The organism is Pseudoprimorskyibacter insulae (assembly GCF_900302505.1).
GTDB classification, from domain to species: Bacteria; Pseudomonadota; Alphaproteobacteria; order Rhodobacterales; family Rhodobacteraceae; genus Pseudoprimorskyibacter; species Pseudoprimorskyibacter insulae.
In genome coordinates, this window is record NZ_OMOJ01000003.1 from 1 (window position 1) to 112,422 (window position 112,422).

A 112,422-nucleotide genomic window follows, 5' to 3' on the forward strand; every position below is an offset into this window, starting at 1 on the left:
GGGTGATGGCATCGCCGCGCGCCTCAATCTCATCGGCGATGGCGTTCAAAAACGCCGCCCGTTCCGCACGCGTGCTGTAGCCGTAGGACCAAAACGCCTCCTCGGCCGCCTCACAGGCGCGGTTGACTAGATCGGTCGTGCCAACGCTAAACGCATGCGCCGGACCATGCGCCGGCTCCGAAGTGAACTTGGCCTCACCGCCAACCCACTCCCCAGCAATCAGGTGGTTGCCGTGTGGCGTGAATGTTTTGTCGTCAAGCATGAAATGCTCCCTTGCTTGGCACGCTGGGCGGTGACGGCCGGGTGTTAACCATTCGGGCCAGATGCCGTGTCGAAATTTTGCCAAGCCGCGCGGACGCGACTCGGGATGGTATACCAGATTTGACCGCCGCCAACACCCGCCAACGGCATAGGTCCTTAGCCCGTCACACCGATGGGCCAAGGCGCAAATTCATCCTCGCCAAGACCCAGCATTTCGGATTTCGAAGGCTGGCCACTGGCCACGGCAAGAATGCAATCAAAGATCTGCTGGCCAAGGTCTTCCAGCGTCATATCGCCATCGATCACCGTGCCGCAGTTGATATCCATATCGCCCTGCATTCGGGTGAACATCGGTGTATTGCTGGCCAGCTTGATCGTCGGCGCCGGGACTGAGCCAAAGCACGACCCGCGCCCTGTGGTGAAACAGATCAGGGTCGCACCGCCCGCAATTTGGCCGGTCGCGGCAACGGGGTCAAAGCCCGGTGTATCCATAATGACCAGCCCGCGTTCGCGCACAGGTTCGGCATATTTATAGACCGCGTTGATCCCGGTAGCGCCGCCCTTTTTCGACCCGCCAAGCGCCTTTTCGATGACATTGGCCAGACCGCCGGCGTTGTTACCGGGGCCAACGCGGCCATTCATCTGCACGTCTTTGCCCGCGTTATAGTCCAGCCACCAATTGATCCGGTCGATGAACTGGCGGCCCACGGCCTCAGATTTCGCGCGGGCGGTCAACGTGTGCTCTACCCCGTAAAGTTCTGGTGTTTCGGACAAAATCGCTGTTCCGCCGTGCCGGGTCAGAAGATCCATCGCACGGCCCAAACCGGGGTTTGCCGACAGACCAGAAAACCCATCAGACCCGCCGCATTGCAGGCCGACCATGATGTGTTCAGCGCTGGCCGGGGCGCGGGATGTCTTGTTCGCCTCTTCCAGCATTTCGCGAATGATGCGTTTGCCCTCATCCACTGCCGCAGCGGTGCCGCCAATGGTCTGCATGGTCAGGGTGCGCATCATTTTGCCGGTGGCCAAATGTTCGGCTGCCATGAAATCGGGGATGTTGTTTCGCTCGCACCCGAGCGAGACCACCAGCGCCCCGGCGGTGTTGGGGTGGCGAATGTAGCCCGACAAGGTCCGGCGCAGCAAATCCATCGGCTCGCCCGTCATCTCCATCCCGCAGCCTTGTTGGTGCACAAAGGCCACCACACCATCGACATTGGGATAGTCGGCCAGACGTTCTTCGTCGAAATACTGGCTGAGTTTGCGGGCCACGGTCGCGGCGCAGTTTACCGTGATGAAAATGCCAATAAAATTGCGGGTGCCCACCCGTCCATCGGCGCGGTGATACCCCATGAACTGGGCGCGTTGATTTTCGGGCAGCAGATCGGCAGGCACATAGTCCTGCGCAAAGCGATAGTCCTTTTGGAAATCGTCCATCAGCACATTGTGGCTGTGCAGCCATGTGCCGGGTGCGATGTCTTCGCCCGCAAAACCGATGATCGTGTCGTATTTGCGAACGGGGTTGCCCTTGGCAATCGCCTCGGTCGCGATCTTGTGGCCCAGCGGGATGTCATGTCGCGCGATCAGCCCTGCGCCAACATCCGTGCCAGCCGCGATCTCAACCCGCGCGACAACCACATTGTCCCGGTCATCCAATCGAATGACCGGGGATTTTTCAGCGAGCTGAACCATCAGCGCCCCGTTTCTTTGCGCCAAGCGGCGAATTTCTCCAGGTTGTCTTCCTTGGTCGGGGGATAGAGGCCGATGATCGTTTCGCCGGCTTTGACCTGCGAGACAACGAAATCTTCGAAGGCGGTCATTTCCACGGCTTCGGCGGCCACTTCGTCGGCCAAATGCGCGGGAATGACGATCACGCTGTCATCATCGCCAACAATGATGTCGCCGGGGAACACAGCCGCATCACCACAGCCGATCGGCACGTTGATGTCGATAGCCTCGTGATGGGTCAGGTTCGTCGGGCTGGAGGGGCGGTTGTGATAGGCGGGCATGTCCAGTTCGGCAATGCGCATGGCATCGCGGAACCCGCCATCGGTCACAACGCCTTCGCCGCCCCGCATCATCAGACGGGTGATCAGGATATCGCCAGCCGAGGCCGCGCGCGGGTCTTTGCGGCTGTCCATGACAAACACCGAGCCCGCCGGGCATTCCTCAATCGCTTTGCGCTGCGGATGGTCGGGGTTGCGGAATTCGGCCAGTGTGTTGCGGTCTTCGCGGGCGGGCATGTAGCGCAGGGTGAATGCGGGGCCGACCATGTTGCGGCCCTTCGCGGCCACCGGGTGCACGTCTTGGATCACCTGATTGCGCAGCCCGCGTTTATAGAGCGCGGTCGCCAGCGTTGCGACCGAAACAGTGCGAAGCTTTTCAATGGTTTCTGAGGCGGTCATCACTTAGTCCTTCAGCAGATCCGCCGCACGCAGGAAGTCGCGCAGACGGGTGGATTGGTCTTCGGTCAGCGGCCAGGCCGAGGGCGGACGGGTTGGACCGCAGTCTTGCCCCATCATCTGCAAGGCCGTTTTGACGCCGGTCACATTGGTGCCGCCCAATTCTTCGGCGCGGATGTCTTCGAACACCTTCATCTCGGCAATCAGATTGTCCGCAAGGACATAATCGCCTGCATCCAACGCGGCATGGATCGCCACCGACCGTTCCGGCCAGACGTTGATCAGCCCCGATGTAAAGCCGCGTGCGCCCACGGCATAAAGCGGCGGCGCCCAGACTTCGGCCAGACCGCCGACCCAGATCACATCCTCGGGCGAGGCTTTGATCGCCGCGCTTAGGCGCATCGGGTTGGGCGTGGCCCATTTGACACCGGCCACACCTTCGATCGAACAGATTTTGCCGATCATATCGGTGCCAATGGCATCGTTGCGCAGATATAGGACCAGCGGCGTGCCCTGCCCGGCCTCGGCCACGCGGGCGATGTAGTCATAAAGGCCACGCGGCGACATGAACGGATCTGGCGGCTGATGCACCATCAACCCTGCACAGCCCGCCTTGGCCGAGGCCCTTGCCAGCGCGCAGGCCTCATTGATCGACCGGCCAACGCCGCCAACGACCGGCACGCGGCCATCCACGATTTCGGTCACGGCATAGGCCATGCGTTCGGCCTCATCCGCGGTCAGGCCGTAATATTCGCCCGTGTTGCCATTTACCGTCAGAACATGGACGCCCGCATTTACGGCACGATCCACGATTGGGGTCAGGCGGGCGGTATCAAGCTGATCCTCCGCATCAAAGGGGGTGACAAGAATACCGGAAATGCCGGTCAGGCTTTGGGCCAGTTCAAATCCCATGAGTGTTTCCTACGCTTACTGTGTTGCGCGTCCAATCGCGCCCTTGGCCGGTAATGCTCAGGCCCAGACCCGGACGATCCGGGACCGCCACGCGGCCATTTTCAATGTCCAAACGTTCGTTGAACAGCGGCTCAAGCATGTGGAAATGCTCAACCCAAGTCTCCTCTGGGTATGCCGCTGCCAGATGGATTTGCAGCTCCATCATCCAATGCGGCGCCAGATCCACGCGGCACGCCTCGGCCATTGCCATTACCTTGAGGAAGGGCGTCACACCTCCGATGCGCGGGGCATCGGTTTGGCAGATGTCGCAGCCGCCCTTGCGGATCAGGTCGAACGCCTCGGCGGTCGAGGTCAGCATCTCGCCCGTCGCAATCGGGGTGGCCAGATTGTCGGCCAACATGGCGTGGCCTTCGAAATCCAGCGCGTCCAGCGGCTCTTCGATGAAGCCAAGGCCCATGTCATCAACGATGCGCCCAAATTGCAGAGCATAGGCGCGGTCCCATTGCTGGTTGGCGTCGATCATCAGCGGGATATCGTCGGGCAGATGGCTGCGCATCGCATCGATGCGGCGCAGGTCGATCATGCCGTCGGGCTGGCCAACCTTCATCTTGATCCCGCCAATCCCCGAGGCAAGCGAGGTGTCAGCGGCTGCCTTCATCTCATCGACTGAGGCTTGCAGGTATTGGCCGTCCGAGTTGTAGATCCGCACCGTATCACGATGCGCGCCGAACAATTTCGCCAGCGGCAACCCTGCCCGTTTGGCCTTCATATCCCAAAGCGCGGTATCAAAGGCGGCAATCACCTGCGGCCCAAGACCACCACGGCCAAGCGAGTTGACCTGCCAGCGCAGCTTTTCCCAAAGGCGGTCAATGTCGTTGGGGTCTTCACCGATCAGCGCCGGCGCGATCTCAGCCGCCAGCGCGAATTGCGCCGCCCCCCCATTGCGCAGTGTATAGCCATAACCAAGGCCGGTTTGACCCGCCTCGCTGACGGCCTCGACCAGCAGAATATCGACCGAATCCAAGGGCTTCTGACGCCCTGTTAGAACCTTGGCGTCGGAAATGGCTTGCGGAAAGGGCACAAGGATATGGCTGACTTTCAGCCCGGCAATTGCATCTTGGCTGGCCTTACCACGGGCGGCACCGCCAAAAGCAGTGCGCGCCGCGATCCGGCGTCGTGACAAATCAAGCGGCATTTAGTTGATCTCCGGCTCGGGCACGGGGGCGCCATAATCCGTTGTGAGGAAATCGAAATCGCAGCCTTTGTCCGCCTGTTCGATATGTTTGCTGAACATGGCTCCATAGCCCCGTTCATAGCGCGGCTCTGGTGCGACCCATGCCTTGCGACGCTCGGCCAGATCTTCGTCTGACACTTCGACATTCAGCGTGCGGCTCGGGATATCCATCGCGATGATATCGCCGGTTTTCACCAAGGCCAATGGCCCGCCCACATAGGCTTCGGGCGCGACGTGCAGCACGCATGCGCCATAGGACGTGCCGGACATACGCGCATCCGACAGGCGCACCATATCACGGTGTCCGTCTTTCAGCAGCGCCTGCGGCATCGGGATCATCCCCCATTCCGGCATCCCCGGCCCGCCCTGCGGCCCTGCATTGCGCAGGATCAGAACGCTGTCGGGCGTCATTGGGTAGTCAGGATCGCTGATGATCTTTTTCATCTCGGCATAGGTGTCGGCCACGATGGCCGGGCCGCGATGCACCATGAACTTGGCATCCATCGCCGCCGGTTTGATCACCGCGCCATCAGGCGCAAGATTGCCGCGCAGCACAGCCAGCGATCCTTGGTGGTAGACCGGGTTCGACAAGGGCCGGATCACATCGTCATTGTAGTTCTGCGCGTCCGCGATGGTTTCGCCCAGCGTTTTGCCGGTCACCGTCACAACCGAGGTGTCCAGCTTGTCGCCCAATTCCTTCATCAAGGCAGGCAGGCCGCCCGCATAGAAGAAATCCTCCATCAGGTATTCTTTGCCGGTGGGCCGGATATTGGCCAGAACCGGGATTTCGTGGCCGACCGCATCCAGATCATCCAGACCCCAGTCAATCCCGGCGCGGCGCGCCATGGCGATCAGGTGAATGATGGCATTGGTCGAACAGCCCGTCGCCATGGCAACGACTGTTGCGTTGCGGGTCGAGGCGGGCGTGATGATCTTGTCGGGTGTCAGGTCTTCCCAGACCATGTCGACGATGCGGCGACCGCACGCCTTGCTCATGCGCTTGTGGCCCGCATCGGGCGCCGGGATCGACGACGCGCCCGGCAGCGTCAGTCCAAAGCCTTCGGCAATGCTCATCATTGTGCTGGCAGTGCCCATGGTCATGCAGGTGCCATAGCTGCGGGCGATGCCGCCCTGAACACCATCCCATTGTTCTTTGCCAATCGTACCGGCGCGGCGTTCGTCCCAGTATTTCCAGACATCGGTGCCCGAGCCCAGCTTTGCCCCTGCATAGTTCCCGCGCAGCATCGCCCCGGCAGGCAGGAAGATGAACGGCACGCCAGCCGAAACCGCGCCCATCACCAATGCGGGCGTGGATTTGTCACAGCCACCCAACAAAACGACACCGTCCACCGGATGGGCGCGAATGGTCTCTTCGACCTCCATCGCGCCCATGTTGCGGTACAGCATCGAGGTCGGCTTTAGAAATTGCTCCGAGAAGGAATGGACCGGCATTTCCACCGGCAGCCCCCCGGCCTGATAGACCCCTTGCTTCACATATTCCGCGCGGTCGCGCAGATGGTGGTGACAAGGTGACAGATCTGACCAGGTGTTGATGATTGCGATGACAGGTTTGCCTTCCCAGTCTTCGCTGTCCAGCCCCATCTGCATGGCCCGGCTGCGGTGGCCGAACGACCTTAGGTCGTCCGGCGCGAACCAACGTGCGGATCGCAGATCTTTGTATTCCTTCTTGGGTGCCAAGACGTCTTCTCCTTACGAAATCGGCTGTGCAAAGGTGAACATGAGCCAGATCACAACCAGGGCCAAAGCAACGCCCCCGATCCAGGGCCAAGGCCCGTAGTGATCCATGTCTTTGCGACTATCGCGTCCAATCATTTGTTTACCTCCTTACCCAAGAATCTCAGGCAGCCACAGGGCGATTTGCGGGAACAGCATCACAAGGCCAAGACCGATGATCTGCAACACGATGAACGGAAGAACGGCCAGAAAGATTTCCTGCAAGGTGACGTCCTTGGGCGCAACCGACTTCAGCCAGAAGCAAGCCGGGCCAAAGGGCGGCGACAGGAAATAAATCTGAATGTTCATCACGAACAGAATGCCGAACCAGATCTTGGCTTGGTCTTCTGTCAGGCCCAGTTCCGGGGCCAGGGTCATGACCACAGGGGCAAAGACCGGCACGGTGATCAGAACGATGGCGATCCATTCCATGAAGGTGCCCAGCACCATCAGGATCAACATCATCACAACCACGGTGCCCATGGCGCTCAGACCCAGATCGAGGAACAGCGAGCGCATGAACTCACCGCCGCCGACAAGGTTGAAGATGCCAACAAAGCTCACGGCGCCAAGGATCAGCCACAAGATTGTGCCGACAGTGGTCATCGTGCCCAGCAGGGCCGCCGAAATCACATTCCATTTGAACTGATTTCGAACGGCGGCCACAACCAGCGCGCCAATACAGCCCACAGCCGCGGCTTCGGTCACCGAGGCAACACCGCCATAGATCGACCCCATCACAGCGGCGATCAGTAGCACGCACAGGATCACGGCGATGATACGTTCGCGGCCCAGTTTCTGGTCTTCACCCGTCATGGCGGCCACCTCGGCGGCGGTCGGAGCCAGCGAATGGTCCAGGTTGACGCGGACCAGCACGTAACCGGCGTAGAACACCGCCAGCATGATGCCCGGAATGGCCCCTGCCATGAACAGATCGCCAATGCCAACCTCAGCCGACAGGCCGTAGACGATCATGATGATCGACGGCGGGATCAGCGTGGCCAAAGCGCCTGACGCACAGATCAGACCGATGGTCAGTTTGCGGTCATAGCCAAGGCGGAACATCTGCGGCAGGGCAACAAGGCCCAGCATCACGATCTCGCCGCCCATCACGCCCGACATGGCGGCCAGAATGACGGCCACAACGGTTGTTTGTACGGCCACACCGCCGCGCAGATTGCCTGCAAAGATGCTCATGGCGTCAAACAGGTCTTCTGCGATGCCCGCCCGTTCCAGGATCGATGCCATCAGTACGAAGAACGGCACCGCCACAAGGCTATAGTGTTCCAGCAGGCCGACCGCGTTGGACGACACAAGGAACAGACCGCGCGGCCCGAAAAAGCCAATCGCCATAATGACCGAAACGATCAGCGTCACGACGCCCAGCGGCATGCCGGTCATCATCAGCGCGACCAGCAGCACCACCATAATCACCGAGATCGTGCCCAGATCCATCTTGCGCAGTTGCAGCGCCTTGGACGGGTCCAGCGATTTGCCGATATCCGTGATAAAGCCCGAGAAGGCCTTGGCGATCGACACATCCATCACATGGGCGAGGAAGGCCGACACGAAATAGACGACGAAATAGACCGCGACGATTTTAACCAGCGTTTTGGCCCATTTGGACGCCACATGCCGATGCAGGTTCACCGTCAGCTGCGCCAGATACATGAAGGCCCCCGTGACCATCACGCCCTTCATCATCATCGGCAGCGGCGAGTTGAAGGCCGAGCCCGATTTCTCAATCCGGCTGACCGAGTCATAAGCGCGGATCGGCGCATCCGTCAGAAGCATGTAAAGCGCAAAGATCCCGACGACCATGGCGAACAGTTCCAGCCACCATTTCTGCGTATCATTCGCCAAATCCTGAATTACCGTGATGGCGATATGGCGTTTCTTCATCGTGACATAGCCGGCCGACAGCATCCAAGCCGTGGCGCACATGACCATCACTGTTTCAAACGCCCAATAGGTTGGTGCGTTCAAAACATAGCGCGAAAAGACCTCGTACAGGGTTGCCAAGGCGGCAAACATGTACAGAACCGAAATGCCAATGCCTGACACATGGCTGAAGTGGTCGACGATTGTATAATTCTCAATGCTGACGTCCTGCTCTTCGTGAAGCGGATCCTGTGCAGCGATTTCAATATCTGTGCTGTCGAGCTCTTGCTCAAACTGGCTGGCCATGGCGTGCCCCTGTTGGTCAGCACCGGATCAGGCGAACCTGTCCGGGTTTGTTGCTATATGAGAAGGGAGCGCCCTTTTGGGCGCTCCCAGTGTGGTCTACTCGGGGAGCTTAGAGCAGACCCGCTTCTTCCATGAACTTCACGTGTGCGTCGAAGACTTCTTTGGCCAGGTCGGAACCGGCAGCAAAGTCGTTCCAAGCTTCTTTGGCGATTTCGCGCAGCTTGTCGCGTTCGGCCTGCGGCCAATCGATGACGGTGATGTCGCCTGCGGCTTTGTCACGGGCCACCAGCTGACGGTCAAGACGGTCAAAGTACTGACGCAGACCGTTGTAGGCTGCCAGATACCAAGTCTCGAGCGCGGTCTTTTCTGCGTCGGTCAGCTCATCCCAAACGGATTCCGATACAGTGAACTGAAGGATCGGGGTTGAGTGGATGCCCGGGAAGATCGGGTATTTCGCGATCTTGTGCATGCCGTTGGCATCGTTGTTGGCATAGGCCGAGTTGTCGGCTGCGTCGATCACGCCTTTTTCCAGCGCGCCATAGGTTTCAGAACCGGACATCGACACCGGTGCCGCGCCTGCGCGCTTAAACACGTCGGCCGCCAGACCTTCGGGCGAACGGATCTTCAGGCCTGCCAGATCGGCAACGCCGTTGACCGGAACCTTGGACACGAAAGCTTCGCGCGCATAGGCACCACAGCCCACAACGTGAACGCCGGGGAAATGCGCATCGAACAGTTTTTGCAGCATTTCTTTGCCGCCGCCCTGTGCGCAGAACGCCTGAATCTGGTCGGCGCTGTCGTAGCCTGCAATCAGGTCACCCATCAGCGCAAAAGCAGGGTCGATGCCTGCGAAATAGTTGATCGAGGTCAGGTCACCATCGAGAATGCCAACGGCAATTGCCTCGGCGGTTTCACGGCGCGGAACGACCGCGTCCACCGGCAGCAGTTCCACTGCCAGCGAGCCGCCGGTCATGGCTTCCAGCTTGGGGATCCATTCTTCGTTCAAATAGGCCAGCGACGCGTGGCTCGCGTTCGAGCTGGTCTGGATTTTCAAAGTGCGGTCGGCGGCATCTGCGGTGGTGGCAACGGCCCCCAACGCCAGAGCAAACGAGGCCGCGGCGGTCAAGTTGCGGACGATATTTTTGGTCATGGTTTCCTCCCAAATAGAACCCTCTGCCCCCGTGCTCCTCCACACTGGTCATCAGGGTCGCCCAACTAATATATTAGTGGTACAGTTTAATCAACTGGAGAGTCGCCAAATCGGGAAAACTTGGATAAAGCAGTGAAATCGTAAGGGGGATGAGCGCATGACAGCGTCGCACAAGATGAATTTCGGGGGTCTCGGCCCGTCGATTTCGCCGGGGCACACCTCGGCGGCGCAACGCGTCTACGAGGATCTGCGCGAACGAATCGTAACGCTGGAACTGCCCCCTGAAACCACTCTGTCGCGCAGCGATCTGGCCCGCACCTATGGCGTTAGCCAAACGCCAATCCGCGAAGCGATGCAAAAACTGGAACAAGACGGGCTGATCCGCATCTACCCGCAGTCCCGCACCGAAGTGTCCAGAATCGACGTCAAAGAACTGCGCGAGGCGCATTTCCTGCGCGTGGCGCTGGAATGCGAAGTGGTGCGCCGTCTGGCCGTGATGGAGGACCGGAGCGCCTTAGAACAGGCGCTGGCGATTTCCGAAATGCAAGTAGCGCTGCGCAACAAACCCGATCAGTTCCGCATGTTCAGCGATCTGGACAAAGCCATGCACCGCGTGCTGTTCGAAGCTGTGGGCATGCGCGCGCTCTATGAATTGCTGGCCCGCAAACTGGGGCATCTGGCGCGCTGCCAACGGCTCGAACTGCCGCGCAAGGGCAAGGTCGACACCATTCTGGACCAGCACCGCGCGGTGATGGATGCGCTTGTCGCCCGCGATCCCGAGGCCGCGGTTGAGGCCATGCGCGTGCATGTGTCCGGCACGATCACCCGGATTGAAAAGCTACAGCACGAATTCCCGGACTATTTCACCAATCAAAGCTGAGTCAGCACCCAGAAGAACGGCACCATTGTTGCGACGGTCAAGGCGCTGAACCCAAGGTTCCAGCCCCATGTCAACCGCCGTGCCGGGATGTCGCCCACCTGCTGCGTCAGCAAGACCACCGTTGCAAAGGGCGATGCGGTCATCGATAGCGACCAGCCGCAGGAAATGGCCAGCGCCAGCAAGGTCGGATCGGTCGGCAATTCCGGCAGGCCTGAAAAGAAGCTGCCAAAGAAGATGGCCAGCATGATCGGGCTAAAGGCCAAAAGGCTCAGTAAGGTCAGGACGATCGGCAAGGCGCTTAGGATGATGAAATCCGGCACGTTGTTCATCCCCAGCATCGCCGCCAGTTCCGCGCTTGGCAGGATTTCAGCCCCGACACGGCCAACGAACCCGGATGCGGCCAAGGTCACACCCAACGGCGCGGATGACGGCAGATCATCCAGCAGGATTTCCCCAAACCGTTTGCGCGTGGTTGCCCGCCCCTCAGGCGACACCCCGTTCTGCACCACGATCCAGCCCACCAACATAGCAGGACAGGCCATAATCAGCCCCGAAACCACGGTATCGCCTGTCAGCAATACGCCCACGGTGATCATTGCCATCAGCCAGCCGCAGGCCGCCAAAAACCGCAACAACGCCCCGACCGGCAAAGGCGGCGGGACGATTTTGCGGGCGGCGCGCACCTTGCGGAACCGCAGCTTATCTTCCAGCGCGCCGACGACCATGATCATCACAAACAGCACCCCGCCATAGGCGATCCAAAGCGAGCGATCTACGTTGGGAAGCATCTCCATCAGGGCCAGCGGCGCAACGGCGGTTGGCGACCAGATGACCGCCCATGCAAACCCGCGCAGCAAGGCGCTGACTTGCCGGCGTTCGCGGATCGGGTTCAGCGGATCGTTCGGCGTTGCCCGCTCAATGCCCTTTTGGATCAGCGGCACAAGAAAGCTGACCACACCGATATTGAACAGCACCGTCAGGATCGACGTCCCCGCATTCAACGCGTAATACCGACGCCCCTGCGGCTGACGGGTCAGATAGGCCCCAACCTCTCGCACCGAAGGCGATGTGGCGGCGGCCTCATGCAGCAGACCCAGCAGCAGGATGAAGGCCATCAGGAACGCGCCCTGCTCTAGCCCGCCAAGAATGCCAGCGGTCGTTGCCCGGCCAGACCAAAGCCCATAGCCGGTCAGCGCGGCGCAAACGACCAGCAGATAGACCTCTCGTGCGCCATATTGCCGGGCCGCCATCAGCGCCACGACGCCCATGATCGACCACGCCAAGTAATGCACGGCAGGCGTGGCCACCTGACGCGATACCAATTCGACCCCCATAATGGCGATCAGCAGGAAGGCCATCGCAAAGCTATATCTGCCCCGAGGCAGCCGGGTTCGGTTTGGCATCGGTTCGCTTTCTGACTGCGCCCGGCTCGGGGCGCCCTGCCCGGCCTAGCGCCGGGCGTGCATTTGGGTGATCGTCGCCCGTGTTGAGATCTGTTCCGCCGTGGTGACCAGTTCGATCACCGCAGGCTTGCCCGAGGCAAGCGCCGCATCGAAGGCAGGTTCAAATTCATCCGTGGTGGTCACGCGTGCGCCGAATGCGCCCATCGCTTCGGCCATCGCGGCGAAATCGGGGTTTACCAACGCAGTGCCGGAAATGCGGTTCGGGTGGTCGCGTTCTTGGTGCATACGGATCGTGCCATAGGTGCCGTTGTTGAACACCAGAACAATCGGGCAGCCCCCATGCTGGACCGAGGTTGCAATTTCCTGACCAGACATCATGAACCCGCCATCGCCGACAAAGCTGATGACAGGGCGCGACGGATCTTCCATCGCGGCGCTGACGGCGGCAGGCACCGAATAGCCCATAGCCCCGCAGGTCGACCCAATCAGGCGGCCGGGGCGTTCGAAGGCCAAAAACCGCTGTGCCCAACCGGTGTGGTTGCCCGCATCCAAGGTCACCACTGCCGAATTCGGCAGTTTGCGGCGCAAAATGGCCATCGCGGCCCCAAGATCCAACGCGCCTTCATAAGCGGGCGGGTCCATATCGGCCTCTTGTTCGGTGCGGCAGGCGGCGGCCCAATTCATCCAGTCCGTGCCAAGCCCCCAAGAGGTCTTGGACAGTTCCTCGGCCAGACGGTCCACCGATGCGACGATGCCCAATTCAGGCGTGTAGACGCGGCCAATTTCTTCGGCTTCGGGATAGACATGCACGATCCGTTGATCACCCGTCAGGCCGGGGTTGGTGTAGCTATCGTTGGAAATCTCGGACAGGCGTGTGCCCAGCAGCACCAGCAGGTCTGCCTCTTTCATCCGGGCCTTCAGCTTGGGGCCCGCCGAGGTGCCAAGCGCCCCGACATAGCTGGCCGAGGAGTTGGCAACCGTGTCCTGACGGCGGAACACCGCGACGGTTGGCAAATGGTTGGCTTCGGCAAAAGCGGTCAGCTGCGCGGCGGCGGCATCGCTCCAACGACCACCGATCACCAGCATCGGGCGTTCTGCGCTGGCCAGCGCATCTTTCAGCGCCTCAAGGTCGGCCCCAGACGGCGCGGCGCAGGCGGGCTGATAACGTTTGGCGTCGGCAACTTTGACCACATCTGTCAGCATGTCTTCGGGCAGTGCCAACACAACAGGCCCCGGACGGCCCGAGGTTGCCACGCGGAAGGCCCGCGACAGGATTTCCGGGATACGCGCGGCATCGTCGATTTCATCGACCCATTTGGCCACCGTGCCGAACATCACGCGATAGTCGATTTCCTGAAAGGCTTCGCGCCCGCGCATCTCGCGGCCAATTTGGCCGACGAACAGGATCATCGGCGTGGAATCCTGCCGCGCGATATGCACCCCGATCGAGGCATGGCAAGCCCCCGGCCCCCGTGTGACAAAGCAAATGCCCGGCTCTCCGGTCAATTTGCCATGGGCCTCGGCCATATTCGCGGCCCCGGCTTCGTGGCGGGCATTGACCAGTTCAATCTGATCGCCCGTGTCATGCATCGCGTCCAGCACCTCAAGATAGCTTTCGCCCGGTACGCAAAATGCACGGGTCACGCCGTGAACGATAAGCTGATCCACCAGAACCTGACCGCCAGTGCGATCCTTGAGAGCCGCTTTTGCCACGCGCATGCCTCCTTAGAATTGATATATCAGTTGGTGGCGCATCTATCTCGCGGGGTCAAGCACCCTTGCCACGAACTCGGCACAAGACTTGCTACACAATGCCCGAGACCACAACGCCGTTTCTAAAACATCACTCAGACTGGTCGTTGATCTTCCCAGTCGCGCGAAAGGAACTGAAATGAACATGATGCCGTTCAACGACGACCATCTGTCGAAAGATGAATTGGCGCAACGTCAACAAGCGATAAAGGACATTGCCTTGCGTATCGGCAACCTGTCCGTCGCGATTGTTGGCGTGTCCGGTGAGGTCAGCGATACGGCCGCACGGGTTGATCGGCAAGCCGAAATTTTCCGCAATGTCGGCGAACAGGCCAATCAAATCGCCGAGAAAAGCCAAACCGTTCTGCACGCCGCCGATAGCGCGGTTCAGGTGTCCGAAGATGCCCGAACCAATGTCACCCACACATCAGACCGTCTGACGGCGATGGTTGGCGATGTGGCCGACCTGATCGACCGCGTGTCGCAGCTATTTGACAAGCTGGAAGGCTTGGATTCGGCGCTCAAAAGCGTTTCGGCCGTGTCGCGCGAGGTTGAGAATATTTCGCGCAAAACCAATCTTCTGTCGCTGAATGCGTCAATTGAGGCAGCGCGCGCAGGCCCTCACGGACGCGGGTTCATGGTCGTGGCGCAAGAGGTCAAAGACCTGTCCACCATGACCGGCGATGCAACGGCTGAAATTCAGGAAACCATTTCTGAGCTGTCGGTCGAACTGTCTGGCCTGATTGATATGGCCAAGGGCGCGGTAAATCTGGCTGGCGGCATCCGGTCGCAAACCGACGGGATCGGTACCGAGATCACCGCCATTCCTGAAACGCTGTCGGGCATCGCATCTGCGCAGCGCGACATTCTAAGCGCATCGTCCGAGATCAACACATCCGTCGATGATGTCCGCGGCAATATAAATGATCTGCGGCGCGATGTGGAACAGTCATCCGAAAGCCTTGGTCTGGCGCAGGAAAAGATGGCCTCGATCACCGAGGATTCAGAAGCCATCACCAGTATGACCGCGCGTTTGGGCGTGGAAACGCCGGACACCAAGTATATCAGTGCCGTTCAGCAAGCCGCGGAGCAGGTGTCCGCCGAATTTGAGCGCGCCGTACAGTCGGGCCGCGTTAGCATGCACGATCTGTTCGACACCAATTACACGCCGATTGCTGGCACCAATCCTCAGCAGGTGATGGCACGGTTTACCGAGTTCACCGACGCAATCCTACCCGTCATTCAGGAACCGATGTTGGATCTGGCGGCGGATGTGGTGTTCTGTGCAGCGGTCAATGTCGATGGCTACCTGCCGACGCACAACCGCAAGTTCTCGATGCCACAAATGCCCAGCGATCCGGGCTGGAACGCATCCTACAGCCGCAACCGCCGGATCTTTAACGACCGCGTCGGACTGGCGGCAGGCAAAAGCAAGCGCCCCTTCCTGCTGCAAGCCTATCGCCGCGATATGGGCAACGGCACGTTCATCCTGATGAAGGATGTCTCGGCCCCGATCGTGGTCAAAGGACGCCACTGGGGCGGTTTGCGCCTGGCCTACAAAGCATAACGGCGGGGGCGCATTGCCCCCACCCTTTCAACCAAAGAAAAACCCGCCTTTCGGCGGGCTTTTCTTTTTGTTGAGTGATGGTGATTCAGAAAGGAAGATCGGGATGTTCCCATAAGGCTGACAACGATGCCTGCCCGACCCGCACCAAACGTTCCAGCACTGAGGCCAGCGCTACGTCATCGGCGGTCTCAATCATTACGAATGTTTCATCTGCCACCTGAGCGAGCGATTTGAGCCCGACCAAGTTCGCAGCAATCTTAAGCGCCTTGCAATTCTGGCGAACCGCGCGCTTATCCGCGATGCTACCAAAGTTCTGGACACGCGCCAGGCCAAGCGACAGCTCGTCAATGGCTTTGCAGATCACATCACTGGCACCGTGGGTGCCAAGATGGTTCTTTAGGTAGGCCATATGCTCACTATCGAGCAGAATTGCATCCTGTGCTGATGCTTGTGAAATGTTCTGCACTGTCGTTACCTCAACCTAATTCTCTTTATTAATCTACCTACATTCTACCGGTCAGCCAGCGCACTTTGGATTGTTCGAATTATCCAAGGATAGCGCCTTGAAGTCTTCATGAATATTCTTTGATTTTATTGGATATTTCCGGCCACGACAATATTCGGCCATATTCGTAGTTGCTGGAAAACAACAAATATTCAGATCGCAGAGCTAAGCCGTTTAAACTTGCCTTCAGCGTCCGTTAGTAGATCTTCAACTTCCGGAACCAATTCGTCAAGCATTGCTTTCCGTCCCTTTGACGCAGCCATTTCTGCCTCAGACAGAAAGTCGCTCAGATCAATCAACCCGACCATTCCCGTTGCGCCGACAGCGCGGTGAATTTCATCCACCGAATTGTCTGAAAGCTCGCGCATAGCGCTCAGGGCGCGGCGCACATCTTGGAACGCTTCGTTCAATAGCCGCAGGGCCGTTTCACTGCCCACAAGGTTGCACAATTCGGCAAAATCGGAATCGTCATCGCTCTCAGGCGCGGGTTCGGCCACCGATTGGCCATAGGCCGACAAAGCGGCCTTAAGCTGGCCCATCTTCACCGGCTTATTGAGCACACCGTTCATACCGGATGCTTTCAGGCGCGCCGATTCATGCGCTTCGATCAAGGCCGTGACGCCGATGATAACCGACTTTTGGCAGGCGCCCTGTTCGCGGATAAGGCGGGTCGCTTCGCGGCCATTCATAACCGGCATCGACACATCCATTAGGATAAAGTCATAGCACTGGTTTAAAGCCATCTCGACACCCTCTTTGCCGTCATGCGCAAGGTCTGGCGTAAACCCAAGACGGCGGACCATTTCGCTCAGAACGGTCAGGTTGACCTCGTTGTCGTCGACGATCAGCAAACGGCCGTTGTCTGGTACGACCAATTCGATTTCGTCGGTCGACGTGGCCTCTTTGCTGTCTTCCGGCACAGCGGGTTTCAGTGGGATATCAAACGAGAAACAGCTTCCTTCGCCGGGTGTGCTGTCTAGTGCCAGTTTGCCGCCCATCCGCTCAATCGCCAGTCGCGCAATCGGCAGGCCCAAACCTGTCCCGCTTTGGGCGGCAACTTCACTTGGGTTGACGGTTTCGAACTGCTCAAGCACGCGTTCCTGATCTTCGGGCGCAATGCCTATGCCGGTGTCCCGCACCGCCACATAGAGCTGCACCGTGTTTGAATCGAGCGCGGCAAAGGTCAGCGAGATCGAAATTTCGCCGTTTTCGGTGAATTTCACCGCATTGCCAGCAAGGTTGTAGATCGCCCGCGAAAAGGACGAAGGTCGCCCCATGAATTGGTCGCCAATCTGACTGCCCTGAATATCGACGCGCAACGTGTTGTGCCGTTCAGCAGCCAGCAGTTCCAATTCTTCCAGAATATCGGCAGCCACCTGTCCCGGCGCAAAGGGCGACGGCGGCTCTGAGGTTTCGCCAAGGCGCGTCAGTTCCAGAACGTCGTTGACCTGGCTAAGCGCGCGTTCGCTGCAATCTGCCGCCGTTTTCAGGAACTTGCGGTTCTTGTCGTCCAGTTGCTTGGAATCGATCAACTCCAACGATGCAATAAGACCATGCAGCGGGGTGCGCATTTCATGGCTCATAGTGGCCAGGAACATGCTCTTGGCGGCAGCGTGGCGCTGAGCGGCGGCAAGCGCCGAGCGCATGCGTTCTTCGGCACGGGCCTGTTCCGAGATATCCCGCACGAACCAGATCAGATTGGGCCGCCCGTCGGTGCCGATATCGGGCAACAACGCCACTTCGGCCGGGAATTCTTCGCCATTGGCGCGGCGGGCAGTGGCACGGGTCGGCGCATGGCCCGACAATTCACTGATCAGGTCGATCATGCGAATTTCGCCTGACTTTTCATCCACATTCGCCAGCGTCGTGATATCCAGCAATTCCTGACAGCGCGTGCCGGTCATAGCATGGCGGGTCAGGCCGAAAATCTCTTCGGCGCCGCCGTTGCAGAGGATCACCTCGCCATCCCGGTCGGTCACGATCACAGCCGACAAGGCCGATTGAAAGGCCTTGGCCAGCGTCTTTTCGGCCCGTTCCGTTTGCTGGGTCCGCGCCTCTAGATCCCGCCACAGGCTAACGGCCAGATAAAGCGATACGACCATCAACAGCAAAAGCACCAGCGATTGCAGCATGAACCGGAACAGCAGCGCCCGTTCATCGGCACGCGCCGTTTCCTCCATCACGATGAAATGATGCAGCATATTGTTGCTGAGGCGTCGAACCTCGGGGCGCAGATCGGAAATCTGGCTGAGGAACGCGCCCATCTCAGCGATCGACGGGTCGAGCAAAATATCAATATGATCCGCAAGATCGTTGATCTTGCCTTGCAGAGCCGCCAATTCAGTCAGCATTTCAGCGGGCACGCCCAAATGCAATTGCGCAGCATAAAGCACGTCGGCGCGGCTGAAGAAGATGTCAAACCGCACGCGCGCCCGGCGCCAGGCTTCCTCGGGCGCGGCGGCGTCCGTGGCCTTGGCGATCATCGCCTCATTCACCGCAACGCGCAGCGAAAGAAAATCGACTTCGAGCTGAGCGACGGTCCAACCTTGGTTGTCGGTGTCAGCGGCGCGAACGGCATTCTGGCGTTCCTGAAAGCTAAACGCACTGGCAATGAGCGCCACGCAAGAGACCAAAAGCAGCCCAAGCAGAACCTGGGCTGTCAATCGCTTTGCAGAAAGCGTTAATCTGGAAACCTGTCGTGCAGGCACTCGCGCCACCGATGATTACTTATCCGACACTTCTATTTTCACAAGTTGCCAGATGCTGTAGGAAAAGACAGCTTCCGTACGATAGTTGGCGCTATCATCGTAGGGAAACACAACCCAAAGGGGGCCCTTCTCTCTTACGCCATAGGGCTCGCCATCCTTGCGCAGTGCGACAATCGGGATGTTGCCTGCAATCGCGTCGCGCGGAACCTCGACCGTGTAGTCGTTCAGCGCCGTCATCAACAGGTCACCATCTGACGCCCCTGCCGCGGCTAGAATATCCTTCACCGACGGGCCCGAGAATTCGATCTCGCCCTCGGTCCATATCGTAGAAGTTGTAAAGCTTTGCTGCTCGATTGCCAGTAGATCGGCCTCGGAAAATTCGGCCCGAATCTCTTTGCTATTATCGACGACTGTTAGCAGTACTTCCTGCGCTGTTGCGAAAGTCGCGACAAACATAACCGAAATGGTCGAAAGCACTGTCCAAAGGAAATTTTTGCGTTTCATTCACATGTCCTGTTTTACCACCCAAGGCCTAGCATACTCTCCCAGATGCTTTTTTCCTGATATCGAAAGATAGCTTAGACTATCAAAAACCAATACTGAAAATCGGTCGAGAATATCTCTGGTCAGCTTCAGGTGGAATGCTCCATACTACAGATGTGAGCGCACAGGATGGATGGATGTAGATTGCGGAAGAATTTTAGTGCTCTGACAACTAGTGCAAAACATAAACGGAATCGCTTCGAGCAATGACAAATGTAGACACAAAGCCTTCGAATGTCGAAGCAAACGCGCTTCAGGGTTCCCTGAACATCCTTATCGCAGACGACCATCGCTTGCTGGGCGAGGCCGTCGCCAACCTGCTCCGGGCCGGTGCAGGGTTTTATGTGAAAACCGCTGAAACCTATGACGAGACTGTCAAAGCCATCAACAGTGACACGGTGTTTGACATTGTCCTTTTGGATTTGAAAATGCCGGGCATGGTCGGGCTCGACAGCGTAAAGGCGATTGTCGAACGGTCATCCCCTGCCCGCGTGGTTCTGTTTACCGGCCAGATCGACCGGCACTTCCTGAACAGCGCGCTCGATATCGGGGTGCGTGGCTTGATCCCCAAGACCATGCCGCTGCAATCGCTGACCAGTGTCATCCAACTGATCAACTCGGGTCAGGTGTTCGTTCCGATGCAGGAACTGAACGCCGCCGGCGAAAGCAGCGCAGGCACCGATGCAAAGCTGAGCGAGAAAGAACTGTTTGTTCTGCGTCTTGCGGCGGATGGCATGACCAACAAGGAAATCGCCCGCGACATGGGCGCGACCGAGGTGACGGTTAAAATGCACATGCGGTCGATCTGTAAGAAACTGGGTGCGCGCAATCGGGCGCATGCGGCCATCATCAGCCGCGAATTGGCCTTGTTCTGAAGTCTCGAAACGTCCCTGCAGGGCCCGCATTGCGCGGGCCTTTTTTTATCGTTATGCGGATTTCTTTTCGATCAGATCCCGCAGACGGAAAATCGCCGCCTTCTTGATCTGAGACACGCGGCCAGTGGTCACCTCGAGCACGGCGGCGATTTCGTAGACGTTCATTTCCTCGACATAGTATAGCTGAAGCACCAGCGCCTCGCGCTCGGGCAGCTCTTCCAGCGCCTCGCGCAGCAGTCGCTTCATATCGTTCTGTTCAAGAAGGTCTTCTTGCGTGGGCGTGCGATCGCTGAACAGGATCGAATGATCGCTATAAACCTCATCAAGCGATTGAAGCTGGTTGACCTGAAACCGGGCCTCCCATTCCTTCAACTCGGGGACGGTCATTTCCAGTTCGGCGGCGATTTCTTCAGTCTCGGGCCTGCGCCCCAGCTTATGTTCCAGCGTCCGCTGCACCTTGGCCGCCTTCTGGCGCATGGTGATCGTGGCGCGGCACAGGTTGGAATTGCGCCGAAGCAGATCGACGATAGATCCACGAATGCGAATGGACGCGTAAGAGGCAAAGCTGACACCGTCGCGCACATTATAGCGCTGCGAGGCATCGACCAGCCCCAGATACCCTGCCTGAAGCAGGTCTTCGATCTCGGCGAATTTGCCAACGCGGCCTTGGAAATGCCAGGCGATGCGCTGCACCAGGTGCATATGCTCTTCCACCAGCTTTTCCGGTTTCAGTGCCTGCTGTTCGTATGATCGCGGGATCATCATGCAAGACCTCCTTTACGTTCTGCCGCGCGCGCACGGGTCATCCCGGCGGGCTCGGGGCGTGTCTGGGCCTCTAGCCCGCCGACCATACGGTGGCGTCGAGATACCCATGCAAGGCGCAGGCCGACATCGGACAGCACCTCAAATTCTTCTGGATCAATCGGATCAAAAGCGTCGGCGGACAGAACCACCTGATCGGCCAGCCCGCGCCACGGCGCGGCAAGCCGTTCAATCGCGCGGCGGCGCAGACCAGCGGGCAGGACCAAGACAACCAAGGCGCCATCAGGGATCTGCTGGGCCGGGTCTGTCTGGCCGCTATCTGCACCGCGCCCCGAAATGATGGTGATCTGGCTGCCGTTTTCATCCGGGGTCGGGATGCGGCCATAAGGGGCGAACCGGCAATCCGCCGAAAGCAAAGCAGCCTTTTGGAACAGCAGCGCACCATCTGTGCGTGAATCGCTGCCCGTGAACACAAAACGCGGGCAATCAGAGCGACCAATTTCATCGCGCAGCAGCGCAAGTTGAAGCGCAACCAAAGACTTACCAGCCCCCGCAGGGCCAACCAAAACAACGTGCTGCGCCTGAAGCATCGGGGTTACGGGACGCTGCGGCTCATGCACCGGGGCTTCGGGCTCTGGTTGAATCTCCAGCTTGAAGATCCGGGCAAAGCCTGCGGGTTCCGCCTTGGGGGCCACATCCTCGGCGCGCAGGGCTTCGACCGGGAAAGGCGTGACGTCAGGGCCAATGATCGTATCTTCGGTAAGGCCAGACCCGGCGACGGGGCCGTCCTCATCCAGATCGTCGTCGAGAAACGGGTCTTCGAAGACCGGCTCGTTGTCGTTGATCTCAGGTTCGGGTTCGGCGACCGCCTTGGGCGCGACAACCGGCTGAGGTTTGAAGACTGGCTCGCGCTTGATGAACGGCTCAGCGCGCATGACAGGCTCAGGCTCGATCGGCTCATCCACGTCGATGTTGATCCGCGACGGTCGGGAAAAGATCGTCAGGCCCTTGGTGGCATCATCCACCGCTTTGGCCTCGGGCTTTGGGGCGATTTCTGGCGTGTGCCTTGCCGCCACCGGACCAATATCATTGTCGTCATCCGTGGCGGTGATTTCGAACATCCCACCTTGGGTTTCAGTCGAAAGGATCAGCGCATCCGGCCCCAATTCGCGCATGATGATGTTCATGGCTTCGGTGCTGTCTTTGGCGCGAACAGTCAGGCGTCCCATATCAGCTCACTCCTCATTGTCCGCCCTGCGGCGGAAGTTGCGAGGCGCCCCCGAGCGTCCCGACGATTTCGATGCGGCGGTTTTCGGGCAGTTCCGAAACCGCGATGACAATGGCGTCCGACCCATGCGCCCGTAGGAAGCCCGCAAAGGCGCGGCGCAGCGCGGCCGAGACCACAACAACCGCCTGACGTCCCTGCCCGGCCATGTCTTCGGACATGGTGGACAGCGCTTGCAGGATCTGCTGGGTCAGGCCCTGTTCGATCACCAGACCGACGCCTTGGGTGTTCGAGCGCAGCAGCAGCTCTTCAAGCTCGGGCACCAGCGTGATCAGCGGCAGTTCAGTGTTGATGGCGGCGATCTGTTGCAACAGCAGCGGCACCAAGGACGGGCGCAGGGCCTCAGCCATATCGCGGGGTTCCAGGTTGCGGCCTGCCAGTTCGGCCAGACCTTCCAGAATGGCCGGCAGGTCCGACACTGGGATACGGTCGGCCAGCAAATGGCGCATGACAGCCGTCAGCGTGTGCAGCGGCACCAGTTTCGGCACCACGGCATCCACCAGCGTCGGTGCGTGCTGCGACAGGCGTTCCAGCAGGTTTTGCACGTCATCGGGGCCAAGCAGGCGCGATCCATGGGTGATCAGCAACTGGCTCAGATGCGTTGCGATCACCAGCGAGGGTTCGATCACGATATGATCGTCGGCCTCGGCCTCGGCGCGTTGATGCGGCAAGATCCAGATGGCATCCATGCCAAAGGACGGGTCTTTTACCTCAACCCCGCGCAGCTTGCGCGTGGACATACCACCGGGCAGCGCCAGAACGCGGTCGGCATAGACGGTGTCTTCGGCCACAATCGCCTGCCCGACCTTGATCCGGTACTGGCTGGACTGAAGGCCCATTTCATCGCGAATGCGCACGCCCGGCACCACAAAGCCCATGGCCTTGGACACGTCCTTGCGGATGCCGGTGATGCGGCTGACCAGATCGCCGCCTTCGGCCTCATCGATCAGCGGGATCAGGCCAAGGCCAATCTGAATGGTGACCGGCGCGTAATCGGTGACATCCTCGGCGGTGATCACGCCGGAGTTTTCGTCGTCTTCCGTGGCCTGCGCCTGTGCGGCACGCAGGGCGTTGCGGGGGGCCGGTGCGCCACTTTGGGCCGCTTCCTCGCCCTCGCGGGCCTCGGCATTGCGGGTGACATAGGCAACCCCCGCTGCAATCACAGCAGCAATCAGGAACAGACCTGTCGGAATGCCCGGCACAAGGCCAAGGATCGCCAGAACCGCCGAAACCGGGATCCAGGCGCGGGAAATGCCGATCTGTTTGCCGATGTGACTGGCCATATCCAGATCAGACGAAACACGCGTCACGATGATCGCGGTGGCAATCGACAACAACAGCGACGGGATCTGGGCCACCAGACCGTCACCAATCGACAGCAGAACATAGGTCTGGGCGGCTTGGCCAAAGCTGAGGGCGTGCTGGCTGGTGCCGATGATGATACCGCCAAGGATGTTGGCCACGAGGATCAGGATACCGGCAATCGCGTCGCCCTTGACGAATTTCGATGCACCGTCCATCGCGCCGTAGAAATCGGCCTCTTGGCCCACTTCGGACCGGCGTGTGCGCGCCTCATCCGGGGTCAGGATTCCGGCGTTCAAATCGGCATCGATGGCCATTTGCTTGCCCGGCATCGCGTCCAAAGTGAAACGCGCCGACACTTCAGAGACACGGCCCGCACCCTTGGTGATCACGACCAGGTTGATGATCATCAGGATCGCAAAAACCACGATCCCCACAGCAAAGTTGCCGCCAATGACGAAAGAGCCGAACGCCTCGATCACCTGGCCCGCCGCACCCGCGCCGGTATGGCCTTCGGTCAGCACGATCCGGGTGGAGGCCACGTTCAGCGCAAGGCGCAGCGTGGTGGCAATCAGAAGCAGTGTTGGAAAGCTGGAAAAGTCGAGCGGACGGTAGCTGTGCATTGCAACCATCAGAACAAGAAGAGACAGCAAGATATTGAACACAAAGAACATATCAAGTAGCGCAACCGGCAGCGGCAGAACCATCATGGCCACGACAGCCAGAATGCCCATCGGCAGCAAGGCGCTGCCCATCTGTTCGCCGCGGCTTTGTCCTGTTGCCGTGATCATGCGTCCATTGTCCCTTCGGTGTCTGAGCGGTCCTGCCGCCCAACGATGTGTCGGGGAAAAAGCTGCAAGTCTCGTGCCAGTCAGATTGCCCCTGACCGTCATGTTTTTGGCTGGTCTGGCATGGGGTTTGCACAGAACGGGCCAATCGGATCTTTCATCCATAGCCGCGAGGTTTACATGACACGTCTTCCACTCATCCGCGCAGGGGCCGGGCTTGCCATTGTCACGGCGCTTGGCGCTTGTATGTCACAACAAGCGCAGCAGGCTTTGCCACCTGCCCCCACGCCCACCGCCAAGGCCGTCGCCCAGATCAAGGATGACGTGAACGCCATGCATGCCGACAGCGCTCTGCCGCCGGTTCTGGCCGCGCCGAAATACGTGCCGGTCGAACTCAAGGGGCTTGGGTTTTCACAGGTGTCCGCCCAACCGGGCAAAACACTGAACGAAAAGCGCCTGATGGCGATCCGCGCCGCCCGGCTTGAGGCGATGCGCGATCTGGTCGAACAGGTGCACGGCATTCATCTGACCGCCGACACGACGATCCGCGATGCGTCCGTCACCAATGACCACATTCGCGGCATCGTCGAAGGTGAATTGCGCGGCGCGCGGACCTTGCGCATCTCGCCCAAGGATGAGGACACCTTCACCGTCGAACTGGCGCTGGACGCCGACACTGTGCGCTACATTCTGCGTGCGGTGCGCATGGGGGTTTGATCGATGGAAGAACCCCGCTGGAAATCCGCGTTACGCCGCTTCTTGGCGATTTTGGCTTGGGCTGGCTGCATGACAATGGCGGTCTTTTCGACCCAGGCGCATTCTGCCACGCAAAAGCCCCTGTGGATTGTCGCCAGCGGGCATTCTTTCGTGTCCGGTCAAAACGACACCGACAGCGCCCGCCACCGCGCCTTGGCCGAGGCGCTGATTGCCGCCGGTCTGGCGGGCGGAACCGAACTTGCGGGCTATAGCGCCATGGGGATGGGCCATATCACCGGCGATTTCCTGATCGCGCGGCCCACCGGAAAAATCCTGCGCTATGAAATCCGCTCGGCCAGGCTGGACCGAAGCCAATGGACGGTTGAAGTGCGGGCGCTGGTTGGACCGGCGCCCGATCTGGGCTGCGCCCCGCGCCGCACCTTGGTGCTGAGCGCCGAGCCTCCGCGGATCAATGTATCGCCGCAAGCCCCCGCATGGACGGAACAAATTGCCAGCGAGGCGGCGAAAGACCTATACGATATCATCCGCCGCCATCCCGCGTTTGAGCTGGAGCGCATTGCCACCAGTTTCGCGCCGTCCAATTCGCCCATTCGGGCGGACATGAGCTATTTGAATCTGACGCGCGGCACCGTTCGTTCGACGCCGGGCGATCATCTGTTCAGACCGGAATTCCGTGTAGATGCAATTGCTTCTGGAAGCGGCTACACCCTTCAGTTGACCGCCGATCTGAGCTTTACCGAACCCTCGGGCCGCACCCTGCGCCGCAAGATCGTGCGCACCGCGCCGATGCCGCAAGGGTTGACGATGGATGCCACCCTAGGGCGTGGCCGCACTGCCGCAACCACGAAACTTACCAACAACTTACGCCGCGACATGAATGAAGCGCTTGACCTTGTGGCCTGTGAGCCGCCCCGCGCGCGCCTGACCCAGGATGGCCGCCGCCTGACGGTGCCAATTGGGCGCAAGCACGGGCTGCGCCAGACACATCTGGCCTTCATCGAGACCCGCGACAGCGCCTTTGATGTGCTTGAAATCGTTAACCTTCAGAACGGCACAGCCGAGCTGCGCCCGCTTGATCCCACCCGTCCGGTCCCGTCCTTCGCCGGAAAGACCGTTGAATTTCTGGAGGGTTTCCGGTGAAACCGCTGCGCCTATTGCTGATCTGCCTCGCGCTCGCGCCGCCGCAGATGGCGCTAGGCGCACCAGACCGCCTGACCGGCCCGCAGGTCCGCACGCTTGTGCAAAATGCCCTGACAGAACAGGGCTTGATGGGCGATATGACGATATCCGATCATCGCACATATCCCGGTTGCGACACCTCGCCAACCGTTCGCCCGCGCAATGCTGGATGGACAAGCGTCGAGCTGACATGTGCACGCCCAACCCCTTGGAAAAGGGTGATTTCTACAGGAATTTCGGGCCTGACCCCTCTAACAAATCGCACCGATCAGCCGTTAGAAAAAACAGTTCTGGTGTTAACGGAAAGCCTTGCAGGCGGCACAGTTCTTGAAGCTGGTCATCTGGGCTCAAAACCGGTGCATCGCATCCCATCGGATGCCCTGACCGGAGCGGCCGAAGACTATGTTGGCCGACGTCTGACAGCCAATCTTGCAGCGGGTCGCCCGTTGCTGGGGCGGCACCTGGAATTCGACTGGCTGGTGGGCCTGAATACGCCCGTGGCTATCGTACTGGAACTGAGTGGGATCAACGTGTTGTCGACCGGCATCGCAATGGAGAACGGGCAACGCGGGGATCTGATCAATGTGCAGAACAGCAGTTCCGGTCGGATCATACGCGCGACAGTAGATGGCGCAAATAAAGTGATCGTCCGGCCTAAAATGAACTGACGAATTGCCGTTGTAAAACACACTTGGAGAATTTTAGGGACGAACACAGGAGAAAGACCATGGTTGAGTCCATCAACACGTCCCTCGGCGCACGCGCCCGTTTGCAACGAATGCAGAACGACGGCGCGCAAAAGACGGGGGCAACATCTTCAGCACAGGCCGGTCAGGCCGCCGCTGTTGGCTCCGTGGACAGTGTCCGGCTAAGCGAAGCCGGTGCGACCCCGGTCGGCGAGGCATTGGCTGCAAAAGGCCCGCCTTTCGATCTGGAACTGGTCGCGAAGATCAAGCAGGCCATCGAGGATGGCCGCTATCCGATCGACGCACAGCGTATTACTGATAGCCTGTTCGAAGGCTACCAAGACTTGATGCTCTGAACGAAAAAGGACCCGCTGGTTCATGACATATCTTCCCTACCTTCACCTTGGCGCTGCCGCTGGTCTTGTCCTTGCGCTTGCAGTGATCGTCGCTCAGACGATTGCTCTGCGCAAAGCCGCAAAGGTGCAACCGCAACCGGCCCTCGGGGATGATGTGATCGACGCGATTGCAGACCGCGTGATGGGCAAGCTGATCAGCTCGCCCGAAGTGGGTCTGGCCGACTTCAAGGCCGACCTGTCGCGGATGCGCGCAGATCTGGATTGGTTCGTCGGGGACAAACTGATCGAACAGGCCATCGCCATGGCCAAACAGGGCGAGACCGAAACCGAGATCAGTCAGGCCACCGGCATAAGCCTTGACGAAGTGCACGCGATCCGGCGGATGCGTCGCCACTAATTGGCTTCACAGACCAAGACCAAAAGGGCGCGATGCAGATCGCGCCTTTTTTGTTGTTTGCTTGTTGGATCTGTTACCCGGTTCTTCGCCTAATCGGGGCAACTGACCGGGCGCACATCCGACGGCACGCGGCCGCACCATTCGACAAACCGCGCCTTGGCATCGGCCTGCGCTGCGGTGCGCTCTTCGGTCGTCAGCTCCATCGACATGCTGTCGCGCAAGGCCGCGCTATATTCCACGCCAAAGGCTGCCGCCACGCTGAACCACGCCATTGCGGCGGGCTTGTTCGCGGGTTCGGCCAGTTGCGCATGAACGCGGCCAATACCCATAAAACTATGCACTCGGCCCTTTTCGGCCTCGGTCGCCAGATCGCCCAGCAGACGGTTGACCACGCTTTCGCGTGCCTCGTCCGTCAGGCGGCGGTCAAGATAATCGGTTACGGGTATGGCACGTTTTTCACCGCCCAAACGGCCCCGCCATGCCCAATAGAAGGCCTCGGCATCGTCTTGGGGCGTGCCCTGCCCCTTGGCGTATAGAACGGCCAGATTGGTCTGCGCGCCAGCACTGCCAGCGCGCGCCAGATCATGAAACAAAACAACCGCCCGCGCGGAATCGCCGTTTCGCGCTGCGTTCAACGCGGCCTGAAACCCTTCTGCCGCAGCCAACGAGGTGCCGGCCACGCATGCGATTATTCCTGTTGCGCGGGCAATCCGTTTCATTTTCCTGCCATCATCACCAATTGTAGATACAGCAGCCGCCGACGGCGACCATCCAGCGTGCGTTCATAGACCACGACGCGTTGGCGTTCGCTGGCCGTGGTTTCGATCACGATGCTGATATTGTCGGGTAGGAACACATTGTGCCGCGCCAGAAGCTCTAGCGGGTCTTGCATCATCGCCGCGCTGAACGTCGGATCGATCCAGCTTCGCGCCAAGGCGCGGCCAAGGATGTCCGGCAGGTGCTTGATGACCTTTTCCGTGTCCCGCAATGTCGTCCGGCGGCGCACGAGCCCCCAGTCGTCATGCAAATTCGTATCGTCGCCGCCGTCATATTCGGCGTTGCGTTCATATTCTGCGCGTCCTGCGCTGCTTCGTCGCTGTGTCAGCCGTTTTATAGCTGGAACAAGCGCTGTGCCGGCTCCGAAATTCATGACCAAGATCCCCACTATCTGACCATAGAGCCCGGCGGGATTGCCGGGCTTACACGGATATCAACGGCAGGAACGCTAATCGTTTTAGACAAAACTCTCTTTGGATACGCTTTTTTCAACATTTGACAACGAGCAACCAAAGAGCCGTTGTCATACCCTTGGGACATGACCTCTACTCCAGGATCCATGCGTCTCGGGATCGCAGCCATTCCAACCCTACTGCTCCCCGTGTTGTTCTCTCTGGGCGCATGGTATTCCTTGAAGATGCCAGTCGATGTGCTGGCCCCGCCAGAACCGGCGATCGAGGAGGAGGCTGTTCCCACCGAAGACGAAGCAGCGCCGCCCGTGGACACGCGGGTGTATCTGCCTGTCATCATCCCGTTGAAAGCCAGCCTGCCTGATTTCGGCGGCACCTTGATGGTGTCGATTGGGCTTGCCCTGCGCGGCGATGCCAGCAAAGCGCTGATCGACCAGCTTAAGGATAAGCCGGAACCGCTGATTTCACCTTTGGGGAATGTATTGCTGGATACGGCATCTACCGTTGACCCGGCCCAAGGCTGGAATGCCTTGCGCAAAGCCCTGCCCCAGGCGCTGATGGATGATCTGAACACCCGTGTTGCTGATTTGGACGACAGCGCCCCGATCCTCGAAGTTCTCATCATGGAGTTCCGTATCGGCGGATGATAGCTGGCACAGGTCTTGCAACTATGTCTTCAACCAACCGGAGACGACCATGCACCATCTAAGCACCATCGCCAATCGCCTGATGCAGCGCCATGCCTCGCTTGAGGATGTCGCCGTGCAGACGGTGTATTTTGACGATGACGGTCAGGCCCATCCCGGCAAACCTACTTCGCTTGCCGCGTTTTTGCATCAGATGGTGCTGCATTAGACCAGCGATAGATTGCCAGTCGCAACAAGAACACGGCAATCCCGGCCACCAAGATGGCCCAGCCGATCACTATAGGTGACGGCATAAGTCGGGCGATCTTCTGCACACCTTCTGGCTGCAAAAAGATCATTGCGATCAAAGGGATCGCAACCATCAGGAACCACCTGATGCGGGTGCATATTTGGCAACCCCGCCATCCCATCAGCCTTTACCTTTCCCTTTCCCCTTCGAATACGCCAGATAAACCCCGCGCTTGCGCTGCGTCTTTTGAACAGCCTCTTGGGTTTTCTGAAGAACGGCCGCCGCATTGCGAACGGACACAAGCGCGCGTTGCAGCGCTTCGACCCGGTCTTGCGGCGCGTCGCCAAACTGATCTTCACCGATCAGGGCAATTACAGCGTTGCGTATGGCATGATCCAGACGACTGACGTCTTCCAGACGCCCCTCATCCACGGCCCGAGCCAGCTCTTGGCAGAGACGTTCAAGGCGTTCTGTTGCGGCGGCTTCTGACATGAGTGCGATGCACAGGCTCACTTGCCCTGCCCCTTAACCTGCGGCCCGATCCCGCGCCACGCTTCCAGAATATCGGCGATGGAATCCCGCGCTTCGACCAGCAATGCGCTCTCGTCCTTGCGGATCGAGGCCAAAACCTGCTGGCGGGCGAATTCATACAGCTGCATCAGCAATTCGGCGATATCCGCGCCGCGCTCCATGTCCAGGCTGGACTGAAGGATGTAGATCGCGGTCAGCGCACGGCTGCTGTGTTCCTCGGGGGGAAGGCGGTCTTTGGCGCGGGCTGCGACCATCACGTCCAGCGACCGGTGCAGCTCGCGCAAAGTAACCGAAATGACCTCATGCGGGTCGTCGATCCGCGGGTGGCCGACAGCTTCGGCCTGGCGGTATCTGGAGCGAGCAAGCGATATCGTCATAGCGGTTCTCCGGTCTGCATTGTGCATCGTTGTTACTTAGATCAACGGCAGAAGCGGAAAATCGTTTACCTTTCCAGTCGCTTACTCGCAGATTTTCAGGCCATTTTGGCCACGCGGCTGACCGATACAACCATGCCGACATCACCGCCCGACAAGATCGCGACACCGGTCATGCCGCGCACGCCAGACAGCGCACCGCGCAGCGGGCGCAGCAGCACAAGCTGCGGGCCCAGCAGCTCATCCACGGGGATGGCCACGCGTGAGTCATTGGTGCTGGCGATCACGAACAGGCTGGGCGAAGCATCGGCCACCCCATTGCGTTCGCGCGGCAGCGTTTGGATCGGCACCAGATCGCCTTCGGACATACGCAGCATCCGGCGATTGCCCGCAGCGGTCACAGGAACGATGTCCTTGCCCTGATGGATACGCTGGATCGCCTCGATCGGGACCACATAGCGAACCGAACCCACGCGCACGACCATGCCTTCCAGCACAACCATATGCAGCGGAATGCTGATGTGAATGCGCACGCCGCCATTGGGCACGGACACTGCGCGGAACACGCCGCGACGGCTGGCCAGGCTTTTTGAGATCTCCTCAAGCGCCGGGGTCTTGGCAACCTGTCCACCATTGTCCGAGATTTCGACACGGACATGATCTTCTTCGCGGTCCACAACCACATGCATCTTGCTGGGCGCTGGATCGCATGTGATGCGCGATGCCAGAACGGTTTTCAGCATGCTGCGCAGTTCTTCGATCACGATCTGATCTAGGATCACCTCGCCGCCCGCAAAGGACACGCGGATCGACTTGCCCGCCTGACGCGCCTGGGTCGAGATAAAGGCCTCGAGCGGGCGCAGCAGCACTTCTGCCGGGCGCGACCGCATGGCGACGCTTTCCTCTTGCAGTTGGGCCATCTTGGAGTTGACCTGCGCACCGGCTTCCTTGACCTGACGCAGACGCGACAGATGGGCCTCAAAGGCTTCGCGCAGCACGCCTTTCACGCGCGGGTGCACTTCATCGATGCCAACCGCCCGCAGACGCTGCGACAGGTCGTGCATCAGGTCGAATTCCACCAGCTCATTCAGCGAATGGTCGATCATCGCCTGACCGGCCGAGATTTCGCCAATCGCTTCGATCATCTTGAGGTTCTCGACCCCAAGCATGCTGTTGGTCAGTTCGGACTGGCCGTCTTCGCCATGCTTGTCGTCCGAATCCTGGCCTTGCGTTTCGTCCTTGATGGTCAATGCCATCGTCATTTCAAGGTTCTTGCCCGCTGGATCGAGGTTGGCCAGCTGTTCAACCACCTGATGTTCTTCCAAGGTGGTGGCGATCAGGAAGTCAAAGATCGTCTCGTCATCACGGAAGATGGTGACGTTGGTGATCATCCGGGCGTGACCGGCGGTCAGCCATTGCAGGAACTTTTCAGCCAGCGCTTCATCGCGGTTCAGGTCGGCGCGGATGACGAAGAACTTCTTGCGTTCCTCGATACAGCTTTGCGCCGCTTTCACGCTGTCCGGCGACAGCACGCGATGGAATTCCTTGGGCAAGCCAAGACGCGCTTCGATGGACCGGGCCGTGACCAGACCGCTGGCCATGAAGGTCGCGTTCGATGCCTCTTCGAACAACTGTTCGATACGGGCGATGTCAGGCTCGTCGCCTTGATCCAGCGCGTCAAACACCAGATCCATGGTTTCGACAAAGCCGCGCGCCATCTGGATCAGGATCACGTCAGGGGCGACGTCATCCATCCGGGTCCGCGCCACAAGGTCGATCAGCGCCATGGTTAGTTGGGCGGCTGTTTCGATGCGGAAATGTTCACACGCATAGTAGGCGCGGCGCATCATCGCTTCGAAATCTGGATACCAGTTCTTGCCGGCCTCACGCCCGCTATGTTCCAGACCTGAACGCAGATCGGTCAGGGTGTCGTTGATATTGTCCGCACACCAGGTGCGCAGACAGGACAGCGGCGTGACCATGTCTTCGGGCAGCGCCCGCGCAGGCAGAACCTGTTCAATCGCCGACAGTTCTTCGTAAAGCGTGACTTCGCCGTTCTTGAACGCCTTGGCTGTCCGGTGACGGTTTAGGTCATGCGCGGCTTCCATCACCCGCACATAGCCATGCGGCTCCACCAGATCCGAGATCTGCTTGGTCAGGCTCTTGATTTCCTCGGGGCTCGGGGCCTCGTCGGTGCCGATAAAGATGCCCTTGTGCGACAGGTCGGCAATGATGGCCATGACCTTGGTCAGCATCTCGCCGACATCGGCAACGGCATCGGGCTTTTTGACCTTGGCCGCGGCTTTGGGCTTGTCCGCCTTGGGCTTGGCTTTGGGCGCTTCGGCCTTGGGTTTCGGCGCAGGCGCTTCTGCCTTGGGCTTTGGCGCGGGCTCTGCGGCTTTTGCCTCTTCGACAGCATCTTGCTTGACCACGACAACGACATTGTCGTCCTCGTCGCCGTCACCAAAGAAATCGTCGAGGCTGTGGTCCTCTTCGTCCTCTTCGGTACCGGGCGCGGCGCCGCCATCGATATCACGGACCTTCAACGCATCCAGCTTGGCCAGAACGCGTTCCAACACGTCGAACGCATCGTCCGAGCCTTTGGCGTTTTCCAGTTCCGCACCGGCTTCGGCCCATTCCATCAGCTTCAGCTGTTCGGCGGCATAGGCCAACGATCCGGCCTGTTTGAAGGCAAGATCCCCAACCGGCGCGCCAGCGGCGACCGCATCGCGCAGATCGGCAATCGCCGTTCCAGCCATGTCCGAGAAGATCTGGCGATAGACCGGATCTTCGATAAACAGGTTGATTTCTTCTTCGTCGCTATCGCCCTCGTCTTCCGCATCGGCGGTTTCGGGCTCGGCTTCGACTTCAGGTTCGGGTTCCGGCTCAGGCTCGGGTTCCGGCTCGGCCTCGGCCACCACCTCGGGGGCCTCTTCCTCGGCGTCTTCTTCAGGCTCGGCTTCGGCTGCATCGTCGTCGTCGAAGAAGTCGTCATCAAAGACATTCGGGTCCGTGCTATCCCCAAGCGAGGCCAGCGCGGCAGAAATATCGTCTAGGGCACCGCCACCGACGGGCGTGTCATCCTCAGGCGCTTCGGCAACCGCATCTTCCGCAGGCGCATCGGTGGCGCCTTCGGGGGCGGGTTCGCCCTTACATTTGGCGATCAATGCGCGAAGCTGGTCTTTCAGCGGCTCGAACGGCTCCGGGTCCAGATCGGCGCGGGTTTTCGCGGTCTGGTCCAGCATGTCCCGCAGCGTGTCGCCCACCAATAGCAACACATCGAGGATCTCTTCGTTCAGCGCGACGCCATCGTCGCGAACCAGTCCAATCAGATCTTCGGCAAGATGCGCCACGCCTTCCACGGCCGCCAGGCCAAGAACACGCGAATTGCCCTTGAACGTATGAACCGCGCGGAACAGAGCGCCGATCTTTGACGCTTCGTCGTCCGTTCCATCGCGCAGCACGTCGAGAAGCTCTTCCATGCTGTCCAGGGCTTGCGTGCCATCATCGGCATACAGTTCCCAGATTTCGTCCATTTCATTGGTCATGGGATCAGAGCTCCTCAAGTCCGGTTTCGGGGAAAGATGACTGGCCTTAGGCCGCTTTGTTGGTCATCAGCGCGCGCATCACACGCGTCAGCTCATCCCCGGTCTTTTCTTCCAGATCGTGCGATACCGTACCCGACGGTTTGGCCACGACCCCATCTGCGCCCAGTTGGCGTGCCTTAGCTGCAAGAGGCGAGCCAGATACCGTCACAGAGGACAACATGCAGATCTTTGCGCGCGTTTTCAGCTTGGCGTGGCGGAGGAATTCCAGCCCGTCCATCACCGGCATTTCGATATCCAGCAAAATCAGATCCAGATCCGGGATTTCGGACAGTTTATCCAACGCTTCCTGACCGTTGGCCGCCTGTGCCACCATCTTGAAATCGGGCAGCGACGTCAGAAAGCTCGAGATGTACAGACGCATCATCGCAGCGTCATCGACGACCATAACTTTAAAAGACATGAACGTTACTCCAGTTCGTGTTTGCCTGCCGGAACGCCGCGCCGTTCATGCGGCGCTCCGAAGGATGCTTTGCTTAGAACGGGCCGTAGCCGCGTGCGTCCTGATCCACCGAAGGGCTGGACTTGGCCGGTTTTGCGCCGTTCTTCATTCCGCCCATCATGCGCTGCAACTGGGCCATCATTTCCGGCGTCAGCTGATCCGCGGTCATGAAGCTCTGGCCGCCGTCCGCCATGCGCTTCAGCTTGAAGCGTCGGATTTCTGCGGTCATCTGCTGCGCGGCCGAGTTCATCTGTGCCGATGTGGTGGCCAGTTCGTCCGCCTGCTGGCTGGTTGACAGCGTGGTCTTGGCGATATCGGCAATCGCTTGCGAGATCTGCGCCACACCGCGCGCCTGTTCTTCCGAGGCGCGGTCGATGTCTTCGACGATCGATTTCACCTGTTGGATCTCGGTCGTGATCTTGGTGAAGGCGTTGCTGGTCTCATCTGCGATGCGCACACCCGAATTTACCCGGTTCGATGCATCTTCGATCAGATCCGAGGTTTCGCGCGCCGCTTTGGCCGACCGGCCTGCGAGGTTGCGAACTTCCTGAGCCACAACCGCGAAGCCGCGTCCGTGCTGGCCTGCGCGCGCCGCTTCCACAGCGGCGTTGAGCGCCAGAAGGTTGGTCTGGAAGGCGATCTCGTCGATGACCTTGATGATCTTGGCGATATCCTGGCTAGAGGTCTTGATGCCATCCATCGCACCGACCATTTCGCGCACCTTGCCCGCACCTTCGGAGGCAAATTCAACCGCGCTGCCGACATAGCGGCTGGCGTTCTGGGCGGCTTCGGCGTTTGCCTTGACCTGCTGATCGGTTTCTTCTGCCGAGGCCGACACTTCATCCACTGAGGACGAGGCAATCTGCGAGTTCGCCGACAGCGACTGCGAAGCATTCGACATCTGATCGACCGTCTGGCCAACCTGATCGACCTGATCGCTGATGACCGAGAACGCGTTGTTCAGGCTGAGGAAGGCGCGTTCGAAGGATTCCACGATCTGCGCATATTCGCCCGAGAATTTCTCGGTGTTGACGGTCACGTCCAGGTTCCCGTTCACGATCGAGTCCGACAGGCGCGTCACTTCCGACGTCACGCTGCGGAAGTTGGCGCGAACCTTGTTGATGATGTTGTTGAGGAAGATCTTTTTGCCGGGCAGTTGCGGCAGGTCGGCATCGAAGTTGCCATCGCCGAACTTTTCAACAACCGCCATTGCGGCCTTCTTGGTGTCGATATGTGCTTGAACCATATCGTTGACCATGACCGCAGCGGCGCGCAGGTCTTCCAGTTTGAACGAACTTACGTCGATCATGACATCGATATCGCCGGCCTCATGCGCCATCGACATGATTTCCATTTGCTTCAGCAGCGTCTGGAACTGGGAGCTAACTACGTCATTCAGCTTTTGGGCATCGCGCTGTTCGGTGCCGTCTGCCAATTCGACGATCACAGCATCCATGTCGCCGTTTTCATCAAACAGCGGCGCGGCGGTGAAGGTCAGCATGACTTCGGCAAAATCGATCACGCCGTTGTGCGGCTTGGCCATGTTGTCCAGGATGCGGCGCTGGTGCGACGGATCCTTGTGGAATACGTCGACGTTCTTGCCGATCAGGGTCTTGGCGCTGAACTGCGGCAGATCCTTGCGCAGACGCGGTTCCAGCGCGGTGAAGGCCGCAACCGCCGCGGGGTTGGCATAGCGGATGTAGTAATCCTTATCGGCGATCACGACAGGCGTTGTCATGACGTCGATCAGCGCCGTGGAGGCGAGGGTTTCCCACTTGTCTTTCTTTGAGTTCGAGGCAGTCATATCCGTGATCCTTTGGTCGAGATCGGCCGCTTGTGCGGCTTCTGAGGTGCTTGTTGGCGTAGGGCGTTCAATCTGGCCCGGTTCAGGGGTGTCCGGTTTAGCCGGAGCGTTGTCAGTTGCGTCGGTCGCGTCTGCGTCGTCAGCTGGTTCTTTTTTGGCGCCGGATGCCGTCCGTCTGGTTGGCCGCCGGGGTGGCGTTTTTCGCGTCATGGCCGGGTCCTCCTTCGGGTTGAACTTGCTTTCCGGCGGCCCGACAATCGCTCTGCCAAGGCCAGGTAGTCATATGCCCCCACGCTTTTCGGAGCATGGTTGAAGATCGTTGTTCCTTGCTCCGTTTCATCGGCCAATCTGACCGAGCTGCGGATGGGTACGGTCAGGACAATTTCATCTCCAAACCGTTCTCGTAGCCGGGCCCGCACTTCGCGATGCACGGCAAGGCGGCTGTTAAACCGCGTTAGCAAAATGCGCAGGCGATCCCAGCCGATCTCTACGCTTTGCATGGTGCGCAGAAGGCGGTTGACCTCCTGCATTCCCAGAAAATCCGGCTCTAGCGGGCAAAGGATCAGATCCGCGCCGCGCATCACCGCCTCAATCCGGGGCGACCAACTGGGCGGGGCATCCAACAAAAGCCACTCACCACCCGAGGTCATCAGTCCGACACTGGCCGTGCGATCCTCTGCCGGTGCGGGGTTGCCCGGTATCAGCGCAAGGCCAGGTTCTGTCTCAATATCCAGCGGGTTCCCTGGAACTCCTTCCAGCCAGGATTCGACATCCCAACCGCCGCTGTCGCCGTCATGCCCCAGTGCCCGTGTCAGATGCATCGCCGGGTCAAGATCGGCCACCGTGACGGAGCCAACCCCGCACCGCAGCAGTCCAGCGGCCACATTCATGACCGTGGTCGTCTTGCCGACGCCGCTTTTCTGATTGAACACAAGGACGCGCATATCTTAGTCGACCTTGATCTTCGACAGATCCAGATCCGCGTTCGACAGCATCACCGGCACGTCAATCAGAATGGCCACGCGTTCATCGATACGGCCAAGGCCCTTGACGATGCTTGAGGCATTGCCGCCACCAAAGGCACCTGCCCGGTCGATGCGATCCGTCGGAATATCGACAACTTCGCTAACACGGTCCACAATCAGGCCTACCGGCGCGTCGTCCACTTCCAGAACGATCACAACAGTGCGGTCGTCATTGGGGCGTTCATCCATGCCAAAGCGCAGGCGCACATCCAAAAGCGGGATCACCTTGCCGCGCAGGTTGATGACGCCTTTAATGTATTTGGGCACGTCCGGCACGCTCATGATGCGCTGCATGCCAACGATTTCGGTCACCATGGCGATGGCCACGGCGTAGAACTCTTCTCCGACCGCGAAGGTCAGGTACATATTGTCGATGCTATCCGCATCCACACCGTGAAGATCAGCCAGATCCGTCGGTGTTTCGACTGCTTGAGGCTGGGTCATTTCGTCAATCCTTTCAGGTGATAAGGGGCAGCGCTTGCCGTGTTGGACGGTAAACGCGATGCACGAGCCGTGCCGACTGAGCCCAATAGCTTGGCGGCCATGTCAAAAATCGGAACCTGTGCTTCCGAGGCACCGATTTCCCAAGCGGCCTTGGGCATGCCATAGACCGAACAGGACATCCGATCCTGCGAAAAGGTCCGACCGCCCGCGCGGCGGATCGCGCCCAGCCCTTCGGCCCCGTCACGGCCCATGCCGGTCAGAATGGCCGCGCTGCAACGAGGGGCGGCAAAGCGGGCGACCGACTGGAACAAGACATCCGCAGACGGGCGCGAATAGCAGACCTCGGCCCCTTCGATCAGCTGCACGGTGTGGTTGCCGGGGCTTCCAGCCAAGACCATATGTTTGCGGCCGCCCGGCGCGATCAGCGCCAAACCGGGCTGCACTTTGTCGCCGTCGCGGGCCTCGCGCACTTCGATGTGGCAATGGCTGCTGACACGGTCGGCAAAGGCGCGGGTCACCCCTTCGGGCATGTGCTGAACAATCACCACACCCGGCGCATTGGCAGGCAGCAGGGGCAACAGAACGCTAAGCGCCTGAACACCGCCGGTCGATGAGGCAATGCCGATCAGCCAATCTTCGGGAAACTCGCCGGTCAGCGCGGGTTCGGGATGATCCAAGGCCCGGCTGGCACGGCGCACGCCGCGCGCGCGGTCACGGCGGGCGATAAAGACCCGGCGCACAATGCTTTGCAAGCTGCGCCATGTGGAGGGGTCATCGGCCAGCACATCGCCCTTGGCCAGAACTTCATCCGCCCCGGTTTCCAGCGCTTCGATGGTGCGGCGCACACCGCGTTCCACCATGGCCGAGATCACGATGGTCGCGATCTTTTCGCGTGGCATGTAATCACGCAGCAGGCTCATACCGCCTTCGTCGGGCATATCCAGATCAAGCGTGATCAGATCGGGCTGGAGCTTTTGGATCAGGTGACGGGCTTCTTTGGCGTTTTGCGCCGCGCCAACCACCTTGATGTCCGAGGCCTGCGTCAGACCGCGGGTCAACACCCGCCGGAACATGGCGGAATCGTCGACGATCAGAACGCGGATGGGATGTCCGTTGGCCATTACTTGGCCCTCCGGTAGATACCGGTGGTCACAGGTTCCCAGCGCGATCCCAGATCACGGATGGATTCCGTCACCGAAGTCACCAGCCAGCCGCCCGGCTCGGTCACGTCATAGATGGCCTCAAGCGTCTTGGTCTGATCCGCTTTTTCGAAGTAATACAGAATATTACGGCAGAACACGACCTGGAACGGCTTGCTGAACGGATAGGGCTGCGCCATCAGGTTCATCCGGCGGAAGGTGCAGGTGCGGCGGATTTTTTCGATCACGCGAAACTGTTCGATGCCCGTGGGTTCAAAGTACCGGCGCAGCAGGTCCGGGTCGGTCTGGGCAAATTGGCGCTTGGGGAAAACGCCCATTTCGGCGCGCTCCACCACCGGACCACTGATATCGGTGCCAAGGATGTTCAGACGCCCCAGCGCCTCAATTCCCAAGGTTTCGGCAAAAAGGATCGCGATGGAATAGGCCTCATCCCCGGTCGATGCCGCCGCGCTCCAGATCCGCACTTCGCGGCGGTTGCGCAGATCGTTCAGGATCATATCCTGAAAATTCCGCAGAACCTCGGGCTCGCGGAAGAAATAGGTATGGTTGGTCGAGGCCGCGTGCATCACTGCCAGCTGCACCTCTTCGATCTTTTCGTTCAGAATGCCCTGCGCAAGTTCGTTGAGGTTGGTATAGCCAAAGCCACGTGTCACCCGCGCAAGCCGCTGCCGCAGAACGGGCGATTTGTGTTCAGGGTAGGAAATCCCGCATCGAGAGCTGAGCCAATTGCGGATCAGCTCATAGGCCTGACGTTCGGCGGCGCTCACTTCCATGGTATTCATCGAGCGGACTCCAGTGCTAGCCGCTCACAATCGAGCACGATGGCCACCTCGCCCGACGGCAGCAGGGCACAGCCCCAACTGGCGCGGACAGATGACAGCGCCCCGGTCAAAGGTTTCATGACCACCTGCTGGCGGTCCAAAACCTCATCCACGGGAACGGCAATCGCTCCATTGGCGGTATTGAAGATGATTGCGACCATCTGCGACAAGGGCTTCAGCTCTTGGCGCATGCCGCGATAAAACCGTTCCAACCTGCAAACCGGCACAAACACACCGCGCAGTTTCAACATTTCGGTGTCATGATCGGCCGAGATGGACACCGTATCGCTACCACCCGGCTTGACGATTTCCTGGATATCATCGACCGGAACCGTGAACAGCTTTTCGCCAAGGCGAAGCAGGATGCTGTCCAGAAACGCCAGAGAGACCGGAATATGCAGCGACACAGCCGTGCCTTCGCCGGGGTTGGAGTCCACGGCGATACGACCGCGCAGGTCTTTCATGGTCTGGTTCAGAACGTCCATGCCAACGCCGCGACCCGACAGAGTGGTCACAGCTTCGGCAGTCGAAAAGCCCGGCTCGAAGATGACCTTCCAGACCGCCGAGTTTTCGGGTTCTTCTTCGGGGCCAAACAGGCCCCGTTCGCGCGCTTTCTTCAGGATACGGTCGCGGTTCAGCCCGCGCCCGTCGTCGATCACCTGAATACGCACTTCACTGCCCACCTGTGCGGCGGCCAGCGTGATTTTGCCACTTTCCGACTTCCCTACGGCGACGCGATCAGCGGTTGTTGCCTCAAGGCCGTGGTCAGCGGCATTGCGAACAACATGCAGCAGCGGGTCATACAGACGGTCGGCCACCAGTTTGTCGATCGCGGTTTCATCGCCCTTGATGACAAGTTCGATCTTCTTGCCGGTCTCACGCTCTAGTTCCCGGATCATACGCTTGAGCCGTCGGAACACCTCGCCTACGGGCACAAGTCGCAATTCGGTCGCCGCGTCTTGTACTTCGCGCACGATCATCGACAATCTATGTGCCGCAGCCTCGAACCCCATGAGGTCCAGATCCGCCAACTCTGGCGAATTGATGGTTTCACTGACGGACAGCGACAGCTCTCCGACCAGATCCATCAGTCGGCCAATCTTGTCGGAAGACACGCGAAGCAATGCTCCGCCTGTTGTCTTTTCCGATGTTGTCTCGACTTCCGCCGCCATACATACCGTTCCTTACGCCAGCCCGAACAGGTCCGGGGCGCATCTGTTAAGTTCTCAGGAATGCCCGATAGGGCCTTTCACCTGTTGGTATTTTTCCAACTGCAAAGGCCGTGCCAGACGCATTAGGCCGCGTCTTCGGTGTTGCCCTCGAAATTGAAGATGCAAACGCCGTCGAAGCCGGTTGACCGGAAAAGGAACGTCTTCTTCATGGTTTCGATGAACCCGCCGTGTTTTTTCTCAAAGTTTTTCAGGTCTGAGACAGCAGGGAAGAAGACATTTACAGAAATGTCGCCTTCTTTGCCGATCAAAACCGTCAAACCCGAAAGTCGACATTCTGGGATTGCGTTGCCCAGGGTTTCGGTGACGAACGGCGCGGCGATCTGAGCCGCGTCGAGACTAGGGAATTTAAGATGATATGTTTTTGACAACATGGAATGCCTGCCATTTTGCTTGATCCTGTGTTGCCAAACGGAACGAGGCGCAAAAATGTGAGGCACTAACCCAAAAGCGTGTTTTGTCTTTGGTTTACAATTTAACCTTTCGATATCCCATTGGGCGCAATCGGGGATATTTGCCGCCTTTAAGCACATCAAAGGCCAATAGATACGTCAAGATCCTGACGCCGTCCGGTTTTCCGACGGCCATTTGTCGGGTTTTCCGTCATGTTAGCGGGCAAAATCCACCCCCATGGCAAAGCTCAGGCCAATTTTAGCCCGATAACCCGAAAAAAACGCCGTTTTCGATAAAATGGCACGATCCCTGCTTTCTAGATACCGATGGAACAGCGGGACAAAATCATGAACGATCTTCTTCTTATTGCCTCCGAACTGAACGCAGCCACCGGCCTTGTCGATCTTCTTTCGCGCCGCCGGGTTGCCGTCACCGAAGACGCCAAAGAAAAGGCCGCAGCCTTGGTTTGCAGCGCCGCGCATGAAACCTCGCTTGGGGGGCAGCGCGCCTTGGTTGAGCTGGCCCGCACCGCCGGTGCCAAACAGATCCACGTGATCCACGAAAATGCCGACGCCTTCGCCGTCGAAGAAGAACTGGGCGGTCGTTTGCAGCGCATCCACCTGCCCCAGTCCGGCACCGCGGTTTTGTCGAACGGTCCCATGATGTTGCTGGCCGATCTGATTGCGTCGGCTCATGCCCCTATGGTGGCCGCAGATGCCGCGACCGGTGCCTTGATCGATATGGCCACCCGCGTTGCTGGCTTTGATGTGGGCGTCTTCATCAACGGCCCCTCGGGCAGCGGCAAAGAGGTTCTGGCCCGCACCATCCACGAAAAATCCCCCCGCGCTGGTAAGCCCTTCATCGCCATCAACTGCGCCGCCATTCCTGAAAACATGCTTGAATCGGTGCTGTTCGGCCATGAGAAAGGCGCCTTCACCGGCGCGACCACCGCAAACACCGGCATCATGCGCGCCGCCGATGGTGGCACCTTGCTGCTGGATGAAATCTCGGAAATGCCGCTGTCGCTTCAGGCCAAGCTGCTGCGCGTGCTTCAGGAACGCAAAGTGACCCCGCTGGGCACCCAGAAGGAAATCGAGGTTGATATCCGCGTGATCGCCACCTCGAACCGCGACATGGAGATCGAGGTTCAGAAGGGCACCTTCCGCGAAGACCTGTACTACCGCCTGAACGTGTTCCCGCTGGAAACCACCGCGCTGGCTCAGCGCAGCGCCGATGTGCCGGTTCTGGCCCAAGCCATGCTGCGTCGTCACACCGGCCCCGGCCAGACCGTGCCGCTGCTGAGTGCGGACGCCTGCGCCATTCTGGCCAAGCACAGCTGGCCCGGCAACGTGCGTGAATTGGAAAACGTCATGCAGCGCGCGCTGGTGCTGTGCGACGGGCAATCCGTGCGTCCGCAAGACATCATGCTGAACGCCCGCACCGCGGCCCTGCGCCCGGTTCGCGCGGCCTGAGGAGGCAGCCATGCTGGTATCCGGCCCATCCATTGTTCAAAGCGCGACCGCCGTCGGTCAGGCCAATCAGGTCAACCGCCCCGAACCGGCTGGCAAAGCGGACAAACCCAACGGTCCCAGCTTTGCCGAGCGCGTGGGCAATGCCGTCAATCAAGTCGCCGATCAGCAAAGCCAGGCCGCACAGGCCGCCAAGGATTTCGAAGTCGGCAAAACCAACGATATCGCCGCAGTGATGGTTGAACAGCAGGTCGCCTCGCTTGGGTTTCAGCTGACGTTGAACGTGCGGAACAAGGCGCTGAACGCCTATCGCGACATCATGAATATGCCGGTCTGACCGGCGATAAGAACGAACAGGCAGGAACCAACTCATGACCGATACGTCCGGGTCTTTGACAACGCAGAGCGGCACGCAGTCGCTGATTGCCCGCGCCCGTGGTGCCTTGTCCCAGCTGAACGGCGTGGCCGAACAGCCCGCCATTCGCCGCGCCCTGCCCGCCGTGCTGATCGTTGGTGCCGCCGCTTTGGGCCTTCTGGCCTATTTGCTGCTGACCCCGCCGGACCGCGTTGGCCTGCAAACCGGCCTGCCCGAGGCGGAAAAGGGCCGCGCGCTTGAGGTGTTGGTTGCAGGCGGTTTCAACGCCCAGCTTGACCCGGCCACCGGCGGTCTGACCGTCAATTCCGATGAATATCACCGCGCCCGCATGGCGCTGGCGCTGGAAGGTCTGCCGCAGGGCACGCCCGATGGTCTGTCGACGATCACCGATATGCCCATGGGCACCTCGCGCTCGGTCGAAGCGGCCCGTCTGCGCCGGATGCAGGAACTGGACCTTGCCCAGTCGATCGCCGAATTGCAGCCTGTCCGCAGCGCCCGCGTGCATTTGGCCCTGCCCGAACGGACCGCTTTTGTTCGTGACACCCAGCCGCCGCGCGCCTCGGTCTTTCTTCAGATCGCGCCGGGCATGGCGCTGACCGAAACACAAGTTCGCGCCGTGGTCAGCCTTGTGTCGACCGCCGTGCCGAACATGCCGCACGAAAACGTGTCGGTGGTCGATCAGACCGGGCGTCTTTTGTCGAATGACAGCAATGACCCGCTGCAAGGTCAGACCGACCGCGAATTGCGCCACCAGTTGCAGCTTGAACGCCTCTACCGCGATCGCATCGTCTCGCTCGTGTCTCCCATCGTTGGCAGTGACAACGTCGCCGTCGAAGTGACGCTGGACATGGATTTCACCCGCTCTGAGGTCACGTCCGAAGAATATAACCCCCGCGCCACCGCTGTTCGCAGCGAACAAGAGTCGATGGAGGAAAGCACCAGCCCGCAGGCGCGCGGCATTCCCGGCGCGGTGTCCAACACCCCCCCGAATGAGGCCGATCTGACCGCGGCTGGCCCAGCTGGCAACACGCAAGAACCGGCCAAAAGCAAATCCTCATCCACGACCCGCAACTACGAAGTCAGCCGCCGGGTGGAAACCACCACGCCGCAGACCGCGCAGATCAAGCGGGTGAATGCCGCGATCCTGCTGCGTGCGCCCAAGTCGGACGATCCCACCGCGCCCGCCACGCTGGACCCGACCCTAATGGAAGAGGTCGAGCGTCTGGCCAAAAGCGCCGTGGGCTTTGAAAACCAGCGCGGCGATATCGTCACCGTCAGCTCTACCCCGTTCGTTGAAACCTTCAGCCTGCCCGAACCGGCATGGCACGAGGCCCAATGGCTGCCACAGGCGGGCCGCGTTCTGGCGCAGGTGGTGATCCTTGGGATCGTGATCCTTGGCGTGGTGCGCCCGCTGCTGGATCGTATGCTGCCCGCCGCCTCGTCGCCGGTCGATCATATGCCGATTGAGGTGGAAAGCTCGGAAACGGTTGAAGTGGCCAAGGGCGAAACCCTGCAAGCGCTGCGTGCCAGACTGCACGGTTCCGCCCCCGATGCAGACGATCTGAACGGCGCGATTTCCTACGAAGAAAAGGTTGAACTTCTGCGCGCCATCGCTGGCGCGGAATCCGGCCGCATCGCCAATGTGTTCCAGGCGATGATCGCCCCGCCACAGGAAGAAGAAGACGCATGAGCCCCGTTATGTCCAGAAAAGACCTGAGCTTTGAGCAACTGTCACCGGTTCAGCGGGCCGCCATCCTGATGATGCTGGTGGGTGAGGAAACCGCCGCCCACGTCCTCAAGGCCATGAGCCCGTCGGAGGTCGAAGAACTGGGAGCGGCGATGTACACCGTGCGCGGCGTCAGCCATGAAACCGTGGATGCGGTGCTGGACGAATTCTTCGACATGCTGCGCGACCAGACCGATATCGGCTATGGGGCCAATGCCTATGTGCGCAATGTTCTGAACAACGCGCTGGGGTCGTACAAGGCGCAGTCGGTTCTGAGCCGCATCAAGCCCGCCAGTTCCGAACGCCCGATTGAGATTTTGGACTGGATGGATGCCCCCGCCATCGCGGAACTGATCTTGGACGAACACCCGCAGATCATCTCGCTCATTGTGGCCTCGCTTGATTTTTCGCAGGCCGCCGATGTGCTGAAGCTGCTGCCCGAAGACCTACAGCCCGAGATCGTGCAGCGCGTCGCCAACCTGACCACGGTTCAGCCCGAAGCCCTGCGCGAGCTTGAAGAAGTCATGCAGCGCAAGTTCAAGGCCAACACAACCCTGCGCGCCTCGCAGATTGGCGGCGTGAAGGCGGCGGCGAAGATCATGAACTTTACCCGCCAGAACATGGAGCAACGCATCCTCAAAGAGATCAAGAAAGACGACAAGGATCTTATGGAAGCGCTGCAAGACAACATGTTTGTTTTCGAGAACCTGATCAAATCCGACGATCGCGCCTTGCAGACCCTGCTGCGCGGCATCGAACAGGAAATTCTGGTCATGGCCCTCAAGGGGGCGGATGGCGCGCTGCGCAGCAAGCTGCTGGGCTGTATGTCCACCCGCGCCGCCGCCAATATCATGGACGAGATGGACTCGCTTGGCCCGGTGCGCCTGACAGCGGTTCAACAGGCCCAGAAAGAGGTCATCTCCGTGGCCCGCCGTCTGGCGGACGAAGGCACCATCACGCTGGCCGGTCGCGGCGGCGAAAAGATGGTGTAACCGGGGATGGCCGCGCAATCCGTTCAACCGCTGGATCGTGATGCGATCATGAAACTGGTGCAGGATGCCGATGTATCCTTCCGGCGCCGGGCCGACCTACCCTTTGGTCAGACAGATGACGCGCCGGATTTCGTGGCCCGCCCGGCCAATGGTGCGCCTAGCGTCCAAGAGCCAACCACTGCGCCCGACCCCGCGCCCGCACCGCCCGTTGATGCCGAGACCGCACCCGAGCCTATGCCGGAAGCCGCCGCGCCTCAGGCCGAAGCCGAGGCATTCTCGCCCGCGCCGCCCCCCGAGGAAATCGATCTGGAGGCAATCCGCCTTGCCGGGATCGAAGAGGGGCGCGCCGCAATGCAGGCCGAAATGGAGGCCGCGATTGAGGCCGCCCGCGCCGAAGGTCATGCCGCAGGCCGCACCGAGGCCGAAGAAAACCTGGCCGATGCCCGGTTGGCCTTTCTGTCCGCGATCAACGGCCTTCAGGCCCAAACCGATGACGTGATGGTCGGCCTTCGCGCCCAGTTGACCGATGCCGTTCAGCAATTGGCCGCGCAGCGTGCCGGGGCGGCGATCGACGCCATGCCACTGCAATTCCGCGTGCGGATCGACAATCTGGCCCGCAGCCTGTCGCATGCTGTAGGCGATACGCGCCTGCGCCTGCACCCCGAGGATCTGGCCGCGATCAAACCGCATCTGGATGGCAGCGACCTGCTGTCAGGCGCCCGCATCCGCCCCGATGACAGCCTGTCGCGCGGGGATATCGTTTTGCGCGTCGGGGACATCGCCATGGAGGACATCATGCGCCCGATCAAACCGGAGGCTAAGGCATGAGCTTGCTATTGGACCGCCTGACCGCCGATCTGCCACAAGCCGCCGCGCCTACGCCACGTATGACTGGGCAGGTGCTCCGTTATGATGGGCTGATCCTGGAATGCGCAGGCTTTCCGGCAAGCCCAGGCACGATCTGCGAAATTTCCACCGAAGACGGTCGCCCCGTACGCGGCGAGGTGGTGGGCTTTGCAGACGGGCGCAATCTGTTGTTTCTGGACCAACCGGGCGCGCGGATCACCGTGGGCGCGACCGTCACGCGCTTGTCCGGCGGCCATGATATGCGCATCGGACCCGAGGTGTTGGGCCGCGTTTTGGACGCCGAAGGCGATCCACTCGATACCCTGCCCGCGCCGCATAGCCCGGATCTGTGGCCCTTGGCGGGCCGGATGCAGAACCCGCTGGCCCGCCAGCCCGTGGATCAGGCGCTGGATGTGGGCGTGCGCATTCTGAATGCCGCCCTGACTGTGGGACGTGGTCAACGCGTTGGCATCATCGCCGGATCGGGCGTAGGTAAATCCGTTCTGATCGAGATGATGACCCACAACACCGACGCCGACATCGTGGTGGTTGGCCTGATCGGCGAACGCGCCCGCGAGGTGGGCGCTTTTGTTGGCCAGATCATGCGCGGCAAGACCGCCGACAAAACCTGCGTGATTGCTGTGCCTGCCGACCGCTCGCCGCTGCTGCGCTTGCGGGCCGCGCATCGCGCCACCGCCGTGGCCGAATATTTCCGGGCGCAGGGCAAGCAGGTCATGTTGATCATGGACAGCCTGACCCGCGTCGCCCATGCCCGCCGCGAGGTTGGCCTTGCCCTTGGCGAACAGCCCACGGCCAAGGGCTATCCGCCGTCGGTCGTGTCGATGATCCCCAGCCTGATCGAACGCGCCGGCCCCGGCCTGCCCGGCGAAGGGTCAATCACCGCGTTTTACACCATCCTGGCCGATGGCGATGACACGACCAATGACCCGGTCGTCGACACCGCCCGCGCCATTCTGGACGGGCATTTCGTGCTGTCCCGATCGCAGGCGCAGATGGGCATCTATCCCGCTGTCGACCTGCCGCAATCGGTCAGCCGCGTGATGACCGACATCGTCACGCCCGAACATAACGCCGCCGCGACCAAGCTGCGCCGGATGATTTCGCTCTATATGGAGAACCGCGACATGATGCTGATGGGTGCCTACAGCCCCGGCCAAGACGCGGAACTTGATGAGGCCGTCCGGCTTTGGCCGCAGATCCTTGACCTGATCCGTCAGGGCAAATCCGAAAAATCCGATTTCAGAAGCAGTCGCAGTGACTTGCTTGCCCTATGTGGAGGCACCCTATGAAGCGCAAAGCCCGTCTTTCTCAACTCATGGCCCTACAGGAAAAGAAGACCCGCGCCGAAATCGCGCGTCGCGTCAATACAGCGGCACAAGAACATGAAAAGACGGAGCAAACGCTGACGCATGTTCAGGCATTGCTGCGCGAAAAGGCCAATTCTCCGGGTCAGGTCATGACCGCGGCGGACCTGTCGGCGCAGCATTGGCTGGGCACGGCGCTGGCCGGGCAGATGACAACGCTGAAAAACCGCAGCGAGGAGTCGCAGAAGCGGTTCAACGACCTGAAAGACCAACTGAACCTGCAATCGCAACGTGAACGGATCGTTGCAGAAAAAGCGCTTGAGGCCAAGCGTCAGGCCCGCGCCCATGCGCAGGCCATGGCGGATGAAGCCATGGCAGACCGCCCGCGCAAGTGAACTTGGCACCGGGCTTGCACCTGTTGACTGCGCACCGCGCCAATCCAAGACCAAGAGGACCTGATGACCAACGCCTTGTCGCTCGATCTTCCGAAGCCGGGACAGACGGCCAAGCCTGAGGGCAATCCGCTAATGGCGGGTGCTGCGCTACAGGTGCAGACTGCCGAAGGTGCGCCGAAGGGCAAGCCTCTGCCCGCCAATTTTGCCGATGTGATGATGGCTTTGCCGCAGGGCATGACCTCGGGATCAGCCTTGGGGGTTGCTACTGGTACTGGAGAGGCCGCCACGGCTGATGCCCCGACCCTAGACCCCGCCTTGGCCATTGCTTTGCCCGGCGATCAGGCTGCATCCGCCGACGACACCACGCGCCAGTTGGCGGCGATGGGCTTGCCGACCGCAGGCATTGTTGAACCGAAAGCACCTGTGGAGGGCGCTGTTGTTGCCGCACCTGTTGTGACCGAGTCGAAGGCGCCCTTGCCTGCCTCGGCCCGCCATCCAAAATTGACCCCTGTCATACAGACCGCCAGCAAGCCTAATGGCGAGGCCGTGAAAACCGCTGTGCAGGCCGTAGCGCCTGAAGCGGTCGCCCCGGAAGAGGTCAAGCCTGACAGCGCCGAGATAATCCCGGTCGCTGCCCCAGTTGTCGCCGATACGCCTGCGCAGAAGAATGAAGAGGTGACCATTGGCGCACCGGCGCTCAAAGGCGCTGCTGACGCCGTTGCCGCGCCCGTCAAAGCGGCCACGCAGGACGCCGCGCCCAAAGGTGAAACCACGGCATCGCCGCAGATAAAGCCTGAGCAGGCCGCAGCAAACACCAGTACAGCCCCGGCCGCGAAACCCGTGAGCCATGCGCCCGAACAGGCCAATGCAGACACCGCACCCGTTGCGGACAGCCTGGACACTCCAAACGCGGCCCCTGACCAGCCCAAGACCACGCAGAAAGCTGCGGAGGCCGCAATGCAGGTCCAAGCCGCGCCGCAGGCTCAGGCTCAGGCCAAAGCCGTTCAGCAAGCCGACCAACCCGCAGCGGTGGCAGCGCAGGCCGATGCGGCCAAACCCGCAGGAGATGGCGCCAAGCCACGCGGCACCCAGCGCCGCGGCGAAAGCACAGTAACCACCGCCAACCTCGAGGCACCCAAAGCGACCAACGCGGCCCCGCAGGCCACCCAAACCGCCGCACGCGCCGCGGCACCCGCGCCTGACAGCACGGTATTGGCCGAGGCCCCAGCATCGGACACGCCCCAGACCTATGACGCAGCTTCCCCGCGCGTCATCGCCAGCAAGCCAAGCGATGCGATGGGCGTCGCCCAAGATGACTTAACGCCCGAACTGATTGTTCGCGCCGACCCCGAGACCCCGGCGAAGGCCGGGACGCTGCCGGAGACCGCTTCGGCCTCGTCGCCAGTCGCTTCGCCCTCCGTGACAGCTGTGGCGGGCAACAACGCGGCCCCGGCGCAGTCTTCGGCAGCACCTTCGCTGCCGATGACCGAAAGCAGCTGGCCGGAAACTCTTGTCGAACAGATCGAAGCCATGAGCTTTGGCGAAGGCGATCAGGTAGAAATCGTTCTGTCGCCGGAACGGCTTGGTAAGCTGCGCATTCAAATGGAATTGCGCGACGGGGCCGCGACGGTTCAGATCATCACCGACAACCCCGAAGCCGCGCGCCTGTTCAACGACCAGCAAGGCCGCCTGTCTGAAATGCTTCAGAAAGCCGGGCTTGATCTGGCAGGTCATCAGGCCGGCACCGGGTCTGGCCAGCGCGGCGAACGCGGCGATGGCACGCAGGACCGCGGCCCGTTGGGCAACCGCATGGCCGCCGATGATGCCGCGACGGAGCAACCGACCCAGCCGCGCAGGCCCCGCACTTCGAACCGCATTGATGTAGTCGCCTGAGGACAGAGCAGATGGCCGACAAGACCGATATAGACGAGCCCCAAAAGAAAAAGGGCGGATTGATTAAGAAGATCCTGATGTTCATCTTCGGGATCGCCCTTCTGGGCGGTGGCTTTTACGGCGGGATTTTCTATTCCGGTCAACAAATGTCGCCCAGCGAAGAGGTGCTGAAGCTCATTGAGCAGGACAAGGCCGATGCAGATGCCGAAGCCGAGGCCGCCGCTGAGGCAGAGCCGAGCAAAGTGGCAAAGGACATCCCGGAAACGCCGATGTTCACCACCAGCTACTATGAGTTCCCCGATCCGCTGACCACCAATCTGGCGGGGTCGACACGGTTTATTCAGCTCGGTGTGGGCCTGTCCACGCAATATGATGAATCGATCATCACCAATGTCGAAACCCATGCCATGGCCATCCGGTCGGATATGCTGGCTGTCATCAGCGGCTTTTCCGAAGCCGAAGTGACCGGCAAGGAAGGGCGTGACCGCCTGTCTGAGGCCCTCAAAAACGCGGTGAACGATCGCCTCGTTTCGCTCGAAGGCTTTGGTGGAATCGAAGATGTGTTCTTCCCCAGCTTCGTAATGCAATAAGGCCCTCGGGATCGATCATGGCAAGCCCAAGCAAACTCTCCAGCAACGAAGTCGCAGCCCTCGTCGATGGTCTAAAGAACCTCGACGCAGGTGAAGGCGGCGACGGATCCCATATCCGGCCATATAAGTTTGGCACGGACAACCGGTCGATCCTGGGCGATTACTATGGCCTGCGGATGATCAACGAACGGTTTTGCCGTCTGGCCCGGTCTGTGTTCCTGCCGTTCTTGCGGATGCATCCTCGGATTTCCAGCTTTCCGCCTGAGGTGAAGACCTTTGACCACTATTGCGACGAGCTGGAAAACTTCGTCTCGCTGACCACCAGCAAGATCGACGAATTGCGCGGGTCGCAAATGATCGTGCTGGCGCCGAACTTCGTGTCCCTGCTTACGGATGCCTATTACGGCGGGGCGATCCAGAACCTGCCGACACGGCGCACCGAATTCACCGCCACCGAAACCCGCGTGATTGAGATTGTCACCAACGGGCTGAACAAGGCGCTGGAAATGGCGTGGCGGGATCTGACGCATCTGACGTTTCAGGCCACCAACCACGAAGAGAACCTGCAATTCGCCACCTTCGTCGAAAGTTCAGAGCTGGTGGTGAATTGTTCGTTCATCATCCAGTTGCCCGACACCGACCCGGCCAACCTTGATATCCTTTACCCGCTGCAAACGCTGAAACCGCTGGCTGCGCAGCTTCGGTCGCGGATGCAGTCGGATCTGGTCGATGACGATATCACCTGGCGTCAGCGGCTGGAACGTGCGGTGATGAATGTCCCGCTGGAAATCACCGCCCGCTTGGCCGACCCGACCGTCAATCTGGCGCAGCTGAACGGGCTGAAGCCCGGCAAGCTGGTGACCTGCGATCTGAAACCCAATCCAACCATGCTTGTCGAAGGCAGCCCGATGTTCGCGGCTGATCTGGGCGAGGTCGGCGGGCGCTCTGCCCTGTCGATCACCCGCCGCATCAAGACGCCCCAACCCGGAGAGGACCAATGAGCGATACCGATCAGGATACCGACACCGCCGCCCCCGAGGCAGAGGCCGCCGCCCCCGGCCCCTTGGGGATGCTGGCCAATATCAAAGTGCGCATGACGGTCGAAGTGGGCCGCACGCAGATCACTATTCAGGAACTTCTGAAACTGTCCGAAGGGTCGGTTGTGGAACTGGACCGGATGGCGGGCGATCCGCTGGATATTCTGGTCAACGGCACCCCCATCGCCAAGGGCGAGGTCGTGGTTGTCGGCGAAAAATTCGGCATCCGATTTGGCGATATCGTCGATCCCAAGGAACGCATGGACTCTGTCTAACAGAAGAAAACGCAAGGCTGCATTCAACCGGCATGAAACTTGCCCCTTCTGTGGTGTATCCGCAGAAGGAGCTTGCCGTTGGAAACCCTGTCCCCAGATCGTCTGATCATCGTCCTGTTGTTTCTGGGCGCGCTTCTGGCGCTGCGCTATTACGTGACGCGCAACCGCGATGTCCTGTCCAAAAAGATTAGCGGCGACCGCCGTTTGAAACTGTGTGAAGCGTTGCCGATCAATGGCGGGCGTGTCTACCTGCTTGAGGCAGACGGCGAACGCCTGTGCGTGGTTGCAGGCGGCAAAGGCGCACCGACCGTGGTCCAGCTTGGCACCGCGCAGGAGGTGCAGTCATGATCCGCATTGGTATCGCCCTTACTGCGCTGATTTTGCTGCCCTCGACCGGCTTTGCCGCAGGTGAAGGCATGCCGGTTCTGAGCCTGACCGAACAAGAGGGCGGCGCGACCTATTCGCTATCGCTTCAGATCGTGGCGCTGATGACGGCGCTAACGGTGCTGCCGTCGATCGTTCTGGGCGCCAGTGCCTTTACCCGGATCATCATCGTTCTGTCGATCCTGCGCCAAGCCATGGGCACACAGCAAACCCCGCCCAATCAGGTGCTGGTCGCCATGGCGCTTTTCCTGAGTTTCTTCGTCATGCAGCCGGTGCTGACCACGCTGTATGACGATGCGCTGGCCCCCTATCTTGACGGACGGCTAGCCGCGGAACCGGCCATTGCGGCGGTCAAAGATATCATGTCGGGCTTTATGCTGGGCAATACGCGCCAGAACGATCTGCTGATGTTTGCCGATCTGGCAGGCGATGGCCCCTATGCCGACGATGAGGCCGTGCCGATGTCGGTGCTGCTGCCCGCCTATATCACGTCCGAGTTGAAGACCGCGTTTCAGATCGGGTTTCTGCTGTTCCTGCCTTTTTTGGTGATCGACATGGTGATCGCCTCGATCCTGATGGCGCTGGGCATGATGATGCTGTCACCGGTGCTGGTGTCCCTGCCCTTCAAGCTGCTGCTGTTCGTGCTGGTCGATGGCTGGGCGCTGACCATGGGCTCGCTTGCCTCTAGCTTTATCTCGGTCGGAGGCTGACATGGATTTCGACGGCAATATCGAACATCTGCGTATCGCCTATTGGAACATCCTTCTGACCGCAGGTCCGGTTCTGGGCGTGGCTTTGGCGGTGGGTTTGGCGCTTGGCATCCTTCAGGCGGCCACCTCGATCAACGAAAACACCCTTAGCTTTGTGCCGAAACTGGCCGTGGTTCTGATGACCATGGCGCTGGCCTCGGGGTTCATGCTGTCCACGATGAGCGATTATTTCGCCTTCGTCTTCGAAACCATCGCAACGATCCGGTAGGCCATGGAGCTGACGACAGATACCCTTGCAGGCATTCCCGGTTTGCAGCTTTCGGCCATTATCGGCATGGCGCTGCAATTCCTGTTTGCCATGCTGCGGGTCGGCGCTTTTGTCGTCTCGGCCCCGCTGTTTTCGGCGCGGTTCATTCCGTTGCAAGTACGGATCATTCTGGCGGTGTTCCTGACGATCCCCGTCATGGGCTTTGCGCAGGTGCCACCGCCCGAAACGCTGGCGACGCTGACCGCTGTGCCGTGGATGATCCGTGAATTGGTGATCGGGCTGGCCGCCGGGCTGGTGCTGCAAATCCTGTTTTCATGCGCGGTGATGGCGGGTGAGCTGGTAGCCTCGACCGCCGGGCTTGGGTTTGCCGCGCAAATGGACCCGGCAACCGGCACGCAAACGCCCGTGGTCGGCCAGATCTTTTCGCTGTTCCTGCTGGCGACCTTCGTGGCCGAGGATGGCCACTTGGCCGCGCTGCGCATTGTCATCGACAGTTATGCGCTGATCCCAATTGGCCAGCCCATCCACATGGGCGCGCTGATCGAGGCCGGGTCCGAGGCGACCCGCGCCATGTATCTATTCGCCGTTCAACTGATGTTCCCGGTGGTGTCGGTGCTGCTGATCGTCAACGTCACGATTGGCATCATCACCCGGTCGGCCCCGCAGATGAACCTGTTTTCCTTCGGTTTTCCCCTGACGCTGAGCATCACCCTGATCCAGCTATACCTGACCGCGCCTTCGCTTGGCCCGGCGATTTCGACGAAAATCGAGTCCGCGCTGAATGCGCTGGCCATCATGACGGAGGCCGCGGCTTATGGCGGATGACGGTCAGGAAAAGACAGAAGAGCCAACACCGAAAAAGAAAGAACAGGCCCGCGAGGACGGCAAGCTTATCACGTCCAAGGAAATGTTCGTCTTTACCTCGATTGCGGCGGCAACTCTGGGCATCTTGATCGCCACGCAACTTTTGCCGGGGCTGACCGGCAAATGGGCGCGGGGGTTTGTCATCGAACATCCCTCAAAGCTGGATGATCTGATGTTAGAACGGTTGGGCAGCGCAATCCTCTGGGTGCTGATGTCGGGCATTATTGTCGGCATTCCGTTGATGGGGGTCACGGTGCTGACGCAGGCGGGCATGGGCGGGCTGAACTTTGCCCCCAAGGCGCTGGGGTTCAAGTTCAACAAGCTGGACCCGCTAAAAGGCATGAAGCGCATGGTGTCGCTGAAGTCGCTGGTGGAACTGGCCAAGGCGGTGTTGAAGGTGGTCTTCCTGATTGGGTCGGCCATTTTCGTGGTCATCCCATCCCTGCCCGCCATCGACCGCATGGCCAGCATGTCGCCCGGCGACGGGGCCGCGCTTTTGGGCACAACGACGCTACAAGTTCTATCGGCGATGACCATTGCGTTGGGGGTGATCGGTGCACTTGATCTGGTGTGGCAGATCCACACCATGCTGAAAGACCTGCGCATGTCCAAGCAAGAGATCAAGGAAGAGTTCAAGGAGTCCGAAGGCTCGCCCGAACTCAAAGGTCAGATCCGCCGCAAACAGAACGAAGCGGCCATGCGTGCCAAACAGCGTGCCGCCTTGCCCAATGTCGACCAAGCCACGGCCATTGTGACCAACCCGACCCATTTCGCCGTCGCATTGCGCTATGTGCCGGAAGAACAATCCGCGCCGGTGATCCTGGCCATGGGGCGTGGCGGGATGGCCCAGCAGGTCATTGAGCGCGGCAAAAAAGCCAAGGTAACGATCGTGCGCGTGCCGCCTTTGGCACGGGCCTTGTATTACACCGGTGGGATCGGCTCGGAAATCTCGGTTCAGCTCTATTCGGCTGTTGCCACGCTATTGGCCCATGTCTGGCGCATCGAACACGGACAACCGACCGATCTGCCGGACATCGATCTGCCCCCGGAACTGCAACTGGACGAAAACGGACGTCCTCAATCAAGGAAATGACCATGCTAAGACAGTCGCGTCAAAAACACAGCAGCGTCGGCGAGATGATCTCGACGATCTGTTTTGCCGGTGTCTCGCTTTGGTTGCTGTCTGCCGCAGCCGAAGCCCCAATGCCCAAGGCCGTGGTCCTTGGGGTGTGTTCGGTGTTTTGTATGGCGGCCGCGGCGCGGTTCTTGATCGCCCGCGCCGTCAATCGGTTTTTGAAATAGGCCTACATCATCGGCAGAACAGTGACACCTGTCGCAATGCGGCAGGCCCAATGGTCGATGTGCTGGGCGAAGTATTCACGGATTTCCGGGTGGGATGCCGCCAAGGCACGGATCACCCGGTCTTTGGGGGAAGCGGGCGGATTGGACTGTTCGATCAGCATCCACGGCTCTCCGTCCACGCGGATTTCGGTGCCGGTGTCCGATACGATCCGCGCCGACCAATAGGTGCCCAGCGTGTCAAAACGCACTTCTTCGTTCAGGTTGTAATCGCCCGAGATGCGCACAGCATGTGTGTTCAGGAACCGGTCCAGAACGCGCCCGTCGCGCATCAGAATATCCGCGCCAATCCGGGTCCAGCCATCGGCGACCGACCGGTTCAAACGGATCCATCCAGACCGGCCACTGATCGAAAACGCCAAAGTCGGCGGGGTTTCATCCGGATCATCGACCTTTTCATAGGCAATCTCGAAGGATGCACCGCCCAGCTTCAGACAAGCGAACGGGGCTTCGGCCTGACAGCGTTCACGCTCTTGCAGCAAGGTCGCTTGGGCGTCGGTTACATGCGCATCGGTCATACGGATCATGGGGTCGCTTTCTGGATGAATTGGCAGTCCCTTTGCTGAACGGCAAATCCGCGCCGAAACTTAGGCCTTGGCGCAAACATTCCGGCAAGATCCGGGACTGGCACAAAAAATGCACAGACAGGACAAATCCCGATCAAGACGATCCCTCAAGGAGCGAACCATGACCGAAACCAGCCAAGAGTTGCAGGACGGTATCCGCCTGGCGCTGGAAGCGGCAGAAGCCGCAAACGACGCCGCCGCGGAAGTCGATAAGATGACCACCGCAACCGAACGCGCAGCCCATCGGATCGATACGTTTGGCTCAAAGATGCGGCCCTTGATGATTGGCACGCTTGCCGGGTCTGTGGTGGTGATCGGGCTGGCCAGCCTTGTCTATTTCCGCACGCTTAGCGAAATGCGCACCGCCACCGCTACCCAGCTTGAGGCGTTGACCATGTTCGCCTCGCGCGTGGAAGGTTTGGATCAGTCGCTGACCAATGCCGAGGCCCTGCTGGCCGAGATCAAGGCAGTGAAGGCCGGACAGGACGAACATTTCGCCGCGCTTCAGACGCGTCTGGATGGCATGGGCCTAAACCTGGTCGAAGAGGCCAATTCCTATTCCGAAGCGGCTGATACGCTCAAATCCCAGATTGAGGCGACCGTAATGCAAGCCGTGGATGAGGGCAGCCAGAAAACCCAAGATGCTTTCACAGCGGGCCTGTCTGATCTGCAACTAGCGATGACGCGCCTTTTGGCCGATGCGGTTACCGCCGCGCCCGCCGCCGCGCCTGCCCCGTCGTCTAAGCCAGCGGCCAAGACCGCCACGCCGGTCAAACCCAAGACCGTGGCCGTTCCGAAAAAACCTACGGCAAAGGCCCGGCCTGCGCCGCGCCCGAACCCGTTTTCCTACCCCTAATCGGGGGCGCATATGTCGGACCAACAGGCCGCGAAACTCTGCACCTATAAGCTGGGCAGCCCGTCCCCCCAAGCCGCTGATTGCGGCCTGAAATCCGGTGATCTGCTGATTGCCGTGAACGGGCAGCCCTTTGACAACGAAGGCCCCAGCCCGGATGAGCGGCTGCGCGGCACACGCGGCGCGGCCTTGCTGACCTATCTGCGCGGTGACGACAAGCGGATGGTTCTGACGCGCGCCACGGCGCTGGGGTCGGTCACGCCCGGCCCCGCGCCGTCTGAGGCCGATAGCGAATCCGCCCGCCTGAACCCCGCCGTCTATCGTAACTGGCAGGTGATGGCCCATGACGATGGCACCTATGACATCCACACAGCTGAACCGTCGCTTCTGGCGCTGGTGCTGGCGCCTGTCTGGCTGATCCAGACGCGGCTATGGGTGCCTTTGGCGCTATGGGCGGGGATCTCGATCGCAGTTGTTCCCACCGGTTTGACCGGCGTTATCATGGTGCAATTGGCTATGGCTTTGTATTTCTGGCAGGCGGCCCCTGCCCTGTTCCGCACCGACCGGCGCGGCCAATCCATGCATCTGGTCGGCATTTTTGCCGAACGCAATGAGGCCGCGCTGCATCGGCGGCTCTCGGCTATGGATTCCAAGTTCAGATATGTTTTCGCCCCCGCGAATAGCGAGGGCGATAAACCGTCGGAACCCGTTTGATCCCGGATTAGCTGCTGGCCAGTTTCGCCTGACGCTTGCGCTGGAAACTGGACGGGATCTTCAGCATATCGCGATACTTGGCGACGGTGCGGCGGGCCAGATGCGTGCCTTCATCCGAGATGATCTGCGCAAGGGCATCATCCGACAGCGGCTTTTTGGGGTCTTCATCGCGCACCAGTTGCTGAATGCGGTGACGAACCGAAGCCGAGGATGCTGCGCCTTCGCCATCGGTGCTGAGCGCCGTGGTGAAGAAGTTCTTCAGGCTAAAGGTACCCTGCGGCGTAACAATCAGCATCCCGGTGGTGATACGGCTGACGGTGCTTTCATGCACGCCGATTGCCTCGGCCACGTCCTTGAGGGTCATCGGTTCAATCCGCGACGGTCCGTGTTCCAGGAATTCGGCCTGACGGCGCACGATCTCGGCGCCAACAGACAAGGTCGTGTGATTGCGATGCTCAACCGCGCGGCGCAGCCAGCGGGCCACGCTCAGACGTTCGCCCACATATTCACCGGCCGAACGGTCGCGGCGCACGTCTTGTGCCTTGGTTTCATCCACCTTGACCGACGGCAGGGTCGAGCGGTTCAGATCCACGCGCCAGCCATCATCGCCGCGGGTGACAATCAGATCGGGTTCGCGCTGGGTCAGCTCGCCATGGTCGAAGTCTGCGCCCGGCTTGGGGTTCAGGCTGCGCAGCGATTTCAGGCAGTCTTTCAGTTCGTCCATGGTGCATTTGCACACCCGGCACAGACCGGCCAGATCGGCGGCGGCCAGCTTGGGCAAGTTTTCCAGCAGAGCCGCGAACAGGGGCGTCATGAGCCCGCGATCTTCGGCTTGAATGGCCAGACATTCGGCCAGCGACCGGGCAAACAGCCCCGCCGGTTCGACCTGCTGCACCAGATGCAGCATTTCTTCGGCTTCTTCGCTGGACATCACACACCGCATTGCGATGGCTTCCAGCGGCTCACCCAGCCAGCCATTCGGCTCAAGCGCCTCAAGGAATTGTTCGGCAACCATGCGATCCCGCGGGTTGGTGAACATCACGTCAAACTGCCCCGAGACGTGTGTATAAAGGGAAGGCGCAGGCGCTTCGGCGCGGTCGCTGATATAGTCGAAATCGCTGGCAGCGCCGCGCGACATCGGCAGGCCAAGATCCCGGTGCTGGGCTGTTTCGCCACCGGCGACATCCACAAACGGGTTTTCTTCGGCTTCGCTTTCAAGATAGGCGCGCAGGTCGAGGTTGCTCAGTTGCAGAAGGCAGATTGCCTGTTGCAGCTGCGCGGTCATGACCATCGACTGACGCTGAGATAAGTTCTGTGAAACGTGCAAGTTCATGTCGGTTCCTCCGTGACACGGACACCATCGAACACGTTTTAGCACTGGGTAAAGATCGGGGATTTGACGCTTGGGCCGTCAAGGAAACGTCACCCATGCCAATTTAATAAGCATTTGTTTCAAAACAGCAAAAGCGGCCCGGTCAAGCCGAGCCGCTTTAAGGGTGTCAAATTTCCGTCAGCCGCGGAGCAGCGACAGGACGTTTTGCGACGACGCGTTGGCCTGAGCAAGCATCGAAGTGGCGGCTTGCGACAGGATCTTACCGCGTGCCATTTCCGACGATTCTTTGGCAAAGTCTGCGTCCATCACCTGGCCACGTGCGGCCTCTACGTTCACGGTGATGTTCGTCAGGTTCGAGATCGTGCTGTCAAGACGGTTGGATACGGCACCCAGATCAGAACGCGACTGGTTAATCTTGTTCAGGGCCACATCGATGGTCTTGACGGCGTTGGAGGCTCCATCAGCTGTTGTCAGGTCGATCTCTGCAACGGTGTCAAGATCGCTCGTGTTAGAGGTCGTTTCCAAAAAGTTTGTATCTGCGGTGCCGCCACCGCCAACCGAGAAGGCTTTCATCGAAGTCATCTCAACCTGACCAACTGAAGTTGCGTCCTGGTTGGCCGCCGACAGGGTCTCTACGTCGGCTGCAGCATCTTCGGTTTTGTCCTTGTTCAGCGTGGTCATGTCCATCGTGACCGCGTTCCCCGAGGTGTCCTCGTAGTTCGTGATCGAGATGTCATTGCCCTGCTTGTCGGTCAGGATGATTTCGGCATCGGTGTCGCCCATTTTCGCGGTCACACCGGTCTGACCGGTTTTGTTGTTGATCGCGTCGCGCAGACCTTTCAGGTCGCTTGCGTCGGTCACGGCAACGGTGCCGATCTGAACGTCGTTGATTTCGATCTTCACGTTGCCGACGCCCGATACGTTGTCCAGCTTGGCGGTGGTCACGGCGGTTGCTTCAACACCGGTGGTTGCCGACACTTTGTTCACTTCAGAGGCCAGATCCTTGGCGGACATGCCTGCGGTGGTCGTGATTTCCGCCGAACCTGTGTGGCCGGTGATGGCGACGGTTTCTGCGGCGGCGCGGCCGTTGTCGCCTGCTGCTGCGTTGATCGCAACCTGAGTCGACAATTTGTGTGCGCCAATGTCGTTGGTGTGGACCGAGTCAACGTTGATGTCGATGGTCTGGCCCGAGTCCGCGCCGATCTGGAATTGCTTGCCGCTGTAGGAGCCGTCCAGGATCTTCATACCGTTGAAGGTGGTGTCGGTCGAAACGCGGTTGATTTCAGTGATCAGTGCCTGACCTTCCGAAGTGATGTTCCCGCGGTCGCCGGCTGTGTTCGTGTCGTTCGACGATTGAACGGCAAGTTCACGCAGACGCTGCAGCATGTTCGAAACTTCGACATGCGCGCCTTCAGTGGTGTCCAGCAAGTTCTTGCCGTCGTTGGCGTTCCGAACCGCTTGGTTCAGGCCCATAATCTGCGAGGTCATTTTTTCGGCGATGGCCATACCGGCCGAGTCGTCTTTTGCAGCGTTGATGCGCTTACCCGACGACAGACGCTCCATGGAGACGCCCATCTCTTCGTTGACGCGCATAAGGTTAGCTTGTGCGTTGATGGCACCGATGTTCGTGTTGATTGCAGTCATTGGATCATCTCCAGTGGTGGTTGGGTGCGCCGGGCAGTGGGGGTCGTGTCTTGGCTGCCGAGCGCTTGGATCATGCAACGGTGTCTTGGGAAAATGTTTAGAACTTCTGGCGATGCGGCCTGAAAATTGCATACAAGCACCTGAATTTATTACAGAAACTTTTTTGCGAAATTTGCCTCTCATTCGCGCTTTTCCCGCCAAGCCCACGATTTTGGTATGAAACTTGCCCTTATAAGCGCGTGAGTTTCATCCTTTTCGGAGACCTTTCATGGATATCGCAACACTGATCGGGTTCCTTGGTGCCATCGGCATGATCATCGGGGCCATGATCTCGGCCGGGGGCCTGGGGCCGTTCATTGACGTCCCGTCAATCCTGATCGTGTTTGGCGGCGCGTTCTTTGCCGTCATGTATACCGCGCCCATGGGCGTGTTTCTTGGAAGCTTTGGCGCAATGGCCAAGGCCTTCATGCCCAAAGCCCCTAAGATGGACCTGCTGATCGAAACGATGGTCGAGCTGTCGAACATCGCGCGTAAAGACGGGATGATGGCGCTGGAAGGCAAAGACGTGCCTGACAAGTTTCTGGGCAAAGGTCTGCAAATGCTGATCGACGGGGCTGACGAACAGAAAATGGCCAAAGCCATGAACATGGAGATCGATGCCATGAAGGCCCGGCACGCGGGCAATCAGGGCGTCATCAAGGCTTGGGTCGATATTGCCCCTGCGATGGGCATGATCGGCACGCTGATCGGTCTGGTGCAGATGCTTGGCAACATGGCCGACCCCAAGGCGATCGGCCCCGCCATGGCTGTGGCCCTTTTGACAACCCTATATGGGGCGTTCATCGCCAACGTGTTGTTCGGGCCGATGAACACCAAGCTGGAAGGCTATACCGCCGACGAGGTTGTGTATCGCGAAATGGTCATCGAGGGTCTGCGCGGCATCGCCAAGGGTGAATCTGGCCGCAACGTTCAGGACAATATGGTGGCGATCTTGCCGCCCAAGGCTCAGGCCAAACTTCTGGAAGCGGCATAAGGACCAAGACCCATGGCAAAGGCGCCGATCCCCCTGCCCCTTCCCATTCCCGAAGAGGAAAAGAAGGAAGACTGCCCCAAGTGCCCCCCGGTGGGTGCACCCGCATGGATGGCAACCTTTGCCGACATGGCAACGCTGCTGATGGCGTTCTTCGTTCTGATCCTGTCTTTCGCCGAATTCAACCAGCCGAAATTCAAAATGGTCGCGGGAAGCCTGAAGAATTCCTTCGGGGTGCAGCGGCAAATTCCGGTGATGGAACAGCCCAAAGGCACGACGATGATGAACCTCAGCTTCAGCCCATCGCCGCAGCCATCGCTGAGCCAGGAAATGCGCCAACAGACCACCGATACCGAAAAGCGCGAAATCGACACCAAGGAATCCAAGACCGCCACCGACGACACCGGCAAAGGTCAGGCCGGCGAAAACAAAGCCGAAGCCCAGGCCGATGTCGAGGCCAAGGTCGAAGATGGCCGCATGGCGATGAACGTCAATGCCGAGGGCGCAGACCCCGAGCAGTTGCAACAGCAGATGAAAGAGGTGGCGGAAAAGGTCGAACAGATGGCCCAGCAAACCGGACAATCCCCGGCTGAGGTCATGCTTGAAGCGCTAAAGGAAATGGCCGCGCAAGATCAGGACGGCACCGGGCAATCCTCGGGCGAAGGATCCGCCCAGCGAGAGGCGGCATTGGCCGAAGCCAAGTTGCGCGTTTCGCTACGTCAAGAAGTGTCCGAAGGTCTGGTCACCATCGAACAGAAAGAAGACCGCGTTCTTGTAACGGTCGGCGCAGGTGGGGCCTTCCCGTCTGGCACCGCCGATCTGACCGGCGAAGCGCGCGATATCATGGCGCGGCTTGCCTTCTCGGCGATGAGCGACGCCAGCAAGATCGAAGTCACCGGCCACACCGACAATGTCCCGCTTGGGGCTGGATCGCAGTTCGGCGACAACTGGGGCCTTGCCGCTGCGCGTTCATCCAGCGTGGTGCGTGAATTGGCAGCGTCCAACTTGATCGACCCGGATCGTCTGACGGCCATAGGCAAAGGCGAAAGCGCGCCCATCGCCAGCAACGACACACCCGAAGGACGCGCCGAAAACCGCCGGATCGAGATCGAAATCGTCTATTGATTGCGATCTGGCTAAACATTCTCGCACGGTGCCGTTTAAGGGCTCAAGGAGTGCATTATGGCAGTCGATATTCTAAGTTCGCTGAACACTGGTGGGACCGGGATCAACCTTGCTGATCTCGCCTCTGACCTTACGAACGCGGAATTCGCGCCAAAGCGCAACATCATCAACAACCGGATCGACAAGGCAGAAGTCTCGATTTCTGGTCTGGATCGGTTGCGCGGCCAGCTCGATGAGCTTTCGGGAACGATGGCCAATCTGTCGTCCTACGAAACCATGTCGGCCACGACGGATGATCCGGCGGTCTCGGTTCTGCTGACCGATCCCAAGAAGGCGCCGACCATCCCCAGTTCGGTCGAAGTGATCCAGACTGCCAAGACCCAAGTTTTGGAATTTGCCGGGTTCACATCTGCCGATCAGGAATTGGGCGGCGGGCCTTTGACGATTAATTTCGGCGAATGGGCCGGTGATCCGCCGGTGTTCACCGAAAACCCCGATCTGCCGGGCAAGACGGTCACCTTTCAGGCCGGGTCTACCCTTGCCGATATGGCCGAAGCGCTGAACATGATCGATGGTGTGACCGCCCGCGTGCTGGACGTGGGCGACGGGACGTTTTCGCTTGGCGTAATCTCGGAAACCGGCACGAAACAGGCTTTGCGCTTTACCGCCGGACCCGGTGCCGATCCGGGCATTGCGCAGTTAGATTTTTCCGCCGACCCGACCCCCTTTCAAGTGCGCGGTGCGTCAGATGCGATTGTCGCGGTTGACGGCATCGCCGTGTTGCGCCCCTCGAATGAGATCGACGATCTGATCCCCGGCATGACCCTGACCCTGAATGGCGAGACAGACTTTCCCGCCACGGTCGGCGTGCAAAGCGACCCCGACATGGCGCTGTCGCTGATGCAAAGCTTTGTCGAAACCTACAACTCCACCCGAACCGCCGTGAAAGAACTGAGCAACCGCGGCTTTGTCGAAGGTGAAACCGCCGGGGCCTTGGCCGGTGACATGGTGGCCAGCACGGTGATGAATTCACTAAGCCGCGTGTTGTCGGGCGGGATGTCCGGCTTTGGCGACGATCCGATCTACCTGTCGCAACTGGGCATCCAGACCCAGCGCGACGGTAGCCTGTATTTGAACACCTCGATGTTCGAAGAGGTCATGACCGACGATCCGGTTCTGTTTGAATCCGTCATGCGCGATAGTCTGCGCAGCACGGAGCCCGGTGTGACGCTCTCTGGAATGCCTGCCGGAGGCGGCGCGCCGGGCCGACTTTCGTTTGACCGCGATCCTGCAACCGGCATTGCCACACTGAACGGCACAATCATGACTGGCACCGTTCTGGATGATGGGCGAACGGAATATGCCATCCTGAAGGGCGAATACGCGGGCTTTTCCATCACGGTCGAAGACACGGTGGAAAGCGCCAATATCGACTATGGGAAAAGCATGTCGTCCCTGCTGACAGACGCCATTGAAACGGCTCTGTCCGGCGGCGGGCTGATTTCCCAGCGCGAAGACAGCTATAACAGCACGATCGCGCGGGAACAGACCGCCTTGGACGAACTAGAGGACAAGGCCGTCGCGATCGAAACACGCTACAAGGCCAAGTTTACTGCGATGGAAACCATCGTGTCGCAACTTAATGCGACGGGCGATTATCTGACGTCGCTGATCGACGCCTGGAACGCCAACGACTAAGGCGTTCAGGCCGCCGCTGCTGCGGTGCGGTCGATCGACAGTTTCTTCATCTTCTCAATCAACGTGGTGCGCTGAAGCTTCAGCGACCGTGCGGCGTGGCTGACGCAGCCTTCGTTGACCGACAGGGCCGCTTCGATCAGGCGGATTTCGATATCTTGCAGATATCCGCGCATGTTGATCGACCCTTCGCTTTCCAGCACGCGGCGCAGACCTTCGGGGCCTTGCGACAGACGTTCCGGGCAAGCCGGAGCCGGGGCGTTCATCGCCGCCATATCCGCCGACAAAAGCACGCCGCGCACATCCTCGGCGGTGACGTCACGGCCTGCGAACAGCACCATCGCACGGTCCACGACATTGCGCAGTTCGCGCACATTGCCGGGCCAGGAATGGGCGGCCAGCGCCTTCAGCGCGGCTTGGGTAAATTCCGGCAGACCAAGGTCCGTCCGGTCGCGATGCTGCAACATCATCGTGCGCAGGATCATCGGAATGTCTTCGGTGCGCATGTTCAGATCCGGCACCATCATCGGGAAGACGTTGATGCGGAAGAACAAGTCTTCGCGGAACAAACCGGCCTTTACATGGTCGGCCAGATTGCGGTGCGTGGCTGTGACCAGGCGGAAGTTCACTTCCACCTCGTCGCGGCCGCCCACACGCTGCACACGGCGACTTTCCAGCGCGCGCAGCAGCTTGGCCTGAAGATCCGCCGGCATGTCGCCGATTTCATCCAGGAACAACGTCCCGCCATTGGCCTGTTCAATGCGGCCGATGCGGCGTTCGGTTGCGCCAGTGAAAGCGCCCTTTTCGTGCCCGAACAGTTCGGACTCAAGAAGATCCGCCGGGATCGCGGCACAGTTCACCGCAACCATTTGCCCGTCGCGGCCCGACATCATGTGGATGCCTTGGGCCACCAGTTCTTTACCTACGCCGGTCGCCCCCTGAACCATCACCGGGGCATGGCCCGGCGCGACGGTTGCGATCAAACGTTTGAGACCTTGCATTACCGGGCTTTCGCCCACCAGCAGGCAATCCAGCCGGCAATCGGTCGCTTTGGTCTCATCTGCCATATTTAGCGAGTAATGCTTGGTCATTGTGTTAACCTGCTTTCTCGCCCCCACAACAATGACGGTATTGAAGGGCTCAGGCAGTGTCTTACTCACCTTCTATTATTTTAGTATTTCAAAAAGAAAATTTCCCTATCGTTCGATACAAAGTGAAACGATTGCCTATTCAACTGCGGAATTTTGATTATTCAGGTCGCGCTGGATACGTGTAACCCATTGCGATTGTTGCAGCTTTTTTGCGGCACTTGTGGCCGGAATGTGGCGAGCTACGGATGACTTACGGACGAGTTTCGGAACTGTGCCCTCAGGGAGAATCAAGTTTCCCTGAATAGTCGCGGATTTTGGCACCGAAATAAGTGGCATGACACCTGTATCTTCAACTTTCGTCACTTGCTGAAGACTGGCCAGCTGGATGGGCTGCGTCTCTGGTGCCTTGGGGGCGGGCATGGGCGCCGATTGAATATTACCAAGCGCCGTCTCAACCCGTTTTTGATAGGCTTTCCCGCGTGTCACCTCGGATGAATGGTAATGCCGGGTTGCGGTATCCCAGCTGCCGCTTTGCTTATGCAGCCGTTCCAAGAACAGCGCACCGTATGAGACGTTGATCGCCGGGTCGAGCATCGCCTCGGGCGATGAGAACTGTTCGCCGTGCCAACGGTAGTTGATCTGCATGCACCCCACATCGACATTGCGCACGCCCTTGGCCAGCAATTCGTTCAGCTTGGCCTCGGCCTGACCGCGCGTTTCGAAGTAATAACTGCGCCCGCCTTGGTTCAGCGTCCAAGGCCATGCGCGGCGCCCCTGCCCGTCTTTGCTATACCCGGTCTCGGTCCGGGCGATGGCCGACAATAGCCCGTCGGGGATACCGCGCTCTTCCGCGGCAAGTTCGGCCAGCGTTTCGCAGTCGTCGGTGCGCGCCATGGCGGCAGCCGTCCAGAGACAGAACCAAATGGCGGACATGAGGATTTTGCTTGCATGTGTCATGCCGCTTCTGTTGCAAACGGCGGGCCAACTCTATCGAAGGTAGTTGAACAAGTTCGTCTGACCGATCTTTACATAGGTCTGTTGCGCGACATCCTTGGTGGTCATCAATTGCTGCAACTTGGTGATGGCCTTCGGCACATCCAGATCGCTGATCCCCGACATCAGTTTGTCGGCCAGAAGCTGGCGATCGGCCATGCCTTGGCTGCGCTTTTCCACCGTGGCATTCATCGCACCAACGCGGGCCCGCAGATCGGCGAAGTGATCTGCCGCCGCGCGCACCCGGTCGATTTGATTGAGGGTAATCTGTTCAGGACGGACCAGTAGCCCGGTTTCAGATCCCTGCCCCGCCAGCCGCGCCAGAATAGCCCCCGGCGCGGGGTTGGCATTGGCATCGGACACCGACACCGGCCCATCGGCCAAAAAGCGAATGGATTTACCATCAGCGCCCAGCTCGGCGGTGATACCCGTGGCGGCCGTATGGGCGTTCACCGCATCCACCAGCACATCAGGGGCATCCGCCGACACCGTTGCCGACAAATCAACCGATCCTTCCGGGCCAGAGAGCTTGAACGACCATTCGGCAGGTTGGCGGGTCAGGGAAAAGGCCATTTCCAGGCTGTCATCGCCCGAAAGATCTGTCGCCAGCCGCTCGCCATCGGGCGAAAGGGTGCGCACGAAGGCATCGACCATCTCAAAGACGCTGACATTGTTGCCGGTGCCGTCGGGCACACTCATGAACGCTTCAACCCCGTTCAGCCCTGTCCGCGCGAATGAGGATTCCGACACGCGCAATTTGTGAATGCCCGCATCGCCGTTATAAGCCACGCCCGCCGCCGTATCAGTAAAGGCCTGCCCCGATGGCAGGTGCCCGCCAAACAGCGGACGGCCTGTGCTGTCGTGGGAATTGGCAAAGTCGATCAGCATCCCCCGCAGCTGCACCGCCTCAAGCCGCATGCTTTCGCGTTCGGTGGGCGAAATATCGGACGCGCCGCGCACGGCCAGTTCGGAGAAACGCTGCATCGTATCCACGACATTGCCAAGCGTTGTGTCGGTCACATCCAGACGCGCCGCTGCCCGGTCAAGGTTGCGGTCATAGCGGTCCAGCGCGGTTTTATGTTCCTGCGCCGCAGACAGGCGCAGCGCACGCACCGTATCGGCCGATGGCAACGGGTCGTTCTTGCCGGTCGAGATTTCATCCTGAAGCGACGAGATTTCTGTATCCAGCCGGGAAAAGGCGCGGACGTTCAAGGCGTGAAACAGGGGGGTTCCGATGGTCATCGCGTCCTCACAAGGTGTTAATCAGGGTATCAAACAATTGCCGGGCCACGTTCAGCACCTGCGCATTTGCCTGATAAGCCTGTTGCTGCTGCAACAATCGTGCCGCCTCTTCATCAAGATCTACGGCGCTTCGCTCCATCTCGGCCTGATCGGCCCCATCCTTGAAGGCCTGCGCCGTCTCGACCCGGCTTTTGCCCGCCGCGACCTGCGATCCGATATCGCTCAAGATTTCGGAATACATCGCCGCAAAGCCGCCCGTGCCGGTGGTCTGATCGAACTGCACCAGATCGGCGATGCGTTCAAAGTTGCTGGCATCCCCGGCCCCGCCAAGGTTCGGCGTGATGGCAAAACTGTCACCCGTGGCCAGGGTTCCGGCCAGGGTGATCTCCATCCCGCCGATGGTGGTGGCGCGGTTTTCGTCCAGGGTGCGCACGGCGATTTCGGCGCCGGTGGCCGCATCATAAAGGCCCACCTGCCCGCTGGCGGCATCCAGAACGCGCAATTCACGCGGCGCGGCCAAGGGCGGATCGGCAGGCACGGTCACAGCGCCGCTTAGGCGCAGCGCGCCAGCCCCTTGCATCACGACCAGCAGGTCTTCGTTCGGCAAGTTGTCCATTTGCAAGGTCACGCCGCTTCCCGAACTGGTGGCGGTGGTTTGCAGAACGCGGCCATCAGTGGCGGTCAATTGCAACTGACCGTTCAGCAGCTGCGCCTCGGCCCCCAAGGTTTCAAACCCCGCAGCCAAGGCCCCGGCTTGCGGCGGAATGCGGATCGGGCCTGCGGCGGCGTCAAAGCTGATGCCAAATCGCCCTTCGGCGGCATCAAAGCTGGCAGTGCCGGGGAAACCCGCCGGAAGGCTTAGACCGCCCGCGCTGGCCGACACGGTGTAAACATCCCCGCCCAGCTCCACGTCGAAACTGGCAGGCAGGCCCGCCCCATCAAAGGGCTGGCCCAGCAAGGTGCTGGTCGGGCTATCGGACACGCCCATGCCAAAGCGCGCCGCCTCTAGCGGGTCAGTCGCCAGTTCCAACGCCGCGCCGTCCAGATGGCCGCCAACGGTTTGCAGGGTCAGCCGGTTCGCGGCATCAAAGCTGGCGGTGACGCGCCCGGCCTCGGGCCCGGTCACAACCGGCGCACCATCGACCATGGTCACGGTGTAGGACTGGCTGCCCAGCCGCAGGCCCAATTGCGCGGCATCGGGTGGCAGATTGGCCAGCGCGGCCCCGGTCAGGGTGCTTTCAGGCGCGGTGCGGCGCAGGGTGGTCGCCATCGCGGCGGCGGCATCAGCCCCGTCTGCAGCCCCAGCCAAAGACGGGTCGAGCGAATAGCTGTGCAGCGTGCCCTGCCCGTCATCGACATCAAAGACAATCGGCGCGGCCCCGGCGCTGCCGTAGGATGCGCCTTGCTGCGTGCCGTCATAGGTATAGGAAAACGTCTGCCGCGCCCCGGCAAGCGAGGTGCTGCGATCAATCGGGCCGCCGGTGAAGCCGCCGGTGGTGGCTGCCGTCCAGACCCCGCCTTCGGACACCGAAAACCCGCCCGTCAGCGACAGGTTGACCGTGCCTTCGATCCGCGCCGATTGGGTGCCGTCGCCGGTCAGCGCTGTCTGAGCGCCCAAGGCCGCGCCGTTCTGATCCAGCCGGTCGATCCCAAGGCCGCCGCCGCCCGAATGGCTGAACCGGCCCAGCGTGATCGTGTGACCATCGGCCTGATACAAGTGAATGCGCGCGCCGTCGGGGCTGACTTCGGCGGTGATGCCGGTGGCGGCGCGGACGGCATTGACGGCCGAGGCCAGCGCAGGCAGGCCGTCCGTTCCAAGATCCGCGGTGATCGGCTGGCTGGTGGTGGACAGCCCGGTCAGATTGAACCGAACGGTGCCTGTGGCGGGCAGATCCAGCGCAATCGCCGTGCGGGCCTTCGCCGTTGCGGGCAGCGCATCATTCAGCAGGTCCGCCTTTTGCGCGGCGCTTGCGCCTTTGGGAACGGCGATCTCGGCCCGTTGGCCTTGCCAATCGACAATCAGCGTTTCGGCATCACGCGATGGCGCGGGGGTCGATCCGGCCCAAGTGGCAACGCCATTGCCCGCCCCAAGTCCGACCATCGGCGCACCGCCTGCAGTGTCATGGTTGACGGTCAGATCCCCATATGCGCCCGATTTGTTCAGCGTGTCATAGCGGTAGACGGCATCGGCGGTAAAGCCGTTCGCCTCGGTCATCAGGGCCGCGACTTCCGAAGGCAGCAAAGGCGTGCCGGAAATCTGGCGGCCTTCGCGGGTGAAAATCGCGATATCGGCGGCATCGGCGGCATCGGACACGGCAACGCCGGTTGTGGTGCCGGCCTGCGTTGTCAGGCTGGCATCAGGCAAGGGTGTGCCAGCGCGGGCCATCAGACCGAATGCGCCTTCTTCACTTGCCGCGACCAGGCCCAGTTCAGACAGGCGCGTGCCATTGGCCGACAACAGCTGGCCAGTATTCACCGCCGTAACCAAATCGTCCGGGGCCAGACCCGAGGCGTCAGAGAAGGTCTCAACCCCAGCGGCGGTGGTGATCTGGATGGACTGCACCACGGCGTCCGCGGCCAGCCCGAATTCCAACATGGCATCGCGCGGCTGCGATGTCAGGGTGACCGCGCTGGCACCGGCGGGGATATGGCCGACGATGCCGGGTTCCAGAAAGCTGACCGGCTCTGACGGGCCATCGGTCAAAAGATCGCCTAGCGACGGCGCGGTGATCGGCGTTGCAGGCGACGGGGCAATGCCCAGAGTTGCGGTGCCAAGATTGCCCGCGTTCGGCCCAACGGTCAGCGAGGCGGCAGCGGCCAGACGGTCACCACTGCCCACGGCAAAGCGCATATGCTTGGCCGAACCTGAGGTGTTTGTCAGCTCAAACCGGTCGCCGGTCTTGGGTGTGCCTTCCAGCTTGACCACCATCCCCGGCGCCGAGATCTGGCCTGCCCCTTCGCCCAGCACTTCGCCAGCGGAGTCAGTCATCTGCCACAAGCCGCGGGCGCCATCATAGGTCATGTCCAGCGGACCTTTGGGCATGAGGTCAGGGTCTGTCACCTCAATCGACACGGTGATCGTGCCGCGGTTGATTTCGGCCGGGTTGGCATCCCAACCGGACAGATCAAACATGATCCCGCCTGGCCGGCCTTTGGCGTCAAGCCCGCTTTCGTGGATGGTGTTCATATCTGATGCGACCTGACGCGCCCAGTAATCCACGTCTTTCAGCGCTTGATTGATCGCGCCGGTGGCCGTGGCCAGACCATAAAGCAACCCTGACGTCGGCGTGCGCGACACCGGCCCCGATCCAACCGCTTCTTTCAGCGGGGTCAGGATGACCTTGCCGTTTTCACCAAGGCTCATCCGGGCGGCGCTGTAGTTCGACAACAGCAGCGGCCCATTTGAGGCATTGCCCATGCGGATTTCGGCCTGCCCGCGATCCTTGTAGGACACGTTGATATCAACGATCTCGGCCAAGTCCTCGAGAAGCTTATCGCGCCGATCCAGCAGCGGGTTGCGGGCGGCGGTGACATGCTGGTTGCCCGCTTGCGAAAACACCTCGGACAGTTCGCCCAAGATGCCATTCGCCCGGTCAACGGCGCTCTGCGCCTCTTTGCGGATGCCCTGGCCCACGTCCATGATCGAAGTCGCCAGATCCGAGATCGACCCGGCCAGAAGCTTGCCGGCCTCCATCACCACATTGCGCAGGCCTGAATCCTCGGGCGCGGCAGAAAGGCTAGAGACCGAGTCAAAGAAAGTGCCAAGATGGGTCTGCAAGCCGCCCACACCCGGCTGCATCCGCAGTTCAAGCTGTTCCAGATGCGGCTGCGACCCTTGGGCGGCGGCCAATGTGCCACCGGCAATACGCACGCGTTCGGCCAGAAGTTCGTCAAAGGCGCGGCGCACATCCACAACGGATACGCCCATGGCTTGCGCGCCCTGCACCAACGGCGTGGCCTGCGCCCCAGCGTTTTCCACCTGAAGCGTGTCGCGGCGCTTGTAGCCATCGGTTTCGGCGTTGGCGATGTTTTCGCCCGTCACCCCAAGCGCGGTGCGAGCGGCCGTCAGGCCCGATTTACCGATGTCATAAAGGCTGGCCATCCGGCGTTACCCTCGTTTTCCGACAAAGCCCGAGAACTGCCGATACACGGCGTCGGACAGGCCAAAGCCTGCATTGCCCGATGCCGTATTGGCCAGTTCCTGATCCAATAGCGAATTGGTGGTGTCTTGCGCGCTACTGCCGAACAGATCGTCGCCCAGGCTGGCCTCGCGGGCGGATTTCAGCATCTGTTGCAGGAACAAGGCTTCGAACCCGTCGGCGGCCTGGCGCAGGCGGTCATCCTGACGGGCCTCGGCCGCGTCGCCGGTCAATTGGCGCGTCAGGGGCATGGCCCCGCCGATTGTGGGCAGTTGAGTCATCACTTGCTCCTTTTCGCGCGTCAGATCACGATCAATTCGGCCCGAAGCGCACCAGCGGTGTGCAGCGCCTCTAGGATGGCGACCAGATCGGCAGGCGATGCGCCGACCGAATTGATCGCGTCGACCAAGGACGCCAGCGACACACCGGGATCAAAGACAAAGGCCGGGTTGACCTGTTCGATCGCGGTGATCCCTGAATCCGGCGTCACAACGGGCGGGGCCTGATTGACGACGACATTGTTGTCGCCATTCACAACGGTCGCATTTCCATCAACGTTAAAATCTTCGTTCACCTGCACGGTCAGCGATCCATGCGTGACCGCAGCCGGGGTCACCTTGACCGATCCGCCGATGACCACGGTTCCTGTGCGGGCGTTGACGATGACTTGCGCACGCGGTTCGGCCGGTTCGACCTCGATCGTCTCAAGGATGCTCATGAAGGCGACGCGGTTGGCCGGATCGCTGGGCGCGCGCACGCGAACGGATGTGCCATCAAGGGCCAGTGCGACCCCATCGCCGAACATGCCGTTGATCGCCTCGGCCACCGAACTGGCGGTCGAGAAATCGTTGCGATGCAGGTTCAACACCAAATATTCGGCCTCAAGGAAGGCGGTTTCGACCATCCGTTCCACCAAGGCCCCGCCGGGAATGCGCCCCACCGTGGGAATGTTCACCACAAGGGACGATCCGTCACCGGCCTTCACACCCAAACCGCCGACGACCATATTGCCTTGGGCGATGGCATAGACCTGCCCATCGGCACCCATCAACGGCGTCATCAGCAGCGTGCCGCCTTTCAGCGATTGCGCGCGCCCAGCGGTTGAGATGGTCACGTCCAGTTTCTGGCCCGGTTTGACAAAGGGCGGCAGTTCCGCCGTCACCATGACCGAGGCCGCGTTGCGAGCGTCAAGGTTGCGGGCGTCCACTTCAAGGCCCAGACGGGAAATAATGGACTGCATGCTTTGGCGCGTCAGGCCCGAATTGCCGTCCCCGGTGCCCGACAGACCCACCACCAGACCGTAGCCCACCAGCGGGTTAGACCGGACGCCTGCCACCGACGTCATGTCCTTCAATCGGTCCGCCGCCACATGGGACGGAAGCGCAAGAAGAAGGATCAGCAGAAAAACACGTTTGAACATGGCAGGCTCCTAGGGCGCGGCGATCAGAACGGAGATACGGTGTTGAGACCTTGGCGCAGCCAGCCCTGTTTGCCCGCGTCGGCCACCTGGCCCGCGCCGACATACTGGATCTCGGCATTGGCGATGCGGTCAGACTGCACCACATTGTCCGCCGAGATATCCGACGGGCGCACGGTGCCGCGCAGGCGGACATATTCGTCGCCATTGTTGAAGGTCATCTTTTTCTGGCCAAGGATTTCCAGGTTCCCGCCCGGCAATTCACGCACCACGGTCACCGACACGCGGCCCGACAGTGCGTTCGACTGTGCCGCCGCGCCCGTTCCGCCAAAGGCGCTGGTGCGGCCCGAATTCAAGCCATTGCCGGTAAAGCCGCCAAAGATCGCACCCGGAAGCCGGACGTCAAAGCTGTCGCTGCGGCTGGTGGCCACGTTTTGCGATTTGCTGGCGGTGAAGCTTTCGGTGAATTCGACCGTCAGAATATCGCCCACGCGGCCTGCGCGGCGATCCATGGCAAACAGGCCCGCCGCCGTTTCCGAATAGATCCCGCCCGATGGCATCCGGCGCGTCAGTTCTTCGGCGGGGGTTGGATAGACCGGCGCGAAATCGGCCGATGCGGCGTTCTGAACTTGGGTGGAACATGCGGACAGCAGAAGGGCTGCCCCAGTTGCGAGCATTGCAAAGCGCATCATAGCAAAGTGTCCTTAAAGTTTGTTCGAGAGGAAGCGCATCATCTCGTCCGAGGCCGAGATGGACTTGGAATTCACTTCGTAGGCGCGTTGCGCCTCGATCATATCCACCAGTTCCTGCACCACGTTGACGTTTGACGTCTCAAGCGCACCCTGCACCAGCTTGCCGGAGCCATCTGCCAAAGGCGTCGCAACGATGGGCGGTCCGCTGGCAGTGGTTTCAGTGACAAAGTTTTCACCCACCGGCGTCAAGCCGCGCGGGTTGGTGAAGCTGGCTAGGGTGATCTGGCCGATTTCCTGCGCATCGATCTGCCCCGGCTGCGTGACACTGACGATCCCGTCGCGGGAAACGGTCACATCCATCGCATCTTCGGGAATGGCGATTTCAGGTTGCAGGACATAGCCGCTTGGCGTGGTCATCAGACCATCGGCATTGCGGGAAAAGGCCCCGTTGCGGGTATAGCCGATCTGGCCGTCGGGCATCAGAACCTGGAAAAAGCCCTTTCCGTCAATCGCGATGTCCAGCGCGTTATCTGTCTGGGCAAGACTGCCCTGGCTGTACATCTTTTCAGTGCTGACCAGACGAACCCCCGTCCCGACCGCCGATGGCGTGGTTTGTTCGGTGGCTTCAGACGTCTGCGCCCCGGCGGGACGCCACACTTGGTAAAGCAGGGATTCAAAATTCGCGCGGTCGCGTTTGAACCCGTTGGTGTTCACGTTGGCCAGATTGTTCGAGATAATCTGGATGCGTGTCTGCTGGGCGTTCAGCCCGGTCTTGGCCACGTGCATGGCGTTGGATGACATGGTCGTGCCTCCTCAGGCCGGTTGTTGGTTGTCATCCATTTAATTGCAAACCCCGTGCCAAGACTGCGATTACGCGTTCGGCGCCTGCATTGCAGCGCTGCCGGCTTCGTCCAGCTCCTTGGCCATCAGAATGACTTTCATTCCGATCTCGAAACTGCGCTGTGTTTCGACATTGGTCAGCATTTCCTCAACCGCGTTGACGTTGCTGCCTTCCAGGACGCCTTGCAACACGGTGGCCGCTTGGTTCGGGGGCGGAACGGTGCCCTTGTCGGTTCGGATTTCGCCATCCAGCCCTTTGCGCAGAACAAGGTTCTGATCGGGAATGACTGTGGCCAGCGTGCCGACCAGAACCGATTGTCCCGGCGGGCCGATGGTGGGTTCGATGTAGACCTCGCCGATGTCAGAAATGCGGATCGACCGATGCTGCGGCACTTCGATGGGCTGCAGATCAGTGTCGAGCATCATATCGCCCGCCCCGTTGCGCAGCATCCCGTCAATGCCGCGCTGCAAGTCGCCGCGCCGGCTCAGGGCGTTGTCGCCACTTTCGGGTTTGATGTAGAAATACCCAAAATCGGCAATGGCCACATCCATGTCCATATCCGTCCGATCCAAGAACCCCGGCGCATGCGAAAAGCCCGGCGTGCCTGCTTCCAATTGGAAAGCCCGGACAGAGTCCGTTTCGGCCGATCGCAAGAACTTGCTTTCGCCTTCGTTTTGCAAATCGCGCCGGAAGCCCGGCACGTTGATGTTTGCAAGGTTCTGCGCCTGAATCTGTCGCGTATCGCGGTGGATGGTGACAGAGTTCAGGGCGGTGTGGATCAGACGGTCCATGGCCTAGCCTCCGGTTATCCGCGGATGTTCAGGATTGATTGCGGCAGCGCCGAGTTGGTCTCAAACGCTTTGGCAGATGCCTGATAGTTCCGCTGGGCGGTGATCAGGCTGACCAGTTCTTCGGTCAGATCGACATTCGCCTGTTCCAGCGCGCCCGAACGCAGCCGGGCAAAGCCGTTGCGGCCCGGCACGCCCAAGGTCACATCGCCCGAGGCGCGGGTTTCGCGGTATTCCACGTTCCCAAGACTTTCGAGGCCCTGCATATTGGGGAACCGCGCCAGGGCAACCATGCCCAGGGCAATCGGTTCTTCGTCGCCATAGGTGGCCCAGACAACCCCCGCCTCATCAACTTGTAGCGACGACAAGCTGCGCTTGGTCTGGCCATCATGTTCCATTGCAAGCACGCCAAAATCACGGTCCGTTAGGGTGGATCCCGACAGATCAATCGTCAAATCCGAACCATTGTCATCAAAGACCACACCATCGAGACCGTCAATTTGCGTACCTTCCACGTCGAAGGTGATTTCGGCGGTTGCCGGATCGTTCGGTGCGTGCACCAAGCCGTCCAATACCAGGTAGGGCGTAAAGCTGGTGTCGGGGTTTGTCGCGTCGGGCTGGGCGGTTGCCACAAAATAGACCTGCGCTTCGCGTGGCTGGCCGTTCTTGTCATAAAGGTTGATGGCCGAGCTATGGGCAAATGTCGTGGGGTCCGCCGGATCAAAAGCCGCGGCGGGTATGGCGGCCTGCTGGCCAATGGCATCTTCACGGGTCGAGAAATTGACCGACACCGACGCATTTTGCGACTTCGTCGGCGTGCCATATTCGGCCTCAACCTTCAGCGGGATGGTTTGCGTCATGCTGAGCGCATCGCCCTCTATCGAGGTCGGGAAGACCGACAGCAAGTGATTGGACGAGTTCGCGACATAGCCGTTGCGGTCCATCGCAAAGGCGCCATTGCGCGAATAGGAGACTTTGTTGTCCTGCAGGCTGTCTTTCACCATGAACAGACCTTCGCCCAGCAGCGCCAGATCAAGCGTGTTCTTGGTCGGGGCAACCACGCCTTGGGCAAAGCTTTTGGCCACTTTGGCCACCATGGTGCCCGCGCCGATCTTGGTGTTGGGGTTCACATAGGGCGAGCTGGAATAGACATCGGTAAATTCGGTGCGGCTGCCTTGAAAGCCCACGGTGCCGACGTTGGCAATGTTGTTCGAGGTGGTGGCGATATCGGCCTGCGCAGCGTTCAGACCCGAGATGGCAGTAAGCAAAGACATAAGAGGTTCCCTTTCAGGTGTTTTCGTTCCGCATCAGCGCAGAGAGCTGATTTCCATAGAGTTTTTCAGGCCGTAATCTTCGACCTGCACGTTGAAGTCGGTCTCGCCTGCGGCGGGGACGCGAACGCCGGTGACACGCGCATAGACTTGCGGGGTCACCAGACTGGTGCCGCTGTCGCCAGACAGCACAACAGAGACTTTGACGGCCGAACGGGCGTCACGGATGGATTGGGGCACATCGGACCAGGCAAATTCCATCGCGCCTTGCGATTGATTGCCCATGTCCTGCGTGGCCAAAGGCTGGCCGGTGGTGGCATCGCTATAGCGGATCTGCACATCGCCCGCGCTTGGCAGATCAACGGTGCCGATGATCTGACCATCCGCATCAGGGCGTGCGGTGGTGCCGGTGACCAACACCTGTTTGCCCAGCAAGGACGCCGAGGTCAGGATGCGGTCGCCGCCCATCTGTTCGGAAAGACCTTGCAGGGTTTCGTTGATCGTATCGAGGCCTGACACGGTCGAAAACTGCGCCATCTGCGCAAGGAATTCCCCATTTTCCATCGGCGAGAACGGATCTTGGTTCTTCAACTGCGCCGTCATCAGAGTCAGGAAATCCTGCTGGCCCAGTTCAGATGTGCCGCCCTTTGCGGCGGGCGCCAGATCTTCGGTGGTGCGCAGGCCTGCGACGGAAAGTTCGGAAACGGATGTCATCTATTGCCGCTCCTTAGCTGCCCATGGTCACGGTACGTGCCATCAGCGTGCGCAGGGTGTTCACCGCCTCCAGCGTGTTCTGGTACTGGCGGCCCGCTTCCAGCATCTCGACCATTTCTTCATCAACATTGACCACGGCCTGATAGACGAACCCGTCCTTGTCAGCCTTGGGATGATCGGGGCGATACAGCTGAACAGGTTCGCGGTTCAGTTGGACAATTTCATCCACCCGGACCGAGGACAGGCCATCCTTGGAAAAGTTATCGGCATATTCGGTTTGGAACACAGGACGAATGGCGCGGTAGGCCCCTTCTGCGGTCGGCGACACTGACCCCGCGTTTGCGATGTTCGACGCCACGGTGTTCAGGCGCGTCAGTTGCGCCGACATGGCATTGGCTGCAACATCAAAGACATTATTGACGGCCATCTTCACTCTCCCTTGATTGCCTGCGCCAGCCCCGAGATCTTGCGGTTCAGCAAGGTCAGGCTGGCTTGGTAGCGCACGGTGTTTTCAGAAAACTCCATCTGTTCGACGGACAGTTCGACAGTGTTTCCGTCGAGCGATGAATTGACAGGGTCGCGATAACCCACGCCACCCTGCATCGTTCCGCCCACGTTAAAGTGGCGGCTGTTGCTGGTGGCCAGGTTGCCGCCCTCGCCGATGCGGCGGTTCAGTTCGGCTCCAAAATCAATGTCGCGTGCCTTGAAATGGGGCGTTGCCGCGTTCGCGATGTTCGAAGCCAATAGCTCATTCCGCTCGTTGCGCAGAACAAGCGCGCTGGCATGAACGCCAAAATGGTCTCGGATCGCCGTCATGGCTCTCTCCTGTGGTTTTCTTTCTGCCCATCGCCGGGCGGACTGGAACAGGATTTGCAAGAGGAGTGCCAAGTTGACCGAACATCGAAAGGAGAGCCCGCTTGTCCAGCACCTCAAAGGCCCAATCGGCGCTAAAAACCCCGGCCCTGCCGCGCCCGCTGCGGCGCAGTTATACAAAGCTGGGCGAATGTCCGAATGATGAGGCCATCGAGATCACCAAGACCGCTTGGTCCGATGCCACGACGTCGGAACAAAAACGCCATGCGATGAAGCTCCGGCTTCGGATCTTGGACGATATGCTCATGAAACTTGGTGTCGAAGAGGCGATCATCGAATTGCCGGTAGAGCCCGAGCCGGAACCCGTGATCGAAGAAGAGCCCATTCCGACCCATATGATCGAACCAGAACCCGAGCCAGAACCCGAGCCGGAACCTGAGCCAGAACCTGCGCCGAAAAAGAAGAAAAAGGAATCCAAGCTGGAAACCATGGACCTTGCAGACCCATCGATGATGGCGCTGTTTGGCGAACTTGGCGATAGCAGCGGCGATGATGATTTCGGAGACTTCGACTAAAGAAAAAACGGCGACCATTCTGGTCGCCGTTCACTGCCTGTCCCTAGGCTAGTATCCTGATGCGGGGGCCCGTGTCTTGAGCACGCTCAGCCCCAGCCGAGTTATAGCGTTATGCCGGTGTCGCCCGGTCAGATGTTCCCTCTGCTCGCCGCCGGTTCTTAGTCCTGCATCAGGACAATTCTGGAAGAGCCGACAACATCCAGTGCGCCAAGTTTGGACGCTGTCGTATCTGCCACATCCATGAGCGGAGCAGCTGCGAGTTTAGTGACGATGGAAAGGGCGAATGCCGCGGACATAGTCGCTAGGATCATCCACTCTACAGTAAACACGTTCCGTGAGTTTGACTTGCGTGTACTCATGTTTCGTCTCCCGTTTCGGTGCTCCGACATCTTGGAAGGGTCTGTCCCAAGTTTCGGTAATCCTATTATGCGGCAAGGTCTGAACCCGCGCCACTCGGCTTCACAAGGAAATAGAAGCAACCGGGAATGTCTTTTTTGGGGCCTCAATATCAAAAGATAGTAACAACCCCCAACGCGCAAAGGATGCGCCGTAGATATTTGAAGGTTGCTCTAAAAAATCCCGATACACCCGGCAGTTGAGCGCGTTTCCGGCAATGTTAGCGCAATCCTACCAGCAGATTCGCCGCTCATTTTTTAGGACACTTCGCATTTCCTCAGGACAGCTGTGCAAATTTGCGAGAAATGAACGGCAAATTTTAAGGGCGGCATGGAGTGTTTGGGGCGGAAATGTGGCGGATTTCAAAAAACGAAAAGCGACTCACCCCAAAGAAGAGTGAGCCGCAATCAAGATCAGCTTTCAGAATGTAGCTCAGCCCATGCGCTCAGATGCGTAGCCGCCTGCGCTGGCCGGGAAGACAACTGTCTTATTGCCGTTCTGAAACACGCGATGGTGGATATGCGCGTGGATCGCACGGGCAAAAACCTGCGCCTCAACATCCCGCCCAAGCGAGACATAGTCCTCAGAGCTTTGGGCATGGGTGACGCGGATGATGTCCTGTTCGATGATCGGGCCTTCGTCCAGATCGGCGGTCACATAATGGGCCGTGGCGCCAATCAGCTTCACACCGCGCTCATAGGCTTGCTTATAGGGGTTGGCCCCTTTGAAAGACGGCAGGAAGGAATGGTGGATGTTGATGATCCGGCCCGACATCTTCTGGCACATCTGATCCGACAGGATCTGCATGTAGCGGGCCAGAACAATCAGCTCGGCGCCGGTGTCTTCGACCACCTTCATGATCTGGGCTTCGGCTTCTGGCTTGTTCTGCTTGGTCACCGGAATGCAGTGGAACGGGATGTCGTGGTTCTCAACAACTTTTTGGTAGTCCATGTGGTTGGACACCACCGCCACGATATCAATCGGCAGCGCACCGATCCGCCAGCGGTACAGAAGATCGTTCAGGCAGTGACCAAAGCGGCTGACCATGATGACAACTTTCATCCGCAGCGATGCATCGTGAATGGCCCAGTCCATTGCGAACCGATCCGCGACGGCGGTGAAGGCCTTGGTCAATTCGTCCTGGCTTTTGCCCTCTTCGCTTTCAAAGGCGACGCGCATGAAAAACCGTTCGGTGTTTTCGTCATCATATTGGGCGCTGTCGGTGATGTTGCAGCCGTTCTCGGCCAGAAAAACGGCAATGGCTGCGACGATGCCGCGCGACGTGGGGCAAGCCACGGTCAGGGCGTATTTGGACATATGATTTCTCCTGCAATGGGCTGAGGGGCCATGATTGACGGTGTGATAGGGCCCCTGCCCGATCAGAGCCAGCGTCCAACCAATTCCAAACGCGCATAATTGCGGCCCTGCGGCATTGTTGGGCGACGGGGTGTGATGCATCGGAAACCGCCGCGCCAAGCCGCGACATCCGTTTCACCATACGGAAACGGCAAAGCGCCCCGGAAAACCGGAGCGCCTTCGATCATTAATCAGGTTTAGATCAGCTACAGCCCGAGGTGCCGCCGCAGGTGTTGCACTTCATGCACGTGCCGTTGCGCACCAGCGTGTAGTTGCCGCACTCGCCACAGGGGTCACCTTCATAGCCTTGCATCTTGGCCTTATCGGCCAGGCTGATCGCCGTAGTCGCCGTAAGCGTGGCGGTCGCGGTCATGCCGGCGGTTTCAGGCACCAGCGTGTTCAGCGCGGCCACCGGGTCGGTGCCGGTCTGGGCAAAGGCCCCGCCCCCGCCCTGTAGCACCACCAGTTCTTGCGGCAGGCGCTTGCGCAGGTAGCCGGTCGAGCTGATCTGTTTTAGCACCTCAAGGCTGCGCGATGCGGCGGTTTCGCTAAGTTCCTTGACGTTGGACACCCCTTCCTCTTCGCCGCGGCCAAGATCATCGAAGGATGCTCCGGCCGGTTTGACATGCGCCAGATCGGTACGATCAAGGTAGGACACAGCCAGTTCACGGAAGATGTAGTCAAGGATCGAGGTGGCGTTCTTGATGCTGTCATTGCCCTGCACCATGCCCGCCGGTTCGAACTTGGTGAAGGTGAAGGCATCGACGAACTCTTCCAGCGGCACGCCGTATTGCAGACCAACCGACACCGCGATGGCGAAGTTGTTCATCATCGCGCGGAAGCCAGCGCCTTCCTTGTGCATGTCGATGAAGATCTCACCAAGGTTGCCGTCCTCATATTCGCCGGTGCGCAGATAGACCTTGTGGCCACCGACAACCGCCTTCTGGGTGTAGCCCTTGCGGCGTTCCGGCATTTTGGTGCGCTGCGATTTGATGATCTCTTTGATGACCACCTTCTCGACGATCTTTTCGGCCAGCACAGCCGCCTTTTCCTGCGTGCTGCCACTTTCCAGCGTTTCGGCGGCGTCGTCGTCATCTTCAACCAGCGCGGCTGCCAGCGGCTGGCTGAGTTTGGAGCCATCACGATAAAGCGCGTTCGCCTTGATGCCCAGCGACCACGACAGCTCATACGCCTTCTGGCAATCCTCGATCGTGGCCGAGTTCGGCATGTTGATCGTTTTCGAGATCGCGCCCGAGATGAACGATTGCGCAGCGGCCATCATATAGATGTGGCTGTTGACCGACAGGTAACGCTTGCCCTTCTTGCCGCAGGGGTTGGCGCAATCGAAGATCGACAGGTGTTCGTCCTTCAGATGCGGCGCGCCTTCCAGCGTCATGGTTCCGCAGACGTGATCGTTGGCCGCTTCGATGTCTTTCTTGGTGAACCCAAGGTGGCGCAGCAGGTCAAAGGACGGATCGTTCAGCGTGGCCGCCGGAATGCCCAGCGTCTTGGTGCAGAACTCTTCGCCCAACGTCCACTGGTTGAACACAAAGCGGATGTCGAAGGCTGTGGCCAGCGCGCCCTCGATCTTGTCAATCTGCGCGGGGCCAAAGCCGTGCCCGATCAGGGCCGTGTGGTTGATACCCGGCGCATTGCCCAGCGTTTGGTGACCCACGGCATAGCTGATGATCTCTTCGATCTGAGACGAGCTATAACCCAGCTTATCCAGCGCCGCCGGAACCGAACGGTTGATGATCTTGAAGTATCCGCCACCGGCCAGTTTCTTGAACTTCACCAGCGCGAAATCGGGTTCGATCCCGGTGGTGTCGCAATCCATCACAAGGCCAATGGTGCCGGTCGGCGCGATCACCGAAACCTGCGCATTGCGGTAGCCATGCTTGGTGCCCAGTTCATAGGCTTCGTCCCAAGCGGCCATGGCCAGCTTGGTCAGCTTCTGGTCGGGGCAATTCGCCAGATCCAGCGGCACCGGCTTCACCGCCAGCCCTTCATAGCCTTCGCTTGCGCCATAGGCGGCGTTGCGGTGGTTCTGAATAACGCGCAGCATGTGCTTTTGGTTCTTGGCATAGCCTTTGAACGCGCCAAGTTCCGCCGCCATTTCCGCAGAGGTGGCATAGGCCACGCCGGTCATGATTGCCGACAGCGCACCGCCGAGGGCGCGACCCTCGTCGCTGTCATAGCTGTAGCCCATATTCATCAGCAGGCCGCCGATATTGGCATAGCCAAGGCCCAGCGTGCGGAAGTCATAGGACAGTTGCGCGATTTCCTTCGACGGGAACTGCGCCATCATCACCGAGATTTCCAGCGTGATCGTCCACAGACGGCTGGCATGCATGTAGTCCTCTGCCTGGAACACACCGTCCTTGAGGAAGGTCAGCAGGTTCATCGAGGCAAGGTTACAGGCCGTGTCATCCAGGAACATATATTCCGAGCACGGGTTCGAGCCGCGGATTTCGCCGTCTTCGGGGCAAGTGTGCCATGCGTTCACGGTGTCGTGGAACTGGATGCCCGGATCGGCACAGGCCCAAGCGGCGTGGCCCACATCTTCCCACAGATCACGGGCTTTGATCGTCTTGGCGACCTTGCCGTCGGTGCGGCGGATCAATTCCCAATCGGCGTCGTCCTTGACGGCCTTGAGGAAGGCATCGGTGACGCGGATCGAGTTGTTTGAGTTCTGACCCGAAACGCTGGCATAGGCTTCGCTATCCCAATCGGTGTCATAGGTCGGGAATTCGATGCTGGCATAGCCCTGACGCGCATAATCAAGCACACGTTTGATGTAGGTTTCAGGGATCATCACCTTCTTGGCTTCGCGGATCGCGGTTTTCAGCCCGTCGTTGGTGCTGGGATCATAGGCATCGGCCTCGGCCCCGTCCCAGGACCGGATCGCCTTGAAGATGGCGTTCAGCATCTTCTCATGCATCTTCGATCCCGCGACGATGCTGGCAACCTTTTGCTCTTCTTTGACCTTCCAGTTGATGAACTGTTCGATATCGGGGTGATCGGCATCGCAGATCACCATCTTGGCGGCGCGGCGCGTGGTGCCGCCCGACTTGATCGCGCCAGCGGCACGGTCACCAATTTTCAGGAAGCCCATTAGCCCCGACGACTTGCCGCCGCCCGACAGGCTCTCACCCTCAGCCCGCAGCGAGCTAAAGTTCGTGCCGGTGCCAGAGCCGTATTTGAACAGGCGCGCTTCGCGCACCCACAGATCCATGATCCCGCCTTCGTTAACCAGATCGTCAGAAACTGACTGGATAAAGCAGGCATGGGGTTGCGGATGCTCATAGGCGGATTTCGATTTGACCAGCTTGCCGGTCTTGTAATCCACGTAATGGTGGCCTTGGCTGGGGCCGTCGATGCCATAGGCCCAGTGCAGGCCGGTGTTGAACCACTGCGGGCTGTTGGGCGCCGCACGCTGTGTCGCCAGCATGTGGCGCATTTCATCGTAATAGGCTTGCGCGTCTTCTTCCGTGGTAAAATAGCCGCCTTTCCAGCCCCAATAGGCCCAAGCACCCGCCAAACGGTCAAACACTTGCTTCGACGAGGTTTCGCCGCTTTTCGGGGTATCATCATTGGCGGGCACGGACCGCCACAGGAATTCAGGAACGCCGGCTTCTTTGACTTTCTTGAGCTCGGTCGGAACGCCCGCTTTACGGAAGTATTTCTGCGCAATCACGTCCGAGGCAACCTGGCTCCAGCTTGCGGGGACTTCGACGTCGTCCAGTTTGAAAACAATGCTGCCATCAGGGTTTCGGATCTCAGATCCGGTCGTCACAAATTCGATGCTGTCATAAGCATCCTGCCCTGCCGTCGTAAACTTGCGTTCAATTTTCATCGAAACCGCCCCATTCTTTGCCTATTGTTCGACCGTGCCTGGCCAATCTGCAGCATACGGGACACGCGTTCGCAGCCGGCGAAACCGGTGCGTTGACTTGGAAAACTGAGTACGTGTGTTCACTGTCCCGATGCCGCGCCCACTATATATTGTGGCATTCTCAACCGGCTCCCACAATCTGGCGTATATCGCCATAAACGGTCAACGGGTTTTTTTGGCCGAAACGGGGCGTTTTCCACTTGACCGATTTCAAGGCGTTTCAAGGCCGCTTGGGCGCTGCGATTCACTCACAATCGAGGATCTTTAGAGGCCCTTTAACAACATAGAAAAATCCGGTTTGTCCGCACACTTATCCAGAGGTGTTCGTGGATAACTTCAGCGGGCCTGCAACTTTGGAGCGTGAAATCTGTCTTTGGACGGTCCGTGGCAATTTCGCATCGGACCAGAGCTTTGAACCCGCTTGCCCGATTCTTATGCGGAGGGTTTGGCACCAGCTATGGGGCAACAACCGACAAGACACACTATATAGCAGTGCGTATTTGCCGACGAAGATGGTTGAAAGTGGTCGGGGCGGCGAGATTCGAACTCACGACCTTCTGTACCCAAAACAGACGCGCTACCAGGCTGCGCCACGCCCCGACTGCGATGCGTTTAACCGCACCGAACGGGAATGAAAAGCCCAAATTATATCAATTGTCACAAGGCCATGCCGCGTCGGTCTGACCGATCGACAGGTGCTGGATCTGTGATCCAACGGTGATGCCCATGGAACTGGACAGGCCACCATTGATTTCGAGCACATATTGAATGTCATCCCCGCCCGGAATGGGCGTTTCATCCAAGGGAACGGCATTGGAATGGATATGCCGCACCACGCCTTCGGAATCGGCAAAGACCATATCCAAAGGGATCAGCGTGTTGCGCATCCAAAAGGCGACGGCCCGCGGATAAGGGTAGACGAACAGCATCCCAGCCGCGCGCGGCATGGATGAGCGGTGCATCAATCCCTGCGCCCGCTCCTCTGCGTCATCGGCAATTTCCACGGTGAACCGCGCTGTCCCCCAGTCCCCGCGCAACCATAGCGTATCGGGCATACAGGCCCCAAACGCGGCTGTCCCTGCCGCTGCTATGGCCGCACTGGACAGTGCTATTTGGACAATGCGCTTTCCCATGCTCCAACCTCGGTGGCCATCAGACCGCGTTTGCCTTCGATGATCCGAACAGCCAAGGCTTCGCCCGGTTGCAGTTCAGACAGGCCCGACCGGCGCAGCACTTCGACATGCAGGAAAATGTCATCCGGCTTGCCGAACACATTTGCAAAACCGAAACCTTTGCCCTTATCGAACCATTTCACACGCGCAGGCTGCAACGGTGCGGAGCGGATCACTTCGGGGTCGATTTCTTCGAAATCGGCCAGCGGCAATCCGGTCATGTCTTCGGGCGGATCGATTCGATAAACCTCTACCGCCTGCACCCCCCTGTCGGTGCGTTGGACGGCGATCTCAATTCGGGCAGCGTCTGCAACCGACGATTGCCCGAAGTTCCGCAGCACGTTGGCGTGTAAAAGAATATCCGGCCCGCCCTCATCCGAGAGCACGAAGCCGAAACCTTTCACCGGGTCAAACCATTTGACCTTCCCGCAGACGCGGCGCGTGTCTGTGTCTTGCTGTTTCAAACGTGTTTCCACTTTTTATCCCCGCCGCGACATTGCGATAGGAGACAGATCTTTTGCAAGCCAAAAACTCTATCTTTTTCACAGCGTTGCATTTCGCGTAACGTGAAATTCATGGGTTCAACCGCTCAACATTCCATTCAGAAGTGGGGGAACTGCGCCGCCACACGAAACGGTCGTGCAACCGGAACGCGCCATCAGCCCAAAACTCTATCTCTAAGGGTGTGATGCGATATCCACCCCAAAACGGCGGGCGGGACGGGTTGGTTCCATGCTGCGCAGTGACTTTTGCCACCTCGGCCATCAGATGAGCCCGCGATGACAAGGGCTGCGATTGTTGCGAGGCCCAAGCGCCCAGCCGGCTTTTGAGTGAGCGGGACTTGTAATAGTCATCTGCCGCCGCGCCGTCTTCACGTTCAATCAGACCGCGAACACGGATCTGACGACGGAGCGATTTCCAGTGCATCACGAAGGCCGCTTTGCCAGCGCCATCCAGTTCCTGCGCCTTCTTACTTTCATAATTTGTGTAAAAGACGAAGGCCGCGTCTTCGATATCTTTCAGCAGAACCATGCGTGCGTTTGGCAACCCGTCGCTGTCGACGGTGGAAAGTGCTATGGCGTTGGGATCGTTCACTTCGCTTTGTTCGGCCTCAGCCAACCAGTTGCGGGCGATCTCAAACGGGTCTTGTCCGGCGAAAATACCGTGGCGATCGGACATAGATTACACTCCTGATAGGCAAATGGTGTCATGAGACATGGTAAACTTCAAGGCTTCCCTAGCGTTGAGCGACACTTGATGATCAGATGTATCTCGCCTAAAGCAGTGTCAACGAATTCTGGTGGTGGAGTACCGATATGTCAAATCAGCTGATGGCCGGAAAACGCGGTCTGATCATGGGCTTGGCGAACGACAAGTCGATCGCGTGGGGCATTGCCAAGGCGCTCGCCGATGCAGGTGCCGAACTGGCGTTTTCCTATCAGGGCGAGGCGCTTATGAAGCGTGTCGGCCCGCTTGCACAACAATTGGGCAGTGACATCGTCCTGCCTTGCGATGTCTCGGATGAGGCATCGGTCGACTCGCTTTTTGATGCGCTGAACGAGCGTTGGGGCGGCAAACTGGACTTCATCGTCCATGCCATTGGCTTCTCCGATAAGAACGAACTGCGTGGCCGATATGTGGACACCACGCGCGGCAACTTTGCCATGACGATGGATATCTCGGTCTATTCGTTCACATCTGTGATGCAGCGCGCCGAAAAGATGATGGTCGACGGCGGCAGCGCCCTGACCCTGACCTATTACGGCGCAGAACAGGTCATGCCACATTATAATGTGATGGGCGTTGCCAAGGCCGCGCTCGAGGCGTCGGTGATGTATCTGGCCGAAGATCTGGGCAAAAAGAACATCCGGGTGAACGCCATTTCCGCCGGTCCGATCAAGACGCTGGCCGCATCGGGGATCGGCGATTTCCGCTATATCATGAAGTGGAACGAATATAACTCGCCGCTGCGCCGCAATGTGACCATCGACGATGTGGGCAAATCGGCGCTGTACCTGCTGTCTGATCTGGGCAGCGGCGTGACGGGCGAAAACCTGCACGTGGATGCGGGCTATCACGTGGTCGGCATGAAGGCCGTCGACGCGCCGGATATCACCAAAGCCTGATCGTATTTGTTTATGCCCCTGCCCATCTGGCGGGGGCGTTTTTCTAGGGGCGCTGCATGAGCCTGCTTGCCTTTGCCACCGTTTGGTTCGTTCACCTGCTGGCCGCCATGAGCCCCGGCCCGTCTTTCGTGGTCTGTGTGCGCACGGCGATCAACGAAGGGTTCCGCACGGCCTTTGCCCTATCGTTGGGCTTTGGCCTTGGGTCGATGGTCTGGGCGGCTGGGGCGATGGCGGGTCTGACGCTGCTGTTCGAAATCCTGCCTGGCCTGTTCACCGCGATGAAGCTGATCGGCGCGGGGTTCCTTCTGTTCGTGGCCTTCATGATGTGGCGCCACGCCAGCGAGCCGCTGCCGACGGCGGCGGATGTACCGCCGCGCAGCGCTTGGGCCGCGCTTCGGTTCGGGTTTCTGACTTTTGTCACCAACCCCAAACCGGCGGTGTTCTTCGGCGCGGTCTTTGCCGGGCTGGTTCCCGTTACGGCACCCTTGGAAATTCGGGCGTTGCTGGTATTGGCCGTCGGGCTGAATGAGACGCTCTGGTACATCTTCGTATCGCGTGTATTCTCATCCCAGCATGCGCGGCGTGTCTATGCCCGCATCAAAACCTGGACAGACCGCACTTTCGGAGCGTTGATCGCCGCGCTTGGCATCAAAATCGCGCTTACCTGACTTCGGAGGACCACTATGGACGACCGCCTGCCACACGAAAAAGGCTTTCACGTCAGCTGGGACCAGATCCACCGCGACAGCCGTGCACTTGCATGGCGGCTGGATGGCCAAGGCCCCGACGATGGCAACTGGCGTGCGATTGTGGCGATCACCCGCGGCGGCATGGCCCCTGCGATGATCATCGCCCGCGAACTGGACATTCGCGTGATCGATACGATCAGCGTCAAATCCTACAACCATCAGGATCAGGTCGAAGCGAAGGTGCTGAAAGCGCCTGACGCGGGTTTGATGGGCGATGGCACCGGCATTCTGGTGATCGACGATCTGGTGGACAGCGGCAAAACGCTGGAACTGGTGCGCAAGCTGTATCCCAAGGCGCATTTCGCCACCGTCTACGCCAAGCCCAAGGGCCGCCCGCAGGTCGACAGTTATATCACCGAGGTGAGCCAAGACACTTGGATCTTCTTCCCGTGGGATATGGCGCTGCAATATGTGCAGCCCTATCGCGGCAAGGACTAAGGAAACGGGGGCCAGTTGGCCCCCGATTTGATTTACACCAAGGCCGCGCGCAGCGTGGTCTGCCAAGGGGTGGTTGGCCGACCGATCAATTGCGACAGGGTCTTGTCATCGGAATATAGCCCGCCTTGGCTGCCGCCGTGGTCGCTATCGGCCAGCATCGCGGCCAGCGGCGCAGGCAGGCCCGCCCCTTCCAAGGCTTGCGCAAAAGCGTCTTGCGGCAGATCGGTATAGGCCACCGGTTTGCCCGTCGCGGCGGCGATTTCGGCGGCGAAATCCGTCAGCGAATAGCCCGTGTCGCCTGCCAGTTCGTAAACGGTGCCGCTGGCGGGCAGATCGCCCGTCAGAACCTTGGCTGCAGCGTCGGCATAATCCGCGCGGGCCGCACCGGCGATCTTACCTGTTCCCATCGCACCATATAGCGCCCCGCTTTCAGCGGCTTGCGGCGCGGCCATGACGGTGTTTTCTGTGTACCAGCCATTGCGCAGGATCGCGTATGGCAGACCTGAGGCGGCCAGCGCCTCTTCGGTTTGGACATGTTCGCCCGGCAGGATCGTCAGAGGCGAGGTTTTGGCCCCAAGGATCGAGGTATAGGCCACAAAGCTGACGCCAGCCGCTTTGGCGGCATCAATCACCGTCTGATGCTGAACGGCCCGTTGGCCCACTTCGCTGGACGAAATCAGCAGCAAACGCTCCACACCGGCAAGCGCGGCTTCCAGCGCAGGGGCGTCGGTATAGCTGGCAACGCGGACGGTGACGCCCTTGGCCTCCAACGCGGCGGCGGCTTCGGGACGGCGGACAAGCGCGCCGATGCTGGCCGGATCTTCGGCTTTCAGCAACGCATCGATGACCAAAGCGCCCAATTGCCCAGAGGCACCGGTGACGAGATATTTCAAAGCCATAAGAGAACCCTTTCCATACGGTCTATAGTTGGCGTTATGTCCCGAATCGGGATATGGTCTCAGATGTAGACCTACTGATAGGGTCCGTGAAGGAGGCACTTTTAAATGACCAGGGAACACCAAAGTAACCGCCCCCTGTTTCCCGACGTGCCGCCCGGTGCGCCGCTGGATGCCGGGCAATGCCCAATCCGCGATGTGCTGGACCGTGTGGCACAGAAATGGACGCTGTTGATCCTGATCGCGCTGGAACGCGGGCCGCAGCGGTTTTCGGCGTTGCAGCGGCAGGTAGGCGATATCTCAAAGCGGATGCTGACGCAGACATTGCGCCAATTGGAACGGGACGGGATGATTTCGCGCGAAGTGTTCCCGACCAAGCCGCCGTCGGTCGAATATGCGCTGACCGATCTGGGGCGATCCGCGCTCAATCCGATAGCGGCGCTGCGGGACTGGGCCGATGAAAACCACGGCCGGATCAATGAGGCCCGGAAGGCGTTTGACATGGCCGCCTGAGGCCGGTTTGATCGCCCCGAACCAAAAGGGCCGATTGACATGAGCACCCGCACCAACGCCACCTTTCCGTCGCCGATTCCGGCCGCCCGCCGCTGGCTGGAGGGGGTGACGCTGCCGCCCGATTGCCCGCTGATCAACGTCAGCCAAGCCGCACCAATGGCCGCGCCGCCTGCCCCGATGATCGACGCCATGGCGCAGGCTTTGGGCGATACCGCGACCCATGTTTATGGGCCGGATCTGGGCCTGCCTGCCCTGCGCACCGAAGTCGCCAAGCAATGGAGCCGCGCCTATGGCGGCCATGTCTCCGCCGATCAGGTGGCGATTACCTCGGGGGCCAACCACGCCTTTGCCACCGCCATCGCCGCGCTGTGCGATCTGGGCGATGAGGTTCTTTTGCCGGTGCCGTGGTATTTTAACCATAAGATGTGGCTGGATATGGCCGGGATGCGGGCTGTGCCCCTGCCCTGTGATGACGCCATGCTGCCCGATCTGGCGGCGGCGCAGGCGTTGATCACCCCGCGCACCAAGGCCATCGTCATGGTCTCGCCCAACAACCCAACCGGCGTTGAATATCCGCCCAGCGTTCTGGGCGCGGCCTATGATCTGGCCAAGGCGCATGGTCTGACCCTAATCCTTGATGAAACCTACCGCGATTTTCGCAGCAGCGATGCGCCGCCGCATGACCTGCTGACGCGCCCGGATTGGGATCGAACCTTGGTGCAGATCTATTCCTTTTCAAAGTCTTACCGCCTGACAGGCCACCGTGTCGGTGCCTTGGTCGCGCGGGCCGATCTGATGGGATCGTTTGAGACCTTCATCGACAGCGTCACCATTTGCCCCAGCCAGCTTGGCCAGCGCGCCGCGCTATATGGGTTGCAGACCATGGGTGATTGGGTGGCCGAACAGCGCCGCGATATTCAGGCCCGCGCCAAAGCAATCCGCCATGCAATGCCCCGGATCGCACCGATGGGCTGGCGGCTTTTGGGGCTTGGGGCCTATTTCGCCTATCTGGAACACCCGTTCGATGCCCCCTCTGACGTCGTGGCCAAGCGTCTTGCGCAAGAGGTGGGCATTCTGGCCCTGCCGGGCACCATGTTCACCCCTGAAGGCGACGCACGCGGCAGCCGCCATATCCGCATTGCCTTTGCAAATATCGACGCGCCCACCATCGCTGCGATGTTCGAACGGATCGCCAGACTTGACTGGCCCCTTGCCCCTCAGGGCGGCGCGGCGTAGACAACCACGAACGCCTGAAACGGCACGGTTGGAGGAATACGGCTGATGAAAGCCAAGAACGGCATTTCGAAAATCCTTGTCTGGATCTTGTTGGCACTGCTGATGGTCGGCATTGCCGGGTTCGGCACGGTCAATTTCAGCGGCTCGGTTCAGTCCGTCGCCACGGTTGGTGACAAAGACATCACAGTCGGAGATTACGCCCGGACGCTGCAATCCGAAATGCGTGCCTTCGAGGCGCAGACCGGCCAGCCCCTGACCTTCCAAGACGCCCAATTTCTGGGCCTGCAACAGCGTGCCCTTGCGCAGCTGATCACGGGCCGTGCGCTGGATGTGGAAACCGATAGCCTTGGCCTGTCGGTGGGCGATGCCGAATTGCTCAAGCAAATTCAGAACATTCAGGCCTTCCAAGGCCCCGACGGCAGCTTCAACCGCGAAGCCTATCGTTATGCGCTGGAAAACATCGACATCTCGGAAACCGCCTTCGAAGAACAGCTGCGCGAAGAAAGCGCCCGCACCTTGCTGCAAGGCGCAGTTCTGGCGGGCACCGCCCTGCCTGACGCCTATGTGAACACCCTTCTGGCCTATGCGCTGGAACAGCGGAACTTCACCTGGGCCGCGGTTGAAAACGAAGACGTGAACACCGGCATCGCCGAGGCGTCCGAGGATGACCTCAAGGCGCTTTATGACGAAAACATCGCCGCCTATACCCATCCCGAACAGCGCCGCATCACCTATGCGTGGCTGACCCCGGAAATGATCCTTGATACCGTTGCCGTGGACGAAGAGGCCATGCGCCGCGCCTATGACGACCGTCACGACGAATTCAATCAGCCCGAACGCCGCCTTGTCGAACGTCTGATCTTCCCGTCGGACGATGCCGCAATCGCCGCCAAGGCCCGCATTGATGCCGCCGAGGCCACGTTTGAGGATGAGGTCGCAGCGCGCGGTCTTGATCTGCTGGATGTGGATCTGGGCGATCTGGCCAAAGATGATCTGGACGGTGCCGCAGAGGGCGTGTTCGCCGCCGAGGTTGGCGATGTCGTCGGCCCGCTGCCGTCGGATCTGGGCCCGGCCCTGTTCCGCGTGAACGGCATTCTGCCCGAACAATCGCTGCCCTATATCGCCGCCAGCGAAATGCTGCGCGACGAACTGGCCGCCGATGCCGCCCGCCGTGCCATCGACGCCCAGATCGAAGACCTGTCGGACCTGCTGGCCGCTGGCGCCACGGTTGAAGAACTGGCCGCCGAAAGCGACATGGAAACCGGCACCATCACTTGGTCCGCCGCCGACGCCGAAGGCATCGCCGCCTATGAGGAATTCCGCGATGCCGCGATTGCCGCGCAGGATGGCGACTTCCCCGAAGTGCTACGTCTGGCCGATGGCGGGATCTTTGCGATCCGTCTGGATGAGGTCATCGCCCCCGCGCCGATCCCCTTCGATGAGGCCCGCGAAGCCGTTCAGGCCGATTGGGATACCCGCGAGACGCAAAAGGCCGTTATGGCCCATGCCGAAGCGCTGGCAGGCCAGTTGAACGAGGGCAAAACCTTTGACGCACTTGGTCTGATGGCCTCTACCCGCGAAACCGGCATCCGTCGTCGCGGCTTTGTCGAGGCTCTGCCGACCGAGGTGATCACCGCCGCGTTTGAGCTTGAAACGGGCCGCGCTGTCGCCGTTGCCGATGCGGGCCGCGCCATTCTGGTGCGTCTTGATGCGGTCACCCCCGCCGATCTGACTGCGGATGAGGCGCTCGCCATGGCCGATGCACTCAAGGATCAGGCCGCAAACGATGTGGCGCAGGATCTGTTCACCGCCATGGCCACTGATATCCAGTCGCGTGTTGGCATCAAGATTGACCAACAGGCGCTGAACGCCGTTCACAGCAACTTCCAGTAAGATCCATGGCTACCCTGACACCGTCCTTCGAAGACTTCGCCGCCGCCTATGAGGCCGGTCGCAATCAGGTGGTCTATGCCCGCCTTGCGGCCGATCTTGATACGCCCGTCTCAACCATGCTCAAGCTGACCGGGGCCGGGCGCGATGCCTTCGTGCTGGAATCGGTCACGGGCGGCGAAGTGCGGGGGCGCTATTCCATCGTCGGTATGAAACCGGATGTGGTCTGGGAATGCCATGGCACCAAGTCGCGCATCAACCGCAGCGCCCGGTTTGACCGCGATACTTTCACCGATCAGGACGCCGACCCGCTGACGGCCCTGCGCGCCCTGATCGCCGAATCCGCCATCGATCTGCCCGAGGATCTGCCCCAAGCCGCCGCTGGCCTGTTCGGCTATCTGGGCTATGACATGATCCGTCTGGTCGAACGCCTGCCCAACGCCAACCCCGATCCGCTGGGCCTGCCCGATGCGGTGATGATCCGCCCATCGGTGGTTGCGGTACTGGACGGCGTGAAGGGCGAGGTCATCATCGTCTCGCCCGCTTGGGTCAGCGATGGCCAATCGGCCCGCGCCGCCTATGCCCAAGCCGCCGAACGGGTGATGGACGCGGTCCGCGATCTGGAACGCCCGCTGCCGCAAACCAGCCGCGATCTCGGCGATGCGTTTGAGGCAGGACCGCCGGTGTCCAACTTCACCCATCAGGGGTTCAAGGACGCAGTTGAAAAGGCCAAGGATTACATCCGCGCCGGGGACATCTTTCAGGTGGTCCCGTCTCAGCGCTGGACACAGGATTTCCGCCAGCCGCCCTTTGCGCTCTATCGCAGCCTGCGCCGCACCAACCCGTCGCCGTTCATGTTCTATTTCAACTTCGGCGGCTTCCAGGTGATCGGTGCCAGCCCCGAAATCCTCGTGCGCGTCTTCGGCAGCGAAGTCACCGTGCGCCCCATCGCAGGCACCCGCCCGCGCGGCGCCACACCTGAAGAAGACAACGCCTTGGCCGAGGATCTGCTTGCCGATCCCAAGGAACGGGCCGAACACCTGATGTTGCTGGATCTGGGCCGCAACGACGCGGGCCGCGTGTCGAAGATCGGCACCGTGCGCCCGACCGAACAGTTCATTATCGAACGCTACAGCCACGTGATGCACATCGTGTCCAACGTGGTGGGTGAACTGGCCGATGACCAAGACGCGCTCAGCGCCTTCTTGGCAGGCATGCCCGCAGGCACGGTGTCAGGCGCACCCAAGGTCCGCGCCATGGAAATCATCGACGAGCTGGAACCGGAAAAGCGCGGCGTCTATGCAGGCGGCGTCGGTTACTTCAGCGCGGGCGGCGATATGGATATGTGCATCGCCCTGCGCACGGCCATCGTCAAAGACCAAAAGCTCTATATTCAGGCCGGGGCCGGCATCGTCTATGACAGCGACCCGGAATCCGAATACCAGGAAACGGTGCACAAATCGAACGCCATCCGCCGTGCCGCCGCCGATGCGGCCCGCTTTGCCGGCGACGGCAACAGCTAGGCGAAAACGACAAAAGGCAGGGTCCGCCCCTGCCTTCTTCTCTTTGGTAAATACCGCCGGGGGGGCTTCCGCAGGAAGCCGGGGGCAGAGCCCCCACCCGCTTGGCCGCATGGCCAAGCACCCCATGCGCGGCGCGAAGCGCCGCACGGCTGGATTACGCGGCCTCTGACGCCAACAATCTGATCCGCTCGATCATCGCCCGAAGCCCGTTGGACCGCTGCGCCGACAGGTGGTCATGCAAGCCCAAACGCCCCAGCTCGGCCCGCGCATCCACCTTCAACACCTCGGCCAGCGTCAGCCCATTGTACAGCCGGTGCAGCAGGGCAATCAGTCCGCGCACGATCATCGCGTCGCTATCGCCGTCAAACCGAAAAACGCCGCCGTCAATCGTCGGGTGCAGCCAGACCTGGCTGGCGCAGCCATCGACCTTGGTGGCGGGCACTTTCAGCGCCTCATCCAGCGGCGGCATGTCTTTGCCCATGTCGATCACCATGCGATAGCGGTCTTCCCAGTCGTCCAGGAATTCGAAATCTTCCACCACGTCTTCAAATGCGCTGCTGGCCATCGGAACCTCTTTGCCTTTGTTTGCACCAGACCTAGGCAAGCCTGCGGCGAAGGTCCAGACGTGTCGTGTCTTTTCAACTGTCGCTGGTTGGGCTAGCAAGGACACAAGGAATTGGAGGATCGCGCCATGCGGAAAACCGGTATTGTTCTTTTGTCCGCCACGCTGGTGCTGGCCAGTTGCGGAGCGGTCCGCGACTCGCGGATCAACCCGTTCAATTGGTTCGGCAAAAGCAAGTCCCGCGCGGTGGCGACGGACACCAAGGAAGTGAACCCGCTGATCCCGGTGGCCCGTCGCGGGCTGTTCAGCGGCCCGGATGAGGTCTCCGAAGGCGTGCTGATCGACCAGATTGCCGATCTGGTGGTGGAACGGCGCGTCGGCGGCGCGGTCATCCGCGCGCGCGGCATTGCGCCCAGCCTTGGCATCTCGAACGCGCGTCTGGTGAAGGTCGAAGAGGCGTCGACCGGCGGCGATCTGGTGATGGAACTGCGGTACGAACCCCTGCCCACCGCCATCCTTGGCGGCAGCGACGATCAACGTTCGGTGGTGGTGGCCGCATCCCTAACCGCGAATGAGCTTGCCGAATTCCGCCGGATCACCGTGCGCGGTGCTCGCAATGAACGGACCACCACGCGCCGGTAAGTCGGCGCGTTACAGCTCAATCACCTCGACGGAACTTCCCTTTGCGGCCAAGGCGATACGCCCGTCGCACAGGCGAAGCGCATCATCGCCAAAGACCTCAAGCCGCCAGCCGGTCAGCGCAGGCACATTGCGCAGACCTGCGGCAATGGCATCCAGATCGGCGGCGGGCGCGATCAGCTTGGAGGCCACGCCCGAATGTTCGGTCTTGGCCTTCAGCAGCACGCGCAACAGATCGGCCAAAGCCGGGTTCACTTGCAACTTATCGCGCGAGGTGTCGGGCTCGGGAAGGTTTTCCTTGGGGCAGGCCAGACCATCGGCCACGGCCTTCAGAATACCATCGGCGATTTCGCCCTTGCGGGCTTCACGCAGCAACAGGCGCGACCGCCCCAGATCCTGCATATTCGCCGGTTTGGTCGAGGCCAGCTCAACCAGTGCATCGTCTTTGAACACCCGGTTGCGCGGGATGTTACGCGACTGCGCATAGGTTTCGCGGAAGGTCGCGAGTTCGCGCAGAATCGCCAGAAAGCGCGGCGAATTGGACCGGGTTTTGACCCGCTTCCACGCCTCTTCGGGGTGGGTGACATAGGTGTCGGGGCTGGTCAGAACGCCCAGTTCTTCCTGCACCCAATGGGCCCGGCCACTGTCTTTCAACTTTTTGGCAAGGAATTCGTAGATCTGGCGCAGATGGGTGACGTCGGCCAATGCGTATTTTTTCTGCGCATCGGTCAAGGGACGGCGCGACCAATCGGTGAAGCGTGCGTTCTTGTCCAGCGATTGCTTGGCGATCTTGCGAACAAGGGTTTCATAACCCACCTGTTCGCCAAAGCCGCAGACCATCGCCGCGACCTGCGTGTCGAACAGCGGTGACGGGATAACCTTTTCGTCGATGAAGAAGATCTCAAGATCCTGCCGCGCGGCATGGAACACTTTGACCACGGATTCGTTGCGGAACAAATCGACCAAGGGCGCCAGCGACAGACCATCGACCAGCGGATCGACCAGAACCGCGTCGGTATCATCCTTGCCCGGCAGCGCCAGCTGGATCAGGCAGAGTTTCGAATAATAGGTCCGTTCGCGAAGAAATTCGGTGTCGACGGTCACATAGGGCTGATCCTTGGCCTGATCGCAGAAAGCCGCCAGCTCTTCGGTCGTCGTAATCGTTCTCATCGGGATCCGTTCTTTTTCTTGTCGCGCCCTTTCCTATTTCAGCCGAGCGCGAAGGGAAAGGCAACCAGCTAGTCGTTCAGGCCCAGAAATCCGCGGTCGCCTGTCGCAAAGCGCCGCAGCACAGCGGGGTAAAGGCGGTGTTCTTGCGTCAGCACGCGGGCCGCCAGCGTGTCCGCGGTATCGCCCGGTTCAACCGGGACGCGGGCTTGGCCAAGAATTGGACCATCATCCAGCACCGGAGTAACTTCGTGCACCGTGCAGCCCGCCTCATCATCGCCGGCATCCAAGGCCCGCTGATGGGTGTGCAGGCCTTTGTATTTGGGCAAAAGCGACGGATGAATGTTCAGCATCCGGCCCTGATACGCCGCAATGAACGAGGGCGTCAGAATGCGCATGAAGCCCGCCAGACACAGGATATCGGGCTGCGCCGCGTCAATCAGCTTGCGCAACTCGGCCTCGAACGCCGCGCGGTCGCCTTTGAACGGGCGGTGATCAACTGCGCCGGTATCGATGCCCATGGCGGCGGCTTTCTTCAGGCCGCCCGCCTCGGGGTCGTTTGAGGCAACCAGAACGGCGCGGGCGGGGTGATCGCCGGTCATGCTTTCGACCAGCTTGATCATATTGGACCCGCCCCCCGAAATCAGGATGGCAACGCGTTTCGTCAAAGCAGCGACCCGCTGTAGCGGATGCCTGCGCCCTTGGTCACGGTGCCAAGGCGATAGACGGTTTCACCTTCCTCTGCCAGCAGCGCAGCCAGTGCGTCCGCTTGATCGGCAGAAACCGACAGGATCATCCCAACGCCGCAGTTGAAGGTTTTTAGCATCTCTTTTTCGGCCATGCCGCCGGTTGCTGCCATCCACTTGAAGACACCCGGCAGATCCCAGCTATCAAGGTTGATGTCTGCGCCCAGATCTTCGGGCAATACGCGCGGCAGATTTTCGGTCAGGCCGCCGCCGGTGATATGGGCCAGCGCGTGTACGCCCCCTGCCCGCACGGCCGCCAGCGCTTGGCGCACGTAAAGGCGCGTTGGGGTCAGAAGCACCTCACCCAGCGTGCCATCGGCCCAGGGGCAGTCTGCCTCCCAGCCAAGACCCGACACCTCAACCAGCTTGCGCACAAGGCTATAGCCGTTCGAATGCACACCGTCCGAGGCAAGGCCCAGCAACACGTCGCCTTCGACCACACCTGCAGGCAATTCGGTGCCGCGTTCCATCGCGCCAACGGCAAAGCCTGCAAGGTCAAAGTCGCCCGCCGGATACATGCCCGGCATTTCCGCCGTCTCACCGCCGATCAGCGCACAGCCAGACCGCACGCAGCCTTCCGCGATGCCTTCGATCACGCGCGCGGCGCTATCGGTGTCCAGTTTGCCGGTGGCAAAATAGTCAAGGAAGAACAGCGGCTCGGCGCCTTGGCAAACCAGATCGTTGACGCACATAGCGACAAGGTCGATGCCCACACCGTCAACGTAGCCAGTATCAATCGCGATGCGCAGCTTGGTGCCAACGCCATCTGTCGCGGCGACCAGAACCGGATCAGTATAGCCTGCGTCCTTGAGGTCAAACAAAGCGCCGAAGCCGCCCAGACCGGACATCACGCCCGATCGGTTTGTCCGCTTTGCCGCCGGTTTGATCCGATCCACCAGCGCGTTGCCCGCATCAATATCCACGCCTGCATCTGCGTAGGTGATTCCGTTCTTACCATCGCTCATGTCGCCGCCTTTCATCGCTGTTGGCGCGGCAGTAGCCCAAGCAGGCCACAACTTCAATCACAATGCTTGACGCTGCCCGCTTGTCTGGTACTCAAGAGGTAAGGCGGGCCTGTAGCTCAACGGTTAGAGCAGAGCGCTCATAACGCTTTGGTTGCAGGTTCGAATCCTGCCGGGCCTACCATCGCCTTTCAGACATTCCTGACTTGCGGCTCTGGGCCAAATGGTCATCTTGGTCAGCAATTGATCCTGATTTGACCTGATGCTCGAAATTCTTTCCATCCATATGATCTTTGACCTATTGGCCGCTGCGTCGTCGCTTGGCGTTACGGCTTTGGTTCTGTTCTGGGGCCTGCGCAAACCGGGGCTTGGCGCGTTGGAGCGGGCGGGCGCAGGCTATCCGCTGGCGCTGATCGGCGGCGCGGTGGTCGGGGCCTACGCGATGGGGTCGATCAACCTGTGGCTGATGGGTGAACCCGCACTTGGCCGGTCGATTTTGGGCGCGGTAATTGGCGCGATATCGGCGGTTGAGATCTATAAGCTGCGCGCCGGGCTGCGCGGATCCACCGGCGCGCCTTTGGCCGCAGGCTTTGCCGCCTCGGTGATGGTAGGGCGTTGGGGGTGCTTTCTGACCGGCCTTCCCGATCAGACCTTCGGCATTGCCACCACCCTGCCTTGGGCCGTGGATTTCGGCGATGGCATCCCGCGCCACCCGGTTCAGATTTACGAAAGCGCGGCGATGGGGCTTTGCCTGATCCTTGCGCTGCTGATGCTGTGGCGCAGGCCGGATGCCTTTTCGCGCTATGGGTTCTACGGCATTATCGGCATTTATGGCGCTCAGCGCTTTGTCTGGGAATTCCTGAAGCCCTACCCGCCCGTTCTTGGCCCGTTCAACCTCTTTCACATCGGCTGCGCCGCTTTGGTGCTTTATGCCGTCAGCATGAGCAAATGGTATGTCCGACCGTAAAGCCGCCCCCTATATCTTCCATTCGCAAGTCACCTCGCTTTGCGCCGACTGTTTGGCCCCGGTTCCGACCAAGGTGATCTTTGAAGGCGATTGCGTCTACTACCTCAAACGGTGCCGAACCCATGGGGTGCAGAAGGTGCTGGTGTCGACCGATATCGCCTATTTCAAGGCCTGCGCCGATTGGTTGAAGCCCGGAGACCGGCCCCAGCGGTTTGACACGCGGATCGACATGGGCTGCCCCTATGATTGCGGGCTGTGCCCAGATCACGAGCAGCACAGCTGCCTTGCCCTGATCGAGGTGAACGAGCATTGCAACCTGACCTGCCCGATGTGCTTTGCCGGATCCTCGCCCGAAAAAACCGGCACAAGGTCGCTAGAGGAGATCGGCGCGATGATGGATGCGCTGGTTGCCGCTGAGGGCGAACCGGACCTGCTGCAAATCTCGGGCGGAGAGCCGACGCTGCATCCGCAGATCCTTGAGATATTGGCCATGGCCAAGGCCAGACCCATCCGCCATTTGATGATCAATACCAACGGCTTGCGCATCGCACGTGATCCAGCGTTTGTGGCGGAACTGGCCAAGTTAAAACCGGGGTTTGAGGTCTATCTGCAATTCGACAGCCTGCGCCCCGACGTGCTGAAAGCCCTGCGGGGGGCCGATCTGACACGCATTCGCCAGCAAGCCTTGGAAAACCTTGAGGCGGCGGGAATTTCAACCACGCTGGTGGCCGTCATTCGCAAGGGGCTGAACGATGATGAGGTTGGCGCGATCATTGACCACGCGCTGAACTGGTCCTGCGTGCGCGGCGTGACCTTCCAACCGGTGCAGGACGCGGGCCGCAACATCGGCTTTGACCCGGCCAAGGACCGCACGGTCCTGTCCGACATTCGCCGCGCGGTGATCGAGGCAGACAACCCTTTTGGCGCAAATGACATGATACCGCTGCCCTGCAACCCTGAAAGCATCTGTGTGGGCTATGGCCTTCGCAAAGGGCGCAACGTGGCACCGATCACCGGGATGCTGCCGCGTGAGGTGCTTCTGTCGGAGCTACCAAACTCGGTCACCTTCGAAAAATACCCCGCCCTGCGCGACCGGATGTTCGAGTTCTTCTCGTTCTCATCGACCCCGGCGAACACGACCGAACGGCTTGAGGCACTGTTTTGCTGCCTGCCCGAGATGCCGACAACCGAAAACATCGGATATGACGATCTGTTCCGCATCGCCATTTCTGAATTCCTAGACCCGCATAATTTTGACCTTGGCCGCGTGAAACGGTCCTGCGTGCATTTCGTCACGCCCGATCAGGGGATCATCCCCTTTGACACCTACAATCTGTTCTACCGGGATGAGGCCGCGCGCGCCCGAAAAGCAGGTTCAATCAAGGCGCGCTTGACCAATATGGGCGCGCACGAATGAATATTTACCTACGCATTTTCCTGTACATCGTTCTGACCGTCTTGGCCCTGGTCGGGCTATTTGCGGGCGGTTGCGCGTTGCTTTTTATGACAGACGGTTACTTCTACGGCAACGGCGTCCTGGCAATCTTCTTCATCGGCTTTGGCGTGCTGGCCTTCGCCATTTGGGGCTTTGTCTGGGTGAGATGCAGATAACGCGCCTGTGCTAAACTGACTGACGAAAGGACCAATCCATGTCCCCAGAGGTACGCGTCATTGTTGTTATATTTCTGACACTTGTCGCCCTTATCGGGCTTCTGGCGGGGGGTTGTTCGATTCTGTTCACGCCTGCCCTGTTCCAAGATCCCAGCATTTTCGTGATCTGGGTTATCGGCATGATCTTTGGCGCGATCGGTGTCAGCGCCATTTTCGGCATTCGTAAAATCCTGCGTAGATCGGCGGCGCAGACACCGCCGCCGCCGACAGAATAGGCCAGCTTAATCGCTGACCTTTTTCACGAATTCCGATTTCAGCCCCATCGGCCCAATTCCGGGGATCTTGCAATCAATGTCGTGATCGCCCGCAACAAGGCGGATGCCGCGCACTTTGGTGCCGACCTTGACCACCAAGGAAGACCCTTTGACCTTCAGATCCTTGATCACGGTCACCGTATCGCCATCGGCCAGCGGATTGCCAACGCTGTCGCGGATCACATTTTCGGCCTCACCCCAGACCGACCATTCATGGCCGCATTCAGGGCAAACCAACAAAGCGTCCATTTCATAGGTGAAGGACGAGGCGCAATCGGGGCATGGGGGCAATGTATCTGACATGTGTTCGCCTTAGATCTTGCCCCGCGCCATGGCCAGTGAAGAATTTGTCACAGCCGATCAAACGCCAAATGGCCCGGCAAGGGACCGGGCCAATGGTGGGGCACTGCGGCGGGAGGGTTCCGCGGCCCCGATGTCGCGCGCGTTACGCCTCGTCTGGGTTTTCGACCATCCGGCGGACCCAGCGGGCGGTAAACCACGCCCCGATCAGGCTAACCGGGAAGATCCAGGTGAGAACCACAAACAATGGAAAATTGCTAAATCCGTACATCTTGGCCGCCCCGGCGATCAGGAAGACGTTCAGCAAAAGAGCCGAGGTGATGACTAGGAACAAAACGCCGATCAACTTGCCGTAGGACCAGCTGGCCGGGCCGGTCAGTTCATCGGGATCAATCTCATATTGGACACTCATAATAAATCCTGCTCTGCCTTGGCCGCGGTTTTCCGCGATCCGTTATCGATGGATCCAAGCTAGCATGGTCTGTGCGAATTGTCATCGCTCCGTAAAAAACGGCTAAGATTTAAACGCGATCTGCCGTTTTAAGTGCGTTTGTCGCTGCCCCGGCACAATCGCGCAACTTTAGATGGAATTTGCGAAACTATTGAAACAATCCAAGCCGAACAATGGGTTTTGTTTCATTTTTCGAACATTGCCGCCCCGATAGCGCGTCAAAACAGGGCCGTTTCGGCCCCGGTTTCCCATTTCGATACCTGTTGCAGCACAACAACAGTGTGCTGCCTCAAGCTGACTTGTAAAGCGGAACAACGGCTTCTATATATCGGGTGTTCCCTCGGGAACTATGGGCATAAACGCGCGTAGAATAAGCGGATCGGACCCGGGGGCGGTACCCGGCGGCTCCACCAAACATCCTTCGTTTGAGGATCATGGGGCCGAAATAGGATCGACGAACGTGTAAAAACGTAGCTTTGCTTCGGTGAGATACCACCGTTATCGGTTCAAAAAGTACAATTGCAAACGACAATCGTGCTCCGGTTGCTCTGGCTGCGTAAGCAGTTCGAGGAATCGAAATCTAAGTCCTTGCGCTTAGCAGCGTAAGGCGGGGTTCGCAGGTACCTGGCAACAGAAACCTGCACTTTCCCACATCGCCAGCATAGGTTGCACAGCCGGACAAATCCTGTCTGTTTCGCCCATTCATTGATTTTTCACTGGTATCCTCTTTTGTTTCCGAGAATATGGAATATGCTCAGGCCATTGGCAGAGGAAGAACTGGCATGTCTCGCAGTATCGACTATGGGAACCTGATGCATCGTGCGATGCGCAGCTTGATCCATGATGTTTTGACCGGCGTCCAAGAAGACGGGCTGCCCGGCCAGCATCATTTTTTCATCACCTTCGATACTGGCCATCCCGATGTGATGATCGCGGACTGGCTGTCTGATCGCTATCCCGGCGATATGACCGTGGTCATGCAAAACTGGTTCGACGATCTGAAAGTGGATGATGACGGGTTCGCGGTGACGCTGAACTTTGGCGATGCGCCGGAACGTCTGTATATCCCGTTCGACTCGATCAAGACCTTTGTCGACCCGTCTGTCGAATTCGGCCTGCGTTTTGAAAACAGCGAATCCGAAAGCCCGACACCGATTCCCCTGTCGCGCGATACGGCCCCCTCTTCGGTGGCCGATCAGGACGATGATGGCGACGATCTGCCCCCGCATAAGGATGCAGATGTGGTCAGCCTCGACAGTTTCCGCAAACATCCCAACTGATTGCTGCCAAAACACTGGGCGTTAGCGCTTAGGGCGCCGGCAATGGTTGCGCGTCGCGTCGGTTTTACTAAACAGATACGGACTGCGCCCTTCTGGACAATTGCGCAATCGCGCTTCAGGCGCTAATCGGCATACAACCGCATACATCGAGGAGCGAGAGATGACCGCGACCCGCACCGAAACCGACAGCTTTGGCCCGCTTGAGGTCCCCGCAGACAAGTATTGGGGCGCTCAGACACAGCGTTCGATCATGAACTTCCCCATCGGTTGGGAAAAACAGCCCGTCGCCATCGTGCGCGCGCTTGGCGTGATCAAGAAAGCCTGCGCCATGGCCAACAAAGCCAATGGCGACATGGATGCCACCGTCGCCGATGCCATCATTCAGGCCGCGGGCGAAGTGATCGAAGGCAAGTTCGATGACAACTTCCCACTGGTCGTCTGGCAGACCGGCTCCGGCACCCAGTCGAACATGAACTCGAACGAAGTCATCGCCAACCGCGCGATCGAAATCCTGGGCGGCGAAATCGGCTCCAAAAAGCCGGTGCACCCCAATGACCACTGCAACATGGGGCAGTCGTCGAACGACACCTTCCCGACCGCCATGCACATCGCCGCCGCGATGATGACCCGCGACGTGCTGCTGCCCGGTCTGACCAAACTGGCCGAAGGTCTGGAAGCCAAGTCGGCCGAGTTCAAAGACATCATCAAGATCGGCCGCACCCACACCCAAGACGCCACGCCCCTGACCCTGGGCCAGGAATTCTCGGGCTATGCCATGCAGATCCGCAACGGCATCAAGCGCATCGAACTGGCCCTGCCCGGTATCTATGAGCTGGCGCAAGGCGGCACCGCCGTCGGCACCGGCCTGAACACCAAGAACGGCTGGGGCGAACAGGTTGCGGGCAATATGGCCGAAATCACCGGCCTGCCCTTTGTCACCGCGCCGAACAAGTTTGAATCGCTGGCCGCTCATGATGCGATGGTCTTCATGTCGGGCGCTTTGGCCACGGTTGCAGGCGCGATGTACAAGATCGCCAACGACATCCGCTTCCTCGGCTCGGGCCCCCGCTCGGGTCTGGGCGAGCTGATCCTGCCGGAAAATGAACCCGGTTCGTCGATCATGCCGGGCAAAGTTAACCCGACCCAAGCCGAAGCGATGACTCAGGTCGCGGCACATGTCATGGGCAATGACACGGCGATGAAGTTCGCAGGCTCGCAAGGCCATTTCGAACTGAACGTCTACAACCCGATGATGAGCTACAACCTGCTGCAATCCATGCAGCTGTTGGGCGACGTCGCTGACAGCTTTACCGAACGTATGCTGCTGGGCATCGAAGCGAACAAGCCGCGCATCCAGAAACTGATGCAGGAATCGCTGATGCTGGTGACCGCGCTGGCCCCGACCATCGGCTATGACAACGCCACCAAGGTCGCCAAGACCGCGCATAAGAACGGCACCACGTTGAAGGAAGAGGCCGTCGCGCTTGGCTTTGTGGACGAAGCCACCTTTGACGCCGTGGTCCGCCCCGAACAGATGATCGGCCCCAAAGACTGATCTCTGCCTCCGCTTTGACTGACCTCGCAGGCACCCTTCGGGGTGCCTGTTTTCGTTCTGCGGATGCAGGTGCAAGCGGCCAGCGTCGCGTTTGCGTATTTATTCAAGAGAAGAAGCAGGCAGGACGATGCCCCTATCAGAACTGGTCCTGTCATTCTTCTCTTTCCAAATACGCAAAAAATAGTGACGCCAATGGCAATGACCACGCTCGCCCCCTCTGGACGGGCGCGATGCATTTGCTAGCATGGGACCATGGCCGACATCGTAAACCTGAACCAATTCCGCAAAGCCAAAGCCCGCTCTGACGCCCGCAAGGACGCGGATCAGAATGCGGTGAAATTTGGCCGCACCAAAGCGCAAAAAGCGCTGGAACAGGCGCGTGACGAAAAGGCGAAGAAGGATCTGGACGGGCATCACAAGGAATGAGCGGTCGTCCGATCAAACGCTCGCTGACCTTGCGCGGGCACCGCACGTCGGTGTCACTTGAGGAACCGTTCTGGCGCGCCTTCCGTGAGATTGCCAAATCCGAAGGCAAGGCAATCAACGAACTCGCTGCCGAAATCGATGAATCACGCGGGCTCGACAGCGGCCTTGCGACCGCGATCCGCCTTTATGTGCTGGATTTCTACGTCACGCGTGCCCCGTAGGGTGGGTTTGTGACCCACCATTCGGTTGCGCCAGGGGGCGGTGGGTTGAAAACCCACCCTACGGCGTCACGCCAGCAGCTTGCCGATGCGCTCTAGGGCCCGCTCGATATTCTCGGTCGAGTTGGCATAGCTGAACCGGATATAGCCCTCGCCCAAGGCGCCAAAGCTGGTGCCTGCGATGGCGGCGACGCCGGCCTCTTCCAGAAACTTGTTCTGCGCCTGCATCGAAGTCAGCCCCGTGCCCTCGATATTCGGGAAGGCATAGAACGCCCCCGCCGCATCGGCGCAGCGCACGCCCGGCAGCGCATTCAGCCCGTCTACGATCACTTTGCGGCGCGCATCGAACTGTTTCACCATATCCAGCACCGCGTCTTTCGGCCCGGTCAGCGCGGCCAGCCCGGCGAATTGCGCTGAGGCGTTCACGCAAGAATGGTCGTTGATGCATAGACGGGTGACGTGATCCACCAACTGGTCAGGCCAGACCGCATAGCCCATGCGCCAGCCGGTCATGGCATAGGTTTTCGACCAGCCATCCAGCACGATCAGCCGGTCGCGGATCGACGGGTATTGCAACAGCGAGACATGTTCGCGCCCGTCATAGAGCATCTCGGAATAGATCTCATCCGACAGAATGGCGACATGCGGATGGGTCTCCAAGCCTTTGACCAGCTTGTCAATTTCTTCCTTCGGGGTCACCCCGCCCGTGGGGTTGGCCGGGCTGTTGATGATGATCAGGCGGGTTTTATCAGTGATTTGCGCCAGCACGGATTCGGCATCAAAGGCAAAGCCTTTGTCTTCGGTCAGGCGGATCGGCACCGGGGTCGCCCCGGTGAACTTGATCACCGATTCATAAATCGGGAAACCGGGGTTGGGGTACATGATCTCGGCCCCCGGCTCGCCAAACATCAGCACGGCGAAGAACATGGTGGGCTTGCCGCCCGGCACAACGACCACGTTGTCGGGATTCACCTCAACCCCATGGCGGCGGTTCAGGTCGGCGGCGACTGCCTCGCGGAGCACCGGCAGGCCATTTGCGGGCGTATAGCCGTGATGGCCGTCCTTCAGCGCCTTCGCCCCGGCCTCAACAATGTGTTCCGGCGTGCGGAAATCGGGCTGGCCGATGCCAAGGTTGATGATGTCCTTGCCCTGCGCGGCCAGTTTGCCGGCATGGGCCAGAACGGTGAAGGCAGACTCGGTGCCAAGGCGGCCCATTCCGGCTGCAAGTTTCAAGTGTGACATGGCTGGTTCCTCCCTCACGTCTGGCATTGCAACTTGGTATACCAAGCGCACCCAGCGGTTCAATGGGGGATCGCGGGCGGGTGTTTCAGTTTTCCTTCATCGCCGTTTAGCCCCTCTGGCGCGTGCCAGAGCGCCCGGCCTCTCCCTCGATGGGCGTGGGCGGGCGACGCCGCTCGACGCGCAGGTGGATGCCATCCTTGGCCCGCACGGTCAGATGGGCCACGGGTTCCGGCGGGGTGACGGGCCGAACCGAGACATCCCGCAGCAGCCGCGCCAGCAGAAGCGGCCCTTCGACCATGGCGAAACCCGCTCCGGTGCAGACCCGTTGCCCGGCTGAGAACGGGATATAGGCATCGCGGGCGCAGCGCCGCCCATCGTCGGTTTGCCAGCGCGCCGGGTCAAATTCATCCGGGCGGTCCCAAATGCGTTCGTGGCGGTGCAAGTGCCACGGGCTGATGACCATCTGCGCGCCGGGGGCGATGTCGCGGTCGCGGAACCGTTCGGGGCATGTGGCCTCGCGCACCATCATCGGCACGGGTGGGTAAAGCCGCAGCGTTTCGCGGAACACGTCCTTGGCGGCGCTCAATCGTCCAAACTCGGCAAAGTCCCCCGCAACCAAGCCCTGGGCCTCCTCGGCGACACGGTCCTGCCACTCCGGGCTTTCGGCCAGCAGATACAAGGCCCAGCCAAGCGCCGAGGCGCTGGTTTCATGACCGGCCAGAAAGAAAATCGCCACTTGATCGACCATTTCATCGGCGGTGAAGGTATCGCCTGTCACCGGGTCGCGGGTGGTCATGATCTTGGTGGCCAGATCGTCCGGCGCGGTGCCTGCACGGATCTGCTCCATCCGGCGGTCGGTCAATTGCTGGATCAGCCCCCGGATGCGCCGGGCCGAGGCCCGGGTGCCACGGCGATGCAGGCGCGGCATCCAGTGCGGCAGTGGCACAAAGGCCGCCACATTCAGGATCGGCTGGCTGCGTTGATAGGCGCGGAATTCGTGGAACACGGCGCTGGCCAGATCATCCTCGATCGGGATGGAAAACAGCGTGCGAAAGATCACATCCGCCGCCGCGTGCGAACATAGCTCTTCGACCTCGACCACCTGCTCGGCCTGCGCGTTCAACCGCTTGGCCGCCGCCTCTGCCGCCGCCCACATTGCTGGCCATGTGTCGCGCAGACGCCCGCCCTCAAACGCTGGGTCAATGATGCGGCGCTGGCGCTTCCACACCTCGCCATTGGTCAGGAAGACCGAGTTGCCCAGCAAAGGCCGCAGCCCTTCGGATATGCGCGAAGATTTGGGGAAATCGTCGGGGCGGTCCTTCAAAACCGTTTTCACCAGATCGGGCTGGTTCAGCAGATAGCTGCGGAAAAACGGCGTGCGGAATTCTGCCATCCACGCCCGATAAAGCCGCGCGGGTTGGGCCGACAGAATGTCTTGGCGGAACAGTTTGACGTAGCGCCAAAGCGTTACCTTATCTGGCCGGGCCTTTGGTTTGGGCGGGATCATGGGTCGACCGATGTGTATTTCGACACCGCATGCTCAATCCGGCTGGCGGACGGCGGGCGGCCCTCATAGCGCTTGGCCAAGGTGACTGGGCCTGCGGTGATCTGGAAATAGTCATAATCCAAAGGTTTATCAAAGGCGCACAAGTATTGGAAATGCAAGCGAAAATATCGACGCTTCAACTCATTCCAGCGGGCCTCACTCAGCGAATTTTTGAACTGCGCGGAAAACACCAGCGGCCATGTCTTGCCCTCGGGCGCGACACCCGACACGCCCACCGGATCGCATAGCGCAAAGGCGCAGCCATCGCCGGGCGCGGTCACATCGACCCATGTCAGCTCATCCCGCGCACTGAGGAAACGCAGGTCCGTCCGCAGCCGCGTGGCCTTGGGCAAGAAGGACACCATCGGCACCACTTGGCCAAGGCTGAGGAAGGCCAGCGCCGGACCATCCGCCGGCACGCGCCCATCGCGGATCAGGTCCGCCAAAATCGACACGGCCAAATGCGCCCCCGAGGAATGCCCGACCACCAGCACCTCATCGGCATCGCTTTGCAGCGCCTCGGCGATGGTGTCTGCAAAATCGGCCATGCGCATTTCCAGCGCGGGCGGGTTGGCGCCCAGATAGCGGGCCGAAAAGGCGTAGTCATGCATCAGGTAATAGGCAAAGAACTTGCCATCGCGCCGCCGGAACCATTCCACCACGGCCCAAGCGATCACCAACCACAGCACACCGCCCAGGGCCTGCGCCGCGATCCCGAACCCCGGCAGCAGCGCTGTGATCGCCCAATAGGCCAGATAGCCCAGCCCCAGCCCAAGCCCCGCCTGCACCAGCAGGAACAACACAGGATAAAGCGCAGCGATCACCGGCCCCTGCCGCAGCCGCATCAGCCGCCACAGGGCACCGGTGCCGATATAGGCCCAAGCGGTGCGGACAAGCTGCGCATAGGTGGCGATGATGCCGTTGGCCATGCTGTCGCGCACGATATCGGACCAGATCAGCACGTCGATATCTGCGGTGACCGCCTGCCCGTCGATCTGCCCTTCAACCTGCCAACCGAAAGTGCCGCCGCGTTTCTTGGGCCTCAGCGCGATCTCATAGCCTGAAATCCGCGCTTGGTCGGCAGATTCCCGGCGATAGAGTTCGCGATACCGCCGGGGCGGGATCGGGTCATAGCCGGGCACATAAAACACGCGGCGGGTGCGCACAGGATGATCTGTCATGCGGACTGCTCAAATATCGTTTGGGTCAGGATAGATGAGCAATCCGGCAAGACTATGGCAATTGTTCCGAAAGTCAGAACAACCTTACCCGAGTGTTGCCAAAGCGGGGAAGGTTTCCAGCAGCCAGAAGGACAGCGACGAAAACCCGCCCGTCAGCATCAACAGGCCAATCGTCCAAAGCAAAAGGCCCATGGCGCGTTCGATCTGCTCCATATGGCGTTTGAACCAAGCCAAGGTGCCGGTCAGGCGCGGCAGGAAGGCGGCGACCAGCAGGAAGGGAATGCCAAGGCCCGCCGCATAAATCGCAAGCAAAGTCATACCCTTACTGACCGATGCCTCAGACGCGGCCAAGGACAGGATCGCGCCCAGCTGCGGGCCAAGGCAGGGCGTCCAGCCAAAGGCAAAGGCCAGCCCCAGAATATAGGCCCCAAAGGCCGTACCGCTTTGATCCCCGGCATCAATCCGCGCTTCGCGGTTCAGAAAGCCGATGCGGATCACGCCAATGAAATGCGCGCCAAAGATCATCACAGTGATCCCGGCAATGGTGTTGAACCACGATTGAAACTGGAAAAACGCCGCCCCAATGGCGCTGGCGGCGAGCCCCAGCAGCAGGAACACCGTCGACAAGCCCATGACAAAGAAAAGCGCAGGCAACATCGCCCGACGGCCCGCGCCTTTGCCCAGATCGGCCATCGACACGCCCGACATATAGGCCAGGTAGGGCGGCACCACCGGCAGAACACAGGGGCTAAGGAAGGAGATAATGCCAGACGCCAATGCGATGAACATCGCAGGCAGCATGCTGGCATCTATGAGCGTCGTTTCAAACATGAGATCGTCTTAGGGTATCCCGCTGGCGCTGTCACGCCACGCCGTATCACATCCTTGTGGACAGATCACCTCGGTCATCCTAGAGGTTTGCTATGAAACAAGATTGCGATGCCATTGGGCTTCTGTGCCCCCTGCCCGTGCTGCGGGCGCGCAAACGCCTGTCGGCCTTAGCGGCGGGCGATATTCTGGTGCTTCAGACCGATGATCCGGCGGCGATCATTGATGTCCCGCATTTCTGCCAAGAGGCCGGTCATACCTTGCTGGACCAGCAAGAGTCTGAGGGCGGCGTGATGATCTGGCAGATCCAGAAGGCCGATTGATTTTAGACGGTTGACCTGAAACGCATCGGGGCGGCGCATTTGCACCGCCCCGTATTTTTTTTGTGGTTGGCCGCGTCTTAGCGCGACCACCAACCCCGGCGCTTTGGCTTGTTGGGGTCTTCCTCTTCGGCAGTCTCTTCCACCGGCGCGGGTTCTGCCGCTGCGGTTTCAAGAACCGGCTCCTCTGCGGGCGCTTCGGCAACGTCCGCTTCTGCCGCAGGTTCCTCAGCAACTTCAGCAACCTCAGCCGGTGCTTCGGCGACAGGCTCCTCGGCCTGTGCTTCAACAGCCTCGGCCTCAACCGCTTCCGCTTCTACTGGTTCCGCAACCTCGGCGGGTTCCGCCGCAGCTTCAACCGGTTCCGCCGCTGCCTCAGGTGCGGGCTCGGCTTCGGCA

The 112,422-nt window shown here is 60.1% G+C and carries 113 protein-coding genes, 2 tRNA genes, 1 other RNA gene and 1 pseudogene (1 of these 117 only partly in view); 53 read left to right on the top strand and 64 right to left on the bottom strand.

Annotated elements, in window-relative coordinates; genetic code table 11:
* From PRI8871_RS09125 to PRI8871_RS09165, 9 genes and pseudogenes are all read right to left on the bottom strand, one after another.
* Positions 1 to 262, bottom strand: a pseudogene (locus PRI8871_RS09125) (aldehyde dehydrogenase (NADP(+))); the annotation flags it as partial.
* A gap of 155 nt (positions 263 to 417) precedes the next feature.
* Positions 418 to 1,950 (bottom strand): UxaA family hydrolase, encoded by a 1,533-nt coding sequence (locus tag PRI8871_RS09130; RefSeq protein ID WP_108885922.1) that lies wholly within the window; start codon positions 1,948 to 1,950, stop codon positions 418 to 420.
* Positions 1,950 to 2,663, bottom strand: coding sequence for a ribonuclease activity regulator RraA (locus PRI8871_RS09135; RefSeq protein ID WP_108885923.1), 714 nt, complete (start codon positions 2,661 to 2,663; stop codon positions 1,950 to 1,952). Before PRI8871_RS09135 ends, PRI8871_RS09130 begins: the two co-directional genes overlap by 1 nt.
* A gap of 3 nt (positions 2,664 to 2,666) precedes the next feature.
* Entirely contained in the window at positions 2,667 to 3,572 is a 906-nt protein-coding gene (locus tag PRI8871_RS09140) for a dihydrodipicolinate synthase family protein (RefSeq protein ID WP_108885924.1), read from the bottom strand.
* The gene (locus PRI8871_RS09145) at positions 3,562 to 4,767 is read right to left on the bottom strand and encodes an L-talarate/galactarate dehydratase (protein ID WP_108885925.1); all 1,206 of its coding nucleotides are present in this window, start codon (positions 4,765 to 4,767) and stop codon (positions 3,562 to 3,564) included. The genes PRI8871_RS09140 and PRI8871_RS09145 overlap by 11 nt, the downstream gene beginning before the upstream one ends.
* A complete protein-coding gene (araD, locus tag PRI8871_RS09150; protein ID WP_108885926.1) occupies positions 4,768 to 6,504 on the bottom strand; it encodes an L-arabinonate dehydratase in 1,737 nt (578 codons plus the stop codon).
* A gap of 12 nt (positions 6,505 to 6,516) precedes the next feature.
* Complete coding sequence (locus tag PRI8871_RS09155; RefSeq protein WP_108885927.1) at positions 6,517 to 6,639, bottom strand: dihydroxy-acid dehydratase; 123 nt, start codon at positions 6,637 to 6,639, stop codon at positions 6,517 to 6,519.
* Between the two features lie 12 nt (positions 6,640 to 6,651).
* Positions 6,652 to 8,727, bottom strand: coding sequence for a TRAP transporter large permease subunit (locus PRI8871_RS09160; RefSeq protein ID WP_108885928.1), 2,076 nt, complete (start codon positions 8,725 to 8,727; stop codon positions 6,652 to 6,654).
* A 109-nt stretch (positions 8,728 to 8,836) separates the two neighbouring features.
* Positions 8,837 to 9,877, bottom strand: a complete 1,041-nt coding sequence (locus tag PRI8871_RS09165; RefSeq protein ID WP_108885929.1) for a TRAP transporter substrate-binding protein — start codon at positions 9,875 to 9,877, stop codon at positions 8,837 to 8,839.
* Between the two features lie 157 nt (positions 9,878 to 10,034).
* On the opposite strand from PRI8871_RS09165, the gene PRI8871_RS09170 reads away from it, so the two are divergent.
* Entirely contained in the window at positions 10,035 to 10,757 is a 723-nt protein-coding gene (locus PRI8871_RS09170) for a GntR family transcriptional regulator (RefSeq protein ID WP_108885930.1), read from the top strand.
* On the opposite strand, the gene PRI8871_RS09175 is transcribed toward PRI8871_RS09170, so the two are convergent.
* Positions 10,748 to 12,160, bottom strand: coding sequence for a hypothetical protein (locus PRI8871_RS09175; protein ID WP_146188668.1), 1,413 nt, complete (start codon positions 12,158 to 12,160; stop codon positions 10,748 to 10,750). The genes PRI8871_RS09170 and PRI8871_RS09175 overlap by 10 nt on opposite strands.
* A 45-nt stretch (positions 12,161 to 12,205) precedes the next feature.
* Positions 12,206 to 13,873 (bottom strand): thiamine pyrophosphate-dependent enzyme, encoded by a 1,668-nt coding sequence (locus PRI8871_RS09180; protein WP_245897814.1) that lies wholly within the window; start codon positions 13,871 to 13,873, stop codon positions 12,206 to 12,208.
* Positions 13,874 to 14,051: 178 nt separating this feature from the next.
* On the opposite strand from PRI8871_RS09180, the gene PRI8871_RS09185 reads away from it, so the two are divergent.
* Positions 14,052 to 15,479 carry a methyl-accepting chemotaxis protein gene (locus PRI8871_RS09185; protein ID WP_245897815.1) on the top strand — a complete coding sequence of 476 codons (1,428 nt, stop codon included), beginning with the start codon at positions 14,052 to 14,054 and terminating at the stop codon, positions 15,477 to 15,479.
* Between the two features lie 85 nt (positions 15,480 to 15,564).
* Here the strand turns inward: PRI8871_RS09185 and PRI8871_RS09190 are convergent, their stop codons facing one another.
* From PRI8871_RS09190 to PRI8871_RS09200, 3 genes are all read right to left on the bottom strand, one after another.
* Positions 15,565 to 15,945, bottom strand: a complete 381-nt coding sequence (locus tag PRI8871_RS09190; RefSeq protein ID WP_146188669.1) for a hypothetical protein — start codon at positions 15,943 to 15,945, stop codon at positions 15,565 to 15,567.
* Positions 15,946 to 16,136: 191 nt separating this feature from the next.
* Positions 16,137 to 18,647 carry an ATP-binding protein gene (locus tag PRI8871_RS09195; protein WP_108885934.1) on the bottom strand — a complete coding sequence of 837 codons (2,511 nt, stop codon included), beginning with the start codon at positions 18,645 to 18,647 and terminating at the stop codon, positions 16,137 to 16,139.
* A 60-nt stretch (positions 18,648 to 18,707) separates the two neighbouring features.
* On the bottom strand, positions 18,708 to 19,196 hold the full coding sequence (locus PRI8871_RS09200) for a putative pterin-binding protein (protein ID WP_108885935.1): 489 nt from the start codon (positions 19,194 to 19,196) through the stop codon (positions 18,708 to 18,710).
* Between the two features lie 245 nt (positions 19,197 to 19,441).
* On the opposite strand from PRI8871_RS09200, the gene PRI8871_RS09205 reads away from it, so the two are divergent.
* A complete protein-coding gene (locus PRI8871_RS09205; protein WP_245897816.1) occupies positions 19,442 to 20,110 on the top strand; it encodes a response regulator in 669 nt (222 codons plus the stop codon).
* 51 nt (positions 20,111 to 20,161) lie between these two features.
* On the opposite strand, the gene PRI8871_RS09210 is transcribed toward PRI8871_RS09205, so the two are convergent.
* The 3 genes from PRI8871_RS09210 to flhA are packed head-to-tail and all read right to left on the bottom strand — an operon-like array spanning position 20,162 to position 24,250.
* Entirely contained in the window at positions 20,162 to 20,875 is a 714-nt protein-coding gene (locus tag PRI8871_RS09210; RefSeq protein ID WP_108885936.1) for a sigma-70 family RNA polymerase sigma factor, read from the bottom strand.
* The gene (locus tag PRI8871_RS09215) at positions 20,872 to 22,101 is read right to left on the bottom strand and encodes a hypothetical protein (protein ID WP_108885937.1); all 1,230 of its coding nucleotides are present in this window, start codon (positions 22,099 to 22,101) and stop codon (positions 20,872 to 20,874) included. The genes PRI8871_RS09210 and PRI8871_RS09215 overlap by 4 nt, the downstream gene beginning before the upstream one ends.
* Before the next feature lie 13 nt (positions 22,102 to 22,114).
* Positions 22,115 to 24,250 (bottom strand): flagellar biosynthesis protein FlhA, encoded by a 2,136-nt coding sequence (flhA, locus tag PRI8871_RS09220; protein ID WP_108885938.1) that lies wholly within the window; start codon positions 24,248 to 24,250, stop codon positions 22,115 to 22,117.
* Positions 24,251 to 24,427: 177 nt separating this feature from the next.
* Here flhA and PRI8871_RS09225 point away from each other — a divergent pair, with 177 nt between their 5' ends.
* From PRI8871_RS09225 to PRI8871_RS09245, 5 genes are read left to right on the top strand one after another with little or no spacing between them, the layout of a single operon-like run.
* Positions 24,428 to 24,964 (top strand): LPP20 family lipoprotein, encoded by a 537-nt coding sequence (locus tag PRI8871_RS09225; protein WP_181389425.1) that lies wholly within the window; start codon positions 24,428 to 24,430, stop codon positions 24,962 to 24,964.
* A gap of 3 nt (positions 24,965 to 24,967) precedes the next feature.
* A complete protein-coding gene (locus PRI8871_RS09230) occupies positions 24,968 to 26,104 on the top strand; it encodes a hypothetical protein (RefSeq protein WP_108885940.1) in 1,137 nt (378 codons plus the stop codon).
* Entirely contained in the window at positions 26,101 to 26,811 is a 711-nt protein-coding gene (flgA, locus tag PRI8871_RS09235) for a flagellar basal body P-ring formation chaperone FlgA (RefSeq protein WP_108885941.1), read from the top strand. The genes PRI8871_RS09230 and flgA overlap by 4 nt, the downstream gene beginning before the upstream one ends.
* Positions 26,812 to 26,870: 59 nt before the next feature.
* Positions 26,871 to 27,185, top strand: coding sequence for a flagellar biosynthesis anti-sigma factor FlgM (gene flgM / locus PRI8871_RS09240; protein ID WP_108885942.1), 315 nt, complete (start codon positions 26,871 to 26,873; stop codon positions 27,183 to 27,185).
* A 22-nt stretch (positions 27,186 to 27,207) separates the two neighbouring features.
* Positions 27,208 to 27,582, top strand: a complete 375-nt coding sequence (locus tag PRI8871_RS09245) for a hypothetical protein (protein WP_108885943.1) — start codon at positions 27,208 to 27,210, stop codon at positions 27,580 to 27,582.
* Positions 27,583 to 27,671: 89 nt separating this feature from the next.
* Here the strand turns inward: PRI8871_RS09245 and PRI8871_RS09250 are convergent, their stop codons facing one another.
* Positions 27,672 to 28,262, bottom strand: a complete 591-nt coding sequence (locus PRI8871_RS09250) for an SEL1-like repeat protein (RefSeq protein WP_181389426.1) — start codon at positions 28,260 to 28,262, stop codon at positions 27,672 to 27,674.
* Positions 28,263 to 28,297: 35 nt separating this feature from the next.
* On the bottom strand, positions 28,298 to 28,732 hold the full coding sequence (locus PRI8871_RS09255) for a hypothetical protein (protein WP_108885945.1): 435 nt from the start codon (positions 28,730 to 28,732) through the stop codon (positions 28,298 to 28,300).
* Positions 28,733 to 28,918: 186 nt separating this feature from the next.
* Here PRI8871_RS09255 and PRI8871_RS09260 point away from each other — a divergent pair, with 186 nt between their 5' ends.
* From PRI8871_RS09260 to PRI8871_RS19570, 3 genes are all read left to right on the top strand, one after another.
* Positions 28,919 to 29,416 (top strand): hypothetical protein, encoded by a 498-nt coding sequence (locus PRI8871_RS09260; RefSeq protein ID WP_108885946.1) that lies wholly within the window; start codon positions 28,919 to 28,921, stop codon positions 29,414 to 29,416.
* Between the two features lie 49 nt (positions 29,417 to 29,465).
* Positions 29,466 to 29,624 carry a hypothetical protein gene (locus PRI8871_RS19565; RefSeq protein WP_181389427.1) on the top strand — a complete coding sequence of 53 codons (159 nt, stop codon included), beginning with the start codon at positions 29,466 to 29,468 and terminating at the stop codon, positions 29,622 to 29,624.
* Between the two features lie 279 nt (positions 29,625 to 29,903).
* Complete coding sequence (locus PRI8871_RS19570; protein ID WP_181389428.1) at positions 29,904 to 30,134, top strand: hypothetical protein; 231 nt, start codon at positions 29,904 to 29,906, stop codon at positions 30,132 to 30,134.
* Between the two features lie 20 nt (positions 30,135 to 30,154).
* On the opposite strand, the gene PRI8871_RS09275 is transcribed toward PRI8871_RS19570, so the two are convergent.
* From PRI8871_RS09275 to PRI8871_RS09320, 10 genes are all read right to left on the bottom strand, one after another.
* Entirely contained in the window at positions 30,155 to 30,553 is a 399-nt protein-coding gene (locus PRI8871_RS09275) for a flagellar export chaperone FliS (protein WP_108885949.1), read from the bottom strand.
* Between the two features lie 95 nt (positions 30,554 to 30,648).
* Positions 30,649 to 34,098 (bottom strand): Hpt domain-containing protein, encoded by a 3,450-nt coding sequence (locus PRI8871_RS09280; RefSeq protein ID WP_108885950.1) that lies wholly within the window; start codon positions 34,096 to 34,098, stop codon positions 30,649 to 30,651.
* 46 nt (positions 34,099 to 34,144) lie between these two features.
* The gene (locus tag PRI8871_RS09285; protein ID WP_108885951.1) at positions 34,145 to 34,558 is read right to left on the bottom strand and encodes a response regulator; all 414 of its coding nucleotides are present in this window, start codon (positions 34,556 to 34,558) and stop codon (positions 34,145 to 34,147) included.
* A gap of 73 nt (positions 34,559 to 34,631) precedes the next feature.
* Positions 34,632 to 36,401, bottom strand: coding sequence for a methyl-accepting chemotaxis protein (locus tag PRI8871_RS09290; protein WP_181389429.1), 1,770 nt, complete (start codon positions 36,399 to 36,401; stop codon positions 34,632 to 34,634).
* Positions 36,402 to 36,607: 206 nt separating this feature from the next.
* Positions 36,608 to 37,345, bottom strand: coding sequence for a ParA family protein (locus tag PRI8871_RS09295; RefSeq protein ID WP_108885953.1), 738 nt, complete (start codon positions 37,343 to 37,345; stop codon positions 36,608 to 36,610).
* Positions 37,346 to 37,348: 3 nt separating this feature from the next.
* Entirely contained in the window at positions 37,349 to 37,870 is a 522-nt protein-coding gene (locus PRI8871_RS09300) for a chemotaxis protein CheW (protein ID WP_108885954.1), read from the bottom strand.
* Positions 37,867 to 38,991: a chemotaxis-specific protein-glutamate methyltransferase CheB gene (gene cheB / locus PRI8871_RS09305; protein ID WP_108885955.1), complete on the bottom strand. Its 1,125-nt coding sequence runs from the start codon at positions 38,989 to 38,991 to the stop codon at positions 37,867 to 37,869. Before cheB ends, PRI8871_RS09300 begins: the two co-directional genes overlap by 4 nt.
* Complete coding sequence (locus PRI8871_RS09310) at positions 38,991 to 39,812, bottom strand: CheR family methyltransferase (RefSeq protein ID WP_245897817.1); 822 nt, start codon at positions 39,810 to 39,812, stop codon at positions 38,991 to 38,993. Before PRI8871_RS09310 ends, cheB begins: the two co-directional genes overlap by 1 nt.
* Positions 39,809 to 40,966: a chemotaxis protein CheA gene (locus PRI8871_RS09315; protein WP_245897818.1), complete on the bottom strand. Its 1,158-nt coding sequence runs from the start codon at positions 40,964 to 40,966 to the stop codon at positions 39,809 to 39,811. Before PRI8871_RS09315 ends, PRI8871_RS09310 begins: the two co-directional genes overlap by 4 nt.
* Positions 40,967 to 41,145: 179 nt before the next feature.
* Positions 41,146 to 41,454, bottom strand: coding sequence for a hypothetical protein (locus tag PRI8871_RS09320; protein WP_108885957.1), 309 nt, complete (start codon positions 41,452 to 41,454; stop codon positions 41,146 to 41,148).
* A 366-nt stretch (positions 41,455 to 41,820) separates the two neighbouring features.
* Here PRI8871_RS09320 and PRI8871_RS09325 point away from each other — a divergent pair, with 366 nt between their 5' ends.
* The 17 genes from PRI8871_RS09325 to PRI8871_RS09405 all read left to right on the top strand — a co-directional run bounded on the left by PRI8871_RS09325 (position 41,821) and on the right by PRI8871_RS09405 (position 55,925).
* Entirely contained in the window at positions 41,821 to 42,945 is a 1,125-nt protein-coding gene (locus PRI8871_RS09325) for a sigma 54-interacting transcriptional regulator (protein WP_108886197.1), read from the top strand.
* Positions 42,946 to 42,955: 10 nt separating this feature from the next.
* Positions 42,956 to 43,279, top strand: coding sequence for a flagellar hook-basal body complex protein FliE (gene fliE / locus PRI8871_RS09330; RefSeq protein ID WP_108885958.1), 324 nt, complete (start codon positions 42,956 to 42,958; stop codon positions 43,277 to 43,279).
* Between the two features lie 34 nt (positions 43,280 to 43,313).
* Positions 43,314 to 45,008 (top strand): flagellar basal-body MS-ring/collar protein FliF, encoded by a 1,695-nt coding sequence (fliF, locus tag PRI8871_RS09335; protein ID WP_108885959.1) that lies wholly within the window; start codon positions 43,314 to 43,316, stop codon positions 45,006 to 45,008.
* Positions 45,009 to 45,016: 8 nt separating this feature from the next.
* Positions 45,017 to 46,036 (top strand): flagellar motor switch protein FliG, encoded by a 1,020-nt coding sequence (gene fliG, locus PRI8871_RS09340; protein ID WP_108886198.1) that lies wholly within the window; start codon positions 45,017 to 45,019, stop codon positions 46,034 to 46,036.
* A gap of 6 nt (positions 46,037 to 46,042) precedes the next feature.
* Positions 46,043 to 46,864 carry a FliH/SctL family protein gene (locus tag PRI8871_RS19575; RefSeq protein ID WP_108885960.1) on the top strand — a complete coding sequence of 274 codons (822 nt, stop codon included), beginning with the start codon at positions 46,043 to 46,045 and terminating at the stop codon, positions 46,862 to 46,864.
* Complete coding sequence (locus PRI8871_RS09350; RefSeq protein WP_108885961.1) at positions 46,861 to 48,192, top strand: FliI/YscN family ATPase; 1,332 nt, start codon at positions 46,861 to 46,863, stop codon at positions 48,190 to 48,192. Before PRI8871_RS19575 ends, PRI8871_RS09350 begins: the two co-directional genes overlap by 4 nt.
* A 26-nt stretch (positions 48,193 to 48,218) precedes the next feature.
* Positions 48,219 to 48,602, top strand: a complete 384-nt coding sequence (locus tag PRI8871_RS09355) for a hypothetical protein (RefSeq protein WP_219929017.1) — start codon at positions 48,219 to 48,221, stop codon at positions 48,600 to 48,602.
* Positions 48,603 to 48,665: 63 nt separating this feature from the next.
* Positions 48,666 to 50,495 carry a flagellar hook-length control protein FliK gene (locus tag PRI8871_RS09360; RefSeq protein WP_108885963.1) on the top strand — a complete coding sequence of 610 codons (1,830 nt, stop codon included), beginning with the start codon at positions 48,666 to 48,668 and terminating at the stop codon, positions 50,493 to 50,495.
* A gap of 11 nt (positions 50,496 to 50,506) precedes the next feature.
* The gene (locus PRI8871_RS09365; RefSeq protein ID WP_108885964.1) at positions 50,507 to 51,085 is read left to right on the top strand and encodes a flagellar basal body-associated FliL family protein; all 579 of its coding nucleotides are present in this window, start codon (positions 50,507 to 50,509) and stop codon (positions 51,083 to 51,085) included.
* Between the two features lie 14 nt (positions 51,086 to 51,099).
* On the top strand, positions 51,100 to 52,086 hold the full coding sequence (gene fliM / locus PRI8871_RS09370; RefSeq protein WP_108885965.1) for a flagellar motor switch protein FliM: 987 nt from the start codon (positions 51,100 to 51,102) through the stop codon (positions 52,084 to 52,086).
* Positions 52,083 to 52,397, top strand: coding sequence for a flagellar motor switch protein FliN (fliN, locus tag PRI8871_RS09375; protein WP_108885966.1), 315 nt, complete (start codon positions 52,083 to 52,085; stop codon positions 52,395 to 52,397). The genes fliM and fliN overlap by 4 nt, the downstream gene beginning before the upstream one ends.
* A gap of 78 nt (positions 52,398 to 52,475) precedes the next feature.
* On the top strand, positions 52,476 to 52,745 hold the full coding sequence (locus tag PRI8871_RS09380) for a hypothetical protein (protein WP_108885967.1): 270 nt from the start codon (positions 52,476 to 52,478) through the stop codon (positions 52,743 to 52,745).
* The gene (fliP, locus tag PRI8871_RS09385; protein WP_108885968.1) at positions 52,742 to 53,491 is read left to right on the top strand and encodes a flagellar type III secretion system pore protein FliP; all 750 of its coding nucleotides are present in this window, start codon (positions 52,742 to 52,744) and stop codon (positions 53,489 to 53,491) included. The genes PRI8871_RS09380 and fliP overlap by 4 nt, the downstream gene beginning before the upstream one ends.
* A 1-nt stretch (position 53,492) precedes the next feature.
* Positions 53,493 to 53,759 (top strand): flagellar biosynthesis protein FliQ, encoded by a 267-nt coding sequence (gene fliQ, locus PRI8871_RS09390; RefSeq protein ID WP_108885969.1) that lies wholly within the window; start codon positions 53,493 to 53,495, stop codon positions 53,757 to 53,759.
* A gap of 3 nt (positions 53,760 to 53,762) precedes the next feature.
* A complete protein-coding gene (gene fliR, locus PRI8871_RS09395) occupies positions 53,763 to 54,584 on the top strand; it encodes a flagellar biosynthetic protein FliR (RefSeq protein ID WP_108885970.1) in 822 nt (273 codons plus the stop codon).
* On the top strand, positions 54,574 to 55,716 hold the full coding sequence (locus tag PRI8871_RS09400) for an EscU/YscU/HrcU family type III secretion system export apparatus switch protein (protein ID WP_108885971.1): 1,143 nt from the start codon (positions 54,574 to 54,576) through the stop codon (positions 55,714 to 55,716). Before fliR ends, PRI8871_RS09400 begins: the two co-directional genes overlap by 11 nt.
* 2 nt (positions 55,717 to 55,718) lie before the next feature.
* Entirely contained in the window at positions 55,719 to 55,925 is a 207-nt protein-coding gene (locus PRI8871_RS09405; protein WP_108885972.1) for a hypothetical protein, read from the top strand.
* Positions 55,926 to 55,927: 2 nt separating this feature from the next.
* Here PRI8871_RS09405 and PRI8871_RS09410 read toward each other — a convergent pair whose 3' ends face one another.
* Complete coding sequence (locus tag PRI8871_RS09410) at positions 55,928 to 56,509, bottom strand: peptidase associated/transthyretin-like domain-containing protein (RefSeq protein WP_108885973.1); 582 nt, start codon at positions 56,507 to 56,509, stop codon at positions 55,928 to 55,930.
* A gap of 160 nt (positions 56,510 to 56,669) precedes the next feature.
* On the opposite strand from PRI8871_RS09410, the gene PRI8871_RS09415 reads away from it, so the two are divergent.
* Positions 56,670 to 57,404, top strand: a complete 735-nt coding sequence (locus tag PRI8871_RS09415) for a hypothetical protein (RefSeq protein ID WP_108885974.1) — start codon at positions 56,670 to 56,672, stop codon at positions 57,402 to 57,404.
* 12 nt (positions 57,405 to 57,416) lie between these two features.
* Positions 57,417 to 58,115, top strand: a complete 699-nt coding sequence (locus PRI8871_RS09420; protein ID WP_108885975.1) for a hypothetical protein — start codon at positions 57,417 to 57,419, stop codon at positions 58,113 to 58,115.
* Positions 58,116 to 58,122: 7 nt separating this feature from the next.
* On the opposite strand, the gene rpoN is transcribed toward PRI8871_RS09420, so the two are convergent.
* Together rpoN and PRI8871_RS09430 are read right to left on the bottom strand one after the other, a co-directional pair.
* Positions 58,123 to 59,448, bottom strand: coding sequence for an RNA polymerase factor sigma-54 (rpoN, locus tag PRI8871_RS09425; protein ID WP_108885976.1), 1,326 nt, complete (start codon positions 59,446 to 59,448; stop codon positions 58,123 to 58,125).
* A 177-nt stretch (positions 59,449 to 59,625) separates the two neighbouring features.
* Positions 59,626 to 61,092, bottom strand: coding sequence for a flagellin N-terminal helical domain-containing protein (locus PRI8871_RS09430; protein ID WP_108885977.1), 1,467 nt, complete (start codon positions 61,090 to 61,092; stop codon positions 59,626 to 59,628).
* A gap of 268 nt (positions 61,093 to 61,360) precedes the next feature.
* On the opposite strand from PRI8871_RS09430, the gene PRI8871_RS09435 reads away from it, so the two are divergent.
* Genes PRI8871_RS09435 through fliD form a run of 3 tightly spaced genes read left to right on the top strand, consistent with a single transcriptional unit; the run spans position 61,361 to position 64,945 of the window.
* The gene (locus PRI8871_RS09435) at positions 61,361 to 62,125 is read left to right on the top strand and encodes a motility protein A (RefSeq protein WP_108885978.1); all 765 of its coding nucleotides are present in this window, start codon (positions 61,361 to 61,363) and stop codon (positions 62,123 to 62,125) included.
* Positions 62,126 to 62,137: 12 nt separating this feature from the next.
* A complete protein-coding gene (locus tag PRI8871_RS09440; RefSeq protein ID WP_108885979.1) occupies positions 62,138 to 63,247 on the top strand; it encodes a flagellar motor protein MotB in 1,110 nt (369 codons plus the stop codon).
* A 57-nt stretch (positions 63,248 to 63,304) separates the two neighbouring features.
* Positions 63,305 to 64,945 (top strand): flagellar filament capping protein FliD, encoded by a 1,641-nt coding sequence (gene fliD / locus PRI8871_RS09445; protein WP_108885980.1) that lies wholly within the window; start codon positions 63,305 to 63,307, stop codon positions 64,943 to 64,945.
* 5 nt (positions 64,946 to 64,950) lie between these two features.
* Here fliD and PRI8871_RS09450 read toward each other — a convergent pair whose 3' ends face one another.
* From PRI8871_RS09450 to flgB, 13 genes are all read right to left on the bottom strand, one after another.
* Entirely contained in the window at positions 64,951 to 66,033 is a 1,083-nt protein-coding gene (locus PRI8871_RS09450) for a sigma-54 interaction domain-containing protein (protein WP_108885981.1), read from the bottom strand.
* 135 nt (positions 66,034 to 66,168) lie between these two features.
* The gene (locus tag PRI8871_RS09455) at positions 66,169 to 66,990 is read right to left on the bottom strand and encodes a transglycosylase SLT domain-containing protein (RefSeq protein ID WP_108885982.1); all 822 of its coding nucleotides are present in this window, start codon (positions 66,988 to 66,990) and stop codon (positions 66,169 to 66,171) included.
* Positions 66,991 to 67,020: 30 nt separating this feature from the next.
* Positions 67,021 to 68,268, bottom strand: coding sequence for a flagellar hook-associated protein FlgL (flgL, locus tag PRI8871_RS09460; RefSeq protein WP_108885983.1), 1,248 nt, complete (start codon positions 68,266 to 68,268; stop codon positions 67,021 to 67,023).
* Positions 68,269 to 68,275: 7 nt separating this feature from the next.
* On the bottom strand, positions 68,276 to 72,370 hold the full coding sequence (locus PRI8871_RS09465; RefSeq protein ID WP_108885984.1) for a FlgK family flagellar hook-associated protein: 4,095 nt from the start codon (positions 72,368 to 72,370) through the stop codon (positions 68,276 to 68,278).
* 6 nt (positions 72,371 to 72,376) lie between these two features.
* Positions 72,377 to 72,688 (bottom strand): rod-binding protein, encoded by a 312-nt coding sequence (locus tag PRI8871_RS09470; protein WP_108885985.1) that lies wholly within the window; start codon positions 72,686 to 72,688, stop codon positions 72,377 to 72,379.
* Between the two features lie 20 nt (positions 72,689 to 72,708).
* On the bottom strand, positions 72,709 to 73,827 hold the full coding sequence (locus tag PRI8871_RS09475) for a flagellar basal body P-ring protein FlgI (protein WP_108885986.1): 1,119 nt from the start codon (positions 73,825 to 73,827) through the stop codon (positions 72,709 to 72,711).
* Between the two features lie 23 nt (positions 73,828 to 73,850).
* A complete protein-coding gene (locus PRI8871_RS09480; RefSeq protein ID WP_181389430.1) occupies positions 73,851 to 74,516 on the bottom strand; it encodes a flagellar basal body L-ring protein FlgH in 666 nt (221 codons plus the stop codon).
* Between the two features lie 12 nt (positions 74,517 to 74,528).
* Positions 74,529 to 75,317, bottom strand: a complete 789-nt coding sequence (flgG, locus tag PRI8871_RS09485) for a flagellar basal-body rod protein FlgG (protein ID WP_108885987.1) — start codon at positions 75,315 to 75,317, stop codon at positions 74,529 to 74,531.
* A gap of 69 nt (positions 75,318 to 75,386) precedes the next feature.
* Entirely contained in the window at positions 75,387 to 76,148 is a 762-nt protein-coding gene (locus tag PRI8871_RS09490; RefSeq protein ID WP_108885988.1) for a flagellar basal body rod C-terminal domain-containing protein, read from the bottom strand.
* Between the two features lie 14 nt (positions 76,149 to 76,162).
* A complete protein-coding gene (locus tag PRI8871_RS09495) occupies positions 76,163 to 77,419 on the bottom strand; it encodes a flagellar hook protein FlgE (RefSeq protein ID WP_108885989.1) in 1,257 nt (418 codons plus the stop codon).
* A gap of 33 nt (positions 77,420 to 77,452) precedes the next feature.
* Positions 77,453 to 78,130, bottom strand: a complete 678-nt coding sequence (locus PRI8871_RS09500; RefSeq protein ID WP_108885990.1) for a flagellar hook assembly protein FlgD — start codon at positions 78,128 to 78,130, stop codon at positions 77,453 to 77,455.
* A 13-nt stretch (positions 78,131 to 78,143) separates the two neighbouring features.
* Positions 78,144 to 78,557 (bottom strand): flagellar basal body rod protein FlgC, encoded by a 414-nt coding sequence (gene flgC / locus PRI8871_RS09505; protein WP_108885991.1) that lies wholly within the window; start codon positions 78,555 to 78,557, stop codon positions 78,144 to 78,146.
* Positions 78,558 to 78,559: 2 nt separating this feature from the next.
* Entirely contained in the window at positions 78,560 to 78,946 is a 387-nt protein-coding gene (gene flgB / locus PRI8871_RS09510; protein WP_108885992.1) for a flagellar basal body rod protein FlgB, read from the bottom strand.
* A 101-nt stretch (positions 78,947 to 79,047) separates the two neighbouring features.
* Here flgB and PRI8871_RS19580 point away from each other — a divergent pair, with 101 nt between their 5' ends.
* Positions 79,048 to 79,518: a hypothetical protein gene (locus tag PRI8871_RS19580; protein WP_181389431.1), complete on the top strand. Its 471-nt coding sequence runs from the start codon at positions 79,048 to 79,050 to the stop codon at positions 79,516 to 79,518.
* Positions 79,519 to 79,676: 158 nt separating this feature from the next.
* On the opposite strand, the gene PRI8871_RS09520 is transcribed toward PRI8871_RS19580, so the two are convergent.
* From PRI8871_RS09520 to pdxH, 7 genes are all read right to left on the bottom strand, one after another.
* A complete protein-coding gene (locus PRI8871_RS09520; RefSeq protein WP_108885993.1) occupies positions 79,677 to 79,877 on the bottom strand; it encodes a hypothetical protein in 201 nt (66 codons plus the stop codon).
* A 469-nt stretch (positions 79,878 to 80,346) separates the two neighbouring features.
* A complete protein-coding gene (gene purU / locus PRI8871_RS09525) occupies positions 80,347 to 81,231 on the bottom strand; it encodes a formyltetrahydrofolate deformylase (protein ID WP_108885994.1) in 885 nt (294 codons plus the stop codon).
* A gap of 241 nt (positions 81,232 to 81,472) precedes the next feature.
* Entirely contained in the window at positions 81,473 to 85,126 is a 3,654-nt protein-coding gene (locus PRI8871_RS09530) for a vitamin B12-dependent ribonucleotide reductase (RefSeq protein WP_108885995.1), read from the bottom strand.
* Positions 85,127 to 85,688: 562 nt separating this feature from the next.
* Positions 85,689 to 85,765: transfer RNA gene (locus tag PRI8871_RS09535), tRNA-Pro, on the bottom strand.
* A 50-nt stretch (positions 85,766 to 85,815) separates the two neighbouring features.
* Positions 85,816 to 86,220 carry a DUF192 domain-containing protein gene (locus PRI8871_RS09540; protein WP_245897819.1) on the bottom strand — a complete coding sequence of 135 codons (405 nt, stop codon included), beginning with the start codon at positions 86,218 to 86,220 and terminating at the stop codon, positions 85,816 to 85,818.
* A gap of 53 nt (positions 86,221 to 86,273) precedes the next feature.
* Positions 86,274 to 86,813 (bottom strand): cold-shock protein, encoded by a 540-nt coding sequence (locus PRI8871_RS09545; protein WP_108885997.1) that lies wholly within the window; start codon positions 86,811 to 86,813, stop codon positions 86,274 to 86,276.
* A gap of 97 nt (positions 86,814 to 86,910) precedes the next feature.
* Positions 86,911 to 87,516, bottom strand: a complete 606-nt coding sequence (gene pdxH / locus PRI8871_RS09550; protein ID WP_108885998.1) for a pyridoxamine 5'-phosphate oxidase — start codon at positions 87,514 to 87,516, stop codon at positions 86,911 to 86,913.
* A gap of 137 nt (positions 87,517 to 87,653) precedes the next feature.
* Between pdxH and fabI the strand changes: the two genes are divergently transcribed.
* From fabI to gpt, 3 genes are read left to right on the top strand one after another with little or no spacing between them, the layout of a single operon-like run.
* The gene (fabI, locus tag PRI8871_RS09555) at positions 87,654 to 88,463 is read left to right on the top strand and encodes an enoyl-ACP reductase FabI (protein WP_108885999.1); all 810 of its coding nucleotides are present in this window, start codon (positions 87,654 to 87,656) and stop codon (positions 88,461 to 88,463) included.
* Between the two features lie 56 nt (positions 88,464 to 88,519).
* The gene (locus PRI8871_RS09560) at positions 88,520 to 89,131 is read left to right on the top strand and encodes a LysE family translocator (protein ID WP_108886000.1); all 612 of its coding nucleotides are present in this window, start codon (positions 88,520 to 88,522) and stop codon (positions 89,129 to 89,131) included.
* Positions 89,132 to 89,146: 15 nt separating this feature from the next.
* Positions 89,147 to 89,650 (top strand): xanthine phosphoribosyltransferase, encoded by a 504-nt coding sequence (gene gpt, locus PRI8871_RS09565; RefSeq protein ID WP_108886001.1) that lies wholly within the window; start codon positions 89,147 to 89,149, stop codon positions 89,648 to 89,650.
* Positions 89,651 to 89,682: 32 nt separating this feature from the next.
* Here gpt and PRI8871_RS09570 read toward each other — a convergent pair whose 3' ends face one another.
* On the bottom strand, positions 89,683 to 90,549 hold the full coding sequence (locus PRI8871_RS09570) for an SDR family oxidoreductase (RefSeq protein ID WP_108886002.1): 867 nt from the start codon (positions 90,547 to 90,549) through the stop codon (positions 89,683 to 89,685).
* Between the two features lie 105 nt (positions 90,550 to 90,654).
* Here PRI8871_RS09570 and PRI8871_RS09575 point away from each other — a divergent pair, with 105 nt between their 5' ends.
* Genes PRI8871_RS09575 through trpE form a run of 4 tightly spaced genes read left to right on the top strand, consistent with a single transcriptional unit; the run spans position 90,655 to position 95,708 of the window.
* Complete coding sequence (locus tag PRI8871_RS09575; protein WP_108886003.1) at positions 90,655 to 91,059, top strand: winged helix-turn-helix transcriptional regulator; 405 nt, start codon at positions 90,655 to 90,657, stop codon at positions 91,057 to 91,059.
* A gap of 39 nt (positions 91,060 to 91,098) precedes the next feature.
* A complete protein-coding gene (locus PRI8871_RS09580; RefSeq protein WP_108886004.1) occupies positions 91,099 to 92,295 on the top strand; it encodes an aminotransferase in 1,197 nt (398 codons plus the stop codon).
* Positions 92,296 to 92,340: 45 nt separating this feature from the next.
* A complete protein-coding gene (locus PRI8871_RS09585) occupies positions 92,341 to 94,188 on the top strand; it encodes a peptidyl-prolyl cis-trans isomerase (RefSeq protein ID WP_108886005.1) in 1,848 nt (615 codons plus the stop codon).
* A 5-nt stretch (positions 94,189 to 94,193) separates the two neighbouring features.
* On the top strand, positions 94,194 to 95,708 hold the full coding sequence (trpE, locus tag PRI8871_RS09590; RefSeq protein ID WP_108886006.1) for an anthranilate synthase component I: 1,515 nt from the start codon (positions 94,194 to 94,196) through the stop codon (positions 95,706 to 95,708).
* A gap of 154 nt (positions 95,709 to 95,862) precedes the next feature.
* Here the strand turns inward: trpE and PRI8871_RS09595 are convergent, their stop codons facing one another.
* Positions 95,863 to 96,273, bottom strand: coding sequence for a SufE family protein (locus PRI8871_RS09595; RefSeq protein WP_108886007.1), 411 nt, complete (start codon positions 96,271 to 96,273; stop codon positions 95,863 to 95,865).
* Between the two features lie 126 nt (positions 96,274 to 96,399).
* Here PRI8871_RS09595 and PRI8871_RS09600 point away from each other — a divergent pair, with 126 nt between their 5' ends.
* A complete protein-coding gene (locus tag PRI8871_RS09600; protein ID WP_108886008.1) occupies positions 96,400 to 96,912 on the top strand; it encodes a hypothetical protein in 513 nt (170 codons plus the stop codon).
* Positions 96,913 to 96,921: 9 nt separating this feature from the next.
* On the opposite strand, the gene rnd is transcribed toward PRI8871_RS09600, so the two are convergent.
* The 3 genes from rnd to purM form a co-directional block, all read right to left on the bottom strand.
* Positions 96,922 to 98,079, bottom strand: a complete 1,158-nt coding sequence (gene rnd, locus PRI8871_RS09605; RefSeq protein ID WP_108886009.1) for a ribonuclease D — start codon at positions 98,077 to 98,079, stop codon at positions 96,922 to 96,924.
* Positions 98,080 to 98,147: 68 nt separating this feature from the next.
* Positions 98,148 to 98,744 carry a phosphoribosylglycinamide formyltransferase gene (gene purN / locus PRI8871_RS09610; RefSeq protein ID WP_108886010.1) on the bottom strand — a complete coding sequence of 199 codons (597 nt, stop codon included), beginning with the start codon at positions 98,742 to 98,744 and terminating at the stop codon, positions 98,148 to 98,150.
* Positions 98,741 to 99,787 carry a phosphoribosylformylglycinamidine cyclo-ligase gene (gene purM, locus PRI8871_RS09615; RefSeq protein ID WP_108886011.1) on the bottom strand — a complete coding sequence of 349 codons (1,047 nt, stop codon included), beginning with the start codon at positions 99,785 to 99,787 and terminating at the stop codon, positions 98,741 to 98,743. The genes purN and purM overlap by 4 nt, the downstream gene beginning before the upstream one ends.
* 105 nt (positions 99,788 to 99,892) lie before the next feature.
* Here purM and PRI8871_RS09620 point away from each other — a divergent pair.
* From PRI8871_RS09620 to PRI8871_RS09640, 5 genes are all read left to right on the top strand, one after another.
* A tRNA-Ile gene (locus PRI8871_RS09620) sits at positions 99,893 to 99,968 on the top strand.
* A 78-nt stretch (positions 99,969 to 100,046) separates the two neighbouring features.
* On the top strand, positions 100,047 to 100,751 hold the full coding sequence (locus tag PRI8871_RS09625; RefSeq protein WP_108886012.1) for a prolipoprotein diacylglyceryl transferase family protein: 705 nt from the start codon (positions 100,047 to 100,049) through the stop codon (positions 100,749 to 100,751).
* Entirely contained in the window at positions 100,738 to 102,168 is a 1,431-nt protein-coding gene (locus tag PRI8871_RS09630) for a radical SAM protein (protein WP_108886013.1), read from the top strand. Before PRI8871_RS09625 ends, PRI8871_RS09630 begins: the two co-directional genes overlap by 14 nt.
* On the top strand, positions 102,165 to 102,362 hold the full coding sequence (locus PRI8871_RS09635) for a hypothetical protein (protein ID WP_108886014.1): 198 nt from the start codon (positions 102,165 to 102,167) through the stop codon (positions 102,360 to 102,362). The genes PRI8871_RS09630 and PRI8871_RS09635 overlap by 4 nt, the downstream gene beginning before the upstream one ends.
* Before the next feature lie 38 nt (positions 102,363 to 102,400).
* Positions 102,401 to 102,637 carry a hypothetical protein gene (locus tag PRI8871_RS09640; protein ID WP_108886015.1) on the top strand — a complete coding sequence of 79 codons (237 nt, stop codon included), beginning with the start codon at positions 102,401 to 102,403 and terminating at the stop codon, positions 102,635 to 102,637.
* Positions 102,638 to 102,643: 6 nt separating this feature from the next.
* Here the strand turns inward: PRI8871_RS09640 and PRI8871_RS09645 are convergent, their stop codons facing one another.
* Positions 102,644 to 102,979, bottom strand: a complete 336-nt coding sequence (locus PRI8871_RS09645; RefSeq protein ID WP_108886016.1) for a zinc ribbon domain-containing protein YjdM — start codon at positions 102,977 to 102,979, stop codon at positions 102,644 to 102,646.
* Between the two features lie 142 nt (positions 102,980 to 103,121).
* Positions 103,122 to 103,388 carry a hypothetical protein gene (locus PRI8871_RS09650; RefSeq protein ID WP_108886017.1) on the bottom strand — a complete coding sequence of 89 codons (267 nt, stop codon included), beginning with the start codon at positions 103,386 to 103,388 and terminating at the stop codon, positions 103,122 to 103,124.
* A 334-nt stretch (positions 103,389 to 103,722) separates the two neighbouring features.
* Between PRI8871_RS09650 and ssrA the strand changes: the two genes are divergently transcribed.
* The 5 genes from ssrA (at position 103,723) to PRI8871_RS09675 (ending at position 106,909) form a co-directional block, all read left to right on the top strand.
* Positions 103,723 to 104,072, top strand: a transfer-messenger RNA (tmRNA) gene (gene ssrA, locus PRI8871_RS09655).
* A gap of 137 nt (positions 104,073 to 104,209) precedes the next feature.
* Complete coding sequence (locus tag PRI8871_RS09660; RefSeq protein ID WP_108886018.1) at positions 104,210 to 104,707, top strand: SspB family protein; 498 nt, start codon at positions 104,210 to 104,212, stop codon at positions 104,705 to 104,707.
* 160 nt (positions 104,708 to 104,867) lie between these two features.
* Positions 104,868 to 106,262, top strand: coding sequence for a class II fumarate hydratase (gene fumC / locus PRI8871_RS09665; RefSeq protein ID WP_108886019.1), 1,395 nt, complete (start codon positions 104,868 to 104,870; stop codon positions 106,260 to 106,262).
* 252 nt (positions 106,263 to 106,514) lie between these two features.
* Positions 106,515 to 106,688, top strand: a complete 174-nt coding sequence (locus tag PRI8871_RS09670; RefSeq protein WP_108886020.1) for a DUF4169 family protein — start codon at positions 106,515 to 106,517, stop codon at positions 106,686 to 106,688.
* Complete coding sequence (locus PRI8871_RS09675) at positions 106,685 to 106,909, top strand: ribbon-helix-helix domain-containing protein (RefSeq protein WP_108886021.1); 225 nt, start codon at positions 106,685 to 106,687, stop codon at positions 106,907 to 106,909. The genes PRI8871_RS09670 and PRI8871_RS09675 overlap by 4 nt, the downstream gene beginning before the upstream one ends.
* Positions 106,910 to 106,975: 66 nt before the next feature.
* Here the strand turns inward: PRI8871_RS09675 and PRI8871_RS09680 are convergent, their stop codons facing one another.
* The 4 genes from PRI8871_RS09680 to PRI8871_RS09695 form a co-directional block, all read right to left on the bottom strand.
* A complete protein-coding gene (locus PRI8871_RS09680) occupies positions 106,976 to 108,148 on the bottom strand; it encodes a pyridoxal phosphate-dependent aminotransferase (protein ID WP_108886022.1) in 1,173 nt (390 codons plus the stop codon).
* A gap of 106 nt (positions 108,149 to 108,254) precedes the next feature.
* Positions 108,255 to 109,655 carry a cytochrome P450 gene (locus PRI8871_RS09685; protein ID WP_108886023.1) on the bottom strand — a complete coding sequence of 467 codons (1,401 nt, stop codon included), beginning with the start codon at positions 109,653 to 109,655 and terminating at the stop codon, positions 108,255 to 108,257.
* On the bottom strand, positions 109,652 to 110,875 hold the full coding sequence (locus PRI8871_RS09690; protein WP_108886024.1) for a hypothetical protein: 1,224 nt from the start codon (positions 110,873 to 110,875) through the stop codon (positions 109,652 to 109,654). The genes PRI8871_RS09685 and PRI8871_RS09690 overlap by 4 nt, the downstream gene beginning before the upstream one ends.
* Before the next feature lie 84 nt (positions 110,876 to 110,959).
* Positions 110,960 to 111,706, bottom strand: coding sequence for a cytochrome c biogenesis CcdA family protein (locus tag PRI8871_RS09695; protein ID WP_108886025.1), 747 nt, complete (start codon positions 111,704 to 111,706; stop codon positions 110,960 to 110,962).
* Positions 111,707 to 111,798: 92 nt separating this feature from the next.
* Here PRI8871_RS09695 and PRI8871_RS09700 point away from each other — a divergent pair, with 92 nt between their 5' ends.
* Positions 111,799 to 112,026, top strand: coding sequence for a sulfurtransferase TusA family protein (locus PRI8871_RS09700; protein ID WP_108886026.1), 228 nt, complete (start codon positions 111,799 to 111,801; stop codon positions 112,024 to 112,026).
* Between the two features lie 77 nt (positions 112,027 to 112,103).
* Here PRI8871_RS09700 and PRI8871_RS09705 read toward each other — a convergent pair whose 3' ends face one another.
* On the bottom strand, positions 112,104 to 112,422 hold the 3' portion of the coding sequence (locus tag PRI8871_RS09705) for an Rne/Rng family ribonuclease (RefSeq protein WP_108886027.1). Its footprint extends 2,687 nt past the window's final position; only the last 319 of its 3,006 coding nucleotides appear in the window; its start codon lies off the right edge, out of view; the stop codon is at positions 112,104 to 112,106.

Coding starts and splice junctions, on each gene's coding strand:
- PRI8871_RS09450 (WP_108885981.1), bottom strand. CDS start 66,033: ATGACCAAGCATTACTCGCTAAATATGGCAGATGAGACCAAAGCGACC.
- PRI8871_RS09490 (WP_108885988.1), bottom strand. CDS start 76,148: ATGGACCGTCTGATCCACACCGCCCTGAACTCTGTCACCATCCACCGC.
- cheB (WP_108885955.1), bottom strand. CDS start 38,991: ATGGCCAACGGACATCCCATCCGCGTTCTGATCGTCGACGATTCCGCC.
- PRI8871_RS09260 (WP_108885946.1), top strand. CDS start 28,919: ATGCGTCTCGGGATCGCAGCCATTCCAACCCTACTGCTCCCCGTGTTG.
- PRI8871_RS09310 (WP_245897817.1), bottom strand. CDS start 39,812: ATGAATACCATGGAAGTGAGCGCCGCCGAACGTCAGGCCTATGAGCTG.
- fliR (WP_108885970.1), top strand. CDS start 53,763: ATGGAGCTGACGACAGATACCCTTGCAGGCATTCCCGGTTTGCAGCTT.
- PRI8871_RS09225 (WP_181389425.1), top strand. CDS start 24,428: ATGACACGTCTTCCACTCATCCGCGCAGGGGCCGGGCTTGCCATTGTC.
- PRI8871_RS09685 (WP_108886023.1), bottom strand. CDS start 109,655: ATGATCCCGCCCAAACCAAAGGCCCGGCCAGATAAGGTAACGCTTTGG.
- PRI8871_RS09210 (WP_108885936.1), bottom strand. CDS start 20,875: ATGATGATCCCGCGATCATACGAACAGCAGGCACTGAAACCGGAAAAG.
- PRI8871_RS09570 (WP_108886002.1), bottom strand. CDS start 90,549: ATGGCTTTGAAATATCTCGTCACCGGTGCCTCTGGGCAATTGGGCGCT.
- PRI8871_RS09215 (WP_108885937.1), bottom strand. CDS start 22,101: ATGGGACGCCTGACTGTTCGCGCCAAAGACAGCACCGAAGCCATGAAC.
- PRI8871_RS09700 (WP_108886026.1), top strand. CDS start 111,799: ATGAAACAAGATTGCGATGCCATTGGGCTTCTGTGCCCCCTGCCCGTG.
- PRI8871_RS09325 (WP_108886197.1), top strand. CDS start 41,821: ATGAACGATCTTCTTCTTATTGCCTCCGAACTGAACGCAGCCACCGGC.
- PRI8871_RS19575 (WP_108885960.1), top strand. CDS start 46,043: ATGGCCGCGCAATCCGTTCAACCGCTGGATCGTGATGCGATCATGAAA.
- PRI8871_RS09465 (WP_108885984.1), bottom strand. CDS start 72,370: ATGGCCAGCCTTTATGACATCGGTAAATCGGGCCTGACGGCCGCTCGC.
- PRI8871_RS09595 (WP_108886007.1), bottom strand. CDS start 96,273: ATGGCCAGCAGCGCATTTGAAGACGTGGTGGAAGATTTCGAATTCCTG.
- PRI8871_RS09470 (WP_108885985.1), bottom strand. CDS start 72,688: ATGACTCAACTGCCCACAATCGGCGGGGCCATGCCCCTGACGCGCCAA.
- PRI8871_RS09140 (WP_108885924.1), bottom strand. CDS start 3,572: ATGGGATTTGAACTGGCCCAAAGCCTGACCGGCATTTCCGGTATTCTT.
- PRI8871_RS09230 (WP_108885940.1), top strand. CDS start 24,968: ATGGAAGAACCCCGCTGGAAATCCGCGTTACGCCGCTTCTTGGCGATT.
- pdxH (WP_108885998.1), bottom strand. CDS start 87,516: ATGTCCGATCGCCACGGTATTTTCGCCGGACAAGACCCGTTTGAGATC.
- PRI8871_RS09680 (WP_108886022.1), bottom strand. CDS start 108,148: ATGTCACACTTGAAACTTGCAGCCGGAATGGGCCGCCTTGGCACCGAG.
- PRI8871_RS09415 (WP_108885974.1), top strand. CDS start 56,670: ATGACCGAAACCAGCCAAGAGTTGCAGGACGGTATCCGCCTGGCGCTG.
- purM (WP_108886011.1), bottom strand. CDS start 99,787: ATGAGCGATGGTAAGAACGGAATCACCTACGCAGATGCAGGCGTGGAT.
- PRI8871_RS09635 (WP_108886014.1), top strand. CDS start 102,165: ATGAATATTTACCTACGCATTTTCCTGTACATCGTTCTGACCGTCTTG.
- flgM (WP_108885942.1), top strand. CDS start 26,871: ATGGTTGAGTCCATCAACACGTCCCTCGGCGCACGCGCCCGTTTGCAA.
- PRI8871_RS09575 (WP_108886003.1), top strand. CDS start 90,655: ATGACCAGGGAACACCAAAGTAACCGCCCCCTGTTTCCCGACGTGCCG.
- PRI8871_RS09650 (WP_108886017.1), bottom strand. CDS start 103,388: ATGAGTGTCCAATATGAGATTGATCCCGATGAACTGACCGGCCCGGCC.
- PRI8871_RS09520 (WP_108885993.1), bottom strand. CDS start 79,877: ATGAGTACACGCAAGTCAAACTCACGGAACGTGTTTACTGTAGAGTGG.
- PRI8871_RS09630 (WP_108886013.1), top strand. CDS start 100,738: ATGTCCGACCGTAAAGCCGCCCCCTATATCTTCCATTCGCAAGTCACC.
- PRI8871_RS09275 (WP_108885949.1), bottom strand. CDS start 30,553: ATGACGATATCGCTTGCTCGCTCCAGATACCGCCAGGCCGAAGCTGTC.
- PRI8871_RS09645 (WP_108886016.1), bottom strand. CDS start 102,979: ATGTCAGATACATTGCCCCCATGCCCCGATTGCGCCTCGTCCTTCACC.
- PRI8871_RS09600 (WP_108886008.1), top strand. CDS start 96,400: ATGCGGAAAACCGGTATTGTTCTTTTGTCCGCCACGCTGGTGCTGGCC.
- PRI8871_RS09155 (WP_108885927.1), bottom strand. CDS start 6,639: ATGATTGGACGCGATAGTCGCAAAGACATGGATCACTACGGGCCTTGG.
- PRI8871_RS09145 (WP_108885925.1), bottom strand. CDS start 4,767: ATGCCGCTTGATTTGTCACGACGCCGGATCGCGGCGCGCACTGCTTTT.
- PRI8871_RS09290 (WP_181389429.1), bottom strand. CDS start 36,401: ATGACTGCCTCGAACTCAAAGAAAGACAAGTGGGAAACCCTCGCCTCC.
- PRI8871_RS09300 (WP_108885954.1), bottom strand. CDS start 37,870: ATGACCCAGCCTCAAGCAGTCGAAACACCGACGGATCTGGCTGATCTT.
- PRI8871_RS09435 (WP_108885978.1), top strand. CDS start 61,361: ATGGATATCGCAACACTGATCGGGTTCCTTGGTGCCATCGGCATGATC.
- PRI8871_RS09255 (WP_108885945.1), bottom strand. CDS start 28,732: ATGAATTTCGGAGCCGGCACAGCGCTTGTTCCAGCTATAAAACGGCTG.
- PRI8871_RS09160 (WP_108885928.1), bottom strand. CDS start 8,727: ATGGCCAGCCAGTTTGAGCAAGAGCTCGACAGCACAGATATTGAAATC.
- PRI8871_RS09440 (WP_108885979.1), top strand. CDS start 62,138: ATGGCAAAGGCGCCGATCCCCCTGCCCCTTCCCATTCCCGAAGAGGAA.
- fliP (WP_108885968.1), top strand. CDS start 52,742: ATGATCCGCATTGGTATCGCCCTTACTGCGCTGATTTTGCTGCCCTCG.
- PRI8871_RS09350 (WP_108885961.1), top strand. CDS start 46,861: ATGAGCTTGCTATTGGACCGCCTGACCGCCGATCTGCCACAAGCCGCC.
- PRI8871_RS09360 (WP_108885963.1), top strand. CDS start 48,666: ATGACCAACGCCTTGTCGCTCGATCTTCCGAAGCCGGGACAGACGGCC.
- fliE (WP_108885958.1), top strand. CDS start 42,956: ATGCTGGTATCCGGCCCATCCATTGTTCAAAGCGCGACCGCCGTCGGT.
- PRI8871_RS09185 (WP_245897815.1), top strand. CDS start 14,052: ATGAACATGATGCCGTTCAACGACGACCATCTGTCGAAAGATGAATTG.
- trpE (WP_108886006.1), top strand. CDS start 94,194: ATGGCTACCCTGACACCGTCCTTCGAAGACTTCGCCGCCGCCTATGAG.
- flgL (WP_108885983.1), bottom strand. CDS start 68,268: ATGACCATCGGAACCCCCCTGTTTCACGCCTTGAACGTCCGCGCCTTT.
- PRI8871_RS09530 (WP_108885995.1), bottom strand. CDS start 85,126: ATGAAAATTGAACGCAAGTTTACGACGGCAGGGCAGGATGCTTATGAC.
- PRI8871_RS09285 (WP_108885951.1), bottom strand. CDS start 34,558: ATGTCTTTTAAAGTTATGGTCGTCGATGACGCTGCGATGATGCGTCTG.
- PRI8871_RS09165 (WP_108885929.1), bottom strand. CDS start 9,877: ATGACCAAAAATATCGTCCGCAACTTGACCGCCGCGGCCTCGTTTGCT.
- fliQ (WP_108885969.1), top strand. CDS start 53,493: ATGGATTTCGACGGCAATATCGAACATCTGCGTATCGCCTATTGGAAC.
- PRI8871_RS09205 (WP_245897816.1), top strand. CDS start 19,442: ATGACAAATGTAGACACAAAGCCTTCGAATGTCGAAGCAAACGCGCTT.
- PRI8871_RS09670 (WP_108886020.1), top strand. CDS start 106,515: ATGGCCGACATCGTAAACCTGAACCAATTCCGCAAAGCCAAAGCCCGC.
- PRI8871_RS09690 (WP_108886024.1), bottom strand. CDS start 110,875: ATGACAGATCATCCTGTGCGCACCCGCCGCGTGTTTTATGTGCCCGGC.
- PRI8871_RS09130 (WP_108885922.1), bottom strand. CDS start 1,950: ATGGTTCAGCTCGCTGAAAAATCCCCGGTCATTCGATTGGATGACCGG.
- flgB (WP_108885992.1), bottom strand. CDS start 78,946: ATGACGGCGATCCGAGACCATTTTGGCGTTCATGCCAGCGCGCTTGTT.
- PRI8871_RS09455 (WP_108885982.1), bottom strand. CDS start 66,990: ATGACACATGCAAGCAAAATCCTCATGTCCGCCATTTGGTTCTGTCTC.
- PRI8871_RS09135 (WP_108885923.1), bottom strand. CDS start 2,663: ATGACCGCCTCAGAAACCATTGAAAAGCTTCGCACTGTTTCGGTCGCA.
- flgC (WP_108885991.1), bottom strand. CDS start 78,557: ATGGCCGTCAATAATGTCTTTGATGTTGCAGCCAATGCCATGTCGGCG.
- PRI8871_RS09400 (WP_108885971.1), top strand. CDS start 54,574: ATGGCGGATGACGGTCAGGAAAAGACAGAAGAGCCAACACCGAAAAAG.
- PRI8871_RS09410 (WP_108885973.1), bottom strand. CDS start 56,509: ATGATCCGTATGACCGATGCGCATGTAACCGACGCCCAAGCGACCTTG.
- gpt (WP_108886001.1), top strand. CDS start 89,147: ATGGACGACCGCCTGCCACACGAAAAAGGCTTTCACGTCAGCTGGGAC.
- PRI8871_RS09695 (WP_108886025.1), bottom strand. CDS start 111,706: ATGTTTGAAACGACGCTCATAGATGCCAGCATGCTGCCTGCGATGTTC.
- PRI8871_RS09580 (WP_108886004.1), top strand. CDS start 91,099: ATGAGCACCCGCACCAACGCCACCTTTCCGTCGCCGATTCCGGCCGCC.
- PRI8871_RS09320 (WP_108885957.1), bottom strand. CDS start 41,454: ATGTTGTCAAAAACATATCATCTTAAATTCCCTAGTCTCGACGCGGCT.
- fumC (WP_108886019.1), top strand. CDS start 104,868: ATGACCGCGACCCGCACCGAAACCGACAGCTTTGGCCCGCTTGAGGTC.
- rnd (WP_108886009.1), bottom strand. CDS start 98,079: ATGAGAACGATTACGACGACCGAAGAGCTGGCGGCTTTCTGCGATCAG.
- PRI8871_RS09430 (WP_108885977.1), bottom strand. CDS start 61,092: ATGACTGCAATCAACACGAACATCGGTGCCATCAACGCACAAGCTAAC.
- PRI8871_RS09475 (WP_108885986.1), bottom strand. CDS start 73,827: ATGTTCAAACGTGTTTTTCTGCTGATCCTTCTTCTTGCGCTTCCGTCC.
- PRI8871_RS09625 (WP_108886012.1), top strand. CDS start 100,047: ATGCTCGAAATTCTTTCCATCCATATGATCTTTGACCTATTGGCCGCT.
- PRI8871_RS09660 (WP_108886018.1), top strand. CDS start 104,210: ATGTCTCGCAGTATCGACTATGGGAACCTGATGCATCGTGCGATGCGC.
- fabI (WP_108885999.1), top strand. CDS start 87,654: ATGTCAAATCAGCTGATGGCCGGAAAACGCGGTCTGATCATGGGCTTG.
- PRI8871_RS09675 (WP_108886021.1), top strand. CDS start 106,685: ATGAGCGGTCGTCCGATCAAACGCTCGCTGACCTTGCGCGGGCACCGC.
- PRI8871_RS09405 (WP_108885972.1), top strand. CDS start 55,719: ATGCTAAGACAGTCGCGTCAAAAACACAGCAGCGTCGGCGAGATGATC.
- PRI8871_RS09480 (WP_181389430.1), bottom strand. CDS start 74,516: ATGATGCGCTTTGCAATGCTCGCAACTGGGGCAGCCCTTCTGCTGTCC.
- fliN (WP_108885966.1), top strand. CDS start 52,083: ATGAGCGATACCGATCAGGATACCGACACCGCCGCCCCCGAGGCAGAG.
- PRI8871_RS09170 (WP_108885930.1), top strand. CDS start 10,035: ATGACAGCGTCGCACAAGATGAATTTCGGGGGTCTCGGCCCGTCGATT.
- flhA (WP_108885938.1), bottom strand. CDS start 24,250: ATGATCACGGCAACAGGACAAAGCCGCGGCGAACAGATGGGCAGCGCC.
- PRI8871_RS09175 (WP_146188668.1), bottom strand. CDS start 12,160: ATGCCAAACCGAACCCGGCTGCCTCGGGGCAGATATAGCTTTGCGATG.
- PRI8871_RS09560 (WP_108886000.1), top strand. CDS start 88,520: ATGAGCCTGCTTGCCTTTGCCACCGTTTGGTTCGTTCACCTGCTGGCC.
- flgG (WP_108885987.1), bottom strand. CDS start 75,317: ATGTCATCCAACGCCATGCACGTGGCCAAGACCGGGCTGAACGCCCAG.
- PRI8871_RS09355 (WP_219929017.1), top strand. CDS start 48,219: ATGGCCCTACAGGAAAAGAAGACCCGCGCCGAAATCGCGCGTCGCGTC.
- PRI8871_RS09585 (WP_108886005.1), top strand. CDS start 92,341: ATGAAAGCCAAGAACGGCATTTCGAAAATCCTTGTCTGGATCTTGTTG.
- fliF (WP_108885959.1), top strand. CDS start 43,314: ATGACCGATACGTCCGGGTCTTTGACAACGCAGAGCGGCACGCAGTCG.
- fliG (WP_108886198.1), top strand. CDS start 45,017: ATGTCCAGAAAAGACCTGAGCTTTGAGCAACTGTCACCGGTTCAGCGG.
- PRI8871_RS09295 (WP_108885953.1), bottom strand. CDS start 37,345: ATGCGCGTCCTTGTGTTCAATCAGAAAAGCGGCGTCGGCAAGACGACC.
- fliD (WP_108885980.1), top strand. CDS start 63,305: ATGGCAGTCGATATTCTAAGTTCGCTGAACACTGGTGGGACCGGGATC.
- PRI8871_RS09365 (WP_108885964.1), top strand. CDS start 50,507: ATGGCCGACAAGACCGATATAGACGAGCCCCAAAAGAAAAAGGGCGGA.
- PRI8871_RS09280 (WP_108885950.1), bottom strand. CDS start 34,098: ATGACCAATGAAATGGACGAAATCTGGGAACTGTATGCCGATGATGGC.
- purU (WP_108885994.1), bottom strand. CDS start 81,231: ATGTCCAAATACGCCCTGACCGTGGCTTGCCCCACGTCGCGCGGCATC.
- PRI8871_RS09495 (WP_108885989.1), bottom strand. CDS start 77,419: ATGTCTTTGCTTACTGCCATCTCGGGTCTGAACGCTGCGCAGGCCGAT.
- PRI8871_RS09420 (WP_108885975.1), top strand. CDS start 57,417: ATGTCGGACCAACAGGCCGCGAAACTCTGCACCTATAAGCTGGGCAGC.
- PRI8871_RS09540 (WP_245897819.1), bottom strand. CDS start 86,220: ATGCCCGATACGCTATGGTTGCGCGGGGACTGGGGGACAGCGCGGTTC.
- PRI8871_RS09640 (WP_108886015.1), top strand. CDS start 102,401: ATGTCCCCAGAGGTACGCGTCATTGTTGTTATATTTCTGACACTTGTC.
- PRI8871_RS19565 (WP_181389427.1), top strand. CDS start 29,466: ATGCACCATCTAAGCACCATCGCCAATCGCCTGATGCAGCGCCATGCC.
- PRI8871_RS09500 (WP_108885990.1), bottom strand. CDS start 78,130: ATGACATCCGTTTCCGAACTTTCCGTCGCAGGCCTGCGCACCACCGAA.
- PRI8871_RS09200 (WP_108885935.1), bottom strand. CDS start 19,196: ATGAAACGCAAAAATTTCCTTTGGACAGTGCTTTCGACCATTTCGGTT.
- rpoN (WP_108885976.1), bottom strand. CDS start 59,448: ATGAACTTGCACGTTTCACAGAACTTATCTCAGCGTCAGTCGATGGTC.
- PRI8871_RS09245 (WP_108885943.1), top strand. CDS start 27,208: ATGACATATCTTCCCTACCTTCACCTTGGCGCTGCCGCTGGTCTTGTC.